Genomic DNA, 112,899 nt, shown 5'->3' with positions numbered 1-112,899 from the left:
ATCCAGGGAGAATATAACAGCAGGGCTTAAAAAAGATTTCGAATGCTCAGGTCGATATAGTGATGCTAATTTATCTATTAATAAAGGTTTTTTTCAATACCATGCAGTTGAGGGAAGCACTGAGGGAGAAGACTATCCTGTCGGTTATGAAGGTGAAAGCAAAATGGGGGACTACTTTAGATTTTTGATTCCAACTATATATGCATCCATTGAAGATTTTCCATTGGAATTACGGCATGCTGTCGCCGTTTCAAATGATATTGATTTCACTGAAAAACGGCTGATTGAGAACGACAAGATTAATCATTATTTTCCAAAATGTTATAGCAATTAATACAAATATTAAGCTCTGGTAGATGCCAGTTTGGCAGCAATTTAATTGCAAAGCAGTTTTATCCGGGCGCCAACCGTGAAAACCTGAGCGAAGAGTAGCGTCAGACGATAAGCGCGCTGGGCACGCTGGCGGCGGGTCTGGCGGGCGGGCTGTCAGGAGACAGCGCGGGCAGCGCGGTGGCGGGCGCTCAGGCCGGGAAGAATGCGGTTGAGAATAATTTTCTGGGTGACACCTCTTCCGAGCGGCTTGAAGCCGCGAGACAGAAACTGCTGGCCGGAGATCGATCTAAAAAGGCTGCCCGAGACCTTCTGAATCTGGAAAGTACAGACGAACGTAGTGATGTTCTGCTGGAACGGTATAAACGTGATCCTTCTCTTCTCTCGACTGAAGAAAAAGCGGAACTCCAGACCTATTTGCAGGTTTACGCTTATGAAATGATGCAGACTCAGAGCGCTGAGATGACTCAGCAACTGGTTAATAGTCTGCTGTCCGGCGGCGATTATGTAAAACGAGGGACTGATACTGAACTTCAGAGAACTGCTGAAAGTATTTTAGGAGGCTGGTCACTTCACGAATCTCAGGCGGAAATTGGTACTCCGGCATTGCTTGCGATATCGGGTCCGCTGGGTTCAACTCTCAGAGGCGCTACGGTTCCTGGCGGTGCGTATCAGCTTGGAACAGGAGCCGGACAGCTGATCGCAGGTGATGATCTCTGGGTAGCCGCAGGGAATATGGTATCGGGTGCACTGGGAATGTCGGCTGTTGCGGGTAAACCGGCAATATCAGTTGTTGATAACGTTGTGAAGGGAAGTAGCCAGACAGGAAAAAATGAAGCGCTTCTTATTAAAGATGCCAGTAAGCAGCTAGATGAATTCATAAATTCTTTTTCTGATAGCAAGTATAAACCAGCAACAGCTATTGGTGCGGTAGATCCATTAACAGGAAAAATAGTGACGACGTCTAATGGAGTAGTGCCTACAGTCATTGCCCCAGAATTGCAGGCTTATGCAGATAAATTAGGTGGGTTAGGAGTAAAAACCACTTGCGGGAACACATTAGGCCGTTGTGCAGAATTTAGAGCCGCAAATGAGCTTTTATTAGCGAATCCGAATCTTAAAATTAAAGATATCCAGTTTACTCCTGCGATTCGGCCAAGAACAGGAGAAGTTGTTCCCCGTTGTGAGAACTGTGAAAACATATTTGGTGCTGAAAAATGACATATATGGATGAAGAATTTTTAGAAAATGATTTGGATTGGTTTTTATCCTGTGGAAATGGAGAGATAGCTCACTTTGCAACTGGGGGCAAAGGCCCCGTCCCTGAAAAAATCAGAGAGTCAGTGGCTAAGTATGAAGCAATCTATGATTACTTTTATTCATTGGAATCGTTGTCTGATGTGAAAATAATTGATAAAAACCTGCCTGAGTTCTTAGGCGATGAGCAGCGCGTCCGTTATTTGAAATCATTTATTGAAATATCGCAAAGAGGACTATATAGCTTTGACTATAGAAATGGAGAATATAAATTAATAGCCATACCTCAGCATCCATTGAAATATAGTGATTTGCCAGATAACATAAAAAATATTATTTATGTCTCATCTGGAGATATAGCCTCGGAAGAATGAACTCCATTAAAATACGATCCCAAATTTACTTTGGGATCGTATTATCAGCCCTTACCCAAAATGCCCTCTGCTGCGCTTAAACTTCGGCTCAGCACAGGTGCTGTGCATCGCGCCGGGAAACGCCTTAAGCCACTTAGCCACCTTCCGGCGGTTAATGGGCACTACGCTCAGATCTTCGACGCAGCCCCACAGCTCGCGGGTGTCTTGGGTGGTGATAACGATGCAGTCCGGCGTCTCCTGTTTCTTAAGTGTTACCCTTTTCGAACCGCGATGTGGAAAATGCGAATCCGGGTCTTGAGCAAATCTTCGATAAGGAGAAAGAGCAAAACCGGCTGAAGGCGGCGCAGCTGATAGCAGAGATCGGGTCGCAGGCAGCGGATATAGCGCGGACGGAAGGCGAACTTCAGGGCCTGAAGAAGGCGCGGGAGAAATATCCGTCTCTGAGTGCCGGAGCGCTGCGTGAGACGCCGGAGTACAAAGCTGAAATGGCGAAGTACGGCACAGGGAGCAGTCTGCAACAGGGTATCCAGGCGGCGACGGCGGCGATACAGGGGCTTGCGGGCGGCAATATTGCTCAGGCGGTCAGCGGCGCGGCGGCGCCTTATCTGGCAGAGCAGATTCACATACTGACGGAAGGCAACCCGGAAGCGAAAGCGATGGCCCACGCGGTTGTCGGGGCGGTAGCGTCGTATGCGTCGGGCAACAGCGCTGTTGCAGGCGCAGCGGGCGCGGTCAGCGGTGAGCTGATGGCGCAGCTGGTGATGAAGGCGCTGTATCCGGGCAAAGCGGTCAGCGAACTCACGGAAACCGAGAAACAGACCATCAGCGCGCTGGGAACGCTGGCGGCAGGTCTGGCTGGCGGTATCACCGGTGACAGTACGGCAAATGCCGTGGCGGGGGCGCAGGCCGGGAAGAATGCGGTTGAGAATAATTACCTCAGCGATACAGATATCAAAACTTTTACTAAGAAATATGCCGCTGCGAAGACCGACGAAGAAAAAGAAAAACTGGTTAAAGAGCTGAAAGAGAAGGATGCAGAGCAGCAGGCTAAAGCGCTTGCAACAGCTATCCCGATCAAAGAGCAGAAAGCAGAATTTGAAAAGCTGAAAGCGCTGGGCGCATCACCGGAGTGTAATAACCAGTGTCAGCAGTTAGTGAAGTACTCAGTGTCGCAACTGGAGCCGGTTGCAAACGACACTGAGCTGCACAGAGATAATCTGAATAAAGCGGTACTTGCGTCGGTTATAATGGCGTTCGCTACGGACAGGCCGTCGCCAGTAAAAGGGAAAACACCTCAGAGTACAGCCGCAGCAGTCGGTAAGGCAGAAACGTCCGCTATAGATGATATTGTTAAGGGGAGCAGCCAGGCAGGAAAAGTACCTGCTTATGTGAAAGAACCTTCTTTTAATCCAGCGGGTACAGCAGGTGCGGCTCAGCCGTGGACTACGAAAGGGCGTATAAATTATGTGCAGCTTCCAACGCAAGGGAAAATAAGGTTTGTTCCAGACAGTAATTATTCTCCCAGTAATCCATTGCCTCGGGGACCTAACAATGGTTATGTTGACAAGTTTGGTAATGAATGGGTAAAAGGGCCATCACGTACAGCGGGGCAGGCATTTGAATGGGACGTTCAGCTCTCACCAAAAGGTAAAGCTCAGCTTGGGTGGGCAACAAGAGATGGTTCTCATTTAAATATATCTCTGGATGGAAAAATTACGCATAAATGATTAAGGTACATATTTATGGATGACAGAATTAATTTTTATCAAGAGGTGAAAATATCTCATGACTGTAAAGAAAAAAACAAAAAATATGCAGGAAAGAAAGGTGGTGTTATGGGGATTAGTGAAGAGGCAGGGGTAATTTATGGGTACTCAATAAAGCTTTATGAAGAAGAATATCTTTTATCTTTTGATAAATGTGAAGTTATGCCTACAGGTAAGCAACTTACGCAAGATGATTTTTATTAATTAGAAATCCCGGCCACCGAGCCGGGATTTTACTTTTTATACCAGTCAGTTACCTTCACCGGTACAGATAACCAGCCGGCCCGGTTCCACCGTCACTTTAACCTGCTGGCCGGTTGTAAAACCTGCCTCAGCCAGCCAGTTGCCCTTAAGGCTAATGCAGGGGCAGCGGCTGTAATAGGAGGTCATATCGTTGCGATCGGCATGGCGGATGCTGGTATAGCCCACTTTCAGCAGCCTTAACGCTTTGGAAATACATCCTTCTGGCTTAATATCCTGTTCAGCCATGATTAACAGCTGATAGCGGAAATCGGCAGCCAGGCAGCAGATATTGCGCGGACGGAAGGCGAACTTCAGGGCCTGAAGAAGGCGCGAGAGAAATATCCGTCCCTGAGTGCCGGTGCGCTGCGCGAGACGCCGGAGTACAAAGCTGAAATGGCGAAGTACGGCACAGGGAGCAGTCTGCAACAGGGTATCCAGGCGGCGGGCGGCAATATTGCTCAGGCGGTCAGCGGCGCGGCGGCGCCTTATCTGGCAGAGCAGATTCACATACTGACGGAAGGCAACCCGGAAGCGAAAGCGATGGCCCACGCGGTTGTCGGGGCGGTAGCGTCGTATGCGTCCGGCAACCGCGCGCTGGCGGGCGCGGTCAGCGGTGAGCTGATGGCGCAGCTGGTGATGAAGGCGCTGTATCCGGGCAAAGCGCACGGAAACCGAGAAACAGACCATCAGCGCACTGGGCACGCTGGCGGCGGGTCTGGCGGGCGGCCTGGCAGGAGACAGCGCGGGCAGCGCGGTGACGGGCGCTCAGGCCGGGAAGAATGCTGTTGAGAATAATTGGCTTCACGTCAGTGAAAAGACCGAGCTTGAAATAGCGAAGCAGAAACTCAAGAGCGACGACCCGGCAGAGCAAGAGAAGGCACAGCAGCAGATAAATGAACTGCTGGATAAAAGCATCAGTCGTGACCAAAAAGTTATAGATGCCTGTGGTAACGGAAAAGCTGCAAGTGCGGGATGTGCTTCTGCAAGGCTTGAAGCTTACTCAGCCAGGGGTGAGTATGAAATTGGGCAGTACAATAACAAAGTCAGCGATATATATCCTGACGCTTACGGCCAGATAGTAAGCCTGCTGCATATCACCAGCGTTGACGCATAAAATCACCAGCAGGTGAAGGACGCCACGGTAAACTATGCCATGCGGGCCTGTTTATACAGGAAGGAATAAGTAATGTTGAATGATAAAATTATTTTCTGGTGGAATGAAAATAGTAATCTATTTGTTCCTACAGGTGGAGAAATACGTAACTCTTTTGATGGAGGGGTATTGGGGTATGGAGCTCGTGAGGTTTCAGGATGGTTATCTGATGACATTCAATATGGTATTCATTCTGTTGATATCTGGGTGAAAAACCTCACAGATCTTGCATCAGGAAAAACAACTGAAGGCAACTTCGGCATAGGTAATGCTCATTGGGTGATGGTTACGCATGATAAAGTATTTATTGGGTGTGAGTATGTGGAAGAGCAACAGGTGCTTTTAACCATAGAGCAAACATTATACATACTTGAGCAGTATCGATTATTCCTGGATGGATCTTATACAAAAGACTTCCCGCCAGAACCAATCGATATTGAATATCTGGCAGAAGGTAGAGATGCTATCACACAGTATGAATCTTTAGAGGGGGCATATTGTTTACCTTATTAATAAAAATTCCGCCCTTAGCTGACGTCTTTCTCACGACCAGACACCGAAAACAATAACCTTTTACAGCCGAGGCCAGTAGTGGTGCCTGTTCCGGGGCTGCCGCTGAGTCCGGGCGATAAAGTTGTTCAGAACGCTAACAATAATATTGCGTCGGCGTTTGATAAGGCGCTGAACGGTGCAGGGATTGAGGTAGAAACACCACTTGTCACCGACGGCCTTTCAATTGCTGGAGTGCGTGACAAGGCTGCAAGATCGCGCAATTCGAACATGGTACAGAATCAGCGGCATACGATGAGGCTGTCAGCAAAACAGAAACAGTGCCTGTTAGTGAAGGTCTTACGTGCGGGCAATTGATAAACCCACTTCATAATGATAATAAAGTGATTACGTTGAATTCGCCGGATCAATCTGGCAATCAGGAAACCATTAATACCGGCAATGGTAAGCGCATTGGCACTTACGATAATGCACTGGAAAAAATTAAGGACTAATAAGATGTTTAAAATATTATCTAAAGGTATTCCAGTCAGCATGGAAGGCGAGCTGGTTCAGCCTGCCTCTATCGTTATTAATGATTTTGAAGAATCGTTGTATTTACCTCTATCCTATTGGAATCTAAATGATTACAAGCAGGCATGGTTAAACTCACTTTTAGAAGGGTTATCCAATAAGGATCATGCAGCGTTAGCTGTTTCGATGTATAACCCTACACAAGTCAATTTTATATTTACCTGGGCTTTATATTTTGGAGGTGATAAAGTTTACGTGCAAAACAACGTCTTATTTTTGGAAGGCGATAAAATCTTCATACCTGAAAATATAAATAAATTTATAGAGCCCAGAACTACTCATAACGAAGACGGTATGAAAATATCGGAATGGAATACTGACCTTGAAAGTGTTATAGATTTTTACCATAGCCTTAAATACTAAAATTAGCCTCAATAGCGCAGGGCAGCAGGAGAGTGTGGCATGCATGAGCCAGCTTGTGGCGAACGCGGCGCGGGACCGGAAAAAATCTTCGACAGCGCGCCGGCCACGCTGACGGCGGGGCTATCAATGGTAGGAATTTTGGAAATTAAACAGGTAATAAATCCCAGCCCCGGAAATGGCCGGGATTTTATTTTATAACCAGTTATTTACCTTAACCAGCTCGCCATTCAACCACGCCATCAGGGTTCTTCCGTGGCCGCTTCTGCGGCGTGGCGACCATCTCAATAAAATCGGCGATCTGCTGCTGCTTGCGGGCCGACAGCTTCTTACAGGCTCGCTTCAGCGTAGTCACCACTTCCGGCTCGGCGGAAGGCTCCGGCGTGGGGTCGCGCACGCTCAGCAGTAGATGTCCTGGCATCACCTGGACGTTAACCGGCGTTCCCGTCCCAAATCCTGCCTCTTCAAGCCAGCGGCCCTTAAGATGAATAGACGGCAGCGGCTCATACTTCGCGTCGCTGACATAACCCACGGTATAATAGCGGGTTGTAGATGTGGCGATATCTGGCTTATGATGTGGCTCAGCCATAATCAACTCCTTAGACAGTTGGTTTGTGGTCAGCGGCGATAAAGGGGTGCGACCCAATATCGCCGCGCTAAAATCTTTCATTCTTCTTTTACTTCTTCTTTTACTTCTTCTTTTACTTCTTCTATTCCTTCTCTGCTTTTACCTGTCCAAATATACACCTTACCTTATGCAAACTCATTGAAAATACAATTTAAAAATGCGAGCTTGCTCCAGAGAATTGCACAATTTATTTTTTTCATCCCCCAATATAATGAGCTGCCAGGAAGCTGCCTTAAAAGCGGCAGACATATCAGCGCGGCGGGCTATGTCGGCACATGGTGAACTGGAGAAAATCTTCGATAAAGAGAAAGAGCAGCAGCGGAGAGAGGCGGTACAGCTGATATCGGACATCAGCAACGAGATAAGCGACGTGATGCGCACGCGGAGCAAGCTGATAGCCACGCGTGACGCCACGGATAAAATCAGCAAGGTTTCCGCATAGTCAGAACCAAACAGGAAAAGGCTAACCCGGAGCAACATAGTTAACCAGGCCTAGCTAACTTTTAATAAGGTGCACCTTTGTTTCCGGAATTAGCCGGGTTTCATCAAATATTATTATCGCGTTTGCAACTCATCTAAACGCGGCTGTTCCGTCTGTGCAATATTGTTTTTAATTGCGTTGAGGTTTTCCTTCACTTCTGCAAGCTCGCTCTTTACCTGCGAGTTATGATTTGAGGAGCGAGCCCACATTCCCGAGGCCGTCAGTCCGACTCCGACGGCTGCCAGGGGAACATTCGCTGTTATCCCGGCCAGAACGGTAGTAACCAGGCCCGTGGCAATAACTGCCTTTGGATGCTTTTTCACAAGGTTAACAGGGCTGTTAGCAACTTTTTTTACATAACCAGCAAAAGAGCGAAGTTTTTGCCCGGTTTTGGTTTCACCCAATTTATCCAAACGCGTTTTGACCGCGTTTTTTGCGTCTTCTGCCTTTAAAGATACGCTAATGTAGCCATTTGCAACTTTGCCAATAAAATTCATAATTTCAACCCTTAGTGAAAAGAAGGAGGATTGTAGTGGTTTATTGAATGCGTAACTTGCATATTTCACTCAACTCTGTTTTAGCTGCTACTGTAATTTTTTTCATAAAAAGATTGTTATAATGAGTGCCTTTTTTTATTTATGATATTGGATGTTTTGTTAAGAAGAGTGAACAATTAATGAAATAACTAAGCTTAAAGGTTGGGTATGTTTTAGGTGACTTGATTAATAGTCCAGGTTAAATGGATGAACTCTTTGGGGGCGCTAATAACGGCATGTTTTCAAATTTTTCATAAGGAGGGATGGTGTAAAATAGTATGCTGTTCATTAAATTTTATGCAAAAATATGATTTTTTTAATAAAAATGATTTTATGGTGTAACGCGGATAGTGCTTGCCCTGACGGGCCTCGCTGATTTTACTTTGAGCTGGCGAATAAACAAGCGGTACGCGCTTTAAAATCTCCAGCCATTGCCACGAAGCGAGGAAAAATGCACTACCGGCGATCGTAGTGGCAATGCTCACAATAGCCATAGCCGTCGGAAAATTTTACCAAGCTAAGAAGTAATGATCGCAACCTTCCTGAAAAACTGAACAAATGAGTCTTGCCCGGAATCGGTATTTTTCTGAATCGATGCGGGTGGCTATTGACTTAACCCAAATCATTAGTGTAGCTGTTGCAGGCTGAAGGCTCTGCTTAAATGATACTTCATCACTTTCCGGGTTCTTTGCTGCTTGTACAGAATGAAAAGGGTATCCTGAAAACGATCTCACAAGTTATAATTTTATTTTATTTATTATTAATTGTTTGATTTTAATAAAATTTTCTTACTAATCAGAAAGAGGTGTCGGCAGGTTTTTGCCTGCACGCGATGTTGCTAAGCCTGCGGGGATCTTTTCCATTGGTTAGGTTGGCTACTTTATTAGCGCTGTGCAAAAAATAGCTAACGTAAGTTTTCTGTAAGTTTTTTGGAATTTTTTCTTGAGCTTTTCTGCTCAGGATGCATAATGTGCGCATAAAAACATGGTATACACATTTAGTAACATATTTTGTAGCCAGGATCATAAGCAGGAAAACACCCATAACGCTTTCTGTCGTATTGCCCGAGTCTGCGCTCCCGGGCGCTTTTATCACAGGTCTCAGGCCAATGCGTCAGCAGCAGAAAGGCAGAAAGCTTTTAGTTCGGCAGGGTGCAACAGAAAACTTTTATTGCTGTTAAAAGCATCACAATAAATCTGACAATATAATCCCGCGTCACAGAACAGGGATTTAATTAAAATGGAATCAAGAATGAAATTAAATATCACAGCTATGGCATTACTTTGCAGCGGCCTTTTTGCCAGCACTGGCGTACTGGCCGACAACCATACTGTTTCAGTTGGCTATGCACAGAGCAAGGTCGAAGATTTTAAAAATATTCGTGGTGTCAACGTGCAGTATCGCTATGAGTGGGATTCTCCGGTCAGTGTTATCGGCTCATTCAGCTATATGAAAGGCGACGACAGCTACTCTGAGCAAGTAGAGGCTTTTGACGATGTCATCGGCTATAAAGGCAAGACGGAAGTTAAATATTATTCTCTTATGGCCGGTCCGGCGTACCGTATCAATGATTATTTCAGCCTGTACGCGCTGGCCGGTATGGCGCATACCAAAGTAGAAGACAAGACAACGTATTTGTCCTATTACACGGAAGAATACAGCGCCAGCAAAACCTCATTTGCCTGGGGCGCAGGCATCGCCATTAATCCTACAGATTCTCTTGCCATTAACATTGGGTACGAAGGCACCCGTGTTAGCTTTAATGATGACGTAGCGATCAATGGTTTTAACATCGGCCTTGGCTACCGTTTCTGATTATATGCTGTTAATACCCCGGCTACTCTGCCGGGGTTAATCTCACTATCCTGCCGCTTTCAAGATAATTTTTATCTGAGTCTCTCTTTTACGGTGACAAATTGCCTCTCCAGCCCTGTCCCCAAAATCCTAATGTCTGGACAAGAGGGGATAAGTCGGTCAGAGGTTTGTACCAGAATATTGGTACGCTTTTGCTGGCATAGTGGGTTCGCTAGCGCCCTGACGGCCCGGCGCTGCAAAAGTTCGCCCAACGTAAAAGTCCTGGCGCTAACGTACCCGCCTCAGAGGCGCAAAGCCGCGCTTAAAGAGAATTTAAAAATTCCAGCAGATCGGCACTTAGCTGGTCTGAATGCGTAACGGCAAAGCCGTGCGGCGCGTTGTCATACACCTTCAACTGCGCGCCCTCGATCATCTCCGCAGCCACCTTGCCGGTAGTTTCGAAAGGTACGACCTGATCGTTGCTGCCGTGAATAACCAGCGTCGGCACGTCGACTTTAGCCATATCCGGGCGGAAGTCGGTGGTGGAAAACGCCGTCACGCAGTCAAGCGTGCCTTTAAGCGAGGCAAGCAGCGCGATATTCAGCGTCTGCGTCAGGACGCCTTGCGATACCGTCTGCCCGGCGTTGGTGCCGTAGAACGGCGTGGCGAAATCACTGATAAACTGCGCGCGATCTTTGCGTAACCCAGCCTGAATCCCCGCAAATACCGATGCCTCAACGCCCTGAGGATAATCTTCCTTCTGGCCGAATAGTGGCGTTACCGCGCCCAGCAGCACCAGGCCGTCAACGCGGGAGGTGCCGTAGTTATTGATATAGCGTGTAACGTCGCCGCCGCCCATTGAGAAACCGACCAGGGTAACGTTTTGCAGATCCAGACTGACAATCAGGTCGTTGATATCTGAAGCGAAGGTATCGTAATCATAGCCGGTCCACGGCTGATCCGAACGCCCGAAGCCACGGCGGTCGAAAGCGATAACGCGATAGCCGTTTTCAGCCAGAAAATCTAGCTGGTTGTCCCACATATCCGCATCCAGCGGCCAGCCGTGGCTGAAAAGCACCGGCTTACCCGCGCCCCAGTCTTTGAAATAAATGCTCGTACCCTCTGATGTTTTAAGCGTGCTCATAGCGTTTTCCTTGTAGTGGATTTTCAGCTTTTGTTAACTTCGGTCCTGCCGCTAAGCCGGGGCAACCAGGTATCTCGCCTGCGGCAGGTTTTCACCCTGATGGAACCTGTAGACCCGACTTTGTATTTTCCGATCGTTCATGGTGTAACGTTCAAGCTGGCGCAGATGTTCCATCCATGAACCCACCACGAAGGTCTCCACAAAAATGCCCGGCTGGAGGATGTCCTCATACACCGCCCAGTTGATAGCGCCGCTGCGACGGCGAACGCGCCGCATATCCTGCATACAGACCGTAAAGGCATGGGCATCCTCTTCGGGGATCAGATATTCATAGCTAACCCGCACTGGCCCGCGATCGTGATGAATATCCAGCGCGGGCAGCGGTTCCCGCAGGTCGCTGAGATCCAGATTCAGGTCAGGATCCTTATCCAGCCGCCAGCGCAGTGCGCTAAGGCAGGCAAGCGTGATGCCCAGCGTCGCCACACACAGCGAAAACGGGATACCGTAATGGGAAGCAAGCTGTCCCCAAATGGCGCTGCCCAGGGTCATCGAGCCAAAGAACACGGTGAGATAGACCGCCAGCGCACGCGCTTTTACCCACTTTGCGGCGCTGCGCTGCGCGCCTACGTTGAGCGTGGAAAGCACTGCAATCCAGGCGAAGCCGGTGAAAAACTCAAAAGCGTTAAGCAGCCAGAAATGCCTGATAAACGCGAGCGCCAGCATAGTTACGGCAAACATCAGGGTAGCCAGCACCATCAGCCGATCGGGATTGAAGCTTTTACGCAGCCGCGGCAGCATCACCGCGCCGCAGACGGCACCCACGCCGATAAAAGCCAGCATAATGCCGTAGCCGCCGGGGCCAAGATCCAGTTCGCGGCGGGCGACCAGCGGCAGCAAAGCCCAGCCGGCGCTGGCAAACACAAAGAAGGCCACGGTACGTACCAGAACGTTCCGTAGCACCGGCGCGGCGTGCACATAGCGCAAACCAGCGCGCACCGCAGAGAAGAAATGCTCCGGCGGCAGGCGCTGCACGTTGGGTTCCGCTTTCCAGCGCCAGAGCACCCAGGCGACGCCGAGTACGGACAGGGCGTTAAGCAGAAACACCATCCACGGGCCGGAGAAAGAGAGAATAAGCCCGCCGAGCGCCGGGCCGATGGCGCGGCTGATATTGATGCCCAGCGAGTTAAGCGCTATCGCCGGGCCAAGCTCGTTCTTGCTGACTAAATCCGGCACTATGGCCTGAAAGGGCGGTGAGCTCATTGCCGCGCCTGCGCTCATCAGAAAGGCTGCGCCCAGCAGCACCAGCGGCGTAACGTGCCCGGTAAAAGAAAGCACGGTCAGGCCGGTAGCGGCGATAAATACCCACAGCTGGGAGAACAGCAGATATTTGCGCCGATCGATGATATCCGCCAGTACGCCGGAGGGCAGGGCGAACAGAAACATCGGCAGGCTGCTCGCCGCCTGCACCAGCGCAACGTTCAGCGGATCAGCGCTAAGCGTCAGCATCGTCCAGTTTATGCCCACGTCGTTCATCCATGAGCCAATATTCGATACCACCGTAGCTATCCACAGCATACGAAACACGGGCTGGCGCAGCGGCTGCCACGGCGAAGCCGCCGCAGGGCCAGCCGCTGGCGCGTTATCGAAAGCTTCTTCCTGCGCGACATCGTGGATATCGTTAACCTGCGCCATAGCGTACCTCTTTGCGCGTGTCTGAGCCTGGCAAGAACAGCCCCGCATTAACGCGGAGCGGCTGAGAGAAAAGTGTTTTCATCAGGATCAGAACGCGAAGCAGCTACAGCCGAGCGCGCCCCAGAAGGCGTTCTCCTGGGATACCGGCAGGTTGGCACCGCGCGCGACGTCATGCGAGTGGCTGTGAACGCCGCACGGGCCGCTGCACTGGTGAGGCATTTGCTGCATTCCTACGCGGGTTGCAGTCGGCGGCGCGCTGCGATAGTGGCCCGGCACTTTCACCACCGGCGACCATTCGGGCAGCACGGGGATAGAAGGCGGCGCCTCGCTGCTGAAAGCACCGGCGGCGTAAACGATATTGCCATCCACTAAGGTCAGGACAGATTCAATGCCTTTGATCTCTTCTTCCGGCACGCTGAAGTAATCTTTGCTCAGCACCACCAGATCGGCCAGCTGCCCGGCTTTAATCTGGCCTTTTTTCCCCTGTTCGCTGGAGAACCAGGCGCTGCCCTGCGTCCACAGCATCAGCGCCGTATCGCGATCCAGTCGCGCGTTGACGTCATACATCTGCATACCGCCTACGGTTCGGCCGGAGACCAGCCAGTAAAGCGCCGTCCACGGGTTGTAACTTGCCACGCGCGTGGCGTCGGTGCCGAGGCCTACGGGTACGCCGGTTTCCAGCATTCGCGTTACTGGCGGAGTATGGCGAGTCGCTTCAATACCGTAACGCTCGGCGAAATATTCGCCCTGAAACGCCATGCGGTGCTGCACGGCAATGCCACCGCCCAGCGCCTTGATACGGTCAATATTGCGCTGCGTAACGGTTTCGGCATGGTCAAAGAACCAGTGCAGGCCGTTAAATGGAATGTCGCGGTCAACCTTTTCGAACACGTCCAGCATGCGGCTAATCGATTCGTCATAGGTAGCATGCAGGCGGAAGGGCCAGCGGTGCTCAACCAGATGACGCACGACGCGCTCCAGCTCTTCCTCCATGCCCGGTGCCAGATCCGGACGCGGTTCCAGAAAATCTTCGAAATCAGCCGCCGAAAACACCAGCATTTCGCCCGCGCCGTTGTGGCGGAAGTAATCGCTGCCCTGGCCCGGCGTCAGCATATCGGTCCATTTTTCAAAATCTTCCAGCTCGTGGCCGGGCCGCTGGGTGAACAGGTTGTAGGCGATGCGGAGGGTCAGTTGCTTCTTCTCGTGCAGCTCGGCGATAACCTCGTAATCTTCCGGATAGTTCTGGAAACCGCCGCCCGCATCGATGGCGCTGGTCAGGCCAAGTCGGTTTAACTCGCGCATAAACTGACGAGTGGAGTTTACCTGCTGCTCCAGCGGCAGCTTCGGGCCTTTCGCCAGCGTGGCGTAGAGGATCATGGCGTTCGGGCGGGCAATCAGCATCCCTGTCGGGTTACCGTTGCTGTCGCGCTGGATCTCGCCGCCCGGCGGGTTTGGCGTCTCTTTGGTGTAGCCGACCACTTTCAGCGCGGCGCGGTTGAGCAGGGCGCGATCGTAAAGGTGAAGCACAAATACCGGCGTGTCCGGCGCGGCCTCGTTGATCTCGTCCAGCGTCGGCATACGGCGTTCGGCAAACTGGAACTCGGTCCAGCCGCCGACCACGCGCACCCACTGAGGCGAAGGCGTCCGCAGCGCCTGCTCTCTCAGCATCCGCAGCGCATCGGCCACGGAAGGCACGCCTTCCCAGCGCAGCTCGAGGTTGTAGTTCAGCCCGCCGCGAATTAAGTGCAGGTGCGAATCGTTCAGGCCCGGAATGGCCGTGTGTCCTTTCAAATCGATAACTTTGGTGCCTTCGCAGTGATACTGCATGGCCTCCGCCTGGCTGCCTGCTACTAAAAATTTGCCGTCGCGGATGGCTACGGCGTCCGCCACCGGATTTTCGCGGTCGACAGTATGGAAGCTGCCATTGATAAGAATGACGTCGGCTTTGCCAAGGGTAACCATAGGAACTCCTGAATTGAATTGTCGCGACGGTAAAGAGGGCGCGAACAGAGAATTACCCTGCCGCAAGCGCGGGCAGAATAAAGGGATGGCGGGATTATTATCGGGCGGGCTGGAAAGCGTCCAGTTATACAAAAGGATACTTATACCTTGGTATATCTATACCTAAAGATAATAGTTTGTGAAAAAAAAGGTTCCTACACTGCGCTCAGACAGTGACCCAACGGGAAAGCAGCAAAGGCCGCTATCCGGGATGCTGTAAAAGCCGTGCACAAAATTTAGCCACAATAACCTCAATGGGCAAAAACATGACCAATCGCAAACTTGAAGTACTGACGCCGCAGAACTGCCAGATCATCTTTATCGACCAGCAGCCGCAGATGGCTTTCGGCGTGCAGTCGATTGACCGCCAGGTACTGAAAAACAACGTGGTGGCGCTGGCCAAAGCAGCCAAAGTCTTCAATATTCCAACCGTCCTGACCACGGTTGAAACAGAAAGCTTCTCTGGCCATACCTTTCCGGAGCTGCTGGATGCGCTGCCGGGCCAGGATATTCTTGAGCGTACGTCAATGAACTCATGGGACGACCAGAAAGTCCGTGACGCGCTGGCGGCGAACGGCAGGCAAAAAGTGGTGGTGTCTGGTCTTTGGACTGAAGTTTGCAACAACACTTTCGCCCTGTGCGCCATGCTGGAAGGCGACTATGAAATTTATATGGTTGCCGACGCGTCAGGCGGCACCACCAAAGAAGCGCACGACTTCGCTATGCAGCGCATGATCCAGGCTGGCGTGATCCCGGTAACCTGGCAGCAGGTGATGCTGGAGTGGCAGCGCGACTGGGCGCACAAAGAAACCTATAACGCCGTGATGGATATCGCCAAAGAGCATTCAGGCGCTTACGGCATTGGCGTCGACTACGCCTATACCATGGTGCACAAAGCGCCTTCACGCCAGAAGAGCGAGCACCGCACCCTGGCTCCGGTAGCCGCGCCGATCCGTTAATAGCTTTAGCCAGCTGGCTCAGAATGAGTCAGCTGGCCTGAGGAGAGTCCGTGAATCCTTTATTGCTCTCTCTGGGCGCCGGGGCCTTTGTCGGTCTGATTTACGCGCTGCTTAAGGTTCGATCACCGGCTCCGCCAGCCGTAGCGCTGGTCGGACTGCTTGGCATGGTTATTGGCAGCAGCCTTGGCGGCAAGCTGCTGCACAGCGGCTCTTTGGCCTGGGCTGCGGCTGGTGGACAAACGCAGATCGTAGCCGCTAAACATCCGGTTCCTCTTTTATTACTGGCGAAACAGGCGGGCTGAAGATGCTGAAAACCTATGCTGTTTCGCTGGCGGCAGGCGTTGTGGCCGGGCTTATCTATGCCGTGCTTGATGTAACTTCTCCGGCGCCCCCGATTATCGCGCTGCTGGGCCTGTTGGGGATGCAGATCGGTGAACACCTCATTCCGCTGTTTAAACGACTGATCAAGCGACAGCCGGTTAACCTTCACTGGTTTCGCCACGAATATAGCCATAAAATCGGCGACACGCCTCCGTCCTCAGGCGACAAAACTTCTTAAGGGAAGCGCCTTCCGCAGGCCTGAGTTTTATGTAAGGAAAACAGCATGCAGCTGTCGCAGCTCATTGTCGTCGTCGATGATGAACGTTCTGTCCGCCGTGGGCTGACCAATTTGCTCCAGTCCGAAGGCTACCAGACCCGGGCCTTTGAGTCGGCAGAATCCCTGCTGGTTGATGAAGCGGCGCTGGCGGATGCCGCGCTTTTTATCATTGATGTGCAACTAAAAGGCATGGATGGTTTCGAGCTGTTCATTAGCCTTACCCGGCGGCTGAAAAATCCGCCGGGTATTATTATTTCCGGCAACGGCGATGAAAATATGCTGCGGCAGGCGATCGGGCTGGGCGCGATCGCTTTTTTGCTAAAGCCGATCGAAATTGATACGTTATTCGAACATATCCGTCAGGCATTTTCCTCACAGGCAGCCCGCCAATGAGTACTATTCCGCAGGCGTTGAATGCAGCAGAACAAGATGAGAGCGTGCTGTCAGAAGAGATAACCTTCAGCCCGCTGGCGCAGGAAGGCCATATTGACTGGCTGCTCGGTCGGCACGCTATCTCTGGTGAAACCTTTGTGCTTGCCACGGCGGGCACTGAAGAAGCTGTTTTTCAGGCCACGCAGCGCCTGAAAAATGAATATGCTCTGCGCGCCAAATTATCGGAAAGCTGGGCGCTACTCCCCCAGCGGCATACGCTCTATCAGGGGCGTTACGCCCTGATTTACAAAACCTTTCGCCATCGTACGCTGGCCGATGTTCTGTGTCTGCCGCCGGGCAGCATCGCTGAATTTCTCAGCGGCGCGGGGATGCTTTGCGCCACGCTGGGCAGGCTGCATCAGCAAGGGCTGGTGCACGGCGATATCAAACCAGCGAACTTTTTTTATACGGATGACGGCGCCGTTCGGCTTGGGGGGTTTGGGCTGGCCTCGATAGACAGGGATTTATCGGCCCAGGCCCATATGGCGGTAGCCGGAGGCACGCTGGCCTATATGTCGCCGGAACATACCGCGCGGGCCGCGCATCCGGTGAGCCGCGTCAGCGATTTGTACAGTCTGGGCATAGTTCTGTATGAGTTCCTGACCGGCAGATTGCCCTATGGCAACGCCGAAGGCGGGCAGGCCGAGTGGGTACACCATCACATCGCCTCGGAAGCGCTGCCGCCGCACAAGCTGCGTGAGGACGTGCCGATCGTGCTCTCCGCTATTATTTTACGGCTGCTGGCCAAGTCGCCGGAGCACCGTTACCAGACGGCGGAAGGGCTGATGGCCGATCTTCGCCGCTGCGAGTCGAACCTGTTGCCGGACGGGAACGTCGAGTCCTTTACGCTGGGATTACAGGATCTCCAACTCTCGACTTTATCCTCAGAGGCGCTCTATACGGATCATCCTCAGGCAACCGATATTCTTGCGGCTTTCGACGAGGTCAGCAGCAGCGGCAAACACTGCCTGGCGGCGATCAGCGGAGTCGCCGGATCGGGGAAATCCTCCCTGATGGCCTCGTCGTTAAAACTGCTGCGTAATAAAAACGCTTTACTAACGGTGGTGAAGGCGAGCGAATATTCGCCCGTTCTGCCTTACGCTGTTTTTAGCGCAGCCTTCAGAACGCTGACTCTGCATCTGCTCGGATTGCCTGCGGAAGAGATGGCGCGCTGGAAAGCGCATATCATGCGCCTGCTGGGGGAATATGCCGGGCTGGCGGTCAATCTGGTGCCGGAACTGGGCATATTGCTTAATCAGAAAGCCGCCGTTCAGGTCAATGCCCACGTCGGCGAGGCAAAAAACCGCTTTGATCTGATGGCCTGTAGCCTGGTAAAAGCCTTTACGGCACCTGGCCGACCGCTGGTGATGCTGATTGACGATGCCCACTGGGCCGATCGGGCGACGCTATTGCTGCTGCAGAACCTGCTCAGCCAGAGCGAAGATATTCCTTTGCTGTTGGCAATCTCGCACCGGGAGAGCGTTTCCCTGCCTTGTCCTGCGATTGCCGCCAATTTGCAGCGCATTCGGGCTGGCGCGAATCGTGTCCTCGATATCTCTCCTGAGCCGCTGACGGAAAAAAATATCGCGCGCTGGCTTGGCAGACTGTTTCATACCCGGAGCGCGGCAACGGCGGAACTGGCGCAAATTATTTATGAAAAAACGGCGGGCAATCCGCTCGCCACGCATGAATTTTACCGGCAGGCGGTGCGGGACGGCCTGATCACACATACCGCGCCCTCCAGATGGAGCTGCAATCCACGGGCTCTTAAAGAGCGTCCTTTTACGGCCAACGTAGCGGCAAGCGTGCTGCTGCATCTGGAAACTCTGCCGCTGCCGACACGACATCTTCTGGGAAAATTAGCCGGTCTGGGCAGCACGGGCGACCTGCAAACCCTGGGCAAAATCCTTGCGCTTCCCGTGCCGGAAATCGCGCTGGCTCTTCTTCCGGCGGCGACGTCCAGACTGATATCGCTGAACGAGACAAATTACGCTTTTATGCACGACAGCATGCATAAGGCGGCGCTCAATCTGGCCGATCCCGCAGAGAAAGATGCGTTCCACTACGCAGCGGCCCGCTATTACATGCACGAGTCCAGCCTTGATATTACGAATGCGCTGCTCTTCCGGGCGGCGCATCACCTGCTGACTATCAGGAACAGGACGCGGTTAACGGCAGAGGCGGAGACGTTCTGCCAGCTAATGCTGAAAGCGAGCAGGCGTGCCAGGTTGATCGGCGATTATGTTTCCGCGCTGCGTTATCTGCAGGCCGCCCACCAGCTCCACGACGCAGGCAAAGAAGAGAGCCAGGAGTTTCTGCTCGAAGAGGCGGAATGTGAATTCCTTAATGGCAATCTGCCTGTGGCGCTGGCGCTGAGCCTACAGATCCAGGCTTCGCCCGGCGAGGTAACGGAGAAAGCCGGGGCGGCCTGTCTGATTGCCGAAATCCATATGCGCCAGTCGGACAGCAAGCTCGCCCTGGAGACGGCGCTTGCGTGGCTCGCGGTATTTGGGATTCAGCTAAACCGCCATCCCGACAAAAAAGAGTGCGACGAGGCAAGGCTTCTGCTCAAAGAAGACGTGGGTAAAAACCCCTATGCCCGATTCCGTTCTCTGCCGCTTGTTGACTGCAAAAAAACCGAGGCCGTGATGAACCTGATGGCCAGTGCCAGCACCTTCGCCGCCTTTATCGATCCGCGATTGCACTTTATGATCCTGTGCAAACTTCTTCATCTGACCCTGGCCCGTGGCCTGAGCGGCGCTTCCACTCTGGCGCTTTCCTGGTACGGCGTGGCGTGCGGCGATCAATATGATGAATACAGCCGGGGTTTTGCCAGCTCGCTGCTTGCCCGTGAGCTAATGCACAAGCACGATTTTATCAGTTATAAAGCGCGTACGCTGCTGCCGCTCGATCAGGTCAGCGTCTGGACTATGCCGCTGACCTATGCCATCGAGCGGGCCAGGGAAACCTTTGACATCGCGGTTGAAATCGGTGACCGGACATCCGCCTGCCTGGCGCTACGCCACATGGTGATGAACTGCCTGGCCCGAGGCGATCATCTGGACGGCGTGCATACCTCCATCACGCGCGGAATACTGTTTGTGCGCAAGGCGCAATACCGGGATGTGGAAGTCATTCTGGGTATGCAGCTGGACTACGTTCTCTTCCTGCGCAAACCGCGTAATTTATTCTCAGGCAACGACTTTCAACTGCCCGTGCTGGACATGGTTAAGCCGGAAAACGCTGTTGAACCTATGTACCTTATGCAGTTCTGGACGCAGCTTTATAAAGGCATGGCGCATTTTTTTGCAATGGAATATGGCTGTGCGGAACAGTGTTTTACCGAAGCGTCCTCTTTTACCCGGCTGATTCCCGGTCATGTGCATATGCTGGATTTTCATCTCTACAGCGCGCTGGCTGTGACTATACCGCTGGCGTCAGGAACAATGGACGAGCCGTTGCGTGCGCGGTTGCAGCCGCATCTTGACAAAATCAGGATCTGGGCGAATGAAAACGGCAAAACCTTTGCCGATAAAGAAGCGCTGCTGCACGCCGAGCTGCTTCGGCTGGAAGGCGAGACGGCGCTGGCCTGCGAGCAGTATGAAAAAGCCATTATGCTGTCGCGCGAGGAGCAGTTTCATCCGATCAACGGGCTGGCCTGCGAGCTGGCGGCCCGCATGGCCTATGCCAGAAATATGGCGTTCGCCGGAGATGCGTACATCAGGGGCGCCATGGCAGCCTGGGAGCGCTGGGGCGCAGAGGCCAAAGTTCACCAATTAGAGATGCAGTATCCTGCGTTAGCCAGCCATCAGGCCCACACGGCTTTAAGTACCGTTTCCTTTGAGCAAAACGCGGTCATCAGCGATCTACAGAGCATGGTGACGGCAATGCGTGCGCTGACGGAAGAGATCGACCTGGAACGCCTTATTCATATTCTGATGCTGATGCTGGTTGAGCGAGCCGGGGCGCAGCACTGTATGCTGATTCGGCTTACCGACGGCAATATCCCGGAAATACAGGCGAGAGCCACCACGACCGCCGAGGGCGTGCAGGTTAAAATCGTCAGCGAGCTGCCGGTCGCCACCGATCTTCCGCTGTCGGTTTTGTCTGCGGTGATCCGTACCGGCCAGGAGATCCGCACCGGCAAGCCGGAGGTGTTTAGCCCGTTTAGCCAGGATAATTATCTGGTGGCGTCCGGCGCCGCCGTGATGTGCGTGCCGATGTTCAGGCAGGCGCAAATGGTCGGCGTGCTCTATCTGGAAAACCGACTGATGCCCGATGTGTTTACCGCCGATCATTCGAGGATAGTGTCAATGCTGGGGGCGCAGGCTGCGGTTTCGCTTGAGACGGCCCGGCTGTATGCCGAGCTGCTGGATGAAAACATCCAGCGACGCAACATTGAAAAGCAGCTGCGGGCAAGCCAGACCTCGCTGATGCTCGGAGAGAGAATAAGCCATACCGGTACCTGGCACTGGCATCTTGAACCCGATATTCAGTACATCTCGGATGAATATAAACGCATTATGGGGCTGCCGGAAACGCAGACCACCACCTCAATGGCGGAATTCCAGAGCCGGGTGCACCCGGATGATATTCTCTGCCTCAGAGAGCTGATTGAAACCAGCGTCCGGGACGGCGTGGTCATGCAGGCGGAGTTCCGCATTATTCGGGATGATGGCGAATGCCGCTATATTAAAGGCATTGGCGAACCGAACGATAACTGGCCGGAAGTTGCCGAATATTTTGGCACCCTCACGGATGTTACCGCGCAGCGTCATTCCGAAAACGCGGTCAGGATAGCGCAGGCGGAGCTCGCCCGCGTCGCGCGCGCCACCACCGTTGGTCAACTGACCTCCTCCATCGCCCATGAGATAAACCAGCCGTTGATGTCCATCGTAGCCAATGCGGGCGCGAGCCTGCGCTGGCTGAAGCGCGAGCCTGCGCTGCTGGATAACGCCAGGCAAAGCATTGAGGAGATCATTCGTGAAGGCCGCCGGGCTGGCGATATTATCCGCGGCCTGCAGGCGCTCACGCGTAACCAGGTGGCCGAGTTCGCGCCAGCAAGATTGCACCTTATCGCGCGGGATATCCTGGTTCTATCCCGACTTGAAATGGAGCGCCGGTATATTTCGCTTGAGCTGGATTTCCGGGCGAAAAACGATGGGGTAGTTTGCGAAAGCGTACAGATCCAGCAGGTGTTGCTTAACCTGGTAATCAATGCGATCGAAGCCATGGAGGACAACCCTGGCGCGCGTATTCTGCGGATCTCCTCTTTCCATCCCGCCAGCGATATTATTCGTATAGAAGTTGCCGATAACGGTACGGGGCTTTCCGATGAGGTCATCGGGAAAATCTTCGATTCGTTTTACACCACCAAAGCGGCAGGAATGGGGATGGGGTTGACCATCAGCAACGAAATAATTAAACGCCACGGCGGCGTATTAAATGTGGAAATCCCTCAGGGCGGCGGAAGCCGATTCTGGTTTACGCTGCCGGTGAGCGGTGCTGACAATTGAGGATACTCCCGCACGGATTGCGGGAGTATCTGGCAGAGTGGCCGTAGCGATAAGGTAAAATGCCGGGCGGGGTTTAATGATGAAGAAGCCCCAGCTTCTCTGCGGTTATAACCAGTTCGGGCACCGAGCGGACCAGCATTTTATCCAGCACCCGGCGCTTATGCACCTTCGCGGTAATTTCGCTGATGCCCATTTCCGCCGCAATCTGCTTGTTTAATAAGCCACGGATAATCAACTGCATCAGCTCTGTCTCGCGCGGGGTAAGCGAATTATAGCGTTCGGTCAGCGTTAATTTTTCCTGGAAAAGGTCGGCGTTTTTTTCTGACAGCGCCAGCGCCTCTGAGACCACGCGTAGCAGGTCGTCCGGCATAACCGGTTTGGTCAGAAACTCAAAGGCACCGGCTTTCATCGCCCTGACCGTTATGGGAATAGTGCCAAAGCCGGTAAGGAAAATAGTGGGAATAGAGTAGCCGCGCCCGGTAAGATGAAGTGAAACATCAAAACCGTCAAAGCCGGGCATATTCAGATCCACAATCAGGCAGCTGGGCATGCTGTAATGGGTCTGAGCCAGAAAGTCAGAAGGAGAGAGAAAAGTGGAAACCAGATAGCCTTCTGAGCTGAGCAGGTTTTGCAGCGAGGCGATAACAGATTCATCGTCATCAACAATATAAATTTTTTTATCCATAATGACTCGTTCTGGCTCTTACCAGGTCTGATTTTATAAAATTTAATATAACCCGAAATTTTGACAGGTAAAATCCGAAACGCTGATGGTTCTGGTGCGTTATTACTTTTCAGGACCACAGTGCCAAAACCTTAAGTCCGGCAAAAGGTGACGAACAGCTATTCTTTGCTCAATCTGCCTGTTCTTTCATCGGTTTATATCGACAACTTGCTTATGAAGAAGAAATACTTATTTATATAAGGTTAATTAGCTGTGGCCTGGTCCAATTAAAATGCAGAAAAAGCCTGAGCCAGGGTAAAATCAATCCACGTTAATACAGCATACCGCGGACATGATGAAGCATTACTGGTGGAAAGATTTTCTCGATCGCGACAACAGCTGGCTCGGTTTAGAGCTGACGGTAACGCAGCGCAACGGGCAGGCAATGGAAATGCACAGCGGGCATCATGGCCGCATGGCTTTGCAGATAAACGGCGAGACACTGTTCTGGGCGACGATGTTAAAAAACCATAGCGGCGTATGGCTGGTGTTTAATGCCGATCATCCCGCTCAGCAATTACTGCTGCCTGCTATTACTTCAGCCGAGGTTGAAAGCGCGAAACGAATGGGCAATGAAAAATGGCCCCATTACTGGTGCCGCCATTTTGCCCGAGCGCTTATGGCGGGCCCAGCGCTGCTGACCGGGCCGGGCCGCTGGCTGCTAAGGCCCATGGAGCAAGCTAAGCCAACAGCACCCTATGTGCTTAACCGGCAGCTTCCTTTTGAGCAATGGCGTTTTCAGACCTCAGCAAATAGCGAGCAGACTGCCGTTAACTGGACGCTTTACAGTGAAGATTTTCCGGATTTGCAGGCGCCAGAAAAAGTCACGCTGGTTGACTGGTGGTGGGGTGGCTATTTACTACTTGCCCGTTATCCGGTGGATCCTGATAGCGGGCGGGTTAAATGGTGGCGCAAAAAATGCCGTGAGCAAGCGCTGCCGCCCATACTGTTATGGTTTATCGGCGGGCTGGCTTCATACCTTATTCTTGACGGGCACGATCGCCTACAGGCTGCTTTGGCGGAAGGCATACAACCGCAATTTCTGGTCTTAAGCGAGATCCATGAACAAGTCTACACCCCCAGTGAAGAAACCGTGCAGCGGGTTATGCGCTCGTTAACCCTCCAACAGGAAAAGTGCAAGAAGAACGCCATTAATATAGATGCGATGAATAAGTCGCTGATGAATCTCTATGATACCCGTTATACCTGTGCAACCACTCATAGCCGTGCTGTATTAGGCCGCGGCGATAGCTGGGAGCGAGAAGTCAGGGAATATTTACAGCGCCACCAGCTTGAACACTTTTTAACAAAAATTTTGGCCCGTGAAGAATAAAAGCTCAGGCCAGGTTACTCTATATCTAAGCGTTGAGCAATGCGTCAGCAGACCAGAGGCGACAGCATAATGCAACGAGGGTACACCGAAAATAATGGTTGCAAGAATGGCCGGAATACTTATGTTGAAGTAATTTCTATAAAATTAGGGGTGTCAGGTTCTTAACACCCCTTTGGCCAGGTGGAAAAATGACATTGACAAAAAATCCCACCCCTGTTCCGGTTAAATACGCTCTAATAAAATTAAATCATCCTAATTTGGTATCTGGTTTCTTGTGTTATTATTCTGCATTGTGGCGGGAGCCTGGCTGATAACTCTTCCCTGGCGAGCATTTGCCGCATTATTTTGTCTGTTAATGATGTAGCCTCCAATCGCCATACCGATTCCAATTCCTATTATCGGGGCAAAGCCTGTTCCCACGCCAACGAGCGCTGTAACAATGCCCCCTGCTATAAGAATTTCAGGTCTATTTTTTATAAATTCTATTGGGCTGGTAACAACTTCTTTAAGCCTTTTTCCAAAGGAACATTTTTTTTCCTTAGCAGCATTTACATTATTTTCATTGGCAGGAGAATGAATCGTTGAACTGGCACCTGCTGCACTGGTATTGAAACCTATAGGGTAAGTTGCGGTATTTCCAATATTTACCATAAAATCCTCTAATTAAAAAATGGTGAGGGAACAGTATAAAAAAGACTGTATGCCTGGTTTTGTAAATTTCGACCATTCTCCCCCTTTTTATAAAAGCCATCGCCCCTATGGAGACGACACGCCAGCTCTCTGTCCGACTGGTCAGCCTTTCGCTATCCACTAAACTCATTAAGTAAGCTAATAGATCACCTTCATCACGGCAAGGAGATACCATGTCTGAACCAAGCGAAATGACTAATGTGTTTGCCAGTAAAATGCGCGACGCCGACCTGAACTTTATCGCCAATATCGCCAGCAAGTTAGGGGTAGGCCTGGGCGTGACGCTGTTTGTTAAAGGGGCGCTGGTAACGGGGAATACCATTTCCGGCAAAGAATACTATGAGCAAATTGTCGAGTTTTTCGGCGAAACACAGGAAGGGTCTGTAGAACAGGCGATAGCCAATTACTTTAAGCGCACAGGCGAGGCTTACTACACGCCGGAAGATGATGAGGCTTCGGTGCCGCTCAACTTCCTGCACCTGAAAGATGTCTCTTTCAGGCTGGGCTCTGAGCAGTTTTCGCAGCATAAAAACGGCCTGCTCAGGATCAAAATAGAAGAGATCGACGGCTTTATGTTAGGGATTTCGACCAACGACGAATAGGGTAACAAGCCGTTTCAGCCCTGCCTGCGGGCTGAAACGGCAACTACTGTCAGGCCGCGTTTTCCAGAATCTGGTTCATAAAGTCGCGTACCCACTTCATGCGTAGCTTACGCTCGGCGAGATCCCGGGTAAACTTCAGCTTTGTCGGGCCATCCAGCCGCCAGTTTTGCGGCTCTTTCTGCAGCAGGCCAATCAGCCACGCCGGGTCAGCTTTGTTTTTCTCAGCAAACTCAATGAAACCGCCTTTCTCGCTCGCCTCGACGCGGCGAATGCCGATCTTTTTCGCCATCAGGCGCAGCGCGGCTATATCCAACAAATTACGGGCTGCATCCGGTAGCTGGCCGAAACGGTCAATTAACTCGACCTTCAGATCTTCCAGCTCGCCTTCCTGCTGGGCGCTGGCGATACGCTTATAGAATGACAAGCGCGTATTGACGTCCGGGATAAAATCATCCGGCAATAGCGCAGGCATACGCAGTTCGATATCGGTCTGGCTGTTTGTCAAATCTTCCAGAGACGGCTCGCGACCTTCTTTCAGCGCATCTACCGCGTTCTCCAGCAGCTCCATATAGAGCGAGAAGCCGATACTCTCCATCTGGCCGTGCTGATCTTCCCCCAGCAGCTCGCCCGCGCCGCGAATCTCCAGGTCGTGCGTCGCCAGCGCGAAACCGGCACCCAAATCCTCCAGCGAGGCGATAGCTTCCAGACGTTTATGCGCGTCCGTAGTCATGGCTTTAGGATGCGGCGTCAGCAGCCAGGCGTAGGCCTGATGGTGCGAACGGCCCACGCGACCACGCAGCTGATGCAGCTGAGCCAGGCCAAAGTGATCGGCGCGCTCAATGATAATGGTATTGGCGGTGGGGATATCGATACCGGTCTCGATAATGGTAGTGCAGACCAGCACGTTAAAGCGCTGATGGTGGAAGTCATTCATCACCCGTTCCAGATCGCGCTCGCGCATCTGGCCGTGGCCGATGGCAACACGGGCTTCCGGCACCAGCTCTGAAATACGGTGAGCGGCTTTCTCGATATTCTCTACATCGTTGTAAAGATAATAAACCTGGCCGCCGCGCAACACTTCGCGCAGGATCGCCTCGCGCACCACCAGATCGTCGAACTCGCGTACAAAAGTTTTTACTGCCAGGCGACGCGCTGGCGGCGTAGCGATAATAGAGAGATCGCGCATACCGCTCATCGCCATATTTAGCGTGCGCGGGATCGGCGTGGCGGTCAGTGTGAGGATATCCACATCGGCACGCATTGCTTTGATGCGTTCCTTGTGGCGTACGCCGAAACGGTGTTCCTCATCGACAATCAGCAGCCCCAAATCGTGCCATTTGATTTCGCTTTGCAGCAGCTTGTGCGTGCCGATCAGAATATCGATTTTGCCTTCGCGAGCTTCTTCCAGGATCTGCGCCTGCTCTTTCGCGCTGCGGAAACGGGAGAGCATCTCAATACGCACCGGCCAGTTAGCGAAGCGATCGCGGAAGTTATCGTAGTGCTGCTGGGCGAGCAGGGTAGTCGGCACCAGCACCGCGACCTGCTTGTGATTTTCCACCGCCAGGAACGCGGCGCGCATCGCTACTTCGGTTTTACCGAAGCCCACGTCGCCGCACACCAGCCTGTCCATCGCCAGCGGCTGGCACATATCGCTGAGCACGGCGTTAATCGCCTGCGCCTGATCCGGCGTGGTTTCAAACGGGAAGCTGTCGCAGAACAGTTGATACTGATCGCGATCGTGCTTAAAGGCGAAGCCTGCTTTGGCGGCGCGCTGGGCATAGATATCCAGCAGCTCGGCCGCCACATCGCGCACTTTTTCCGCTGCTTTCTGCCGCGCCCGCGACCAGGCATCGCTGCCCAGCTTGTGCAGCGGCGCGTTTTCGTCCGCGCCGCCAGCATAGCGGCTAATCAGATGCAGCGAGGAAACCGGCACGTAAAGTTTGGCGTCGTTCGCATAGGCCAGCATCAGATATTCGGCGGTGATGCCGCCGGTCTCCAGCGTGGTCAGGCCGATATAGCGGCCAACGCCGTGCTCCAGATGCACCACCGGCTGACCGGGATGCAGCTCTGCCAGGTTACGGATTAACACATCCGGGTTGATCGAGCGGCGGGTATCCTGACGGCGGCGGCTGACGCGTTCGCCCAGCAAATCGCTTTCGCAAATCAAAGCCCGGTTGCGCAGTCTGTCGATAAAGCCGTGCTCGCTGGCGCCGATGATTAAATAAGCGCCGGGTTCCTGAGCTTCCTGCAAGGCGTGAATGGCTTTCGGCACCAGCTTGATGCGCGCCAGCAGCTCCTGCAGCGCTTCGCGGCGGCCTTCACTCTCTACCGAAAAAATCACCGGGCCGCTGAACGATTCCAGAAAACGGCGCAGCGCGTCCAGCGGTGCTTTTGCCTGCGCCTGGACGGCCAGATCCGGCAGCGGCTGGTAGCCCAGATTGGTGTTGGCGGCTTTTTCCGGCAGCTCGTCGTTTTTCAGCTGTACGCGCGGCCATTTTTTCAGCTCGCCGAACAGCTCGTCAGTACGCAACCAGAGTTTTTCCGGCGGCAGCAGCGGGCGCATAGGATCGACGCGGCGGTTTTCGAACCTGGCTTCGACCTCCTGCCAGAAGCGCTCGGCGCTGTTTTCCAGATCGCCGGTGTTGACGACAAGGGTATTGGCAGGCAGATAGCTGAACAGCGGGGGTAACGGCTGCTCGAAAAATAGCGGCTGCCAGTATTCAATGCCGGAAGGCAGTGTGCCTTTGCTGACCTGCTGATAAATATGCTCGGCTTCACGCCTGACCTCAAAGTGTTCGCGCCACTGGCTGCGGAACAGTTCGATCGCCGCTTTATCGGTTGGGAATTCATGCGCGGGCAGCAGGTTGATTGCCTCGACTTCCTCCAGCGTGCGCTGGCTGTCAACGTCGAACAGACGCAGGCTGTCGATTTCATCGTCGAAAAAGTCGATGCGATAGGGCTGTTCGCTGCCCATGGGGTAGAGATCCAGCAGCGCGCCGCGGGTGGCATATTCACCGTGTTCCATCACCTGATCGACATGGCGGTAGCCTGCCTGCTCGAGCTGATTACGTAGCGTATCACGCGACTGGCGCTGGCCCTTGCGCATGACCAGCGCGTGGCCGTGCAGAAAATTGTGCGGGCAGACGCGCTGCATCAGCGTATTGACCGGCAGGATCAGCACGCCTTTTTCCAGCATTGGCAAGTTATAAAGCGTGGAGAGACGGGAAGAGATGATTTCCTGATGCGGCGAGAAACTGTCGAAAGGCAAGGTTTCCCAGTCGGCCAGGCTGAGCACCGGCTGGTCGGTAAACTGGCGGATTTCATCCTGCAGCCGCAGCGACGTTTGCATATCCGGCGCGATCAGCATTACGGGGCCGCCGTGTCGCGCCAGGATTTCCGCGCATTCCACCGCACAGGCGGCACCGGTTAGTTGTCCCAGCTGACGCTGGTCGCCTGCTTTGGCTGGCAGGGTATATCGAACTTGTTCAGGCATAATCAGTCAGTCGGTCTCTTCACAAAAAGGGAGAGCAGAAAACGACGTGTTTCCTGTTCGGCTAACCGAGTATACCTCTATTTCGGCGATTGATGGGTGTAGTGCATTCTGGGTCGGTCAATGTTTGCCCAAATCAGCTCTTTTTCGCCGTGGTAGCTGTGGTTGCCATCGTCCCACTTAACGTAATAGCCCGCGGGCGCATCGCCCTGTTCAAAGACGTTCACCACCAACCCCTTAATTTCGCCCGTTTTGTGCCGGACGATACTGCCTTTTGGATATTTTGACATTCTTACCACTCCCGCCTTTAATCTGGGGTACTCAAAACCTTTCCCTTACCAGGGACGATTAAGTTTACGCCGTTTCCTGCGTAACAATTGAGTAAATAACGGTCTTTTTTAGCGTAATTTTTCCACAAACGGCGTGGGTGAGAAAAGGGAAAGCAAAACTTAGTAAAAGAGTCAGCGGCTTAGAGGTTCCATAACGCCGGGCTAACCTTTATCATCTTCGATCACTTTTTGCCTTTTACCGCCAGAAGACGGAATACATGTATCAACCTGTCGCGTTATTTATCGGCCTGCGCTATATGCGCGGGCGAGCAGCAGACCGCTTCGGGCGGTTTGTATCCTGGCTTTCCGCTATCGGCATTACGCTGGGCGTGCTCGCGCTGGTCACCGTGCTGTCGGTGATGAACGGCTTTGAGCACGAGCTGGAAAAAAGCACCCTGAACCTGATGCCGCAGGCGCTGATTAGCAGCGAAAAAGGCTCGCTTAACCCGCAGCAGACGCCGGCCGACTCGCTGAAATTGCAGGGCGTAAGCCACGTTACGCCGCTGACCACCGGCGATGTGGTGCTGCAAAGCGCGCGCAGCGTGGGCGTCGGCGTCATGCTGGGCATCAATCCCAACGAAGCCGATCCGCTTACGCCGTTTCTGAATAACGTTAAGCAGAGCGATCTCCAGCCAAATCAGTACCGCATTATCGTAGGGGAACAGCTGGCGGAGCAGCTTGGCCTGAAGCGCGGCGACCAGTTGCGGCTGATGGTGCCGTCCGCCAGCCAGTTTACGCCGATGGGCCGCCTGCCAAGCCAGCGTCTGTTTACCGTTATCGGCACTTTCGCCGCCAACAGCGAAGTGGACGGCTACCAGATCCTGGTGAACCAGCAGGACGCCTCGCGGCTGATGCGCTATCCGGCGGGCAATATCACCGGCTGGCGGCTGTGGCTGGAAAAACCGCTGCAGGTGGATTCGCTCAGCCAGCAGAAGCTGCCGGACGGGCTGGTGTGGAAAGACTGGCGCGAGCGTAAAGGCGAGCTGTTCCAGGCGGTAAAGATGGAGAAAAACATGATGGGGCTGTTACTCAGCCTGATTGTCGCCGTGGCCGCCTTTAATATTATTACCTCGCTGGGCCTGCTAATTATGGAAAAACAGGGCGAGGTGGCAATCCTGCAAACGCAGGGGCTGACGCGACGCCAAATCGTGATGGTATTTATGGTGCAGGGCGCGACGGCGGGCATCGTTGGTTCCGTGCTCGGCGCGTTGCTGGGCGTGCTGCTGGCCAGCCAGCTCAATAACCTGATGCCGCTGATTGGCATTTTCCTTGATGGCGCGGCGCTGCCCGTCGATATTTCTGTTACGCAGGTGGTGACTATTGTCGCCGTCGCGATGGTGGTGGCGCTGCTCTCCACGCTTTATCCTTCCTGGCGCGCCGCCGCCGTTCAACCCGCTGAGGCTTTACGTTATGAGTAACCCGATTCTGTTGCAGTGCGACAAGCTGTGCAAAAGCTACCAGGAAGGCAGCGTTCAGACTGACGTGCTGCGCAACGTCTCGTTCAGCGTGGCGCCTGGCGAAATGATGGCCATTGTCGGCAGCTCCGGCTCCGGCAAAAGCACCCTGATGCATCTGCTGGGCGGGCTGGATACGCCGACTTCCGGCGATGTGGTGTTTAACGGCAAATCGCTGAACGGCATGTCTTCCACCGCGAAAGCCGAACTGCGTAACCGCGAACTGGGCTTTATCTATCAGTTTCACCATCTGCTGCCGGATTTCAGCGCGCTGGAGAACGTCGCCATGCCGTTATTGATCGGTAAGGCGAGCAAGGCGGAAGCCGAGGCAAAAGCCACTGAAATGCTGCGCGCGGTAGGGTTAGAAAAGCGGGCAGCGCATCGTCCTTCCGAACTTTCCGGCGGTGAACGCCAGCGAGTGGCTATCGCTCGTGCGCTGGTCAATAACCCGCGGCTGGTGCTGGCGGATGAGCCGACCGGCAACCTGGACGCGCGTAACGCCGATGCCATTTTCGATCTGCTGGGCGAGCTGAACGTGCGCCAGGGCACCGCATTCCTGGTGGTGACGCACGATCTGCATCTGGCGAAGCGGCTTAACCGCCAGATGGAGATGCGCGACGGCGTGCTCAACGAAGAACTGACGCTGACAGGAATGGCGTAATGGCAAGCTCTCTTTCACTGCTTCTGGGCCTGCGCTTCAGTCGCGGCCGCCGTCGCGGCGGCATGGTGTCGCTGATTTCTGTGATCTCCACGGTTGGCATCGCGCTGGGCGTGGCGGTATTGATTATCGGCCTCAGCGCCATGAACGGCTTCGAGCGCGAGCTGAACAACCGCATTCTGGCGGTGGTGCCACATGGCGAAATAGAACCAGTTAACCAGCCTTTCACCGGCTGGCAGTCGCTGCTGCCGAAAGTGGCTCAGGTGCCGGGTATCGCGGCGGCAGCGCCTTATATCAACTTTACCGGCTTAATCGAAAGCGGCGCGAAGCTACAGGCAATCCAGGTCAAGGGCGTCGATCCGCAGCAGGAAACACAGCTCAGCGCGCTGCCTGCCTACGTGCAGAACAACGCATGGCAGAGCTTCGGCGCAGGTAAACAGCAGATCATCCTGGGTCAGGGCGTTGCTAAAAGCCTGAAAGTGAAGCAGGGCGACTGGCTGACTATTATGATCCCCAACAGCGATCCCGAGCATAAGCTGCTACAGCCAAAGCGCGTGCGTTTACAGGTTAGCGGCATCCTGGCACTGAGCGGGATGCTGGATCACAGCCTGGCACTAGTGCCACTACAGGATGCGCAAAACTATCTGGCAATGGGTGACAGTGTCACGGGTATTGCGCTAAAAATGAACAACCCATTTGCTGCCCAAAAACTGGTGCGGGACGCGGGCGAGGTTACGCAATCCTACGTTTATATCCGCAGCTGGATTGGTACCTATGGCTATATGTACCGCGATATCCAGATGATCCGCGGCATCATGTATCTGGCGATGATACTGGTGATTGGCGTGGCCTGTTTTAATATCGTCTCCACGCTGGTAATGGCGGTGAAGGATAAGAGCGGCGATATCGCCGTGCTGCGCACGCTGGGCGCGAAAGATGGGCTGATCCGCGCCATTTTTATCTGGTACGGCCTGATGGCAGGGCTGCTGGGCAGCGTCAGCGGAGTAATAGTTGGCGTGCTGGCGGCCTTTAACCTTACGCCGATTATCCACGGTATTGAAACCTTAACCGGCTATCATTTCCTCTCCGGTGATATCTACTTTATCGATTTCCTGCCGTCGGAAGTGCACTGGCTGGATGTAGGCATCGTGCTGATCACCTCGCTGGTGTTAAGTTTGATCGCCAGCTGGTATCCGGCCAGAAGGGCCAGCCGCATCGATCCGGCGCGGGTGCTCAGTGGCCAATAAAATTTATTACGGCTTTGACGTTGGCGGCAGCAAAATTGCGCTTGGCGTCTATAACGAGCGGCGTGAGCAGATCTGGAGCAAACGGCTGCCGACGCCCACTCAGGACTATGCGCTGCTGCTGGATCGGCTGGCGGCGCTAACGGAAGAGGCCGATCTGTTCTGCGGCGAGCGCGGCAGCGTCGGCATCGGTATTCCCGGCCTGCCAATACCGGATGAAGGCACGGTTTTTACCGCCAACATTCCGGCGGCGCAGGGGCAACGGCTACAGGCCGATCTTAGCGCGCGGCTGGGAAGAGAAGTGCGTATCGATAACGATGCCAACTGTTTTGCGCTGTCGGAAGCCTGGGATGAAGAGTTCCGGGCTTATCCGGTGGTGCTGGGCCTGATTCTGGGCACCGGCGTGGGCGGCGGGCTGATTATCAATGGCAGGCCGCTGACCGGACGCAACTTTGTGGCAGGCGAGTTCGGCCATATGCGGCTGCCGCTGGACGCGCTGGAAGTGCTGGGTCACGATGTGGAACAGCCTGTGTGCGGCTGCGGCAAGCGTGGCTGCATCGAGCCGTGGCTTTCCGGGCCGGGATTTTCCCGTCTGTGGCGGCTGCATTATCAGTCAGATCTCAGTGCACCGGCGATCGCCAGCCGCTATTATCAACAGGATAAGCAGGCCGTTGCCCATACCGAGCGCTACCAGGCGCTGCTGGCCGTTTGCCTGGCGAACTGGCTAACGCTGGTGGATCCGCATTTGGTGGTAGTGGGCGGCGGCCTGTCAGGTTTTAACGCGCTGTATGATGGGCTGGAGCAGCAGGTAGCGCGCCATTTGCTGCCCCGGGCAAAGCCGCCGCGGATTGCCAAAGCCCGTCATGGAGACGCAGGCGGCACGCGTGGTGCCGCTTTTTTGCACATTCAGGACCAGAGGATTTATGATGCGTACACCCCGTCGCCGGTTGAGACTGGCCCGCTATAAGAAAACCCGCCGCAAAGTTCAGCAGCGTTTGCGGCAGCGCATTTTCGAACGCGACCGTAACCTGGAGATCGCTATGCATCCTTTACCAAGAGTTGTTGTGTTGACCGGCGCAGGCATCTCCGCCGAGTCAGGCATCCGCACTTTCCGCGCCTCGGACGGCCTGTGGGAAGAGCACAAAGTCGAAGACGTGGCGACGCCGGAAGGCTTCGCGCGCGATCCGCAAAAGGTACAAGCTTTTTATAACGCCCGCCGTCGCCAGCTAACCAGCGATGAGATTAAGCCCAATGCGGCGCATGAAGCGCTGGCGAAGCTGGAGGCGGCGCTGGGCGACCACTTCCTGCTGGTCACGCAGAACATTGACAACCTGCACGAGCGCGCGGGCAACCGCAACGTTATCCATATGCACGGCGAGCTGCTGAAGGTGCGCTGCGTCTCCAGCGGCCAGGTGCTGCACTGGCAGGAAGACGTAAAAGAGAGCGATCGCTGCCACTGCTGCCAGTTCCCTTCAGCTTTGCGTCCGCATGTCGTGTGGTTCGGCGAAATGCCGCTACAGATGGATGAGATCTATCAGGCGCTGGCGCAGGCGGACTACTTTATCGCCATCGGCACCTCCGGCCATGTTTATCCCGCAGCCGGATTTGTGCATGAGGCGAAGCTACAGGGCGCGCATACCGTGGAGCTGAACCTGGAACCAAGCCAGGTTGGCAGCGAGTTTGAAGAAAAAGAGTACGGGCTGGCAAGCGAAGTGGTGCCGAGGTTTGTGCAGCAGCTGCTGCAGAAAGTCGGTTAACCTTCTGAGCCTCAGGATGGCTTAGCGCCATCCTGACATTTTACTCGGCGAGCCGGTAGCGCCAGGATCAAATGCGCTGTAACCCCGCCGACTAATCCCCAAAAAGCTGCGCCGATGCCCAGTAAAGAGAGACCGGAAGCGGTAATCAAAAAGGTAATCACCGCCGCTTCGCGCTGTTTATCGTCCGCCAGCGCCCGCTGTAAACTTCCCGCTATTGTTCCTAACAACGCCAGGCCTGCGATAGCGTGGATCAGCGAAGGCGGCAGCGCGCTGAAAAGTTGGCCAATTGCACCGCCGAATAAACCCGCCAGCAGATAGAAAAAGCCCGCGCAGGCCGCGCCCCAGTAGCGACGCTGCGGATCGGGATGAACATCCGGCCCCATGCAGATCGCCGCTGTAATTGCCGCAATACAAACCGAAAAGCCGCCGAACGGCGCAAGCAGCAGCGAGGTCAGCCCCGTCCAGCTCATCAGCGAGGAGACCGGCGACGGATAACCTGCGGCCTTTAATGTCGCAATACCGGGCGCGTTTTGCGAGGCCATCGTCACCACAAAAAAGGGAATGCCGATGCCCAATAGCGCGGACCAGCTAAAGTGTGGCGCAATAAACTGCGGCGTGGCAAAGGCCAGCGGCTGTGGTGAAAAATGGATCTCGCCTTTGCCAGCGGCCACTGCCAGACCAACCAGCAGCGTCAGCACAATGGCGTAGCGCGGCAAAAAGCGGCGGGCCAGCAGATAAGCCAGGCACATGCTGGCCGTCAGCGCGAAATCGGGCTGAAGCGAAGCGAAAGCATCCAGGCCAAAGCGCAGCAAAATACCTGCCAGCATCGCGGCGGAAATCGCCTGGGGAATGTGGTTCATCAATCTGGCGAACAGGCCGGTGACGCCGCAGAGAAAAATCAGGCCCGAAGCGAAAATAAATACGCCGATAGTGTCTGGCAAAGAAGTGCCGGGCAGGCTGGTGACCAGCAGCGCCGCACCGGGCGTTGACCAGGCGGTTAATATGGGCGCGCGGTAGTAAAAAGATAGCCCAATGGAGGTCACGCCCATTGCCAGCCCCAGCATGCTCAGCCAGCCGCCCAGCTGTGACACCGTTGCACCAGCGGCGCTGGCGGCCTGAAAAATAATAGCGGCAGAACTGGTATAACCCACCAGCACCGCCACAAAACCCGCCGCGATGGCAGGCAAAGTAAGATGGCGTAATGAAAACGCAGGGCGCATCGCTTTCTCCGTATTGACCGTTATAACGCACGATTAAGCTCTGTGCGTTATAACGCACGGGCGCTATACTGTCAAAAAAAGGAGAAAAGATGCAGCCGCTACCGCCGGATCCTGGCCGAATACTGAAGAAAATACGCATGGCACGTGAGTGGAGCCTGAGCCAGGCCGCCGCGCAGACCGGCGTCAGTAAAGCGATGCTGGGCCAGATAGAACGAGGCGAATCCAGCCCGACAGTCGCCACGCTGTGGAAAATAGCCACCGGATTCAACGTCCCTTTTTCGCTGTTTTTTGGCGACGAAGCCACCCGGACAGAACCGCTGCGCAGCGAGGAAATGCGCGGTCGTTCGCAGGACGAGGCCATGCACGCCAGCCCACTTTTTCCTTACGATCGCCCGCTGGGTTTTGATCTGCTGGTGGTCGAGCTGGCCGCAGGCGCGCTCAGCGAATCTTCCGCCCACGAGCGCGGCGTTATTGAGCACGTGATTGTTATTGAAGGCGAACTGCAGTTGGCGACCGGCACGCAATGGCATACGCTTAAAGCGGGCGAAGGGCTGCGTTTCCAGGCTGACGCCGCGCACAGCTATCGCAATGACGGCGCGCTGCCGACGCGGTTTTACAGCCTGATCCACTATCCGCAAGGCGTAAAGCCCAATTCAGATCCACACTTGTAACTGACCTGACGCAATAAACGCCAGACAAAATAACAGATAATAACCATCCGCACTCAGAGGGAAGGCAGATGACCAATTTATTAGATCGCTTCTTGCACTATGTTTCATTCGACACGCAGTCTAAAGCGCATGTTCGGCAGGTTCCCAGTACGGAAGGGCAGTGGCGGCTGGCTCGCGAACTGAAGCAGGAGCTGGAAGCGCTGGGCCTGAGCAGTGTGACGCTAAGCGAACATGCCATTGTCATGGCAACGCTGCCCGCCAATGTCGCCTGGCCGGTACCTGCAATCGGCTTTATCGCCCATATAGATACCTCGCCGGATTTCACCGGTAAAAATGTAGCGCCGCAGATTGTCGAGAACTATCGCGGCGGCGATATCGCCTTGGGGATAGGCGACGAGGTATTGTCGCCGGTGATGTTTCCGATACTGCATCGCCTGACCGGCCACACGCTGATCACTACCGATGGCAAAACGCTACTGGGCGCCGATGATAAAGCAGGCCTGGCAGAGATAGTAACGGCCATCGCCCGGCTAAAAGAGGAAAACATTCCGCATGGCGATATCCGTATCGCTTTTACGCCGGATGAAGAGATAGGCAAAGGTGCCAGCCATTTCGATGTGGCAGCCTTCGGCGCGGAATGGGCCTATACCGTAGACGGCAGCGGGCTGGGCGAGTTTGAATATGAGAATTTTAACGCCGCGTCCGCTACCGTGAAGATTGTCGGCAACAACGTTCATCCCGGCAGCGCAAAGGGCGTTATGGTCAACGCGCTGGATCTGGCAATGCGCTTTCACGCCGCCATGCCGGAAAAAGAGGTGCCGGAGCAAACCGAAGGCTATGAGGGCTTTTTCCATCTGCACGGCATCAAGGGCAGCGTGGATAAAGCGGAACTTTACTACATTATTCGGGATTTCGACCGCGCCAGCTTCGAGGCCCGCAAAGAGAAGATGAAAGAAGTTGCCGCCGCGCTGGCCGAAGGCAAACAGCCGGGCGTCAGTATTGAGGTACAGACGGAAGACAGCTATTACAATATGCGAGAAAAGGTCGAGGTCCATCCGCATATTATCGAGCTGGCGCTACAGGCGATGCGCGAGAGCGGGGTAGAGCCAATAACAAAACCAATACGCGGCGGTACAGATGGCGCGGCGCTGTCGTTTAAAGGATTACCTTGCCCGAATATCTTTACCGGCGGCTACAACTACCACGGTAAGCATGAGTTTGCTTCACTGGATATTATGGAGAAAACGGTGACGGTGATTATGCGTATCGCGGCGCTAACGGCGGAGCAGGCTAAAAAGCGCTAAGGCGTCAGCAAAGGCAATGAAAACGGCCCTGAAAGCAGGGCCGTTGAAGTTGATGACAAAGTTTTCCGGTGCTGGCTCAGGAGGGCCTGTGTCTTCCGCAAAGACGCAAAAAGCACCGTCCGTGGTAGCTCAGTACGGGCCGTCCATGGCCCGTAGTGCTCCACAGGCCCTCCATCGCTTTAAGTTTGTCAGTAGTCTGACGGCCCTGAAATCAGGGCCGTTGGCTTTTTACGGGCGTGGTGATTTACTCTTCTTCGCCGAAGTACCAGTAGCCGCTGTTAACCAGACCGGCCAGCTGCGCCAGGAACGAGGGATCGTCCAGCGCCCCGTCCAGATCCGCCGCGCTTATTACATGCTGGTTTGCCAGCACGCGCAAGGCGGCAGGCTGCTGGGATTCCAGCTTTTCACCGTTGACGAACACGGCTTCGCCGATTGACAGCACGCGCAGGCCGCCCAGGCGTTGCAGGCTGTCGCCCTGTTGCAGCGCATCGTAGATCTCATCCGGCTGATAAGGTGGCTCCGGCGGCGCTACATCCAGCTCATGCCGCGACTGGGAGATAAACTCGCCGAACCACTGGTTGAAATGCTCTGGCTGATTGATCACTTCCAGCATCATCTCGCGGATGCCGTCCAGCTCCTGCGGCAGAATTTCAGCAGTATGCTCACGCGCGGGCACGTCCGGATCGGTAAAGCGGCGGCTGCCCAGCTCGCGCGACAGCACATAATCCGCAAAGCCGCTGATCAGCTCGCGGCCGCTTGGCGCGCGGAAGCCGACCGAATAGTTGAGCGCGCTCTCCAGCGAGTAGCCTTCGTGCGGGAATCCAGGTGGAATATAGAGGATATCGCCCGGCTCCATTTCTTCATCGATAATGGCGTCAAACGGCTCAACCTGTAACAGATCCGGATGCGGACAGTGCTGCTTCATGGCGACTTTCTCGCCCACGCGCCAGCGACGGCGGCCGGTGCCCTGAATAATAAAGACATCGTACTGATCCAGATGCGGGCCGACGCCGCCGCCCGGCACGGAGAAAGAGATCATCAGATCGTCGGTGCGCCAGTCGGGCAGAAAGCGGAAAGGACGCATCAGCGCGGCGGAAGGCTCGTGCCAGTGATCCACCGCCTGCACCAGCAGCGACCAGTTGTTCTCGCCAAGATGGTCATAGCTTTCAAACGGGCCGTGCGCTACCTGCCATTTATCGTTCTGGTGACTGACCAGGCGGCTGTCGACCTCGTTTTCCATCGCCAGCCCGGCCAGCTCGTCCGGAGAAATAGGATCGACGAAATTTTTAAAGCCGCGCTTAAGCACCACGGGCCGTTTCTGCCAGTAACGCTGCACAAAATCGGGCCAGTTGAGGTCGAGCTGATAATCCATAATGGGAGTTCCTGAAACGCTGAATTTCATCGATTATAACAGCGGGAAAGCAGGGCAGGGAAAAGCATTTGCAAATAGCGTTACTCAGGCTTCGCCATCCACTTCCTGACGTTTGAAAATCACCTCCATCCTGGCGCCGCCCAGCTCGCTGGTGGCGGCGATGATATTCCCCGCATACTGTTCGAGAATATCGCGGGCTACAGCCAGGCCAAGTCCCTGGCCGGGGCGCAGCGTATCGGCCCGCTGGCCGCGAATAAATATCAGGTCGCGCTTGCTTTCGGGAATGCCCGGGCCATCGTCTTCCACAATCAGATGTAGCGCGTCATCGGTCTGACGGGCCCTGACCTCTACAAATTCCAGGCAATATTTACAGGCGTTGTCCAGCACGTTACCCATGACTTCCATAAAGTCATTCTGATCGCCAATAAAGGTTATTTCCGGGGAAATATCCAGCGTCAACTCTACGCCCTTGAGCTGATAAACTTTATTCAGCGCCGAACAGAGGCTATCCAGTAGCGCCGGAACGGAATGCAGCTCGCGTTTCAACACATTGTGATCGGCCTGCATGCTGGCGCGATGCAGATAATAGCCAATCTGCTGCGAGATACGGCTAATCTGCTCCAGCATAATCGGCTCGGCCTGTTCGACGGAGATATTGCGCCCACCGCGCAGCGAGCGCAGCGTGGTTTGCAGTACTGCCAGCGGCGTCTTCAGGCTGTGGGTCAGGTCGCTCAGCGTGGTGCGATAGCGCGTATAGCGCTGGCGCTCGTTATCCAGCAGGAAATTGAGATTACGCACCAGGCTTTTTAACTCCTGCGGCGTCTCGTCGGCCAGCGTTTCTCGGGTGCCGTGCTCCAGCTCGCGCAGCTGTGCGGCCAGCGATTCTATTGGCCGCAGGCTCCAGTGCGCGGCCAGCCAAAGCAGCGGGATTACCAGCAGTAAATTAACCAGCAGCACATAGCTGAACCATGACCAGACTACGTCGGAATGCTGTAATTCCTGAGGGATGGAATCTACCACCACTACCGTTAACGCCGGTAGCGTCGGCGTCGCCGCATAACGGTTTACCGCCACCGAGTGGGTAAAAGTGTCGTTGTTGTCGTCGTCGTAGGCGGTCAGCTTGTTCTGTGCTTCCGGGTTATCGCCGAGCGCCCGGCGGCTGGTGCTGTTATCGGTGTCAATTTCGTAAAAATCGGCGCGCCTGAGCCATTCCCGCTTGATGCGCGTGCGGATCTCCGGCACATCGCGCAGCTGCCAGAGCAGTTTGCCCTCATCGTTGTAAATAAAGACCAGCGTAGGGAAATTCAGCGATACCCGCTCGGGCTGGGCGATGGAGAGCTGGTTGTTTTTCCATTGCGCCAGAGTGAAAAACAGATTGCTCTCCGCGCGCATCACACGATAGGTATTTTTGTCGAAGCTAACTACGTAGCCGACAACCGCCACCATACCGTAAGAGAGCGACAGGATCAGCACCACGGCTGCGGTCGCCAGCAAAAAGCGCGCCCGCAGGGAAAAAGGCTTTTCGCGTTGGAATAATGACATTAAAGATCGAACCGGTAGCCCTGTCCGCGGACGGTAGTAATCACATCCTGCGGATACACAGCCTGGATTTTTTTGCGCAAACGGCCCATCAACACATCAATGGTGTGACTCTCGCGCAGTTCGGCATCCGGATAAAGTTGTAACATCAGAGAATCTTTACTGACTACCTTGCCCGCATTGCGGATCAGCGTTTCGATAATGGTGTATTCGAAAGCGGTAAGTTTGATTTGCTGTTCGTCAATGCTCAGCTCGCGGCGCGATAAATCTACCTGGAAAGGCGCCAGCGTAATAATCTGCGAGGCCAGGCCGCTGTTACGGCGCATCAATGCCTGCATGCGGGCGACCACTTCCTCAATATGGAAAGGCTTAGTGACATAGTCGTCGGCACCGGCTTCCAGCGCTTCTACCTTGGCCTGCCAGCCTTCGCGGGCGGTCAGCACCAGGATCGGCTGTTTGACTTCCAGACCGCGCCAGCGGCGGATCATGGTCATACCGTCTTCATCCGGCAGCCCCAAATCAACAAGGGTAATATCAGGGGTATGTTCAGTCAGAAAATAGTCGGCCTCTTTGGCATCTTCCGCCGCATCGACCTGGTGACCCATCTCGCGCAGCTGAACGGCCAGATGATGACGCAGCAGGGGATTATCTTCCACAATCAATACGCGCATAACATTATCCTTTCTGTAGATTTGGTCAAAGACCAGAGCCTGATTTCGATCTGAGGAAAGTATAGGTTAAAGCAGGTAAACAACAGGTTAACACAGGCCGACTTGCGTCGGCCTGAATGGAGTATGGCAGGTTGTAAAACAAAAGAAAAATGCCAAAAATTACGGGAGTTCGTCCACCATTTGTACCGCGCGGCCCAGATAGTTGGCTGGCGTCATCAGCTTAAGGCGGGTTTTTTCCTCTTCCGGCAGTTCCAGGCCGTCAATAAAGGCTTTCATGCCTGCCGCATCCACGCGCTTGCCGCGGGTCAGCTCTTTCAGCTTCTCGTAAGGCTTCTCAATGCCGTAGCGGCGCATCACGGTCTGAATCGGCTCTGCCAGTACTTCCCAGTTGTGATCCAGCTCGTCCAGCAGGCGCTCGCGGTTAACTTCCAGCTTGGAAACGCCCTTCAGCGTGGCCTGATAGGCGATCAGCGCGTAGCCCATACCGACGCCCAGGTTACGCAGCACGGTAGAATCGGTCAGATCGCGCTGCCAGCGGGAAACAGGCAGCTTGCTGGCCAGATGCTGCATCACGGCGTTTGCCAGGCCCAGGTTGCCTTCGGAGTTTTCAAAGTCGATTGGGTTGACCTTGTGCGGCATGGTAGAAGAACCGATTTCGCCTGCGATAGTCTTTTGTTTGAAGTGGTTCAGCGCAATGTAGCCCCACACATCGCGGTCGAAGTCGATCAGGATGGTGTTAAAGCGCGCGATGCAGTCGAACATTTCGGCAATGTAGTCGTGCGGCTCGATCTGCGTGGTGTACGGGTTCCAGGTAATACCCAGCGAAGTCACAAAGCTCTCGCTCACCTGATGCCAGTCTACTTCCGGATAAGCGGCGATGTGAGCGTTATAGTTGCCGACCGCGCCGTTGATTTTACCCAGCACCTCGATGCGCTCCAGCTGGCGTAGCTGGCGCTCGAAACGGTAGGCAACGTTAGCCATCTCTTTACCCAGCGTGGAAGGCGTGGCTGGCTGGCCGTGGGTGCGGGAAAGCAGCGGAATATCGCGATACTGCACCGCCAGATCTTTTACGGCGGCGATGATTTTATGCCAGTAAGGCAGGATAACCTCACGGCGTGCGGTTTCCAGCATCAGCGCGTGGGAGAGGTTATTGATATCTTCAGAAGTACAGGCGAAGTGGATGAATTCCGATACGGCATGCAGCGCGGCGACGGGCTCAACCTTTTCCTTCAGGAAATATTCGACTGCTTTGACATCATGGTTAGTGGTGCGCTCAATGGTTTTGATGCGGGCCGCATCTTCTTCGCTGAAATTAGCAACAATTGCATCAAGGTAAGCGTTTGCGTCGGCATCAAATGCAGGAACTTCCCTGATCTCTGCGCAGGCGGCCAGTTTTTGCAGCCAGCGTACTTCCACCTCGACGCGGAATTTCAGCAGGCCAAATTCGCTGAAAATAGCGCGCAGCGGGCTGACTTTGTCGCCATAACGACCATCGATCGGGGAGACGGCAGTCAGAGAGGATAATTCCATCAGTGTAACTCCTGAAGATTAAAGAGATTGGGGACAACGGGATAAAATTTGCTTCGCCTCGTTTACCAGGCGACTGCGGGAAAACATCAGCTGCAGGCGGCCACCGCCGACCTGCTGCCAGAGCACGGCGGCACGGATGCCGGTCAGCAGCGCGGCGCGCACCTTGCTCTGGATTTGCGAATTCTGCAATACGGCGGGCGAGCCGGTAACCTGAATACGCGGGCCAAGCGGGCTGATCACATCCACATAGATGGCGGCCATGGCGCTTAGCAGCGTATCGGATTCTAAATCGTAATGCACCAGCTGGCGATCCAGCTGCGCGATGCGCTTCGACAGATCGTCCAGCGCGGTTTTGCTGGCGCTCAGCTTGCGCTCCAGCACCATCATACTCAGGGTATAGCGGGTCAGCTCTGCGCCCGCGCCGTGGCGGCTGCTGCTGTTCAGTACCGCGATCAGCGTCTCCAGCCCGAAGTGCAGGTTCTCCTCTTTGCCGCCGTAAACCGCCAGGGTGGAAGAGGGATTCAAATCGATGACGCTCTGCAGCGACACTTTCAGCGACTCGGGTGGGCAATGGCCCTGATGCGCCAGCTGCTGCACCAGATGCGCCGCCTGGCAGATGCCCGCGAGGGCCAGCGTAATATCGTAATAATTTTTCGCCACGGTAACTCCTGTATACGTCGCCGGACGGTCAGCCGCCCGGCTTAACCCTTAAAGCGGCAGACGCTCTTCAATGATGCCGCCGCCCAGGCAGACTTCGCCCTGATAAAACACCGCGGACTGGCCCGGCGTAACGGCGGCCACCGGCTCGTCAAAACGTACTTCCAGGCGATCTTCGCCCAGCGGCGTGACCGTGCAGGGAATATCCGTCTGGCGATAGCGGGTTTTCACCGTGCAGCGGAACGGCGCGGTAATTTGCTCGCGATCGACCAAATGCAGCTGCTGGGCGATGAGCCCGACCGACATCAGGCGTGGATGGTCGTGACCCTGCGCCACCACCAGCAGATTATTCGCCACGTCTTTATCCACCACGTACCACGGCTCTTCGCTGCCTTCTTTGGTGCCGCCGATGCCCAGCCCTTTGCGCTGGCCGAGCGTGTGGTACATCAGGCCCTGATGCTCGCCAACCACTTCGCCTTCCGTGCTGACGATACGGCCAGGCTGTGCTGGCAGGTAGCGTCCAAGGAAGTCGCGGAATTTACGCTCGCCGATAAAGCAGATGCCGGTGGAGTCTTTTTTCTTTGCCGTGACCAGCTCCAGCTCTTCGGCGATGCGGCGCACTTCCGGCTTGGCCAGCTCGCCAACCGGGAACAGGCTCTGCGCTATCTGCTCATGGCCCAGCGTATAGAGGAAGTAGCTCTGATCTTTATTGTCATCCAGGCCGCGCAGCAGCTGGCTTTTGCCATTGACATCCTGACGGCGGACATAGTGGCCGGTGGCAATGAAGTCCGCGCCTAAATCTTCCGCTGCGAACTCCAGAAAGGCTTTAAATTTGATCTCTTTGTTGCAGAGAATATCGGGGTTGGGCGTGCGCCCGGCCTTGTACTCTTCCAGGAAATGCTCGAACACATTGTCCCAGTATTCCGCCGCAAAGTTCACGGTGTGCAGATGAATGCCCAGCTTGTCGCAAACCGCCTGCGCATCCGCTAAATCTTCCGCTGCGGTACAGTACTCCTCACCGTCGTCCTCCTCCCAGTTCTTCATAAACAGGCCTTCGACCTGATAGCCCTGTTGCAGCAGCAACCAGGCGGAAACGGAGGAATCTACGCCGCCGGACATACCGACGATCACTTTTTTCTGACTTGACATGAGAAGTACCCGACTTTGAGTTGCAGTTAAAGGCTGCACTTTAAAATTGCGGCGTAGTCTACCACGCGTCGGCGGCGGGCGCATCCTCGCTAAAAGGCCACTGGAACGCGCTCAGCAGCGCAAGCGGATAGCGTTCGCCCTGCTGATAGATGCGCAGGCTTTCGGCAACCAGCGGAGAACGCAGCTTTTTCGCGCCGATAATCTCTTCTGGCGGCAGCCACAGCGCGCGATCGATATCGCGATCCTGAGGATAAGTGGGCAGCATTTTCGGTAAATCCAGCGCGAACAAAAAGCGCAGGAAAGGAGTATTGTCCGGCGCTATCCACTGGTGAAGGCGCAAAAACGCCTGAGGCACGGCTTCAATACCTGTTTCCTCATAGAGTTCGCGCGCGGCGGCCTGCAGCAAAGTTTCATTGGCTTCAAGATGGCCCGCAGGCTGGTTCCAGGTGGCGCGGCCACGCACCATTTCTTCCACCACCAGAAACTGGCCCTCTGCCTGAACTACGGTTGCTACGGTAACGTGCGGTTTAAACATGCTGACTCCTTGCTGTTGGCTCAGCCAGAGAAATCGGCGGTAACGTCGCGCCACTCTCCCGGCAATAAATTTTGCAGCTCTGTTTTCCCCATCGCAAAACGGATTAGCCGTAGCGTAGGGAAACCAATATGCGCGGTCATACGCCGCACCTGGCGATTGCGGCCTTCAAATAAGGTAATTTTCAGCCAGCTGGTGGGGATAGCCTTGCGCTCGCGGATGGGCGGGTTGCGCGGCCAGACCCACGCGGGTTCAGCGACGAATTCTACGCCCGCTGGCAGAGTAGGGCCATCTTTCAGATTAACGCCATCGCGCAGCGGTTGAATATCGCTCTCCTGCGGCGCGCCCTCAACCTGGACATAGTAGATTTTACCGGTACGTTTGCCCGGCTGGGTCAGTTTCGCCTGGAGCGCGCCGTCGTTGGTCAGCACCATCAGCCCTTCGCTGTCGCGGTCCAGGCGACCAGCGGCATAAACGCCGCTAACCGGAATATAGTCTTTTAGCGTGCTGCGGCCCGCTTCGTCGCTGAACTGCGGCAGTACGTCAAAAGGTTTGTTAAAAACGATAACACGCCTGGGCTCGCGGTCGGCGGGTTTTGCGCCGCGCGGCGGGCTGAATCGTTTAAGGCGGTGATTATTAACGGAAGATTTACGCATAGTCTTTGCACTTGTTCACAATGGGCGCATTATAACCCAAAGCGGTGAAGATTGGCGCGGCGTGAATATTCGAGTAGTATTGACGCGCATCTTACAAATCATTAACAAAAAAGCGCTCGAAGGAGAGGTTAATGGAAAGCAAAGTAGTTGTTCCGGCGGAAGGTCAGAAAATCACCCTGGATCAGGGCAAGCTGAACGTCCCAAACAATCCAATCATCCCTTTTATTGAAGGCGACGGCATTGGGGTAGACGTTTCTCCCGTGATGATCAAGGTGGTCGATGCCGCCGTGCAGAAAGCTTATAACGGTGAGCGTAAAATTTCCTGGATGGAAATTTATACCGGTGAGAAGTCAGTAGAGCTGTACGGCCAGGACGTCTGGCTGCCGCAAGAAACCCTGGATTTAATCAAAGAGTACCGTGTGGCGATTAAAGGCCCACTGACCACGCCAGTTGGCGGCGGTATTCGCTCCCTGAACGTGGCCCTGCGCCAGCAGCTGGATCTCTACATTTGCCTGCGCCCGGTACGTTACTACACCGGCACCCCAAGCCCGGTTAAGCGTCCTGAAGATACCGATATGGTGATCTTCCGCGAAAACTCCGAAGATATCTATGCCGGTATCGAGTGGAAAGCCGGTACGCCGGAAGCGGACAAAGTCATTAAATTCCTGCGCGACGAAATGGGCGTGAAAAAAATTCGCTTCCCTGAGCAGTGCGGCATCGGCGTGAAGCCATGCTCGGAAGAGGGCACCAAACGCCTGGTACGCGCGGCTATCGAATACGCTATCACCAACGATCGCGATTCCGTGACCCTGGTGCACAAAGGCAACATCATGAAGTTCACCGAAGGCGCTTTCAAAGACTGGGGCTACCAGCTGGCGAAAGAAGAGTTTGGCGGCGAACTGATTGACGGCGGCCCGTGGCTGAAGATCAAAAACCCGAACACCGGCAAAGAGATCGTAGTAAAAGACGTGATCGCCGATGCGTTCCTGCAGCAGATCCTGCTGCGTCCGGCAGAATATGACGTTATCGCCTGTATGAACCTGAACGGCGACTACATCTCCGACGCCCTGGCGGCGCAGGTTGGCGGCATCGGTATCGCGCCTGGCGCTAACATCGGCGACGAATGCGCGCTGTTCGAAGCAACCCACGGCACCGCGCCTAAGTATGCGGGTCAGGATAAAGTGAACCCAGGTTCCGTAATCCTCTCTGCAGAAATGATGCTGCGCCATATGGGCTGGTTCGAAGCCGCAGACCTGATTGTTAAAGGTATGGAAGGCGCCATCGCGGCCAAAACCGTAACCTATGACTTCGAACGTCTGATGGACGGCGCTAAGCTGCTGAAATCTTCAGAGTTTGGCGATGCCATGATTAGCCATATGTAAGCTGATTTTTTGCAATATGTAGCCAACATAAGATGTTAATTTTATGTTGGCTTTTTAAATTCTAACCGCTTTCCCCAAAACCCTTCCCCAAAACAGTCTAAAAAATGAACATCTAAAAACGATAATCATCCAGTCTTTCCCACGAGCATCGTTATATTTACCAGTCATTTTTTGTGATTTATGGCCCAGAAGTTTCTGTGTATCTACTCTCTGCTCACGATAAAGGCGCTCTGATAAAGAACGCTGTTGGTGAAAAGTTGGCGCTGCTCCCTCTGCCATGTTAACAGCTTCACCGGGAAGGAAGTGGTTCCTGCGTGCGCGGCTATAAACGCATGCCTGCCAGCAGTGTATACCGTGCTATTTCTATGCTGCTGCCAGAATTAACCCGGTCATCATGATCACGAAACTGGAAACCGTTTTTCGAAAAGCCTGTGGTGAAATGTGAAGCGGAAGAAAGCCACGCTGATGCACAATTTAGAAAAGTGACGCGTTGATGTTAAGAAGCCCCTGTGTGCTGACACAGGGGCAACAATCAGAACTCACGTTTGACAATAACATAGCCGTTGAATTCTACATTGCATTCATAATCATTCGCAATTGTAGAGACAAGGAAAATATCCTCTTTCCCCTCTTTGTCTTTAAAAATAAACTTAATTATGAGGTTTACTGGGTTAGCCTTTGAATATATCTCCTTATATTTGTTTACTGACAAGCTGCTATCGGCCTCATAAGTTCTTTCTGCATAATATTGCGATAAAACTTCAGAAACCGGTTCATTGAATAGCAATTCAGTTTTAGTGCTTCCGGTATCAATACTCTCAAGGTTGATATGCATTTTCTCACGCATTTCATCCATCATTGCTATGCTTGTACTGGATATGGGAGATTTGCAATTGTTGTCGAGTACCTGAGCTGCAAATGAGCAGGTGCAAAAAAAAGCAAGAAACAGGAGGAAATATTTCATTCAACGATTAGCTCCTTGTCACCTGATTGCCAAATACGTTCACGAAATTTTGGATCAAGCACAATGCAGCCATTTGATGCTGTACCAGGTTTTGTCTTGCTATCACCATGAATTAGAAAACCGCTGCGGCCACACATGCTATTATTTTTGTCTGGTTCCAGTCGCAGTGTAAATAAACCTGCTTTTTTATGGGTAAATGGGACACCTACAATTCTATATTTTCCCCTGGGTAAGGGGCCTTGTTCTTTCAGACATTCATACTCAGGATTATCTTTATAGCCCGGCGCGCCAGCATATCGCGCCCTAAACTCATAGACACCGTTATGTTTAAACGTTTTAAGCATTACATTGTAAGTCCATGACATTGTTACTCTCCTTGTTTAAATCCAACAATAAATTAAAGCGTATAACATGGACACTTAAGCGAATCTTCTTATATGTTTCCACAGGAACTTAATAAAATATGAGTGAAGCATAATCCAAATCAAAAAAATGTTGCTTTTGCATAGAAGTGGCGTACTGTCTCTACAGAATAGGATTTCTGTGCATGCACCACTTACGAATTATGAACCTCGCGTCGGCGAGGTTTTTTTATTATCTGCGGAATGGGCGACTGGTGGATGTTGATAGCAACCACCAGCTATTCGCCCGTTGTTGTAATCAAAGGAAAACCGTGGAACAACGCTTTAGCCCTAAAGCAATGTGAGCCTGTCAAATAAGGCCTGTCTGAATTATAAAGGATGCAGACCGTTTATCTGGTACTTTTCCCAACCCGGGATGTAACAGCGCTAAGTAATTCATATCCCAGGGTACCCGCATAACCGGCGACTGTATCAACCGCGACATTTTTCCCCCACAGCTCTACCGGGCTGCCCGTATCTGCATGCGGGCAAGCCGTCAGGTCTACAGCGATCATATCCATTGATACCGTGCCCAGCGTCTGCGTCAACACGCCTTCAACCATCACAGGCGTGCCGGTCGGCGCATGGCGCGGATAGCCATCCGCATAACCGCAGGCAACAATGCCGATGCGCTGCTCGCCGCCTGCACGGTAACGGCCGCTGTAGCCGACCCGATGTCCCGCATACAGCTGCTGGACGGCGATGATCTCACTGCGCAGCGTCATTACCGGCTGCAAACCGCTCCTGGCAATATCCTGCCATTTACCGCTCGGCGATGCGCCATATAACACGATGCCTGGCCGCACCCAGTCAGCTTGCGTCTGAGGATGCCACAGGATAGCCGCCGAGTTTGCCAGGCAGCGCGGAACCCGCATTGTTTGAGAAAATTCGTCAAGCAAACTCATTGGTTCAGCAACGCCTTCTGCGTTATCCGCGTTGGCAAAATGCGTCATCAGGGCGATCTCGCCAATATTAGGGTTGGCGCTGGCTTCGAGCCAGGCAGCCTGTAGCCGATCGGGCGCAAAGCCCAGGCGGTTCATACCGGAATTGACCTTGAGATAGATATCAACCGGCTGTTTTAGCCGCGCATTCGCAATAGACGCTAACTGCCAGAAACTGTGCACGACGGTGGTCAGTTGATAGCGGTCAACCAGCGCTAAATCGTCTGGCTCAAAGAAGCCTTCCAGCAGCAGAATCGGGCCTTCCCAGCCCAGTTCGCGTAGCTGGATTGCCTCGGCAAAGTCGAGCAGGGCAAAGCCATCAGTTGCCTGTAAACCGGTATAAGCATTGCCAACACCATGGCCGTAAGCATTGGCTTTGATCACTGACCAGATTTTTGCCGTTCCGGCGGTATTGCGTATTACGTTGAGATTGTTACGCAGCGCAGCGAGATCGATCTCGGCGCGAATTGGGCGCGGCATCTGTTTCTCCCTATTCCGTCACGATATCGTTAAATATCTGGCCTGTGCCGCCGTGATAGCGCGCAACGGCTAAATCGCTGAAGGGGATGGCAGGCGTCTGGCCGGAAATCAGATCGGCAATTAATTGTCCTGAACCGCAGGCCATCGTCCAGCCCAGCGTGCCATGCCCGGTATTGAGATAAAGATTTTTGAACCTCGTAGCACCAACAATCGGCGTGCCGTCCGGCGTCATTGGGCGCATGCCGGTCCAGAAGCTGGCTTGCGCTACGTTACCACTACGGGGATAGAGGTCATTAACCACCATTTCCAGCGTCTTGCGTCGCGCCTGTTTCAGGTCGGTATTGAAACCGACAATTTCCGCCATACCGCCTACGCGGATGCGATCCTCGAAGCGCGTTACCGCCACTTTATAGGTTTCATCCAGAATAGTTGAGACTGGCGCATAACGGGCATCAGTAATGGGAATGGTTAGCGAGTAGCCTTTCAGCGGATAAACCGGGATCGGCACCAAACCTTTCAGCAGTTGCGTGGACCAGGAACCGCAAGCGACGATATAACGATCGGCGGTCATCACCTCGTTGCCGCACTGCACGCCGGTAATGCGTTCGTCATCATCAAGCAAACGATCGACTGCGCGGTTATAGATAAAGGTCACGCCTGCTGCTTTTGCCCGCAGCGCCAGCTTTTTAGTGAACATCTGGCAGTCGCCAGTTTCATCATTGGGCAACCGCAATCCGCCGGTCAGCTTGTGCGCCACGGCCGCCAGTGCCGGTTCAGCCTGCGCCAACTGATGCGGTTGCAGCAGTTCATAGGGCACGCCTGCCTCTTTCAGGACGGCAATATCCTGCGCCGCATGCTCAAACTGCGCCGCGCTGCGAAAAAGCTGTAAAGTGCCGCCCTGGCGTTCATGATAATGAATACCGGTATCACGCCGGAGTTCACGCAGGCAGTCGCGGCTGTATTCGGCGATGCGCACCATACGCGCTTTATTGGTGGCATAGCTGGCATCGTTACAGTTTTTCAGCATCTGCCACATCCACTGTAGCTGGAACAACGAACCGTCGGCACGGATTGCCAGCGGCGCATGTCTTTGAAACATCCACTTAACGGCCTTGAGCGGAATGCCCGGTGCCGCCCACGGCGTGGCGTAACCGGGAGAAATTTGCCCGGCATTACCCGCGCTGGTCTCTTCGGCCGCATCCGCCTGGCGGTCGACCACCGTTACTTCATGCCCGGCCTTTGCGAGGTACCAGGCGCTGGTAACACCGACCACGCCGCTGCCTAAAATCAAAACTTTCATCTGGCGTACTCCGTGCATGGGCGGCCTGAGAAAGCGCCGCCAGCTGATTAGTGACTGCCGGGAAAGGCAAACTGCGCGGCTTCCTGGGCTTTCTGTTTTGGCCAGCGCTGAGTAATAGTTTTGCGACGCGTATAAAAACGCACGCCATCCGGCCCGTAAGCATGCAGGTCGCCAAACAGCGAACGTTTCCAGCCGCCAAAACTGTGAAAGGCAACCGGTACCGGCAGCGGTACATTTACGCCAACCATGCCAACCTCAATCTCGTTGCCAAAGGTGCGCGCGGCATCACCATCGCGGGTAAAGATGCAGGTGCCGTTGCCGTATTCATGCTCATTAATCAGCGCGATAGCCTGATCCAGCGAATTCACACGCACCACACACAGCACCGGGCCAAAGATCTCTTCTTTATAGATGCGCATTTCCGGCGTGACGCGATCAAACAGGCAGCCGCCGATGAAATAGCCATTCTCGTAGCCGCTTACGGAAAGCTTCCGTCCGTCGATTACCAGCTCGGCGCCCGCAGCGACGCCCTCATCAACATAGCCAGTCACTTTGGCCTTATGCGCAGCAGTGACCAGCGGCCCCATATCCAGACCGCACTCTGTGCCTGCACCGACTTTTAGCGCGGTAATTTTTGGGGTGAGTTTAGCGATCAGCGCATCGGCTATTGCATCACCCACACAAACCGCTACGGAGATGGCCATGCAGCGTTCGCCGCAGGATCCATAAGCCGCGCCCATCAGTGCGCTGACTGCGTTATCAAGATCGGCATCCGGCATCACTACCGCATGGTTTTTCGCGCCGCCCAGCGCCTGCACGCGCTTGCCGCGTTTAGTGCCTTCGCTATAAATGTATTCAGCAATCGGCGTGGAGCCGACGAAGCTGATGGCTTTGACATCCGGACTTTCGATCAATGCATCCACCGCTTCTTTGTCGCCATTGACCACGTTTAACACGCCCGCAGGTAAACCGGCCTGCTGGAACAGAGAGGCGATCAGTAGCGTGGAGCTTGGGTCGCGCTCGGAGGGCTTGAGGACAAAAGTATTGCCACAGGCAATCGCCAGCGGATACATCCACAGCGGCACCATGGCGGGGAAATTGAAGGGTGTAATGCCCGCCACAACGCCAACGGCGCGAAAATCACTCCATGAATCGATATCAGGCCCGGCATTGCGACTGTATTCACCTTTTAACAGCTCCGGCGCGGCGCTGGCATATTCGACGTTTTCAATACCGCGCTTCAGTTCTCCGGCGGCATCTTCCAGCGTTTTACCGTGCTCTTCGCTAATTAGCTGGACGATCTCTTTTTCATTCGCTTCCAGCAGCTGTTTAAAGCGGAATAAAACCTGCGCGCGTTTCGCTGGCGGCAGATTGCGCCAGGCGGGCAGCGCAGCTTTCGCCGCAGCAATCGCTTCCTGCACGGTGGCGACGCTTGCCAGCTCTACCTGGCGGATAGCTTCGCCAGTGGCGGGGTTAAACACGCTGGCGGTGCGGCCATCAGGCTGACGCATCTTGCCGTTGATCAGATGGGTGATAATGGTCATAAAACTTGCCTCGATCAGTTGATGTAATGCAGCGCTTCGCCCACCGCGTCGAACAGACGATCCAGTTCCGCCGGTTGCGTATTGAACATCGGGCCAAATTGCAGCGTATCGCCACCAAAGCGCACGTAAAAACCGGCTTTCCACAGCGCCATACCTGCGTCAAACGGACGCACGGCGGCATCACCATCGCGTGGCGCAAGCTGAATGGCGCCGACCAGACCGCAGTTGCGGATATCCACCACGTTCGGGCAGTTGCGCAGCGCGTGCAGCGTGTGTTCGAAGTGCGGTGCCAGTTCGGCAGACTGCGCAATCAGCGCTTCGCTCTCCAGCAGATCCAGCGTTGCCAGACCTGCGGCGCAGGCGACCGGATGGGCTGAATAGGTGTAACCGTGCGCGAACTCCACCGCATGTTCCGGCAGCGGCTGCGACATAAAGGTGTGATAGATCTCACTGCTGGCCACCACGCCACCGAGCGGAATTGCGCCATTGGTTATCTGCTTAGCAAAATTCAGCAGATCTGGCGTCACGCCAAAGTACTCTGCGCCGCTCCAGCGTCCCATCCGGCCAAAGCCGGTAATCACCTCATCAAAAATCAGCAGAATGTTGTGCTGGGTGCAGATTTCACGCAGGCGTTGCAGGTAGCCCTGCGGCGGAATGATCGCACCAGCCGATCCGGAAAGCGGCTCGACAATCAGCGCGGCGATATTGGAGGCATCATGCAGTTCAATCAGCTTGAGCATCTCATCTGCCAGCGCTACACCGCCGGTTTCCGCCTGGCCAGCGGTAAACGGCAAATCGCTCTGCAAGGTGTGGGGAATATGATCGACATCCATAAATTGCCCGAACATTTTCCGGTTGCCGCCAATGCCGCCGAGGCTGGTGCCGGCAATATTGACGCCATGGTAGCCACGCGCGCGGCCAATGAATTTGGTTTTGCCCGGCTGGCCTTTGGCGCGCCAGTAGGCTCGCGCCATTTTGACGGCGGTATCGGCGGATTCAGAACCTGAGCCGGTAAAGAAGACGTGATTCAGCTCGCCCGGCATGCGCTGGGCAATTTTTTCAGCCAGCTGGAAGGAGAGAGGGTGGCCGTACTGGAAGCCCGGCGAGTAATCAAGCGTGCCCAGCTGTTTCGCCACGGCCGTTTGAATTTCGCTGCGCGTATGGCCCGCGCCGCAGGTCCAGAGTCCTGACAGGCTGTCGTAAATCTGACGGCCTTTATCGTCGGTCAGCCAACGTCCCTGCGCGGCAACGATAAAGCGCGGATCGCGCTGGAAATTACGGTTGGCGCTAAACGGCATCCAGTGCGCCTGCAAATTAAGTGACGCGGTATTTAGGGTCTCAGACATGTGCTCTTCCTCCAGACAGGTGTAGGAAGAGTTTGCAATCAACTGTTGATTAAGTTAAATCCCTATAAACTCACCTTCACTTATGGAAATACTCACCTATATGAAAAACAAATCGCTGGCGCAGGTCACCGACTTTGATCTGAAATTACTGCGTATTTTTAAAACGGTAAGCGAGTGCGGCAGCTTCTCGGCGGCGGAAAGCCTGCTGGGTATAACCCGTTCAGCTATTAGCCTTAATATGAGCGATCTGGAAAAACGGCTGGGCATGCGCTTGTGCCAGCGTGGGCGCGCAGGTTTTGCTTTGACCGACGAAGGGCGGGAGATTCTGCGCCACAGCGAAAGCATGATGGCGGCGATCGAGGGTTTTCGTCAGCAGGTAAACCAGATGCACAAGCAGTTACGCGGTGAATTTAACATCGGCATTATTAATAATCTGGTAACGCAGCCCAGGATGAAAATCACTCACGCGCTGGATTCTCTGCGGGAAAATGGCCCGGATATTCGGCTCAATATCAGCATGATGACCGCCGCTGACATTGAGCGCGGCCTGATGGATGGCCGTTTACATGTGGGCGCTTTGCCGCTGACCTCGCCGATTTCCGGGCTGGAATATACCCAGCTTTATGATGAAAAATCAAACCTTTACTGTAGCAGTAAACATCCGCTTTTCAGCCAGCAAGCCGCGCCGGACGATCGGGAACTCATGACCTATGATGCGATAGCGCCCAGCTTCCGCATGACAGCAGAAGCGATAGGTATGCATCAAAAACTGAACTGCACCGCGACGGCCTCAGATCGGGAAGGCATCGCCTTTCTGATCCTCACCGGCCGCTTTATCGGCTTCCTGCCGGATCACTATGCCGCGCAGTGGGTCGAAAAGCAGCTGATGCGCAGCGTCGCGTCACAGCGTCTCCATTTCAGCAGCAAAATTGCCATCGTCACCCGTGCCGGACGACGTTCAAATGCCATTCTGGAAAAATTTCTGCAATCCCTCGCGCTCTGATCTTTCCGCCAATTTTCCTTTTTTGATGCCGGTCACACGCGGCAGTCGATCGGCGTCAAAGTTTGTTCATAAGTAAACCATATTGGTTGACTTTGTTAATTTTGTGCTTCTATGCTCTTAACTGCTGGTGCATACAGCATTGCATACAAAAGGTAAAAAGAAGGCATTACCCACTGTTCCTGTTCGCAACATTAACGTTTGGACGAGGTCATTATGGTCAGCACTCATTTATCTGCTTTAAAGAATTTATCCTGTTGTCTGGCCGTTGGCGGGACGCTGTTGCTCTCATCATTTACCACGGCGGCCGCCGATAATTACTGGCAGGCAATTCAGCAAAAAGGCGTGCTGCGCTGCGGAGCTGCGCCTGCGGCGCCTTATGTTATGCGCGACCCGAAAACCCAGCAATACAGCGGCTATTTCTCAGAACTCTGCCGCGATTTCGGGCAAAACGTCTTAAAAGTTAAAGTGCAGTTCGTCGATGCCAGCTGGGATACGCTGGTGGCCGGTTTGCAGAGCGACAAATGGGATTTGGCGCTGGGACTGAATCAAACGCCCGAGCGCGCGCTGGCGGTAGCCTTTTCAACGCCAGCTCAGGATTATCAAATTTCCTTTTTGGTGAACAAGCAGAACCCAAAAGTTAACGCGTTGGGCAATAAGCTTGCCGATTATGATAAGGAAGGCATCACCTTTGCGGTCATGTCCGGCACCGTTCAGGATAAAACCATCAGTGCCGCTATTAAAAAAGGCAAAATTATGCGTTTGCCCGGCAATGACGAAAGCCGTATGGCGCTGATGGCCCGGCGTGCCGACGTGCTGGTTGACGCCAGCGATACCAATCACTTATTCGCTGTTGCCAATCCCGACTGGGCCAAAGAAGTTTTGCCTGCGCCCGCGCTGGCAAAACAGGGCGTCTCGTTCGGCTTGCCGCGTTCAGTCTCGGAAGCCGATATGGACGTCCTCAATATTTATCTGACGCAGCGGCGCGCCACCGGTGAAATCGATCAATTAGTAAATAAAGCCTCACAGGAAGCAAACGCCGCTAAATAAGGCATCCCGACTAAACGAACCCTGTGCATACCGCACGCAGCGGAGGAATAACCATGAACGCCTCATCCAGTCTGGCCACGGCATCTGTTCGCCAAAATAATGATCAGCCGATATTTATGAATGAATTTAACAAGGGAGAGTTCATTCATTTAAAAAAAGTCTGCAAATCCTACGGTGAACTAAAAGTAATGGATAACTTTGACCTGAGCATGCGCAATGACGATCGCCTGGTGATTATTGGGCCGAGCGGCAGCGGTAAAAGCTCCTTGTTGCGTGTATTAATGGGGCTGGAAGGGATCCAGAGTGGGGAAATTAATTTCCAGAAAAATGACTATATCATTGGCGATAAGAGTAAAAATGCCAAAATTCTCGATAAAAATATCCAGAAGAAAATCGGCATGGTATTTCAGCATTATACGCTTTTTCCTCACCTCTCAATATTGAGCAACCTGATACTGGCGCCGGTCAAAGTGCACAATATCCCTAAGCGCGAGGCCACTGAAAAAGCGCGTGCCCTGCTGGCGCGTTTTGGTCTGGAGAGTAAATTGCACGCCTGGCCGAGCCAGCTTTCAGGCGGTCAGAAGCAGCGCGTAGCTATAGCACGGGCGCTGATGCTGGAACCTGAACTGATGCTGTTTGACGAAGTTACTTCAGCGCTGGATCCGGAAATGGTGACGGAAGTGCAAAACGTCATGATGCAGCTGGCTAATCAAAAAATGGCGATGATTATTGTGACCCATGATATGCACTTCGCCCGTAATATTGCCTCGCGCGTGGTGTTCTGTGCCAACGGTAAAATAGTTGAGCAGGGCAACCCGGAAACACTTTTTACCCGGCCCAGAGAAACGCGCACGCGTGAATTTCTGGAAAAAGTCTTGCACCTGGATTAAGGGGGTTAAAAATGGATTACCAATTCAACTTTAATTTCCTTAACGGCAACCTGGACGCTTTATGGGATGGGCTTAAAGTCACGCTTGAGCTCTCTTTAATGGCCAATATACTTGGCCTGACGCTGGGTTTTGTTCTGTGCATGATGGCGATGAGTTCCATTGCCGTTATTCGCTGGCCGGTAAAAATATTTATTGAGTTCTTCCGCTGCACGCCAATATTGCTGCAGATCGTCTGGTTTTATTACTGCGTGCCGATGATGTTTAATTTATTTATCGACCCTATTTATATGGGTTTCCTGGCGCTGGGATTAAACCTGGCGGCTTTCAATGCAGAAGCTTATCGTGCAGGCGTTCAGGCCGTCCCGCACGAACATCATGATGCCGGTATCGCGCTAGGACTGAATAAAGCGCAGCAAACGCTGTATGTGGTGTTGCCGCAGGCGCTTCGCAGCGCATTGCCGGTGCTGATGACCAACGGCATTGCCATTTTGCAGCAAACCGCGCTGGTCGCCATCGTTGCCATCTCCGATCTGATGTATGTCGGAAAAAACATCGCTACCGAGACCTATCGTCCGCTGGAAACCTATTCGCTGATCGCGCTGATTTACTTCGCGCTCTCACTGCCGATTTCGCAGCTGGTTGCCTGGATTGAACGCCGACAAGATGCGGCCGCTGCGCGCTGAGGATTGCACTATGACCCTTGATTTCACTCAGGTTTTCTCATACTGGCAGGTGCTGCTACAGGGCTTAGGGCTGACGCTGGCCTTTACGCTGAGCTGCGCGGTACTGGGCAGCGTGGCGGGCTTTATCATTAGCCTGCTACGGCTGTCGCCGCTGGCGCCGTTGCGCTGGCTGGTTACGCTTTACGTGGAGTTCTTTCGCGGAACGCCGCTGCTGATCCAGCTGTTCTGGGTATTCTTCTGCTTTCCGGTGGTATTCCGCCTCAACATTGCGCCCTGGATGTGCGTCACCCTGTCACTGGTGATGTATATGGCGGCGATTACCAGCGAGACCTTTCGCGGTTCGCTGAAATCAATCGCTGGCGAGCAGCATGACGCCTGCATAGCGCTCAGCCTGACGCCCGCCGCCAAAATCCTTTACGTCATCTTTCCGCAGGCGCTGCTGCGGGCGATCCCTACGCTGCTTTCTAATGTGGTCAGCCTGTTTAAAGAGAGCGCGCTGATCTCCTCTGTTGGCGTGGCTGACCTGATGTTTGTCGGCCAGAACATTTCCAATAGCACGGCGCGTCCGGTTGAGTTTCTCTCTGCCGTTGCCGTGATCTACTTTGTCGTGGCATTCCCCTTAACCCGCCTTGTTGGCGTGGTCGAATCGCGTTTGTTACGGCGTTATGCCCTTTGATAACCGATCCACAGGAGTAGTAACAATGAAACTGAAAGGCATTTTACCGGCACTGGTTACTCCATTTAACGAAGCGGGCGCGGTCGACCACGACCAACTGGCGGATATTCTGGAATATCAGCTTAAGGCAGGCGTCAGCGGTTTTGTGCCGCTTGGCTCTACCGGCGAATATTACGCGCTAACTAACGAAGAACGCCGTCAGGTATTAAAAACGGTGAAAACCGTGGTAGGCGATCGCGGCACCCTGATTGCCGGTGCCAACGGCTCATGTACGCGCGAAGTGCTGGAGCAGGTTAAGCAAACCGTTGATGCCGGCTATAACAATCTGCTGATTGCGCCGCCATACTATGCGCTGCCTTCCCAGCAGGAGCTGATTGGTCATTATCAGGCGATCCTCAATGAATTCAGCGACATTAATCTGGTGCTGTACAACTATCCGGTGCGCACCAACGTTGAAGTGGGTTTTGAAGTTCTTGAGGCCTTTAAAGATCATCCGCGCGTCATCGCCATCAAAGAGAGCAGCGGCAGCGTACTGCGCGCGGTGGAAATCGGCCATAGCTACAAAGAAAATTACCAGCTCTCCTGCGGTTCCGATGACGTCGCCTTTGACTTCTTTATGTGGGGCGCCAGCAGCTGGATCTGCGGGCCGGCAAACTGTTTCCCCGATCATATTTGCGAGTTCTATCGCAAGTTCAGCAGCGGCGATCTGACGGGCGCGCAAAACGTGATGCGCTCGCTGTTCCCGGTGATGGCAAGCATGGAAGAGGGCAAGTTTATTCAGAAAGTGAAATATGGCTGTGAACTGGCGGGCTTTAAGGCGGGCAATGCACGTATGCCGTTGCAGCCGTTAACTACCGAAGAGAAAGCGGCATTCCGCAAAATCTTTGAAGCGTCTCAGGCCTGAATTTACTAGCGACGCGGGCCGGTGAATTTGAGATAGTCACCGGCCGCTTTTCAGAGTGAAAAATATATGGTGAAACAGCAGTCAGTGGTGATAGGTGGCGGTATTGTTGGCGTTTGTTGCGCCCTCTACCTGCAAAAGGAAGGCCATCAGGTGTGGCTAATCGATCCGGCTGCGCCGGGCGACAGCACGGCTAAATGGAGCTGCGGACAGATGGCGGTAAGCGAAATCGTGCCGCTTTCAAAGCCGGGCATTCTGAAACGCATTCCCGGCTGGATGCTCGATCAAACCGGGCCGCTGGCGCTGCGTCCAGCCGCAATTCCGACGATGTTGCCCTGGTTTCTGCGCTTTGTTGCTAATGCGCGTCACGGCCGCATCAACGCTATTGCTCAGGCCATGGCCTCCCTGACGCATCAGGTCTATCCCGATTTCGCCTCGCTGCTGGCGATGTGTCCCGATAAAACGCTGCTGGGTCAGCGTCCGGTCATCGAAGTGTTTGATACGCCGCGCGGCTTAGCGGCGGAGCGTGAACATCTGCAATTGCGTGAGCGGCTGGGTTTCAGCGCGGAAACACTGGACGAGGCGGCGATTGCGGAACTGGAACCGGCGCTGGCGGGGAAATTTGCCCATGGCGTCCTGTTTCCCGACTGGCGTGCAGTAAGCGATACGCAAGGATTTATTGCCGCGCTGACGGCCGCCTTTATACAGCAAGGCGGCACGCGTATCGATAGCGAAGCCGAAAGCATCCTGGAAGCGAATGGGCTGGCGAATGGCGTGAAGCTGCGTGATGGCCGTAGCCTGCCCGCCGATCATGTAGTGGTGGCTGCGGGCACCGGATCGCGCCGCTTTTTCTCTGCGCTGGGCGTGCGCGTGCCGCTGACCGGCATCTCAGGCTATCAGGCGCTGCTGCCGCAGCCTGAAGTCGAGTTTCGCCATTCAGTTATCTATGCCGACGGCGGCTTCTGTTTCACTCCGATGACGCGCGGTTTGCAGATAGGCGGCACCATCGAGTTTGCTGGTGCCGATGCCAAACCCAATTTTCAGCGCGCGGAAATTATTCTGCAAAAGGCACGCAAACTGCTGCCGCAGCTCAACGACACGGCAAAAGAGTTTGGCGTGGGGCACCGTCCGTTCTTGCCAGATACTAAACCTGTTATCGACCGTTCACGCCGCTTGAGTAATGTGCTGATGGCCTTTGGGCATGGGCAACTTGGCTTAACGCTGGGCGCAACTACCGGTCGTCTTATTGCCGAACTCGCGGCGCGGCGGCCTGCCGCGCAGGATCTGACGCCGTTCAGCGCTTACCGTTTTATGGAAGGAGATCGCACATGAGCGTTACCACAGAACTTTTTATCAATGGGAAATGGGTTACCCCACTAAAAGGCGGCAGCTTCGCCAGCATCGATCCCACCAGTGAAAAAGAAATTGCCAGCATTGCCGCAGCCAGCAGAGAAGATGTTGACCTTGCGGTGAAAGCAGCCAGAGAGGCCTTTGATACAGGCGGCTGGCCCGAACTGAGCGGCAAGGTACGAGCAGGCTATCTGCGGCGTATCGCCACTCTTATCCGCGAAAAGCAGCAGAGGCTGGCGGAGCTGGAAGTGCGTGATAACGGCAAGCCGCTGCCGGAAGCGCTGTGGGATATTGGCGACACCGCTTACTGCTTCGATTTTTACGCCGATCTGGCGGAAAAGCTCGATGAACAGCAGGAGCAGCCGGTAGCGCTTTCAGACGACCGCTTTAGCAGCGTAGCGCGTAAAGAGCCGGTTGGCGTTTGCGGCGCCATTATTCCGTGGAATTTCCCCATGCTGATGGCGGCATGGAAAGTCGCGCCCGCGCTGGCGGCAGGCTGTACCGTCGTCCTGAAGCCTTCAGAAGTGACGCCGCTCACCGCGTTGCAGCTGGCAGAAATCGCCCATCAGGCGGCATTACCGGCAGGCGTGCTGAATGTGATCACTGGTCTGGGCGCGGAAGCCGGGTCGGCGCTTACTGAACATCCCGATGTCGATAAACTGGCTTTTACCGGCAGCGTAGCAACGGGACGCAAAATCATGCAGGTCGCGGCAGCGGAGATTAAAAACGTCAGCCTCGAACTGGGCGGCAAATCAGCTTTTATCCTGTTTGATGACAGCGACATCGAAAAAGCGGTGGAGTGGATCCTGTTTGGCATTTTCTGGAACAAAGGCGAAGTCTGCTCTGCCACTTCGCGCGTATTAGTGCAGCGCAATCTTTATCAGCCGCTGCTGGCACGGCTGGTTGAAGAGGCAGAAAAGATTAAAATTGGCAACGGCATGGATGACGGCGTGCTGTTAGGGCCGCTGGTTAATGCCGCACAGTATGAAAAAGTCCAGCGTGCTATCGCGCAGGGCGTTGAAGAAGGGGCCAGGCTGCTGAGCGGCGGCAAACGTCCTCAGCAGCACGAAAAAGGCTATTTTCTACAGCCCACGATTTTCACGGAGATGACAGAAGAGAGCGAGCTGTGGCGTGAGGAAATTTTTGGCCCGGTGGTTTGCGTGCGCGCTTTTGACGATGAGGCTGAAGCCATTGCCTCGGCTAACCGTTCACGCTTTGGCCTGGCGGCGGCTGTGATGTCTGAAGATTTGGCGCGTGCCGAGCGCGTGGCGCGTAAATTACGCGCGGGCATTGTCTGGGTCAACTGTTCGCAACCGACTTTTACCGAAGCTCCATGGGGCGGTTACAAACAGAGCGGGATTGGCCGCGAGCTGGGTGAATGGGGGCTGAATAACTACCTCGAAACCAAGCAAATTACCCGTTATGACAGCAGCCAGCCCTGGGGCTGGTATCTGAAATAAGAGAACATTATGCGCTGGAAAAAAACGTTACAGCTAATAGAAGTGCACTGCGAAGGTGAGATCGGCAAAGTGATTACCTCCGGCGTGATCGACATTCCCGGTGCCACCATGCTCGATAAGATGAACTACATCAACGAAGTCGATGATAGCCTGCGCCGGCTGGTGACTATGGAGCCGCGCGGCTGCCTGCAAATGTCGGTGAACTTACTGTTGCCGCCGACGGTGCCCGGCGCGCATGCCGGTTTTATCGTATTGCAGGCTGATAAAGCGCACCCGATGTCGGGCAGCAACTGCATCTGCGTGGTCACGGCGCTATTGGAAACCGGCATGATCACTATGCAGGAGCCAGAAACCACCGTGGTGCTGGACACGCCTGCGGGGCTGGTCACCGCAGTAGCGAGCTGCTCGGATGGACGCTGTATCAGCGTGTCGCTGGATATGGTGCCAGCCTTTACCGAGCAGCTCGATCGCCAGTTTGAGATCCCCAACTTTGGGGTTATCACCGCAGATATTGCCTTTGGCGGCGTCTACTACGCGCTAATAGATGTAGAGCAAATCAAACTCAGTATCGCGCCAGAAAATGCCCGTGAACTGGCCGCTTTCGGCGTGGGATTCCGCCATTACATTAACCAGCAGATTCAGGTGCAGCATCCGCTGCTGCCTCAGATTAATGAAGTGGCCTACGTCATGTTCAGGCAGCGCGAAGAACAAAACGTCTGGCGCACCTGTACTACCTTACCGCCGGGACGCGTGGATCGCTCACCCTGCGGCACCGGCAGTTCAGCAAATCTCGCCACGCTTGACACGCGGGGTGAGGTGGAACCAGGCGATCGGCTGATTTCACGCTCTACCATCAACGGCGAATTCAGGATTGAGCTGCGCGGGCGCACGCAGGTGGGCGAAAAACTTGCCGTGCTGCCGCGCGTTACTGGCCGTGCCTGGATTTACGGCATCCAGCAACTGGGTATCGATCCGGACGATCCGCTTTCCGCGGGTTTTATGCTGAGCGATACATGGGGGCCTGCATTGTCCTGACTGGCCTGCGCCGCTAACATGCCCCTGTGACATTCAGCCAGAGACGTAAATGATGAGCAAAAAAGACGAAAAAGAAGAGGGTACTGGCCGTCGTCATGGCGGGCGCTATATCTATGAGGAGCTGCGCCGCCAAATCCTTACGCTGCAGCTCAAGCACGGCGAACAGCTTGACGAGATTTCACTGGCTACTGCTTTTGGCCTGTCGCGTTCGCCGGTGCGCGATGCCATGGCACGCCTGGTGAGTGAGGGGCTGGTAACGATTTTGCCGAATCGTACCGCCATAGTTACGCCGTTTGCGATTGAAGAATTCCCGGATTACATCACTGCGTTAGATTTGGTGCAGCGTGCGGTAACGCGACTGGCGGCCATTCATCGTAGTGATGAAGATATTCGTGATATTGAAGCGGCCAATGAAGCCTATATGGAAATGGTCTATAAAGGCGACTTTAGCGCCATGACCGAGCGTAACAAAGAGTTTCACCTGGCGATAGCGAAGGCGGCGGGCAATAACTACCTGGCCACCTACTACGATAAGCTGTTATCGGAAGGACAACGCATCCAGCACCTCCAGTTTGATTTTATGACGCGCCAGGATGCGCCTTCAAAATTGGGCCGTGACCACGACGATCTGATAGCCGCCATCAAAGCGGGCGAGGCTGAAAATGCTGACAGAATGGCTCATGAACATACCCTGTTATTCCAAAGTCGTTTTCTGACTTTTATGCAGCGCAATCTCTTAAAAGATATGAAACTTAACGACTAAGCTGTTTTGCATTACCCGAGCCGGAACAAGCGCGTTCCGGCCAGGCCCTGCTTTTGCTCTTTACCGTCCGCTATTCGTTATTACGTAATTAAAGAGGAGTAGAGATGAATCGCTTTCAGGATAAAACCGTGATTGTTACCGGCGGCGCAGGCGGCATTGGCGAGGCAATTTGTCGCCGGTTTGCTAACGAAGGTGCGCATGTCTGGATTGTTGACAGCAATGCTGAATTAGCCCAGTCGCTTGCCCAGGATATTAATCAGCAAGGCGGACATGCTGCATGGCGCGAAGTCAACCTTGCCAGCGCAGCAGATATTTTTTCCTTTATTTCAGAATTAAAAAGTCAGACCGAGCGTATTGACGTTTTGATCAATAACGCCGGTATTAATCGTCGCGGTGCGCTACTTGAATTAAGTGAACAAGACTGGCAGACGACATTTAGCGTTAATCTCGACGCGTTATTTCATATGTGCCGCGCAGTATTGCCACATATGATTGCCCAGGGTGGCGGCGCTATCGTGAATACCGCTTCGCAATGGGGATTGCATCCCGCGCCTGGCCATATTGCTTATAACACTTCAAAAGCAGCAGTTGCGGCATTTACGCTTAATCTGGCGCGCGATTATGCGCCTGACAAAGTGCGCGTAAACGCAGTATGTCCGGGTGAAGTGCGTACGCCGATGTTAGAAAGCAACCTGGCGCGTAGCGGGCGTTCGCTCGACGATCTCAATGCGTTAGTGCCTTTTGGCCGTATCGGTGAACCGGCAGAAATCGCCGCCGCCATCGCTTTCCTTGCCTCTGACGAGGCACCCTATCTTTGCGGATCGCTGCTGGAAATCACCGGCGCACAGGCCGTCGCCTAAGGAGAAACTATGAGTACGCTGGCAGGTAAAACCATTCTGGTCACTGGCGCGACTAAAGGTATCGGCAGTGAAATCGTGAAGGCCCTGCACGCTGAGGGCGCTGAGATAATAGGGCACTATGGCCGCGACGAGGCAAGCGCCCGACAGATGCTGGCAACCTGGCCCGAACGGTTGCAACTGGTAAGGGCAGATTTGTCCCATGCCGATGGCGCGGCAACGCTGTGGCAGCAGGCAACGGATTTAGCCGACAACATTGATGTACTGGTGAATAACGCGGGAATTTATTGCGCCTCTCCGCTGGACAGCGCTGAAGCGTGGCAACAGGGCTGGCAGGTGAACCTTCAGGTGAATCTCCAGGCGCCCGCTGATTTATGCCGGTTAGCTATCCATCATTACAGCTCACGCGGCGGCGGCATCATCATCAATATGGCAAGCCGCTCGTCGCACCGGGGTGACGGGCCTGAACATTTGGCTTATGGCGCGGCTAAAGGTGGTTTGCTGGCGCTGACCAAAGGGATCGCGCGAGGTTATGGCGACAGAAATGTGCTGGCCTATGCGCTGGCACCGGGCTGGGTACGCACAGCAATGGCTGAAGATCATATCGCCAGCGTAGGGGAAACGGCGGTGGCAGCTGGCCTGCCGTTACGTGAAGTGACGCCGCCATCCGATGTGGCCGCGATGGTGGCATTCCTGGCCAGCGGGCGCTGCCGTCATGCCACAGGATCGACTATTGATATTACCGGCGCAGATTACGTACGCTAGTATCAATCCAGAAGGTACGCAGCAATGCGCACCTGAGATACTGCCTCAGCCGATGTCGTTATGACATCGGCTTTTTTACGAGAGGGATCCTTTACTGGTTTTATTATCCTTTGCGGAAACGAGATCGCCATAAGGCCCCGATCCTACCGATTGCCGCCGTATCAGCTCGCCCGGCATCAGCGCCAGCGGCTCAACTTTTTCGCCATCCAGCATTTTCGCCAGCTGCATCATCGCGCTGGAAACCATCTTATCGACCGGTACGCGCACCGTGGTTAAGGCGGGCGTCAAAAATGCCGCGACGGGAATATCGTCAAAGCTCAGCAGCGAAACGTCATCCGGCACTTTCAGGCCCGCCGTAGTTAGCGCACAGATAGCGCCGATAGCCATATCGTCGTTGCTGGCAACAATGGCGGAAAAGGGCGCTTTACGCTGCAATAGCTCAACGGCAGCCTGCCTGCCGCTCTCGTTGGTCCAGCCGCCTTCCAGCATCAGCTCTGGCTGCGGCGCGATACCATGTAGTTGCAATGCCGCCAGATAGCCATTTAATCGGCTGAGACCGGTATGCGATCCCGTCAGGCCTTTGATAAAAGCAATCTCTCTGTGGCCCTGATTAATAAGGTAGCTAACCGCCTGCAAAGTATCTTTCTCATGATCGGCGCAAACCGCGTAGTGCGGAAACTTTTTTAATCTGCGGTTCAGCACCAGCAGCGGCTTGCTGATAGTTGGGATCAGCTCGTCGATCTCCTCAACGCTCAGCGAGCGCGGATAAAGGATCAGGGCATCGCAACGGCTATCCACCAAAAAATGGATGGCCTGGCGCTCCTGTTCCGCCGTGTGCTTGCCATCCGCCAGCACCAGCTGCGAGCCCAGCTGTTCGGTCAGCGTGGCGACCTGGTAAAGCAGCTCGCTGAAAAACGGCCCGTTATACAGCGTATTGGGCACCATCAGCCCGATGCTCTGGCTTCTGTTGGTTGCCAGGTTGCGCGCCAGCAGGTTAGGGCGATAGCCCATCTCCTCTACGGCGCTCATCACCTTGTCCCGTACCGTTTTAGAAACATAGCCGTGTCCGGCCAGTACGCGAGAAACGGTCGCTTTTGAGACGCCAGCGCGTCTGGCCACATCCAGCATAGTTGTCATGGGCAGTTTCCTGTCTGTATCGGCCGGTCATTGTAACTAAAAACGCCGCGGGTAAAACCCGTAAATGCAAGTCCATTTAAAACCAGTAAAGCAGAGCGTAGCCGTAAATTTAATTAAGGTAGAGGTAATTAAATAATCTGTAACCGGTCTCACATTATTTTTGTAGTACAAAAAATTATACCCTTATCTCATTGCAAGACGGATCACAAAAAAAGAAAACAAAATCTGTAACCGGTTGCAGGTACGCAGAATGGCGCGTAAAAGTTCAGAAAACAAAGGGGGATGTTATGATCAAGATTTTATTATGTTGTTCGGCCGGAATGTCCACCAGCATGGTGGTACAGCGTATGGAAAAAGCCGCGCTGAAACAGGGGGTTGAGGCCAAAATTCAGGCTGTTGGTATGGAGGAATTCAGCGAAAAAATTAGCGATTACGATTGCTGCCTGCTGGGCCCGCAGATCAAATACAAACTGAACGATTTCCAGAAATGTGCAGAAGAATACCATAAGCCCGTCGCCGTCATTAATACCATGGATTACGGCATGCTTAACGGCGAGAAAATATTGCAGTCCGCCCTGTCGCTTATTGCATCTCATCAGGGGGCATAATGAGCACACTGGCCGATTCGCTGTTTGGCGTGATTGAAAATCGCATCAGCCCGGTAGCCGCGCGATTATCTTCACAAAGACATGTCGTTGCTATTAAAGACGGTTTTATTGCTTCCATGCCGTTTTTAATCGTGGGTTCTTTTATGCTGCTGTTTTCCCATCCGCCATTCAGCGAAAACAGCCAGTGGGCAGTGGCAAAATGGTGGCTGGGTATGGTGCACCGCTACAATGACCAGCTGATGATGCCCTATAACATGACCATGGGCATTATGGCGGTCTTTATTACCGGCGCTATTGCCTACAACCTGGCGCAGAGCTACAAGCTTAACGGGTTGATGGCCGCGCTGCTCTCGTTAATGACTTTTTTACTGATTGCCGCGCCACAAAAAGAGGGCGCGCTGCCGATCGCTTCGCTGGGCGGCGAGGGTATTTTCACGGGCATTCTTATCAGCCTTTACTGTACCGAAGTGATGCACTTGCTGACCAGGTACAATATCGGCTTTAAGCTGCCGGAACAGGTACCGCCCAAGATCCGGCAATCTTTCGATCTGCTGATCCCGATCCTGCTGATCTTCCTGACGCTCTACCCGCTGAACCTGTTTATGGAGAGCCACTTCGGCATGATCCTGCCGCAGGCGATCATGTCCCTGTTTGCGCCCATTATCTCCGCAGCGGATTCGCTACCGGCGGTGCTGATTGCGGTGCTGCTTTGCCATCTGCTCTGGTTTGCCGGGATCCACGGCGCGGCCATCGTCGGCGGGCTGTTACAGGCGTTCTGGCTGACCAACCTTGGGATTAACCAGGAGGCCCTGAACTCGGGCCAGGAGGTGGTGAAGGTCTTCATTGAGCCTTTCTGGCAATTCTTTATCACAGTTGGCGGTTCGGGCGCGACTATGGGTCTGGCGATCCTCTATTTGCGCAGCCGGTCTGCGCATCTGCGGTCGATAGGCCGTCTGGGTATTGTCCCCGGCATGTTTAATATCAATGAACCGATCATCTTCGGCTCGCCGGTGGTAATGAATCCCTTGCTGTTTATCCCCTTTATCGCTACGCCGTTAATCAACGCGGTAATAGCCTGGACGGCAACGCGTACAAATCTAATCAACCATGTGATCTCTCTGGCACCGTGGACAACGCCCGGCCCGATCGGTGCGGCCTGGTCAACCGGCTGGGACTGGCGCGCGGTAGTGCTGGTCGCGTTCCTGATTGGCCTTTCCACACTAATTTACTACCCGTTCTTCAAAATGTACGAGCGCCAGCTGCTGCAACAAGAGGCGGAGATGGCTAATGAAATGACTCTGGCAGAGGAGATGAAATAGTGGAGGAGATGGAAACCACCGTAATGGAGCTGATTATCAATGCCGGCGAGGCCCGTTCCTGTTCCATGCAGGCGCTGCAGGCGGCGAGAAAGCATAGCTGGGAAGAGGCGGAGGCGGCGCTGCAAGAGGCGACCAGAGCCACGCGAGAAGCGCACAGGATCCAGACAGAACTGATCGGTGCGGACGAAGGCTGCGGCAAGATCCCGGTGAACCTGATCCTGGTGCACGCCCAGGATCACCTGATGAACGCCATGCTGTGCCGTGAGCTGGTGGAAGAGATTATCTATCTGCATCGTGAAATGCAGGAGCTGACTAAAACCCGTACGCAATAAGCGCGTAGCCGTAAAAGGAATCATTATGTCTGAGAAATTACCCGCCGATTTTTTATGGGGAGGCGCGGTCGCCGCGCATCAGGTTGAAGGCGGCTGGCAGGAAGGCGGCAAAGGCCCCAGTATCGTGGATGTGCTGACGGGCGGTTCGCACGGCGTGGATCGGGAAATCACCGATGGCGTGATCGAGGGCAAAAACTACCCCAACCATCTGGCCACGGATTTTTACCACCGCTACAAAGAAGATATCGCGCTGTTTGCGGAAATGGGCTTCAAATGCTTCCGCACCTCTATTGCCTGGACGAGAATTTTTCCCAAAGGGGACGAGCCGGAACCCAACGAAGCGGGGCTGAAATTTTACGACGAGGTATTCGACGAGCTGCTAAAGCACGGCATCGAACCCGTCATTACGCTGTCCCATTTTGAGATGCCTTTGCATCTGGTTAAGCAGTATGGCGGCTGGCTTAACCGTGAACTGATCGATCTCTTTGTACGCTATAGCGAGGTGGTGCTGAAACGCTATCGGCACAAAGTGAAGTACTGGATGACCTTTAACGAGATCAACAACCAGCGCAACTGGCGCAAGCCGCTGTATGGCTACAGTAATTCCGGGGTGATTTTCATCGACCATGAAAAACCGGAAGAGGTGATGTACCAGGTGCTGCATCATCAGTTTGTCGCCAGCGCCAGAGTAGTGAAGCTGGGCCACGCCATCAATCCGGATTTTAAAATCGGCTGTATGCTGGCGATGGTGCCGCTCTATCCCTGGTCCTGCCATCCGGACGACGTCATGTATGCGCAAAAAGCGATGCAGGAGCGCTATCTGTTTGGCGATGTGCATATGCGCGGCGCTTATCCTTCCTACATCCGCAAAGAGTGGGCGCTGCGCGGCTTTAACATTGAAATGGCGCCAGAAGACGAGCAGATCCTGCAGGAAGGGCGCACCGATTATCTGGGTTTCAGCTACTACATGAGCAACGCGGTGGAATACGCGACCGCTAAGCAAACCGAAAATACGCCGCTGGAGGCTTTCCCCGGCAGCCGCAAAAATCCGCACGTTAAAGCCTCCGACTGGGGCTGGCAGATCGATCCCGTGGGCCTGCGCTACACGCTTAACGCACTTTATGAGCGCTACCAGAAACCGCTGTTTATTGTGGAAAACGGCTTTGGCGCTTTCGATAAGGTTGAAAACGGCCAGGTTAACGACGACTACCGCATCAGCTATCTGCGCGAGCATATCGTGCAGATGAAAAAAGCGGTGCTGGAGGACGGCGTTGATCTGATGGGCTTTACGCCCTGGGGCTGTCTGGACTGCGTCTCGTTCGGCACGGGACAGTACGATAAGCGCTACGGCTTTATTTACGTCAACCGCAGCGACGACGGTTCCGGCGACTTTTCCCGCAGCAAAAAGAAAAGTTTTGACTGGTACAGGCAGGTTATCGCTTCTGATGGCGAAACGCTCTGACGCCAGCGCCCTGAAAACAGCCCCATAAGCCCGGAGCCTCTGCGTGAAAATAGCAGCTTATGATATTGGCGGCACCTCATTGAAAATGGGCGTCGTCACTGAACAAGGTAACATTGTCGCCCAGGATAAATCGGCTATACCGCATTTCTCCGGCGAGCATATTCTGTCGGCTATCCTGGCCTGGCTGGCAAATCACCAGGGCTGCGAAGGCGTAGCGCTGAGCGTTCCGGGCTACGTCGATCCCTGGACGGGCTTTGTCACTATGGGCGGATCTATCCGCGATTTTGACGGCTTCGCGCTAAAGACCTGGTTGCAGGATAAAACCGGGCTACCCGTAAGCGTGGAAAACGATGCCAACTGCGCGCTGCTGGCAGAGCGCTGGCTTGGCCAGGCGCAAACCATGCGCAACTTTTTAATGATGACCATAGGCACCGGCATCGGCGGCGCGCTGTTTTGCAACGGCGAGCTGGTGCGCGGCCATCGCTTCAGAGCGGGTGAATTCGGCTATCTGCTTAGCGAAAGGGCTGGCGCGGGCAGGCTAAACAGCTACACCATGAACGAAAACTGCACGCTGGCGGTGCTCAGAAGGCGTTATTCAGTGATTGCCGATAAGCCGCTGGCAGAGGTCACTGGCGAAGAGATATTCGCGCTCTACGACCAGGGCGATAAAATTTGCCAGCGTCTGGTGAATCAGTTTTTCCAGGATCTCTGCTCGGGGATCTATAACCTGGCGCACCTGTTTGACCCGGAATGTTTGTTTCTCGGCGGCGGCATTACCGAACGGCCAGCCTTTATTGATGAAATCAGATCGCATTTGGCCTGGTATGGCCTGTCGGTAACTATCGCCGGTGCCAGCCACGGCAATAGCGCCGGGCTGACGGGCGCGGTTTACCATTATCTGCACAGCCAGCGTTAATTAAGGCGTTTACAGAGATTGCTGTTAAATCATCCCTGCGGTGAGGAGCGCGGCTGCTTGTTTTAAGCCGGAACGCCTTTTAGCCGCTATTTATAAAGGAGTGCTTCCATGCAAAACAGAATAAAGATTGTCACCATCGGTGGCGGATCCAGCTATACCCCGGAATTAATAGAAGGCCTTATTCTGCGAAAGGATCTTTTACCCATTGCCGAGCTGTGGCTGGTGGATATTGCCGACGGCGCGGAGAAAATGGAGATTGTCGGCAATATGGCCAAACGGATGATCGCGGCGGCAGGCCTGGACTGGCAGGTGCACCTGACGCTGGATCGCCAGCAGGCGCTCAAAGACGCCGACTATGTCACCACGCAGTTCCGCGTTGGCTTATTGGATGCTCGCCTGAAAGATGAGGCTATCCCGCTGGCGAACGGTCTGCTGGGCCAGGAAACTAACGGCGCGGGCGGCATCTTCAAAGCGTTACGCACCATACCGGTGATCCTGGAGATTATTGAAGATATGCGCCGGCTCTGTCCAGACGCCTGGCTGGTGGACTTTACCAATCCGGCAGGCATGGTGACCGAAGCGGCAATTAAATACGGCAAGTGGGAGAAAACGGTCGGCCTGTGCAACGTGCCTTTCGGCCATATTACCCAGGCCTGCAAAGTGCTGGAGGCGGAAGAGGCCGATCTGGACTTTAAATTCGCCGGACTAAACCACTTTCACTGGCACCGCGTCTGGGATAAAGCGGGCAACGAGCGTACCGCGGAGCTAATAGAGAAAATTTACGCGCCGGAGCAGCGTGAAAAATCGGATGAGGGACTGAAAAATATTCACCAGATCCCTTTTTACTATGAGCAGGTAAAACATTTGGGTATTCTGCCATGCGGCTACCACCGCTACTACTATTTACAGGAGCCTATGCTGGCGCACGCCATCGAAGAATTTGAGCACTACGAAACGCGGGCGGAAGTGGTGAAAAAAACCGAGCGCCGCCTGTTTGAACTTTATAAAGACGTCAATCTTGACTATAAGCCAGAAGAGCTGAGCCAGCGCGGCGGGGCGCACTATAGCGACGCTGCCTGCGATCTTATCGCCGCCATTCAGAACAACACCGGCAAACAGATGGTGGTTTCGACGCGTAATAACGGCGCTATAGCCGATCTGCCGTTTGACTGCATAGTTGAAGTCACCGCAGCCATTACCGCGCATGGCGCAGAGCCATTACGGTGGGGAAGGCTGCCGCCATCGGCGCGCGGCATGATCCAGCTGATGAAGGCGATGGAGGAAACCACAATAGAGGCGGCCGTTAGCGGCGATTACGGTGCGGCGCTGCATGCGTTTATCCTTAACCCGCTGATCCCGGCAGGCGAAACGGCAATTAAAGTGCTGGATGCGCTGCTCTACGCGCATAAGGAATACCTGCCAAAATTTGCGGATAAAATCGCTGAAATAGAGCGGGAAAAGCCGGAGATCGTCACCTTCGTTAATGAACTCCTGGCCGATCGCAAAGCGCATGCCTGAGTTTGCATCCTGCTGCCTGCGGCGGCACCAGCTTTCGCCGCCGCTACTCTCCCGGCCAGCTGCTACCCTTATCAGCACAGATAAGGAGAAAGCATGGCTGCTAATAGTCGTAAAAAGGTCTTTGATTTCGGTTCGGAAGAGGTAGTGATTCAGCGTCGCTACAAATTTTTTGGCGCGCTAAACGATCTGTTTATCGCCATCTGGTTTCTGACCGGCAGCATCATGTTCTTTTTCGACTCGTTGATGACCGGCGGGACATGGCTGTTTGTGGTTGGCAGCCTGCAATTGCTGATGCGTCCTGCTATTACCGTTGCTGAACTAATCCACGTAAAAAAAATAGTTTCTTAAAAGGGCGCAAAGTTGCTGTGTCAGGTCTTTGCCATGCTAATAAATGCTTTGCGCCCTGGAGAAATCACATCGGTTTGCTGCTCTGAAAAAGTTTAGTACGAGCAGTAGCCACCTTTGTGATGAGGGCCGGTACCGCCATACGGATGCTGACCTTTGGGGCAGGCCATAGCCGAAGCGGAGAGCAGGCCTAACAGTGAAACCAGCAGAAACGCAGTCAGTTTTTTCATCTTTGTTCCCGATAAAGAGTAAAGCGCTGCTAATATACACCAATAAAATACAATAAGAATCCTGATAAAAAACCAGTAATAATTAGCATGATTAAGTTACATTTTGTTAATTTTATCCGGTATGGGGGCATTATGTGTGGACGTTTTACGCAGTACCGCTCGCGCGAGGCTTATCTGGAAGCTTTTGGCGATCGCCCTGAGCGGGAAATCGCTTACGATCCTGAGCCGGTAGGGCGCTATAACGTCGCGCCAGGCACGCGCGTGCTGTTGCTTAACGAGCGCGATCGGGCGCTGCATCTCGATCCCGTACAATGGGGTTACAGTCCGGTATGGTGGCATAAGCAGCCGCTGATTAACGCAAAGTCAGAAACGGCGGCTACAGGCAAAATGTTTAAACCTCTATGGCAAAGCGGACGCGCTATTGTTATGGCAGACGGCTGGTATGAGTGGAAACGCGACGGCAAAGTGAAACAGCCCTATTTTATTTACCATCAAAATGGCGGGCCGCTATTTTTTGCGGCTATCGGCAAAGCGCCTTTTGATAAAGAAGACGAAAACGAAGGCTTTGTGATCGTTACCGCAGCCAGCGACAAAGGGCTGCTGGATATCCACGATCGTCGGCCGCTGGTGTTGACGCCCGAGGCCGCGCTGGGGTGGATGAGCCAGGATACCACGCCAGCGCAGGCCAGCGAAATTGCGCATGATGGCACCGTGCCTGCCGGAGATTTTGCCTGGCATCCGGTAACAAAAGCCGTAGGGAATGTTAAAAATCAGGGAGCGGATCTGATTGATGAGATCTGAATAGCGGGCGTTCGCGCTATTCAAACGCCCGTATTAGCCGTTCAGCGATCAGGGATGACAGGCGGGATCGGCGGGGCAAAGACAGCCGACGCCCGGAAAGTAAATCTGGCCATCGGGACACTCTCCGTCTCCGACAGGGCCTGTTGTGTAAGTAGCAGCATTAGCAAGCGGTACGGTACTGAGCAGGACAATAAAAGTCAGCGGAATCAAAATGATTTTATTCATGACGTTTCCTCGCAGTAATTAAATGGCGGATGCCGTAATCAATTATAGAAAAATAGCGGCAGTAAGATGGAATTTACTAACTTAAACGGACTTAATCTGGCACCACTACCAGGTTTTTATTTTGGTGGTTCTTTCGTACCACTCTAATAAAGCCTGGTATAAATCAGGGCGCTTTCATATAGGGCGCTGCCGTTTTTGATGCAGTGCAAGGAACCGATTCGTGATCGAAAGTCTGGTGCAGTAGTCAAAACGCTATTATGGCAATTTTGCGGAGGGAAGGGTGAGTGAGACTTAAATCCACTTTCAGCTTATTTATGGTGTTGGCGATATTCTCAGGCATGGAGGCGTCCCAGGCTAAATCAGCCAGCCGCTTATCAGATGCGCAAGTTAAGCAGCAAATTATTGAAGAGTCGATCGACAGCTATTCCGGCAATTGCGCCTGTCCTTTCAATACTGCCAGCAACGGTAGCCGCTGCGGCAAAAGAAGCGCCTGGAGCAGGCCGGGTGGCGCGTCGCCAGTCTGCTATGCCAACGAAATTACGGCGGAAATGATCAAAGCGTGGCGAGAAGAGCACGGAAGTGATTAAAACGTAGTGCTTTTTGTATGGCCTGATAAATATGGCAAAGGCGGCGATAAACGCCGCCCTGCTCACAACTATAGAGGCGCCCTTGACCTCAGGCCTGTTTCGGCTGACCGTTAGAGGCCATGATGCCGCCATCAACGGGCAGATTGACGCCGGTGATATATTTAGCGTCATCGCTGGCGATAAAGGCTATAGCGCTGGCGATATCTTCCGGTTCGCCCGCGCGAGCCAGCGGGATACGCTCATAGAATTTATTCAGCAGCTGCTGGTTGTCTTTCATCTCTTCTGTCAGGTCGGTGAAAGTAAAACCAGGGCAAATAGCATTGACGCGCACGCCATCTTCGCCATAATCCATCGCCAGCGAGCGGGTAAAGTTGGTAACTGCACCCTTGGCCGCGTTATAAACGCTCATGCCCCAGTCGCCGCCCAGGCCGGAGACAGAAGAGACGTTAACCACATTGCCTTTGCTCTTCAGCAGCGCAGGCATAAAGTAGTGTACGCAATAGAAAACGCCGTCCAGATCGACCTTCATCAGCTTTTTCCAGTCTTCCAGGGCAATCTCATGGATGCGGCCCTGAACTATCTGCCCGGCATTGTTAACCAGCACGTCAACGCGACCATATTTATCCAGCACGGTACGGGATAACTTTTCTACCTGTTCTGCTTCGCCTACGTCACAGGGAACAACAAGGTGCTCGCCCTGGCTCAGCAAAGCCTGAGTTTTTTCCAGCTTCTCCTGAGTGCGGCCTACCAGCACAACCGAGGCGCCCTCGCTGGCGAAGCGTACCGCCGCCGCCTGACCAATGCCTGAACCTGCGCCGGTAACAACCACTACTTTTTGCTGAAAACGAGCCATCTTTTCCTCCTGTTGCGATAAAAAAGTGAGTAAAACACGCTTTTAACCCTGGCAGGCCTGAGGTGAATCGCAAGCCGAAACGGCAGGAAAATCATTTAAGTGGCTGTTTTTTATTCTGTTAATCAAATGTAACTTTTCATTCTGTTAAGCGGGAATGCATCTCCATACAGAGCAGATTGCCCGCCAGCGCCGAGTGATACAGCGTTTCCTTCACCACTGCAAAACCGTGGCGCTGATAAAATGTCACGGCATTAGGCGTAGAGGAGAGAGTCAGCGTTAAGATGCCTCTGGCAAGCGCCTCGCTTTTAATAGCCGCCAAAATCTGCGTGGCATAACCGTTACCCATATAGTCCGGCAGGGTAAAAATTGCCTCCACGCTCTGCTCTCTTAAATCCAGAAAACCTGTCGCTACCGGGAAACCTGGCTCGTCCGCCACAAAAAAAGGATTTTGGCTGATAGCGCGGATATAGCCGCCGGACATTTCATCTGGCGTCCAGGCCCGTACTGCTGCTGCGCCATAGGCTTCTTCGCACCCTGCGCGGATCGCCAGGTTGCGTATACGCCACAATGCCTGTGCCTCTTCAGGTTCTGCTCTTCTGACCATTTTCATTCCTTAATCCGGGCATAGCGCTTCGCCTTAGAATCTTTATCGCTGGCGAATGGCGGCTTATTGCTTATATTCAGACTGCTGACATAGCTAAAAAAGCTCAGGTGAACATCTGTTTTTTTACAGCAACTCCGCAGCTTTATGGCGGCAGAGGCTGAGCGGCCAGGCGGGGCGCATGGACGCGCCAACCGAGCCTACATGGAAGTATTTACGGCGTGTCCGTGTTCCGATCTGCCTCTGCTGCTCTGTCACAGATTTAAACGCGACCTGGGGTTTGTCATCAATCTCTTAAATTTCGTTTGGTAGCCGCAATATCATAGCTGTTAGCACGATTTCTTTTCGCCGAAGTGCGCTCATTCAGGGGGTGCGGTTACGCATCAGATAAAGCGCAAACTCATAAATCATATCTTCCATTTTGTACCTGACAGGCAGCGAAAAGGCGACAAAGCAGACGGCTATAAGCAGTAAAATGAGCAGACTCAATAAAATGATACGCAGCATTGTCACCTCTCAGCGCCCCGGTAAAGGTTAACCCAGTGAAACCTGAAAAAGTCGTACAGATAGTTAAACGCCAGGGTATAGGGAAGAAAAAAAGCCACCAGGCCGATCTCCAGCACAAAGGCTTTTGCCAGCGAGATAGCGAACCACCAGGCGGCAAACGGGATCAGCACGGCCAGCAGACCAGCTTCGAACAGTACCGCATGTAGGATCCTGGCCCACAAATTTCTTTTAAACCCAACTCGTTTCTGCACCGCGTCGAAAGCACGGTTAAAAATCACGTTCCACAGCATCGCCGTGATAGCCGACAGCGCGGCCAGTACGGCAGACTGGGTAACGGGTACCGACAACAGCATCGCCAGCATCAGCGCGATCAAAATATTGGCCAGCACCTCAAAAAGTATTGAGTGAAAAACTCTTTCTTTCAACGATTTGTTTAATTCAGTCTCTATCACAGTTTTAACCGGTCTCAATGTCTCGCCCGCCAGGGCTACAGATTAAGGGGGCGGTAGAGTAGCAATCCTGATAACCGGAAACTTTGTCTGCGGTCATTTCTTGTTCTTATCGCATAACCTCTCCTAAAAACCTGCGCCTTTGCCCTGGCCAGGCGGCAGCATGAAACTCAACAAACTGCTGGTCACAGTGAAAGCGCTTTGCGCTACCGGACAGGCGCCAACACTTTTGCCTCATTATTCAACGCGCTTTCGGCCTGAAGGCTGCGAAACGCGCCAGATAAGCCTGATGGGATGGCTGCGTCACAAAACGAGAATTAGCTGACGCAATAAAGCGAGAAATTTTCAGAATCAGCGCCAAATAAATTTACAGCAGGCTCACGCGTACGCATTTCCCGCACTAAGGTAAAAACAGCGACTACTCCAGCAGCAATAAATCGAAATTTTTATTCCTGGGCATACCGGGATTTTTTTCTCGTCCATTTGAGAAGACGCTGAAGCAGAAAGGGGGCTCTATGGTCATTCATGAGGTAATTGTGGGGATTGGTACGGTATCTTCAGCCGGAACGAGTGTGGCGAGCCAGTTGGCAGGCATGAATTACAGCGTGCTATTTGGTGCTTTTGCAGGATCTGTCTTTTATGTGGCGGGTGCGGCGGATATCACCCTGCGCGTTCGCGCCGCTTATTTTATCGTTTCCTGGATTGTTGGCGTGTTTGGTGCTGACGTAGTAGGGGAGAAGCTGGCGAGTATTCTGGGCTATAGCGACAGGCCGCTGGATGGTTTAGGCGCCGTGTTACTGTCAGCGCTGGCGATAAAAACCTTAACGTTCTTTAACCAGCAGGATCCGGCAGCCTGGCTGGCTCGTATAAAAGGAGGTTTCCATGGTCACAAGTGATCCAATGGTGATTGCTAATGTCGTCACCTGCTCGGCAATATCGCTGCGCCTGATGTTTTTTCGTAAGCCAGGCGCGCACCATGAATGGTGGGCTTCCTGGCTGGCCTATCTGTTAGTGGTAGCTTATGCTTCCGTGCCGTTTCGCTATTTTTTTGACAGCTATAGCCATACTAACTGGTCTTCGTTAATCATCAATCTGGTGTTCTGTGCAGCGGTGTTTCGTTCCAGAGGGAACGTGGCCGAGATCCTCGCCGTCTTACGTCCTCGTAAATAAGGCAGAGGGCTCTGGCAATCGGCAGTCCTGGCAGAGCCCTGTGATTATCTATGGCGCTAATAATTTCATCCAGGCAGCAATGTAATATTCCTTACCAAATGAATTAGCGGAAATAGTCTTGCGGTAGCGACTGCGGGCGCAAGCGCTGATGTAATATATTCAACCGGCTGGAAAATCCTGAGCTGCGACCGCTATTTTTAAAAGTAAAAAAATCGGTTTTTTTCTCCCTGAAGCCTAAAATTTTTCTACGGAAATGCTTTGTTACCGGGTATTTTTCTTAATTAAGGGAAAACGTACGATTTTCTTACACAATTTCGCCTGAGTAGATGATAATTCAGTAATTCGCGAATTTAATTAGCCAGGAATAATCTGTTTTTGGTCACGAAAGCCGGGTTTTTGCTGCGTAAAAAACCGCTTTCAGGCTTAAAAAGCATAAAAAAGGCGCAACTATTAAATCATAAAAAAATCAAGGGTTGAGATGCCGGGGCATTGCTCAGTAAAATAGGGCCAAAACTCAAATCAGGAGAATTTCGTGTCAGAAGCTGCGAATGTATATCATCCGGAACGACTGGAAGAAGCGAAGAATATCGCTTTGGGGTGGCGAATTGTAGGCCAGATGGAGCCGCAAACGCTGGAGGATGCTATCCAAATGCTGCGAGACAGTTCGGCCTACGCTACCCAGGTCTATGAACTGCTTTACGCCGAAATCGCTGAACAGCAGAAAAACCGCTAATCCCGTTCAGGCCGTTTGCTCTGGCGACGGCCCGCTAAGACCTGCCAGCTTTCCTGCGGATCGCCATAGCCGTAAAAGGGATCCAGCGTGCGGGCAATATTATCCGGTATGCATACCTGAATCGTCTTATTACAAATCTGCTCAATTTCCTGCCCGGTCAGCGGCGCGCCTTTTCGCCATTCCTCTTCCGTGAGCAATTTCACTAACGAAGGTAGAGTAATAATAGTCATAGTTTGTGCCCATGCGCTCTGTTTTAAATGTCTTCGGCAGGGTGAGGAAAAACTTTATCGCGAGCAGGAATTAAATATTTATAACTTAAATTTAACTTTTTGTTAATAACAGAGCAGGGCGGCATAAAGAGGAAACATCAGAAGGACTTATTTTTTAGATAAAAAAATGCCCGCAAAGAGGATAATCACGGGCCAACACCAGGGAAATTTTATCAGGGAATAGTGGCATGACGGCAGCAAAACGCAACCGTCAGCGGGCAGAAATGCGCGTTATACCGCATGAAATGCGAAAAAGATCAAAATTCTTCGGCAATCAGCCACTGATCGGCTTCGTCGAACATCTCTTCAATAATTCTCAACATTACCGATTTGTCGCTTTTGCTGGCGTCTGTTTTTACGCCGTTTGCCTGCATGGGTTTTACTTTGACTTCGGCATCGGGGAAAACTCGCTTAATGCGCTTTTCCAGTTCATCTAAAATCAGCTGCTGCGCGTTTGGTAAGCCCGCAACGTTGCGCTTATCGTAAATCAGTTCAACAAACATGAGAGGAGATCCCGGTTATAAATGCTGGATAAAAATACAGTTATTTTCATCGGGCTTCAACTGAAATTTGTCGATGAGGGCGATAACTTTTCTTCTCCGATCGCTACCCTGAACGCTTTTACAGCGCAGTAATCGTCAAAGGCTGCCGTACACACAGACTACACTTCTCTTCATTTACCAACGGAGAGATAAAATGAAAAAACGCCTGCTTTTTCCACTGATTGCCGCTTTTACCCTGCTGGGCGGCTGCTCCAGCGATCATATTCTGCATATGCGCGACGGCAGCACCAAAGTCGTGCAGGGCAAGCCCGAGATTGATAAGGCGACCGGCATGGTAATCTATACCGATGAAACCGGCAGACAGCAGGCGGTTAACCAGGCAGATATTGAAGAAATGGGCAGCCTGTAGCCCAGACCAGGTCTCTTCCGATTGCGGGGCCGGGACGACGCGGGCAGGATAATGTGCCAGAATTATCAATCACCTGCCCGGAGATCGCTTATGTTTCGTTTACTCGCCGTCGGAGGCCTTTTCGCCTGCTCCTTTTTAACCTATGCCTCCGGGAATGCCGAGCCGCTGCAAAATAGCGAGTATCAGATTACCTGTGCGGGCAGGCCGACCATGACAGTGACCAATGCGCAGTACGGGCTGACTACGCTGCTGTGGGCAGGGGACAATTTTCAGATAGCTTCCGGCAGTCAGCAGTCGCGAACGGAAAACGGCGATAAAGTGGCTATCGTGCTGTTTCGCAATGGCGACCAGATGGTAATGAATAAAAGCACCAACGAAACGTTCTTTTCCTACAGCGGCCAAAAACAGCTGGTTTCCTGTAGCCGTACCAGCGAGCGTGAAAATAGCACGGTCACGCTGCAACGCACCGATGCGTTGGGGAAAATCGAGTCCTGATTTTGTACCGGTCTGAATCTTCGCCAGAGAATTAGAGGAAAGAGATGGAAATCGTCGTTAAGGATAAACCCTCAGCGCAGGAGCTGGCAGAGATAGAGGCTGGCCTGCTGGCTTATAATGCACAATTTATGGATATCAGCGAATCCAGAAGCCTTGGGGTTTTTATCGAAAGCGTCGAAGGGCACAAACTGGCTGGCCTGACAGGATCAACCTGCGGCAACTGGCTACGCATTAACATGTTATGGGTAAGCGAAACCCTGCGCGGGCGGGGCAAGGGAACGGCGCTAATGCGGGCGGCGGAAGAGGAAGCGCGGCGGCGCGGCTGCCTCTATGCCCAGGTGGATACCGCCAGTTTCCAGGCCCGGCCTTTTTACGAAAAAATGGGCTATGAGGTGCAGCTGGTGTTGGATAACTATCCCCGCGTGCACCAGCGGATCTATCTGACCAAAACCCTTTAGCCGCCTTTTAATGCCCGGGCCGCTGGCGCAAATCCAGCGGCGAATTTTCCGCCTCATCCAGCAATGCCAGCCATTCCCGCATCGTCACTTCCTGCCAGGAGAGATGACCTTTGGTGGTGCCCATCAGTACGACGTCGGGCCGCAGCGCCCGATAGAACTCCAGCGTCTTTTTCAAATCCGCCTCGTTGCTTTCCGGCACCAGCACGGTGATCCAGCGATCGTGGCTGAGGCTAATGGTATCACCGACAAACAGGTAGGTTTTGCCATAAGGCGAGGCGTAGAGATAGGTGGTGCTGCCCGGCGTATGGCCTGGCGTGGGCACTACGTGCAGGCTGCCGCAGTGCACCTCTGCCTGGTTAAAGGTATCGTCCGCTTCGGCCCAGACGCTGACAGGGCCGAGCGCGCGGTTATGACAATACAATGCCGAATCAAAACGCTGTTGCAGCAGGCGCGCGCCAGGCCCGGCCTCATGCCAGTGGGTAAGATAGTGGCGAAAGATCCCGCCAAGATCGCCGATGATATTATGATCGCCCACATTTTCTACTCGTGAAATCAGCACGTTGCCGCGAGAAAGCTTTAGCAAAAAACCGTGCATCATCAGCTCCGGATCGGTCTCACCTGGCGGAAACTCCGGGGTAGAAATCCACAAGTCCTCATACAGTTGCTTCATGCAGGCTCCTGCAAGACAGAATGCCCGCTCATGGTCAGCTTTGCAGTTTCGCCCGCGACGCGCAGCCGGGCATGGGCGCCCAGCGGCAGCGTCACGGTATGCCAGTGGTGGCCAAAAGCCAGGCCGGAGACCACAGGTACGCCGGTGAGCTGGCTTATCAGCGCCCAGACGCTGTCGAAATCGTAACCGTTGTCATAATCGCTAAGCTGAACGCCGGTAAAGCTGCCGGTGACTATGGCTTTTTGTCGCGCCAGCACGCCGTGCTGCGCCAGCTGTAACAGCATTCTTTCCACCCGGAAAGGGTGTTCGTTGATATCTTCAATCACCAGAATGCCGCCGTCGATCTCTGGCAGCCAGGGCGTACCAACCAGCGAAGCCAGCATGGCAAGATTGCCGCCCCATAGCGTGCCGGAAACCTCCAGCTGCTGCGACGGCGTTTGCCACTCCAGCGTGAACTCGGGCGAGGTCAGCGCCTGCCAGAAATGATTCACGGTAAATTCAGAAAGCTTTTCCGCGCCGAAATTGCCTGCCAGCATCGGGCCGCTGAAGGTTTGCGCGCCCGCTTTCAGCAGCGCCATTTGAATAACGGTGAAATCACTGTGGCCGCAAATCGCCAGCGGGCGCGCTTGCAGCCGCGTTGCCAGTGCGGCGGCATCAAAGCGGGGAAGAAGCCTTGTCGCACCATAGCCGCCGCGTACCGGCATCACAATATCCGCTTCGACCTCATCCAGCGCTAAATCCTGAAGCCGCTGCTCATCGCTACCGGCGAAACGCTGGCAGCGGCGAGCGATCGCCTCCTGGTTGGTCACCCGGTGCCCCTGTTCCTGTAAACGCCTGACGGCCAGCTGCGCGGCAGCCTGATTCTGACAATAGCCGGAAGGCGCGATCAAATGAAAAGTGCGTGGGATAATGGACATAATCTTCACTTTTATCCTTAATTGGCTAAATTTTGGCCTCTATTCAACCCTTTTAAGCCGGGGCGGGACTGTTACGCTCATTTTGTTGGGCGAATCGTCTCTTTTTTGCGCAGGCTTAATGAATCTTTTCATGTCATTCAGAGTCAAATCTGGCTGATAATGACGAAAAGCCGGGCCGAAGTCATCAGGCGAAGCGCGTAATTAAGAGTACAGGTAATTTTTTCACAGCAAACAGCCGCTATGATAAAGCGTGAAGCCAGGGCTCAGAGGAATAAAATAGCGTGAGAAGCGTAAAAACAGTCGCAATATTAGGTGCGCTTTTGCTGGCCGGCTGTGCCAGTCAGTCGCACAAACAGCATGAACCCCGGCAGCAAACGCCGCTAACCAAGGCGCCGCCGGCGAAAGTCGCTCAGGCCTGGTCGTTGTTTACAGAGAACGCCGCACACAGCTACGGCGTGGATCAAAAGCTGGTCGAGGCGATTATCTCTGTGGAATCGGGCGGCAATCCAACGGTAGTCAGCAGGTCGAATGCCATTGGATTGATGCAGATTAAGGCCTCTACGGCGGGGCGCGAGGTTTACAGGGTGCAGGGCCGCCGCGGCCAGCCGAGCAGCGCCGAACTGCGCGATCCGGTAAAAAATATCGATATAGGTACGGCTTATCTGAAAATTTTGCAGGATCAGTCGCTGGCGGGCATTCGCGATCCGAAAACGCTGCGCTATGCCACTATCGTTTCCTACGCCAACGGGGCTGGGGCGCTGCTGAGAACTTTCTCGCGCGATCGGGACAGAGCAATAGCAATGATTAATGCTATGACGCCGGAAGCGTTTTATCAGCACGTGCAGGAAAAACATCCGGCCGCTCAGGCGCCGCGCTATCTGTGGAAAGTGACTACGGCCTACCGCACTATCTGATAGCGGAAACCAGCAATGCCGCCTGTTTTGGCGGCCTGATTCGCCGCTATTGAAAGCGGGTGGCTTTTTCGCGTGCCAGACGCTCGAGCGAGAAAATCATATTCTGTAGCAGGCGTTCCTGGGAAAAATTCAGCGAGGCGAAGCGGAAGCTAAGGCGCGGCGTCACCACGGTTTCATTCTTATTGCCTACCACGCTGCGCTGGCCGACGTTAATCAGCGAGGCATCCACTTCAAACTGACCATATTCACCGAGTTCAAGGCGCATCTTTTTAAACATCTCGCCGCCCTGCAGGGTTTCCGGCACGGGCGAATCGCCCAGTACGCCGATACCGCCCAGCGACACATCCTGCAAACGCAGCCGGCCTTCGCCACTGCCATCCGGCCATTTCACGTAGCAGTAAAAAATTGGATCGAGCGGCATCGCCACGCGGAAAAACTCGCGGCGCTGGATCATCCACAGCAGATCGGGCAGCGCCGCGCCAAAAGCAGGCAGGCCTTCGTGATCGTCGCTTTCCAGCCCTTCAAGGGCGAACTCGACCTTGGCACCGTGTGTTTCAGCGGTGAAATGCAGTTCTTTCATTTCCAGCGCCAGCTGGTTTTCGTAATCGTTGCTGCCGTAATCCACTACCAGCCGCTCTTTATCTGCATAAAGCAGACGGGTAATAAACTGGCCCCGGGCGTGGGAAACCATAACGGGGGTCTGATTTTTCAGCAAATTTTTCAAAACGGCAAGCACGGCGAGCGGGCCGCGCTTGAGATACTGCTCTTTATCTTCTTCTTTCACGTCCTACTCCGATTGAGTGTCAGAAAACTCGTGCCTGGCGGTGATACGACGAATTATCGGCATCGGGCCCGCTCGCTTTAGGCGGTCAGAAAAAAAAGTGCAAAAAGTTTGGCTTTAAATCACAGAGTTAGAAATCTTGCCTATACTTAGGCCGTCTAATCAGTACAAGCAAAGGAGCAGTAAATGGGAATTTTATCATGGATCATTTTTGGTCTGATTGCCGGGATCATCGCTAAATGGATTATGCCGGGTAAAGATGGCGGCGGCTTTATCATCACCGTTATCCTGGGGATTGTCGGTGCCGTGGTCGGCGGCTGGATCAGCACGCTCTTCGGCTTCGGTAAGGTGGATGGCTTTAACTTCGGCAGCTTTATTGTGGCGGTGATCGGCGCCATTGTGGTGCTGTGGATCTACCGTAAAGTCAGGCATTAACCATTAGCCTGCGACAATGAACCCCACGCTTTGCCGTGGGGTTCAAACTGCTGAACGTGAAGCGATGGAGGGCCTGTGACTGGAGTAAAGCATTACGGGCCATGGACGGCCCGTACTGAGCTGCCACGGACGGCGCTTTTTGCGTCTTTACGGAAGACACAGGCCCTCCTGAGCCTGCACCAGCATACATTGTCATCAATCTGAACCCCACGCTTTGCCGTGGGGTTTTTATTTATAGCCTGATAACGTCAGAAATCGTAGCCGACAGTGGCCGTTACCGAACGTTCTGCGCCCCAGTAACAGTAGCCCGTGCCATAACAGGCAGCGACATAGTGGCGATCGGTCAGATTTTTAGCGTTGAGCTGCACGAAAGCCCCTTTCAGACTATTGTTCCATGCTCCCAAATCAGCGCGTAGCGTGGCATCGAACAGCGTAACGGAAGGCAGTCGCGTAGTATTTTCGTTATCCGCCCACTGTTTGCCAATATAGCGAACGCCCGCGCCCGCGCTGATACCCCAGGCAAACTGATATTTCCCCCAGAAAGAGGCTATCGCATTCGGCGTGACGTAAGGCGTGTGGCCGTCGTTGCCGTCTACGGCATCTTTATAGCGTACGTGACTGAGCGTATAGCTGGCCAGAGTGCTCAGGCGCGGTGTCCACTGATTGCGGGCTTCCAGCTCAAGACCCTGTGAATGCACTTTTCCAGCCGGTTCATAATAAGACTCTCTGACTACGCGATTACCTACATCTTTCTGGGTCAGATCGTATAGTGCGGCGCTATAGAAATCTGATGTGCCGGACGGCTGATATTTTATGCCCGCCTCATACTGTTGCGAGGTGGTCGGCTGGAGTAAATTGTCATTTACATCAGAGAGCGACTGCGGCGTGATAGCCTGGCTGTAGCTAACATAGGGCGAAACGCCGTTGGCGAAAGCATAAAGCAGCGCGGCGCGGCCGCTTACATGATCGTCCTGGCGGCGATGTTTATCCGCTTTGGCGTAGTTTTCCGTTTGCGAAACGATGCGGTCATAGCGTCCTGAAAGATCCAGATGCCACTGCTGCCAGACCATTTCATCCTGCAAATAGGCGCCAGTCTGGTAGTAGCGGCGTTGCGAACGAGTAAAAGCAAAGTCCGGCTGCGCGCCGAGAGCCTGTCCCGTCAGCGCGTTGAGCTGGCTGGCGTAGCCGCTGGCTTCGCTTAAATCGTTTTTATACTGATGATATTCCGCGCCCAGCACTACCTTATGCGCCAGCTCGCCCGTGTTGAAATCCGCCTCCAGCTGATTATCCAGCGCGAAAGCGTCCAGCGACGAACGGGAGCCGGAATAGTAGCGGTTGAGTCGATCGGGGTTATCGCTATCCCAGCCAATCTGATAAACCTGATCGAGATCGACATCGGAATGGGCATAGCTGGCGTTAGAGCGGAAGGCCCAGGTTTCATTAAAGCGATGAGCGAACTCATAGCTATAGATCTGCTCGCGCCGCTTAAATTGATCCAGCGAGCTGTCGCCATCGTAAAAGCCGGTGCTCAGCTTGCGGCCGTTATGTTCCGTTATGCTGCCGTCACCTGACACCGCGCTGTGGTAGCCACCAGAGGGATCTTTCTGCAAATAGGCCCGCAGCAGTAGCGAGGTATCTTCATCCGGCTGCCAAAGCAGGGAAGGGGAGATCGCATATTTCTCTTCGCGCGTATGATCGTACTGAGTATCGCTGTGGCGGCTGAGGCCGGTCAGACGAAAAGCCCACTGCTCGTTAATAGCGTCGGTATAGTCGAAGGCTGCGCCGCTGCTGCTGTTATTGCCCACCATGGCGCGGAAATGACCTTGCTGGCGGAACTGCGGCCGCTTTGAACTTTCCATTACCAGGCCGCCGGGAACCGTCTGGCCATAAAGCGCCGAAGAAGGGCCTTTGATCACATCTATACGTTCCAGAAACCAGGGATCGACCTGCAAAATATTATAGCTGCCGGGATCGCTCATCAGCCGCAGGCCGTCGAGGAAGATGTTATCCACGTCGCCGCCGTGGAAGCCGCGTAGTGAAACTGTATCGTAGCGCGTTGCTGCGCCCGCAAAGTTAGTAAAGGCACCTGCGGTATAGTTCAGCGCCTGGTTGACGTCGAAAGCACCTTGATCCTCCATTTGCTGGCGAGTAATAACGGAAACGGATTGGGCGGTTAAAACCAGCGGCCGATCGGTTTTCATCGCGCCCTGACTGGTTGTTGCGTTATAGCCTGCAGTCGGCGTAGTCGCGGTTTCCGCTGGCGCGGCAGTAACCTCCAGCGTATCCTCGGCATAAGTGGCGGCAGGCGAAGCGATGAGAGCGGCGCAGAGCAGAGCGCCGCGCTTGCGGGCAAAGACCATTCTTGTTTTTCCTTTCAGAGGCTAAAACGAAAAGCCGCTGTCTGTGTTTAGCAGACAACAGAAATGTCATGATTATGATAATCTTAATGATAATTATTATCTTTACGGGGGCGACGCACAATCCGTGATTATTCTGATAATTAACAAATTGAAGAGCGGGGGCGAAAACCAGAGGGGAAAAGAAAACAGGCGATCCGGGATCGCCTGATGAAGATTATTGGCCTTTGGTTATATCGCCAACGTTATTACACTCCACGCCTTTCGGGCAGTAGAGATCCATCAGCTTCAGCGTGACGCCGTTGGTCCAGCCAAAGCCATCCTGCAACGGATACTCACCGCCACCGCCGCCACCCAGATTGCTGCCTTCCACTACATACTTCTCTACCAGCTTGTGCTCTTTGTCGTAGGTAGTCTGGACGTTTTTCAAAAAGCGCATGCCGATATCTTTCGCCAGCGTCTGTTTGCCGTAGTTGTTCAGCCCTTCGACCGCTGCCCACTGCAGCGGCGCCCAGCCGTTTGGCGCATCCCACTGCTGGCCGTTGTTGACATTGGTGGTCACCAGCCCGCCTTCTTTAACCAGCTGCGACTGCACTGCTGTCGCCGTGCGGTTAGCATGATCTTCCGTTGCGGCCTTGAGATAGAGCGGGAATAAAGTCGCGGCGGTCAGCTGCGAGCGCACTTTGGCTTCTTTCCAGTCGTAGTCGGCGTACCAGCCCTGTTTGTCATCCCAGAAATAGCGATTGATCGCCTGTTGGCGCTGCTCTGCCCGCTGCGCAAAGCGCTCGCTGGCTTCTGCCTGGCCAGCCTCTTTGTTCGCATGCGCCAGCGTTTTTTCCAGGTGGAACATCAGCGAGTTCAAATCCACCGGCAAAATAGCGGTAGTTTCGATAGAGGAAAGATCTTTCGGTTCCGCGAACCAGCGCGAACTAAAGTCCCAGCCGGATGCCGCGCCCGCGCGCAGATCGCGGTAAAGCTCGCCTTTATCCCGGCCTTTGGCTTTCTCCGCTGTTTCAATATCATCCATATAAGACTCGGTACGCGGCGTATTGCGCGCGTCCCAATAGCGGTTAAGCAGCGTGCCATCTTTGAGCTTCACCAGCCGCTTGCTGGCTTCGCCCGCTTTCAGCGTGTCGGCATCGCTCATCCAGTAGTCATACTCTTTCTGTAGCTCAGGCAGATACTGCCTGTAAACGCCTTCGCCTTTATGCGTCGCCAGCAGATCCACCATCAGGCTAAAGAAAGGCGGCTGCGAGCGGCTGAGATAGTAGCTACGGTTACCGTTAGGGATATGGCCATATTTATCCAGCAGCGAGGCGAAGTTATCGACCATATCCTGCACGCGATCCCAGTGGCCGCTCTCCGCCAGGCCGAGCATGGTGAAATAGCTGTCCCAATAGTAAATTTCCTGGAAGCGGCCACCCGGCACCACATAAGGTTTAGGCAGTGCCAGCAGCGAATCCCACTGGTTAACCGGCGTCGCGTTGCGGGTTAAGACCGGCCAGAGTCCGTCAATATGCGCGCGCAGGCTTTGACCGGCAGGCGGCACATAGGCCGGGCCGCTGGTGGGCAAGGTAAAGTTGGTGTCGACGAACCGGCGCAAATCGAAGTTGCGCTGCTTTTTCTGCATCTGCCAGTCCGCCAGGATCAGGCTGGGGCTGGTTTTCGGCAGGGCGTCGGCAAAGGTTTTCTGATCGGGAAACAGCTTCGCGGCCTGCACCGCTTTGAAAAGTGGCCCCAGTGCTACGTCGGGCGGCTGCGGCGCGGCGTTGGCATGTTCATCGGCAGCGAACCCGGTCTGTGTCAGGGCGGCAATCAGCAACGGCAGCGCCAGCGCGGTTTTCCATTGACGTTTTTCAACTCTCAGCATTAGACGTTCTCCATATCCCAAGCGGGTATCTGTAAGTTATTGACCCTGAAACAAACTTTAGACGAGATTCAGCAGAGCGCCTGGCAAAACCGCCGGAAATGTGACCTTACGGGACTTTTTGCCGCTGTGCGGGGCGGCGCAAGGCTTACAAGAAACATTTAAATAGATTCGTTAATAAAAGCGTGAATAAAAAAGAGCATTTTTCCGGCCATCGTGCTTTTACTTTTGGCTTTTTTTGACAGCAGTTAAACAGAAGAAATATCGGGTAGCAGAGAAAAATCATAATAAAGCGATTCAGCATCGCCATTTCAACAAGAATTTAAATAAATCATTTTCCTGAAAGCGTCAGGTTTTTACTTAAACAGGTTACTGAGAATAGCGCAGGGGAAATGCCCGTAGCGCTTTTACCCTTGCAGCGCCACGTATTTAATAAAAAAACCGGCAGGTAAATAGCTTTGCAAATTCGCAGGTTAATTCATATATTACTCAGAGCTTTTCAACAAGACACGTCGTTTATCCGGTCAATCAACTATTCAGCTCTATTTCGCCCGGCTCGCGGCGGGTCCAATAAGCGTGTGCAAAAGCGCCTTCAGGGAAGCCAGTATCAGACTTTAAGGGAACTTCGGCATGACAACACCCGGCGATAATATCTTACATACCGGCGGCGATCCTCGCGCGCTGGCCGAATTCGGCGCGCTGCGCCAGGAAATCGCTATGATGGCTGGCGAGGCCGGCCCCAACTGGCCGCGCGTGGAAATACTGGCGATAGCCCTTTTCCGCGCTAACGGCATGGATCTCCAGAGCGTGGCCTGGTATAGCCTGGCAAGAGCGCACAATGCGGGGTTGCCTGGGCTGTGCGAGGGGTTCGAGATAGTTACCGCCATGGTTAAACATCAGTGGCCTACGCTCTGGCCGCAGCAGCTTTCCGCCCGTCTGGCGATCCTGACCTGGCTCAGCACCGGTATGCAGCAATGGCTTAATGAAGCCCGCCCGCAGGCCGAAGAGCTTGAGCTGTTGTACCGCCTGCAGGCGCAGCTGGAGCAAAACGTCAAAACGCTGGAGACGCTGGCGCAAAAGCACCTGAGCCAGCTCGACCGGCTGGCGATCCAGCTTGAGCAGCTGATCGCGCAGCTTGGCGAGCCGCAAAGCCAGCCGCCAGCCAGCCAGAGCACGCTGAGCATCGCCGCGATGGCGCGGTGCGCCAGCCGCAGCGGCGACGAGTTCACGCCGCTTATCTACGTGCCCAGAGACCTGACATCCTCCACAGCGCTTAATGTTAGCTTTGGTTTTTGGGAGCGTAGCCGGGGTTTCTTTGCCGGCATGCTGGTGGCCTTGCTGCTATACAGCCTGGGGTTCTGGGCTTTTCAGCTGGCGCAGCCTGAAATTTCCGGCGCACAGCGCATCGCTCTGCTGGCGCAGCAGCTTTCACCGGAGCTGACCCGCCAGGATCAGGAATGGCAGAAAGCCATCGCCGCCGTTGCGTTACCCACAGAACAGCTGGCGCTTTGGCATACCGCACGCCTGAGGCTGCAAAAGCTGTTTACGCAAATCGCTAAGCCTGTGGAACAGCGTACGGGCTGTCTCTCCTATGCCGAGGTCGAAGCGCAGCTGGTCACCATCCGCCAGCCGCTGGAGGCGATGCAGCCGGTCGAAGAGCTACTGCGCCAGCTTGAGTCGGATAAAACTTCCCCGGTATTACGCGGCAAAACGGAGTACCGGCTAAAGCAGCTGCTGGCGCGTTACGCCCTTATTTTACAGGCGGAGGAGGGCAGTACGGGAAAACCAAGAAAATAACATTATGTTTACTTTTTTAATTATTAAAAGATTACCGCCGGGTCATTATTATTGCTAAGTGGGGTTATTTTCCGTGTCTTAGTAATTGATAAAATTCGGCCTGCGATTTATAAGGAGAAATTTATTATCGAAGGCTGTTATCAAAAGAATGATGGGCGGGTCAGAGGGTTTTCACAGATTGTCTGGTGCAGCGGCTATTTTTGGCGTTTTTTGTCAAATAATGGTCTTTTTATAGTGGATAAGTGCTTAAGCCATTTTTCACAAAGCGTACCGACAAGTGGCCCCCCATAAAATGAATGGGGCATAAAAACATGATCATCACTCTGTTGTTGGTTTTGCAAATGCCATCAGTTAAATCACAAAGGAATAAGCAGGGATGAAAATTTATCGTCCATTATGGAGTGAAGGATCCTTTCTGGCTCCCCAACAGTTTCAGCAACAGGCTCGCTGGGATGGCTGGGTTACCGAAATTCTGGCTGAAATGGCGATCGCGCAGCCGTGGGGCGTGATCCGGGCTGAATTTGACCTGAACGCGCTGTCGCTTTCTCAACTTAAAGCTACCAGCCTTGCAGTTCGCTTTCCAGACGGCACTCTTATCGATACCGCTCTCAGCGATAACCTGCCGCCTGCCTGTGAACTAAGCGACATGGATGATCGGCAAAGCGTAGAGGTCGTGTTGGCGCTACCGCTCCTTTCCGCCAGCGGTGGCAATCTACAAGATGGGCGCGTTACTGAAAGACCACGCCGCTGGCAGCAGGAATGGGTCGTCGTGCAGGATTTGGTGGGCGACGAGCGCACTGAACTGGCCGTGATGCGGCATTCGCTAACGCTACGCTTCGCTCATCAGGAAAACAGCGCCTGGTTGACTTGCCCGCTCCTGCAATTAGTACGTGATGAACAAGGCGAATGGGTGGTGGATGATACTTTTATGCCGCCACTGCTGGCCCTTTCCGCCAGCCCTGCCCTGATGGCATTACTAAGTGAACTTTTGCATCGGCTCCAGGCCCGGCAGCGTCGGCTAATGGCTATGCGACGCGAAAGCAACGAACGTATGGCAGATTTTGCCGTCGCAGATGTTTCTTTGTTCTGGCTGCTGCATGCGCTTAACAGCGCCGAGCCGGTTCTCAGAGAGCTTCATGCTTCACCTTCGCGTCATCCGGAGCTGCTCTGGCGAGAGCTGGCGCGGCTGGCGGGTGGGCTAATGACATTTTCGCTGGAGCATCAGACGGATGCTATTCCCGCCTGGCAGCATAATCGCCCGCAAAACGCTTTCCCGCCGATGTTCAAATTGCTGGACGAGCTGCTGGAGAACAGCCTGCCTTCGCGCGTAGTGAGAATCGAACTGATTAAACAAGGGCAATTCTGGCAGGGCGATCTTCTTGACTCACGTCTGCGAGAGGAGGTCGATTTCTATCTCTCGGTTCGCTCTTCGCTGCCCGGCCACAGGCTACTGACGCAATTTCCGCTGCTGTGCAAAGCGGGCAGTCCCCAGCAGGTTAATACGGTAGTCAACGCGGCATTGCAAGGCATACCGATTAAAGCGCTTTCCCACGTTCCGGCTGCAGTTCCCTGGCGGCTTGAAAACCACTATTTCGCACTGGAGCTGCACAATTCTGCGGCAGACGAGATGCTGGAAACGGGTCACTGCGCTTTTTACGTTCCTTCCTCTCTGGGCGAAATTAGCCTGGAATTTTATGCGGTGCTTCATTCATGAAAGAAAACGCTACTACCTTAGTTGACATGCTCTTTTCGTCTGCCTGGCTGGCGGTCTGCAAGCTACGTAGCGAACAGGAAGTGACCGATGGTCAGGCGTTTTACCGGCACGCCTGCGGCTGGGTTGAAAGCTGGCACCATCAGCTTACCAAAGCCGGTATTAGCGCCAACAGCCGGGAACAGATGATCTATGCCGTCTGTGCCCTGCTGGATGAAAGCGTGCTGGATCGGCCACTGCGGGATGATGGCTACCGGTTCTGGTTAATTAATCCGCTACAGGCAAAATATTTTAACACCATGCAGGCCGGCGAAGATTTATGGGAGCGAATCCGCAATGAGCTACAGCAGACCGCGCCGGATCCCTACACCCTGACCTGTTTTTACCGAGTATTGCAACTGGGCTTTGGCGGCCGTTACCGCGCCAGAGACGATGAACGCCGCGAGGATATTGTGCAGCGGCTGCGCCAACAGGTAGAAACCTTGTCGCCAATGCAGGATCTGTCACTTATAGCCAGGTCAGGAAAAGTACGCATAAGAGGACGCTGGTATTGGCTCTGGTGGCTGGGTGGCGTCGCGTTGCTGATTGGTGCCTGGTTGCTGCTCTCTTCATCATTGCAGCAAATGCTGCTGCAGGCAGGGAGGTGAACAGGTAACGCCTTTTTATCTAAAAGAGATAGCGTTGCACTACGAAAAAGTTATCGGAACCCACCGTTGACAACCTCATTCTTTCCGATTTTCGGAATGAAAGCGCAGCCGCCGATGCGGGACTTAATAGGTTTCCACCGATCGTTTTCATGCGGCTTTAGAAAAACGATGGCGGAATAAAGCGGCTTAACAACCTGATGGGCATGGGGTTATTGCCAGGGGCGGTAGCGTGCCTGAATAAGAGAAAAAATCAGAGGGAGCATTAAGCCATTCCTGCTGTGGCATCTGAAACTTAGCTACGCGCAGAAAACGGCTGCATGCTGAAAGTATGTCGAAATACTGATGGTATTTAAAAGCGAAGGATCCGCCTTATGAAGAATAATAATCTGCAAACTATGATTTCAGCCTTGTCCATGAACCGCTACCTGCTGGCCATTACGGGCTGCGACGCCGTCCTGGACGTAGAAAATTTCACCGGTAGCGAGGGGCTGAGCCGCCTCTACCGCTATCAAATCTGCTTTACCAGCCCCGACTCCGATATCCCGATGACGCAGGTGCTGCGCCAGAACGCGACACTAACACTGCGCGCGCTGCCGCAGACGGTACCGGGCATGCCGCTGCCGGAGACATTGCGAATCGTGCATGGCGTGGTCACCGGCTTTCAGCGCCTCTCCGGCTCGGCCGACCAGACCCGCTATGAAATCATTCTCGAGCCGTTTTTGGCGCTGCTGTCGCGCCAGATACGCAGCCACCGCTTCTTTGTCGGCAGGACGGTGCCAGAGGTAGTGGAACAGATATTGACGGAGCACGGACTAAAAGGCTGGGAATACGATTTTCACCTGAAGGAGAGCTATCCGGTTCGCGGGCAGATAAACCAGTACCACGAAAGCGATCTGGCCTTTATCGAACGACTGCTGGCGGAGGTAGGGATCCATTATTTCTTCACTTTGCATCCGGAGACGCACACGGAGGTCGTGCACTTTTCGGACCGTCAGGGCGCGTGGGAGTATGGCAAAACGCTGCCGTTAAACAGTCCGTCCGGCACCAACGATAACGGCGTAGAGTCGGTCTGGGGGCTGACGGTATCACACGGCGTCGCTGCATCAACGGTAACCACTGGCGACTATAACCACCGGGCGGCGCATCTGCGCATGGAGTCGGCGGCGGCAGACGTGTCGCAGGGCGCGGACGGGGCGGTAACCTACGGCGACGTCTGGCTATATGGTCCAGGCCACAATGAGCCGGGAGACGCATATACGCCTGAGACGGAGACAGGAAACTTTTACGCGCGGCTGGCGCATGAGCGGCAGCTGTGCAGACGCACCCTGGTTAAGGGCGAAAGCAGCGATGCGACGCTGGGGCCGGGCCAGGTGATAACCGTGACGGCGGGCGCGCTGTCCGACGGGCTACCGGTGGCGCTGAGCGGGCCGCTGGCGGTGATGTCAGCAACGCTGAGCGCGAGCCGTGAGACGGCGCTGCGGGTGGCGTTCGATGCGGTACCGAATACAGAGACGCGGGTGTGGCGGCCAGAGCTAAAGCCACGGCCGGTGGTGAGCGGCACGCTGACGGCGCGTGTTACCAGCGCGCGGTCAAACGACCAGTACGCCTGGCAGGATGCGGCAGGGCTATACCGGGTGAAGTTCGACGCGGATCGTGATGAGAGAACAGCGGGTCAGGAGAGCATGCCGGTGCGGCTGGCGAAGCCGTATGGCGGGGATTTGTACGGCTTTCACTTTCCACTAATACAGGGCACGGAAGTAGCAATAGCCTTCCACAACGGCGATCCGGATCGGCCCTATATTGCACATGCACTGCATGACTCGAGGCACCCGGATCACGTAACGGAAAAAAACGATACGCGCAACGTTATCCGCACGCCCGCGAACAACAAGCTGCGTATGGAGGATAAACGCGGCGAGGAGCATATCAAACTGGCCACCGAGTATGGCGGCAAAACGCAGTTGAACCTTGGGCATAATGTCAACGCAGAGCGCCAGCGCCGGGGCGAAGGTGCGGAACTTCGCACGGACGCGCATGTGGCAATACGTGGTGGGAAAGGCGTGTTAATCAGCGCGCAGCCGCAGCCGCAAGCGGGCGGAGAGATGTTGGCGATGGCAGAGGCAGTGGCGCAGCTGGAACAGGCCCAGGGACTGGCAGAGTCGTTGAACGCAGCGGCAAAGGCGGCGCGGGCAGAGCTGGCAGATATTGCAACGCAGCAGGCGCTGTTGGAGGAAAGCCTGAAGGAGCTGAAACAAGCGGCGCTGCTACTGACTGCACCGGCGGGGATCGCGCAGGTAACGCCGAAGAGCGTACAGCTATCGGCGGGAGAGAACGTGACGGTCACAAGCGGTAAAAACGCGAACTTCAGCATTCTGAAGAAGGTGACGATGGCAGCGGGCGAGCGGATAAGCCTGTATGCCCAGAAGGCAGGAATAAAGCTGTTTGCGGGCAAGGGTAAGGTGGAAATAGAGGCACAGTCAGATGAAATGGGGCTGGCGGCGCTGAAAGATATCCGCATCAGCAGCAGCGAGGGGAAAATCGTCATCAGTGCGAAGAAAGAAATCCTGTTGACCAGCGGCGGAGGCTATATCCGTATCGCAGACGGCACGGTTGAATGTGCAGCACCGGACAAAATTATCGAGCGCGGCGCGGTATGGCAGAAGTTTGGCGGGCGCAGTATCAGCGAAGCGGCGCAAAGCTGGGAAAGTGCAGATTTTGCCATAACGCCGCAGGTCTTTTGTCGGGAAACCGGAAAACCGGCCGCGCAGCAAAAGGTCAGGGTCACTTTTGCCGATGGCAGTATAAAAGAAATGATAACTGACGATCGGGGCCATCTGCCCGTGCAGAAAAGCATGACGGTAGACATGCTGGAAATCATCAGTGCTCAGCATAGCGAAGACTAAAAGGAGAAAATATAGCATGGCTAAAATTATTATGGCCCCCAGGGAAGAAAACAAAATAGCCCGAGTTGAGATCAATGACTATCGTTTTATCCCGGTGATTTTTATTCCTGGTATCATGGGGAGTAACCTAAAGACTAATGATAAAAAAAACATAGTTGTCTGGCGTTATGACAGTAATGCGTCTCTACTTGGCTGGGCTACTCCCTTTTCAGGGGCAGTAGAAAGGAAAAATGTGCTCGATCCCAAAAAAGTTGAGGTTGATGACAGAGGGGATATTGTTTCAACCTATCTTTATGCTAAGGAAGTTGACAGGTTAAAAAAAGAACTATCAACTAACTATAATTATATGGAATATGAAGGCAAATATCAAAAAATAAAACAGTTAGAAGAAAATGATCCGGAAACTAAATTGTTTGGCACCCGAAGAAGTCGGGGATGGGGCGAAGTAGCGGCCGCCAGCTATGGCACATTTCTGGATTCGCTGCAAAACCTGTTGTTTCACGAAAAGCCGGACTGGGATAAACCCTTAGGCGAAAAGTTTAAAAGCCTGCTTAACCAGCCTTTAGGTACAGAATACTGTTGTGAAGGAAATGAAGATAGCTTAAATGAAAAAGATCTGGATGTCATAAAAAAATATTATTATCCGGTTCATGCCATGGGCTATAACTGGCTGGGTTCTAATAAAGATTCTGCGAAGCGTTTAGATCAAAAGATTACTGAAATTGTGGCGGGTTATAAAGCCAGATCGATAAAATGTCATAAAGTCATTTTGATTACCCATTCTATGGGGGGGTTGGTTGCCCGCTATTACTCAGAATGTCTGGTAGATGAAAAGAGTAATGCACTAAACCGTGGTAAAAAAAATGTTTATGGCATTATTCATGGCGTAATGCCGTCTACCGGCGCGGCTGCTGCCTATACTCGTATAAAACGCGGTACGGAAAATCCGGAATCAAGCCTGGTCGGCTATGTTACTTCACATATTCTTAGCCGTGATGCGGCAGAGATGACGGCTATCTGTTCGCAGTCGCCGGGTCCGCTGGAGCTTCTCCCTCCGGCTGAATACGGCAGCGACTGGCTTAAAATAACTGACAGGCATGGTAAGACTTTTTTACCAGTTGAAGACGACCCTTACGCTAACGTTTATCTGAAAAGAGACGTATGGTGGAAATTAATGGATGAGAATTTATTGAATCCACTAAATAAAAAAATGGATAAAAAGCAAATAGAGGATGACTGGGTGATATATCAAAACTTAATAAAGGATACAATAAAATTCCATAGGGATATTTTAAATAAATACCATATTAACACCTACTCTTTTTATGGTAAGGTTAATGGTGATATTATTCCTGAAGCATATCGTACTCAGGAAGTGGCCCGTTGGAAAGGAAACCTGGCTACAGGAGATGTAAAATTACTTAAGAAAAAGGCCTTAGATGACGGACGGCTATTGCCAGAAGAGATAATGGAGAAAAGAACGGTGGTTGATAATCTTTCAGAGTCAGAGAAAGCATGGCGAGCCAGCGATCAGGCCAGGGGAAGGCTTAAAAACCACTATAAAAATATTGCCTATATAGGTCAGTGCTTTACTCTTCAGGATGCCAGTGAAAATGGCGATGGTACTGTTCCGGTAAGATCCGGGCAAATACCTGATAAATTTATTAAAGAAAGATTGAGCTTAAATATTGCGCATGAGCCGGCTTACCGTCACGAAATTAGTCAGGCTTTTACGCTAAGGTCCATTATTAAAATTGCGCAGGAGGTTAATCATGATGCAGAAATGGCGTGGAAAGATTAAAAGCAAAAAAACGGTGGTTACTGTCAGCTTGTTAGTTGTTCTGATGTTGCTGGGGTCGTCGGGGGTGTTGTTACAGGCTAAAACAGGCAGGGATTATAGTTTAAATAAAAAGGAAGCAGAGATGGTAGACTTATTAACAAAAAACGGCAGAGCAAGATATATGGGCTACTATTCCGTCGAGTTGCCGGAGGACTTTACCCCCATGCCCGGAATGTTTATGCTTATACACGGAACTAAACAGAACGAAATTGAAACGGATAAAAAATATTATCCTGCCTTTCAGAATTATTTAACCAATTATGAAGCTGATCTAAACAAAAAAAGTGTACTTAGCAAAGAAGATTTACCCTTTATAAAAAATATTTATCCCTTATCAGCAGGAATGAAAGGTGTCATATTTGAGCATATAGAGGAAGGTCGGGAAGATGCATTCCGGCTACTTGACGGCTTTAAATGGGAGGGTGATACCTTATTTTCAGTGAAAATAAAAGCCTCCGATGGTAGGGATAAAAAATATGATAAAGACAGGCGGCTTTTTGGAAATATACTGATTAATAACGTGCCCGAAAAAAAGGCACAGTTGCTAACCTTATTAAAGTCCTTACAGCCCAGAAAAGACAGCGAGCCACCGGAAAAAGGCAGGCTGGCGCTAAAATATGCGCAAATCGACCCGGCGCTGCTTGGTGGATATGAGTTTTCCTATGCCTATATAAACAGCAGGGGAGTAGAAGTAGTTCTGGGTACGGATAACAGTGAGTATACGGGTGTTCCGTTACTGGAAACAGACCCAAGAGTAATGGAAATGTCGCGCGGGAAAACAATTTATAAAGGCAGGCGCAACGTAAATGGCCTGGAAGTTTCTGAATGGCTGATTAGTAGAGTTTATAACGATATCGGCAGTTCCGGGATTGAATACAGCTTTACCCTGAACATTCACCAGGACAAAGCGAACAACAGCTCACCGTTGTCGCTGATAATGAACTACACCACGCAGCAAAGGGCCCGGGAGGATATTCTGAGCGAGGCGGAGCTGGTTGCCCTATGGCAGCATATAACCGAAACGATTAAATATTATAAATAGTAAACGGGTAAAGATATCAGCGCTGTGCTGACAGGCTTTATTCACTGTCGCGAAGTTCACCTGCTTTCCTGCTCGTCTGTTCTGAAAAGATAAAAATGAAAATGACGGCTATTTTTATAACAACATCTGACCAAAGCCTTTGTTTGAAGAGGCCCTGTGTTACAAAATCAGCCAGGCGTTTACGTTCGGATATTAATACAGGAAGTTAACCATGATGCAGAAATGGCGTGGAAAGATTAAAAGCAAAAAAACGGTGGTTACTGTCAGCTTGTTAGTTGTTCTGATGCTGTTAGGGTCGTCGGGGGTATTGTTACAGGCTAAAACAGGCAGGGATTATAGTTTAAATAAAAAGGAAGCAGAGATGGTAGACTTATTAACAAAAAATGCCAGGGCAAGATATATGGGTTATTACTCCGTCGAGTTACCGGAGGACTTTACTCCCATGCCCGGTATGCATATGCTAACTCATGATTCAGACAATAATAAAATAGAAATTGATAAAAAGTATTTACCTGCTTTTGAAAGTTTCCTTATTAGCTATGAGGAAAAGCTAAAGAATGAAAATGTGTTACGACGAGAAGATGTACCTTTTTTAAAAAAAATACATCCACTTCCTATAGGGATGAAAGGTATAATATTTGAACATACAGATGGACTTCGCGAAGATGTCTTCCGATTACTTGATGGCTATAAATGGCAGGATGATACCTTGTTTTCAGTAAAAGTTAACGCTAAAGACGGACGGGACAAAAAATACGACAAAGACAGAAAAGTTTGGGGAAACACTTTGGGTTACAACGTGCCCGAAAAAAAAGCACAGTTACTGACCTTACTAAAGGCCTTACAGCCCAGAAAAGACAGTGAGCCACCGGAAAAAGGCAGGCTGGCGCTAAAGTATGCGCAAATCGACCCGGCGCTGCTGGGCGGATATGAGCTTTCATATAAATATCAAAACAGTAATGAAATAAAAGTAATACTGAGTACCGATAACAGTGAGTATACAGGCCTGCCGCTGCTGGAGACAGATCCACGGGTTATGGAAATGTCAGGCGGCAGCACAATCTATAAGGGCAAACGCCAGATCAATGGTCTGGAAGCTTCCGAATGGCTGATCAGGCGGGTCATCAATACTCCCGGCAGTTCCGGGAGTGAATATGCCTTTAAAGTATATATTCATCAGGATAAAGCGGATAACAGCTTGCCGTTAAGAATGACGCTACGCTACACCACGCAGGAAAGAGACAGAGAAAATATTCTGAGCGAAGCGGAGCTGGTTGCCCTATGGCAGCATATAACCGAAACGATAAACTACCTTAAGTAATATTGCTTAAATTTTGCTAAAAAGGTGATTTATAATTTCCAATTGGATGTCTTTAATAGATTTAACTTGCTTAAAGAAGAAAAAGGCACTTAAAATTATTTTACAGGTATCTTTGTGAAAGCCGAATGGAAGCAACAAAAGATACCAATAAGGAGGAAATATTATGCCTGCATTGGTTCTGCTTGGCGACAGTAATACACATGGAGGAAAAGTAATTACCGCCTCCTCTACACTTTTTATAGAAGGAATACAGGTCGCTCTGGTAAATGACCTTGTTTCCTGTCCTTTTCATGGTGTCAACAGGATTATTGAGGGGGATGCAACAGCCATGGATAACGGCGTGCCCATAGTGGTAGATAACTGTCTGTGCGAATGCGGTTGTAAAGTAAAAAGTTCCTCACCTGAAAACAGCATAGAGTCATAATTATGTCCTGGCCCATTCCTGAAATCCCTGAAAAAAAGATGCCTGTAAAGCCAGATTATAAATTTTGGTTGGCTATTCTGCTGGCTTTTGTGTTTATAGGAGGAACTGTTTCTTTGTTTGTTACTGGAGCAGTCAATTATACTCAAATTCTTATAAAAGGCATTCTTCCGGCCGTTTTACTTTGGTTCTGTTTTTTTGCTTTTTACTATAGTCGATACAGCCATGTTAAAAACGAGGCAGCTTTATGGAATCAGCAAAGTAAGCAGATCAAAATCCAATGGCAGAAATGGAGCAAAAAGCAGCTGACTGTCGTTGCCAATGTCATTTTTACTCCTGAAGAAAAGGGAATGTGCGCATTGCTGAAAGAGCCTGGCGAAATACCTGCATGGCCTGAAAAAGCCAGGCCATTACATTCTTCTTTTGAAACGCCATATCAACTACTCGCCTGTATTGATAATTTATGTGAAAAGCAATGTCCAGGATATAAAAAGCAACTAAAAAAAGTAAGGGTAATTTCAAACGTAGGCTCAAAATATCATCTTGCCGGTTACGATATAGCTCATTTTTGGGGCATCACGCCAGAGTATGCAGATACCGTCGAAAGGTTTTATCCGGATTATAGTGAGCAAGGAAAAAATCTAACGTTACTATTATGTCTGCAGTGCTGGCAAAAAGAACACAGCGTACAATACAGCGAGTTTGTGACCGCTCAACTGCTGATGTCAGAACCTGGTATCGACCATCCAGGTTACAAAGTCCAGGCTGGCATAGGTCGTGTTTTATCAAACGTTAGCCTTGAGAAGGCGTTAAAAATGCTTTTTGACTATAATGAAATTGCCAAAAATGCATTGCAGTTCATATGGTATTCAAACTTAAAAAAAGAAGATATAAGCCGTCTTTCAGGATATGCTGTATCCGAGCAATGGGAACTCTTTGAGGCGTTCCCCTTTCGCTCGCTCGACCATTCTTTTGGCCCTCCTGGTCCCTTAAATTTTCCTGTAGCTGTTAGCTTGATCTCGGACGTCGCATCACAAACCAGGAAGCCACAGTTATTTATCACTAAAGATAAAGTCGGTAGCTATTTACTTTGCCTGATTACACCGGAGTTACTCTTATGACAGGGAATGTCAAGATACCACAAGTTCGTTATAGCATTACCGGTTATATCATCCTGATATTGGCGTTGGCGGCTTTAAGCGCGTTTATATTATATTTTTTTCAGGGCAGTCCCGTTACAAAAGAGCAAACTATTAAACCAGCCTGGATTATTTGGGGCAACGTGTTTCTGGTTTTGTTGGTGAGCGCAATCCTTGTCCGATTCTGGTCAGGGTGGAAAATAAAAAAGCAGCAGGCTATTTTTCAACCTGAAACGGTTCTACAAGTTGCAGAATCACCCTCTGCTAAGCATCTCGCCGATGTTGGCGATGAAAAGTTTAAAACGCTTCAGCGTCATCTTCGCCACCGCCACGGCCTGCTCTGGCCTTACAAAATCCGTCTGCTGTTGCTGACAGGCAATCAGGAAGATGTCGAACGGCTGGTGCCGGGTCTGGTTGAAAATCGCTGGCGTGAAGAGGCAGGCACAGTGCTGTTATGGGGTGATGCTGCACCAGCCAACACTGCGACAGAGTGGTTAAGAAGCCTTCGCAAACTACGACGACGCCCGGTGGATGCGTTGGTATGGGTTACTTCAGCGCTGACAATGTCGGAAACTTTGCACAGCCTGGACGGTGATAAACGCCTCTCTGCCCAAGAACTGAAAGCCAATTCAGACCTTTTGCAGAGGATGGCGGATACCCTAAACACCAGGCTGCCGCTTTTTGTCTGGTCGTTGTACGATAACGGCAAAGTTCCTGCGCCTCAGGCGGGCTGCTATATAGCCGATGCCGACCCTCTGCCTTGCCTTACTTCGCTGGCACCTGCGCTGGCCGTTCAGGGGGCGCAGCTTGCAGGTAAAAACAGAGCTAATCATTTTCTTCTGTCGCTGGCTGTTCAGCTCAGAACGATGCCGCAAAGTATTACCAGGCCGCTCGAAGCTTTAGCTGCCTCAAATCGGCCGTTAGCGGGTCTCATCTTTAGCGCTTATTCACCTGCCGCTGCTTCTCCGGCTTCCTTTGCTCTGCTCAACGACTTCATTACTGCGTTACCCCCTGGTCTACAGGCCAGGCGCAATAGTTCAGTATGGGAAAAGATGCTAAAACCTTTTGCCGCTTCGCTACTGCTGCTATGGGGTTTGGGCATGGCGATGTCGTGGTTCCTTAATCGTAACCTTATCCATCATGCGCTGCTGCAGACACGACAGGCCGAAGAGATCTGGCGCAAGGCTAGCGAAAAGCAGCAGAGAACGCCTGGAAACACGCAGCCGCAAGTTCGCAGCGTTCAGCAGCAGCTGCATGACCTGTTAGCTCTACAGCAAACAGTGGCGAAGTTAGATTATCGTTCGCAACATGGTGTGCCGTGGTACTACCGTTTCGGGTTAAACCAGAATGATCGGTTAGCGAGCGAGTTATGGCCTCGCTACGGGCAGAGCGCGATGTTGCTGCTGCGCAATGCGGCGGCGGCACGGCTCAGGCAGCAGCTCACCACATTGATCTCGCTATCGCCAGATAGTCCACAGCGTGCGGCGCTCATCAGTCCGGCATACGATCAACTGCGTCTGCTGCTGATGCTCAGCCAGCCAGTTCGTATGGAGCCGGAATATTTTACTATCACGCTGATGAAAAACTGGCCGCATCGGAAGGAAGTAAGTAACGGCTTCTGGCAGGGGAATGGTCCCAAAATGCTGCGGTTTTATGCTCAGAACCTGCCGCAACATCCGGAATGGCGGCTGGCGGAGGATAAAGCGCTGCTTGCTGATGTACGGACGCTGCTGCTGCACGAAAGCGGCCTGCGTAATAGTGAACTTTCTCTCTACCAGAAGCTGCTGGCGCAGGTGGTACGTCAGTATCCCGATCTGCAGCTTCAGGATATGACTGGCGAAACGGATGCCAGCGCGCTTTTTTCTACGGAACGGGTCGTGCCGGGCATGTTTACGCGCCGCGCATGGGAAGAAACGGTCGCGCCCGCAATTGAGAAAATTTCCCGTGAGCGGCGAGAGGAGTCTGACTGGGTTTTAAATGAGGGACGTCAGCAGCAAAAGGAGCAAACCAGCGCGGAAGAGATCAAAGAGCGGTTAACAGCGCGCTATTTTACTGACTTCGCTGCCAGCTGGCTGAATTTCCTTAATAGCCTGAACCTGCAAAAAACCACAACGCTGACCGAAACTATCGATCAACTGACATTGATGGCTGATGTGCGCCAGTCACCGCTGGTGGCGCTGATCAATACGCTGGGCGTGCAGGGCCGGACAGGCCAACAGCAGCAGGCGCTTTCTAATTCGCTGGTACGATCCGCTAAAGAATTATTTAACTCTGAAGGTAAACCGCTGATTGACGCCGGTACCACGGAAAGCAATGGGCCGCTGAATACCACTTTTGGCCCACTTCTGGCGCTGACCGATCGGCAGGGTGAGCGTGGCAGTACCGGCCTTAGCCTGAACGCCTATCTGACTCGCGTCATCCAACTACGGCTGCGTCTACAGCAAGCGACGGGCGGCGCCGATCCCCAGGCGATGATGCAGAAGCTGGCACGTACCGTTTTTCAGGGCAAATCGGTAGATTTAACCGCTACCCGCGATTACGGCAGCCTGGTAGCGGCGAGCCTGGGTCAGGAATGGAGCGGTTTTGGACAAACAGTTTTTGTCCAACCAGTGGAGCAGGCGTGGCAAAAAGTGTTGCAACCAGCGGCAAGAAGCCTGAATGAACAGTGGCGCACCCATATTGTCAACGACTGGCAGCGTAATTTCGGCAGCCGCTATCCGTTCAAATCCGCCAGCAGCGACGCCTCGTTGCCGCTGCTGGCGCAGTATCTTAATGCTAACGATGGCCGTATTGCGCGCTTTTTACAGTCGCAGCTCAACGGCGTATTGCATCAGGAAGGTAGCCATTGGGTGCCGGACGCGGTGAACGCCCAGGGCCTTCGATTCGATCCTGTTTTTTTGCGAGCGGTCAACCTGCTTGTCGGGTTGGCGGATGATGTTTTCACTACGGGCGAAGCCGGACTGCATTTCGATCTGCGGCCAGGCACAGCGGCGGGCGTGATGGAAACACGGCTAACGGTGGACGGGCGCAGACTGTTTTATGTCAATCAAAGACCGGAATGGCATCGATTCGCCTGGCCGGGCGATACGGAAGCGCCGGGGGCTTCGCTGAGCTGGATCAGTACCCGCACAGGCATGCGCCAATATGCCGATCACAGGGGCGCCTGGGGCTGGATCCGGCTGCTGGATAGCGCGACGATAACGCCCTATGCGGGCATCAGCAATAGCTGGCAGTTGCGCTGGCAAACATCAGATGGGCTGGCTTTGAACTACACGCTGCGTACCGAGTCAGGAGAAGGGCCGCTTGCACTGTTGAAACTGCGCAATTTTAGGCTGCCAACGCAAATTTTCCTGACCGGAGACGAAGCGGAAGTGGCTACCTCTGCGATGAATTCTTTCATTCTGGACCCGTCATACTGAGGAAAACATGGACGATCTTACCTTAAAATATTTTGATGCTGAAATGCGTTATCTGCGTGAGGCGGCGCAGGAGTTTGCCCGAGCGCACCCCGACCGGGCGGCAATGCTTGATCTGGATAAAGTCGGCACGCCGGACCCTTTCGTCGAGCGTCTGTTCGAGGGCTTCGCTTTTTCTATGGGCCGCCTGCGCGAAAAAATTGATGACGATCTGCCAGAATTCACTGAAGGCTTGATGGCGCAATTATGGCCGCACTACCTGAAAACTATCCCGTCGCTTTCCGTGGTGGAGCTGCTGCCTGATGTTGCAGCAATGAAGATTGCAGAAACAGTGCCAGCCGGACTGGGTGTTTTTTCGCAACCGCTCGGCCCGGCCGAGACGGTTTGTCATTATCGTACTACCCGCGACATTGTCCTTAATCCGCTACGGCCCGTAACCACCAGGCTGGAAACAGAGCCGAACGGTCGCTCGCTGCTGCGGCTTCGTTTCACCAGCAGTCCGCAAACTGACTGGACACAGCTCGATCTGCGCCAACTTCGCCTCTGGCTGGCCGCCGAAGCGCCAGTCAGCAGCCTGCTCCACCTGATGCTGACGCGCCGGGCCGCCGCTGTTTACCTGCGTTTGCCACAGCAAACGGAGCGTATACTGGTGGAAAGCTGGTTTTCGCCGGGCGGTTTTGCACCGGAGGATAACCTCTGGCCGCAAAGCGAGGGCGCTTTTAGCGGCTGGCAGCTGCTGCTGGAATACTTCACCTTTCGCGAAAAATTCCTGTTCTTACAGCTTAACGGCCTGGAGCAGATTGCTTTTCCCGTCGGGACTACAACTTTCGATCTGGAAGTTGTTCTCAGCCAGCTATGGCCGCATGATTTGCCTGTCCCCGCCAACGCGCTACGGCTGCACTGTGTACCGGTAATCAATCTATTTCCGCTTGAGGCCGATCCGCTAACTATTAACGGCCTGGAGAGCGAATATCTACTGCGTCCACGCCGTCTGCAGGATGGTTACACCGAAATCTGGTCTGTAGACGCCGTGAGCGGCTCGCAAAACGGCAGCGAAACGCAATGGGCGCCTTTCTCCAGTTTTCGCCATAAGGGCGGCATGGTGCGTCGTCATGCGCCCGAGCGCTATTTCCATACACGGGTACGCCGTGGCGTCAACGGACTGCACGATACCTGGCTAATCCTGGGCGGCGAAAAATGGGAAACAGATCTTCAGCTGCAGGAAGAGACGATTTCGCTACGCGTAACCGGCACCAATGGCCAGTTACCGGCTCGCGCTCTGCAAAGCACGGTTTTAGATCGCTGCGAGCAGCGGCTGCAAACGCCGCTGCGGGTGCGTAACCTGTGTAAGCCGACGTTACCGATTTATCCACCAGTCGAGGACCGCTTTCACTGGCGCGTACTGAGTCATCTGGGCAGCAGTTTTATGAATATGATGAGTAGCGCAGAAGTACTGCGAAGCGTGTTGGAACTTTATAACTGGCGAGAAGACGAGTTGAATAACCGAAGGCTGGACGCCATTCGCGACGTGAGTCAGCACCAGATCCAACGCTTTGAGAAAGGTTATTTATTGCGCGGCCTGGAAATAGAAATCACGTTGGACAGCAAGGGGTTCTGTGGTGAAGGGGACGTGCACCTCTTTGGCGAATTGCTTAACCGCTTTTTCGCGCTCTATGCCGATATCCATCTTTTCAATCAGCTTACGCTTATCGTCCAGCCCGAAGGAAAATGCATTCGATGGAAAGAGAATCACAGTCAGCGTCTGCCAGGCTAATCGCCCGGTTAGGAAAAAAACTCCCGCAAACCAATTTTTACCGTTTTTGCCAATTGCTGGAGCAGATCCAGCCCGAACGGCCGGTACCCGGCAGCGACTGGCGACTGCAGGACGAGCCAATACGCTTTCGACCACATCCTGGTATGGGATTCCCCGTCGCCGAACTAAAAAGCGCGGAACAACCGGAGGAGTCAACGCTGCCACCAACGGTAAGCGTTACTTTTATGGGCCTCTATGGCATTGAGTCGCCTCTGCCGACAGCTTACATCGACGACATTGCCTGCGGCCGGGAAGGCTATGAAGCGGTCAGTGGTTTTCTGGATATATTCAATCATCGCATGATTAGCCAGTTTTACCGCATCTGGCGAAAATATAACTGGCCCGCCACTTTTCAACCAGGCGGCACCGATACTCTCTCGCGTTATCTGCTTAGTCTTGCCGGACTGGGCGTCCGGGGATGTCTGGAAAATGTCGCGACACCCGCGTCTCGCTTTCTGGCGCTAAGCGGCCTGATGCGACTGCCGGGCAGGCCAGCCGAAGGGCTGGTGGCGCTGGTTCGCCTGCTGGCGCCAGACACTGTGGCGGAAGTTGTGCCACATGACCCGCTACGCATTGCCCTGGCGGGCCGCCTGCCGATATCGGCGAAACGTCTCACTAATCTGGCGAGTCGTCCGGTTATGGGCAGCTTCGCCACTGACGTGAACAGCCAGATCCTGCTCCGGCTGAGTACGACAAATGTTGATGAGGCGAAAGCCTGGCTGCCCGGCGGTCAACTGCATAGCGATTTGTTGGCGCTACTGCATGTCTGGTTAGGCGCTCGTCTGCACGTGCGTATGACACTGAGCCTGGCGCGATCGCTGCTGCCGAACGCTTCGCTTTCCTGCCGGGCTGGTGTAATGCTGGGACGCACCGCTGTCTTGCGGCGACAAGGTAAAGCAGAAGATGACAATGAAATCATCACTATTGGTCTGGGGCGCTATCAGCGCTTCCGGGAGAATTATTATCGGAGGAAAACCGATGAGCAGGGCGACTATCGCTGGTAGCGTACGTTGGCCCCGCTGCTCTTTAAGCCCCTTGCTCTACAAGGGGCTGATGCCGCTATTTCCCACACTTCCCGCACTGGTTCTGCGCGATCTGCGCAAAGAAATCGTTGCCTTTATCGTCGACCAGGATAAAGGCCGGGAAATCTTCCACTTCGATTTTCCACACTGCCTCCATACCCAATTCCGGGTACTCCATACACGCCAGACTCTTAATACTTTGCTGCGCCAGCACCGCCGCCGGGCCACCGATGCTGCCCAGGTAGAAGCCGCCATATTTGTGGCAGGCGTCCGTCACCTGCTGGCTGCGGTTGCCTTTCGCCAGCATAATCAGGCTGCCGCCGTTGGCCTGTAGCCGATCGACGTAGGAATCCATCCTGCCAGCTGTGGTAGGGCCAAGCGAGCCGGAAGCGTAGCCCTCTGGCGTTTTGGCCGGGCCGGCGTAATAGACCGGATGATCCTTTAAGTACTGCGGCAGGCCTTCGCCTCTCTCCAGCCGCTCGGCGAATTTCGCATGGGCAATATCGCGCGCCACGATAATGGTGCCGCTCAGCGACAGCCGGGTGGAAACCGGATAGCGCGACAGCTGCGCCAGCACCTCTTCCATTGGCCGGTTCAGATCCACGCGATGCGTTTCGCCTTCGCCCTGCTGGCGCAGCTCCGCCGGGATATAGCGGCCCGGGTTATCCTCCAGCTTCTCTATCCAGATGCCGTCGCGGTTAATCTTCGCCTTGATATTGCGGTCGGCGGAGCAGGAGACGCCCATGCCGACCGGGCAGGAAGCGCCGTGGCGCGGCAGGCGGATTACGCGGATATCATGGGCGAAATATTTGCCGCCAAACTGCGCGCCCAGCCCCAGCTTCTGTGCCGCCGCCAGCAGCGCCTGCTCCAGCTCGCGATCGCGGAACGCCTGGCCATGCTCGTTGCCCTCAAACGGCAGGCCGTCATAATAGTGGGTCGAGGCCAGCTTGACCGTTTTCAGCGTGCTTTCAGCCGAGGTGCCACCAATCACAAAAGCGATATGGTAAGGCGGGCAGGCTGCTGTACCCAGCGTGCGCATTTTTTCCGTCAGCCAGGCTTCTAACTTGCCGGGGTTGAGCAGCGCGCGCGTTTCCTGCCAGAGATAAGTTTTATTGGCGGAGCCGCCGCCTTTGGCCATGCACAGGAATTTGTACTCGTCGCCGTCCACGCTATAAAGGTCAATCTGCGCGGGCAAATTAGTGCCGGTATTGATCTCTTGGTACATATCCAGCGCGACATTTTGCGAATAGCGCAGGTTATCCTGGCTATAGGTGTTATAGACGCCCAGCGATAGCGCCGCCTCATCGCCGCCGCCTGTCCAGACTCGCTGGCCTTTTTTGCCCATAATAATGGCGGTGCCGGTATCCTGGCAGGTCGGCAGCACGCCTTTTGCCGCAATCTCTGAATTCCTTAAAAACTGTAGCGCGACATATTTGTCGTTCTCGCTGGCCTGCGGGTCGTCCAGAATGGCGGCAACCTGGCGCTGGTGCGCCGGGCGCAGCATAAAGGCCGCGTCGTGAAACGCCTGCTGCGCCAGCAGCGTCAGCGCCTGCGGCTCAACTTTTAACACCTGCTGGCCTTCAAATTCGCTAACAGAAACATGCTCGCGGCTTAGTAAATAGTATTCGGTCTCGTCAGAGGCCAGCGGAAAAGGGGGCTGATAAACGAACGGTTTAGTTGACATTTTACTCACCTGGTAAGCCGTAGCGCGGGCTACGGCAAGGCTGGAAGAGAGCTGGCGGTCGGGGCCACCAGCTAAAAAATCAGAACATCATTACCATCCACGGATAGGCGATCAGCATCATGCCGCCGAGGAAGATGGCACCGAAAATGGTGCCAAGACGCCAGTAATCTTTGGTTGGCAGATAGCCGCTGCCGTAGTAAATCGGGCTGGGGCCGGTGCCGTACGGGGTGATAATCCCCATCACGCCCAGCGACGTCACCATCATCAGGCAGTAGACCGGCATATTGATGCCGGGAATAGCGGCGGCGATAGTCAGCATGGCTGGCAGCAGCGCGGTGGTATGCGCAGTGGTGCTGGCAAACAGGTAATGCAGCAGGAAGAATGCCACCAGCAGCATCACGGCGGCCACCTGCGGATCGATACCTGTCAGCAGCTGGCCGCCTTCTTTGCCCAGCCAGGCGATAAAGCCGACGCGCGCCAGGCCATCCGCCAGCGCCACCAGAGTGGCGAACCAGGCAAAGGTGTTCCAGGCGGGTTTATTGCTGGTGATATCGTTCCAGTTCAGCACGCCCGTCCACAGCATCAGCACCACTACCAGCAGCGCGGCCAGCGCCGGTTCTATCCAGCTGGCGGCGAAGATCCACATTAGCAGCGCGCAGCAGACAAAGATCAGCAGCAGGATCTCGTTGCGCGAAAGCTTGCCCAGTTTCTCCAGCTCGCTTTTTGCCCAGCGCGGCACCTCATCATTGATTTTCACCTCTGGCGGATAGAACCAGTAGGCCAGCAGAGGCATGGTCAGGATCAGGAGCACGCCCAGCGGCAGGAAGGCGAGGAACCAGCTTCCCCACGAGATATCGAAGCCAATGATGTTTTTTACCAGCGCCAGCGCCAGCAGGTTCGGCGCCAGCGCCGACAGGAACATCGAGCTGGTAATACAGGCGGCGGTAATCGCTACCCACATCAGGTAGGAGCCGATTTTACGCGCGCTGGGGTCGTTCGGTTTCGAGCCGTACAGCGGCGGCAGGTTGGCGATAATCGGATAGATGGTGCCGCCGCTGCGCGCCGTATTGGAAGGGGTAAAAGGGGCCAGCAGCAGATCGGCGAAGGTGATGGCATAGCCCAGCGTCAGGCTGCGGCGGCCAAGATACTTCACCAGGATCAGCGCCAGCCGGCGGCCAAACTGCGTTTTGTCATAGCCGGCAGCGAACATAAAGGCGCCGAAAATCAGCCAGACCGTAGAGTTGCCGAAGCCGCTGACCGCCCACTTAAAAGATTGCGTGGCGGCTTTGAATTTCGGGTCGGCCAGCTCTGCCGGACTGAACAGCAGCCAGTGGCTGAACAGCGCGATGACCACGACGCCGGTCAGGCCGATCACCGCGCCGGGCAGTGGCTCGAAGATCAGGCCGACAATCACGCCGACGAACACGGCGAAAAAGCGCCAGGCATAAGGCTCCAGTCCGCCGGGAACCGGCGTCAACAGAAGCAGTACCGTGACCAGCACGGGGAGGAAAAGCATAACCAGATGTTTTTTGGATCCCGACGAGGCGGGAGAGTCACTCGGCGTTGATTTAAGTTTCATAGTGATGGTCTGCAAGTTGTCGGAAATAAATTGAATGCCCCGGTTAAATGCCGCCTTTATTTGGCCGGTTCTCAGCCTGGCTAATTGACCGTGGCCCTGGCGACAGGATGACCTTTTTAAACAAGTTTTTAACATGCCATTAAGGAACTGTGAAGATGATGCAGGTCGCCCTGAATAATAATATTGATCTGGATCAATAAATATTTCCAGAAAAAATTCTCTTTTTTCAGGTAATTCACTTTCCCAAACTCACTCTGTAAAAATGTTACACATTTTACGCTTCTGGTGTTGCATTTTTATTTCCTGAAATAACTGGCACTAATTATAACTATCTGTTTTAAATGGTTTAATTATCAGGCCCTGATGAGTATTTGCTTTTGCTTAACTTATGGGTAACAATCAATAGTAAGAGATAATCCTTATAATGCCGTAATTAACCGCGATAATTTAAAAAGTTTAATAACTAAATTAACTGAAATTATAAAATTAAAATTGTTATATTCATTCCATAAAGCAGTGCCCGTTAATTACTTCATGATGTTTCTTATGCAGCACGGTTCAAAAATTTCTAATTTTGGAGTCGATAATAATGAACACGCTCACCCCGATCCTCAATCCATTGACGCTGCCGAACGGCGCCGTATTAAAAAACCGGCTGGTAATGGCGCCGATGACCACCTGCACAGGATTTTACGACGGCACCGTTACCAGCGAACTGGTGGAATATTATCGCGACCGCGCTGGCAGCCTGGGTGCGGTGATCGTGGAGTGCTGTTTTATCGACCCTAAAGGCCCCGCTTTTCCCGGCGCGATCGGCATTGATAACGACAATAAAATCGCCGGTCTGGCACGTATCGCCAGCGCTATCAAATCAAAAGGTTCGCAGGCGATCCTGCAAATTTATCACGGCGGCCGCATGGTCGAGCCGGAGCTGATCGGCGGCAAAACGCCGGTAGCGCCCAGCGCCATCGCTGCACCG

At 53.5% G+C, this 112,899-nt stretch carries 111 protein-coding genes and 3 pseudogenes (2 of these 114 only partly in view); 71 read left to right on the top strand and 43 right to left on the bottom strand.

The genetic code is table 11. The features are described from left to right. From ACETPC_RS10345 to ACETPC_RS10330, 4 genes and pseudogenes are all read left to right on the top strand, one after another. Window positions 1-334 carry the 3' portion of a hypothetical protein gene (locus ACETPC_RS10345; protein WP_380181033.1) on the top strand. It extends 272 nt beyond the left edge of the window, so only the last 334 of its 606 coding nucleotides appear in the window; the start codon falls outside the window, past its left edge; it ends in the stop codon at window positions 332-334. Between the two features lie 107 nt (window positions 335-441). Further along, window positions 442-504: pseudogene (locus tag ACETPC_RS10340) on the top strand (VENN motif pre-toxin domain-containing protein); the annotation flags it as partial. 6 nt (window positions 505-510) lie between these two features. Then, a complete protein-coding gene (locus tag ACETPC_RS10335) occupies window positions 511-1,551 on the top strand; it encodes a VENN motif pre-toxin domain-containing protein (protein ID WP_380181031.1) in 1,041 nt (346 codons plus the stop codon). Window positions 1,552-1,556: 5 nt separating this feature from the next. Beyond that, window positions 1,557-1,961 (top strand): hypothetical protein, encoded by a 405-nt coding sequence (locus ACETPC_RS10330; protein ID WP_380181029.1) that lies wholly within the window; start codon window positions 1,557-1,559, stop codon window positions 1,959-1,961. Window positions 1,962-2,212: 251 nt separating this feature from the next. Here the strand turns inward: ACETPC_RS10330 and ACETPC_RS10325 are convergent, their stop codons facing one another. Next, window positions 2,213-2,626 carry a hypothetical protein gene (locus ACETPC_RS10325; RefSeq protein ID WP_380181027.1) on the bottom strand — a complete coding sequence of 138 codons (414 nt, stop codon included), beginning with the start codon at window positions 2,624-2,626 and terminating at the stop codon, window positions 2,213-2,215. 81 nt (window positions 2,627-2,707) lie between these two features. Between ACETPC_RS10325 and ACETPC_RS10320 the strand changes: the two genes are divergently transcribed. After that, window positions 2,708-3,688 (top strand): polymorphic toxin type 17 domain-containing protein, encoded by a 981-nt coding sequence (locus ACETPC_RS10320; protein ID WP_380181025.1) that lies wholly within the window; start codon window positions 2,708-2,710, stop codon window positions 3,686-3,688. Window positions 3,689-3,703: 15 nt separating this feature from the next. After that, window positions 3,704-3,931 carry a hypothetical protein gene (locus ACETPC_RS10315; RefSeq protein ID WP_380181023.1) on the top strand — a complete coding sequence of 76 codons (228 nt, stop codon included), beginning with the start codon at window positions 3,704-3,706 and terminating at the stop codon, window positions 3,929-3,931. 45 nt (window positions 3,932-3,976) lie between these two features. On the opposite strand, the gene ACETPC_RS10310 is transcribed toward ACETPC_RS10315, so the two are convergent. After that, a complete protein-coding gene (locus ACETPC_RS10310) occupies window positions 3,977-4,657 on the bottom strand; it encodes a SymE family type I addiction module toxin (protein WP_380181021.1) in 681 nt (226 codons plus the stop codon). Here ACETPC_RS10310 and ACETPC_RS10305 point away from each other — a divergent pair. From ACETPC_RS10305 to ACETPC_RS10285, 5 genes and pseudogenes are all read left to right on the top strand, one after another. Beyond that, window positions 4,620-4,712, top strand: a pseudogene (locus tag ACETPC_RS10305) (VENN motif pre-toxin domain-containing protein); the annotation flags it as partial. The gene ACETPC_RS10310 and the pseudogene ACETPC_RS10305 sit on opposite strands and share 38 nt — an antisense overlap. A gap of 12 nt (window positions 4,713-4,724) precedes the next feature. After that, complete coding sequence (locus tag ACETPC_RS10300; RefSeq protein ID WP_380181019.1) at window positions 4,725-5,084, top strand: DUF6862 domain-containing protein; 360 nt, start codon at window positions 4,725-4,727, stop codon at window positions 5,082-5,084. 72 nt (window positions 5,085-5,156) lie between these two features. Further along, window positions 5,157-5,636: a hypothetical protein gene (locus tag ACETPC_RS10295; RefSeq protein ID WP_380181017.1), complete on the top strand. Its 480-nt coding sequence runs from the start codon at window positions 5,157-5,159 to the stop codon at window positions 5,634-5,636. A gap of 78 nt (window positions 5,637-5,714) precedes the next feature. Then, complete coding sequence (locus ACETPC_RS10290; protein ID WP_380181015.1) at window positions 5,715-5,990, top strand: hypothetical protein; 276 nt, start codon at window positions 5,715-5,717, stop codon at window positions 5,988-5,990. Between the two features lie 141 nt (window positions 5,991-6,131). After that, complete coding sequence (locus ACETPC_RS10285; protein ID WP_380181013.1) at window positions 6,132-6,569, top strand: hypothetical protein; 438 nt, start codon at window positions 6,132-6,134, stop codon at window positions 6,567-6,569. A gap of 211 nt (window positions 6,570-6,780) precedes the next feature. Here ACETPC_RS10285 and ACETPC_RS10280 read toward each other — a convergent pair whose 3' ends face one another. Further along, complete coding sequence (locus tag ACETPC_RS10280) at window positions 6,781-7,155, bottom strand: SymE family type I addiction module toxin (protein WP_380181012.1); 375 nt, start codon at window positions 7,153-7,155, stop codon at window positions 6,781-6,783. Between the two features lie 304 nt (window positions 7,156-7,459). Between ACETPC_RS10280 and ACETPC_RS10275 the strand changes: the two genes are divergently transcribed. Then, on the top strand, window positions 7,460-7,636 hold the full coding sequence (locus tag ACETPC_RS10275) for a hypothetical protein (protein ID WP_380181010.1): 177 nt from the start codon (window positions 7,460-7,462) through the stop codon (window positions 7,634-7,636). A gap of 113 nt (window positions 7,637-7,749) precedes the next feature. Here the strand turns inward: ACETPC_RS10275 and ACETPC_RS10270 are convergent, their stop codons facing one another. Together ACETPC_RS10270 and ACETPC_RS10265 are read right to left on the bottom strand one after the other, a co-directional pair. Next, a complete protein-coding gene (locus tag ACETPC_RS10270; protein ID WP_380181008.1) occupies window positions 7,750-8,172 on the bottom strand; it encodes a hypothetical protein in 423 nt (140 codons plus the stop codon). Between the two features lie 290 nt (window positions 8,173-8,462). Beyond that, window positions 8,463-8,705: a hypothetical protein gene (locus ACETPC_RS10265; RefSeq protein ID WP_380181006.1), complete on the bottom strand. Its 243-nt coding sequence runs from the start codon at window positions 8,703-8,705 to the stop codon at window positions 8,463-8,465. 757 nt (window positions 8,706-9,462) lie between these two features. Between ACETPC_RS10265 and ACETPC_RS10260 the strand changes: the two genes are divergently transcribed. After that, window positions 9,463-10,026, top strand: coding sequence for an Ail/Lom family outer membrane beta-barrel protein (locus ACETPC_RS10260; protein ID WP_380181004.1), 564 nt, complete (start codon window positions 9,463-9,465; stop codon window positions 10,024-10,026). Window positions 10,027-10,327: 301 nt separating this feature from the next. On the opposite strand, the gene ACETPC_RS10255 is transcribed toward ACETPC_RS10260, so the two are convergent. From ACETPC_RS10255 to ACETPC_RS10245, 3 genes are all read right to left on the bottom strand, one after another. Beyond that, window positions 10,328-11,149, bottom strand: a complete 822-nt coding sequence (locus ACETPC_RS10255) for an alpha/beta fold hydrolase (protein ID WP_380181002.1) — start codon at window positions 11,147-11,149, stop codon at window positions 10,328-10,330. Between the two features lie 51 nt (window positions 11,150-11,200). After that, window positions 11,201-12,841 (bottom strand): MFS transporter, encoded by a 1,641-nt coding sequence (locus tag ACETPC_RS10250; RefSeq protein ID WP_380181000.1) that lies wholly within the window; start codon window positions 12,839-12,841, stop codon window positions 11,201-11,203. An 87-nt stretch (window positions 12,842-12,928) separates the two neighbouring features. Further along, window positions 12,929-14,803, bottom strand: coding sequence for an amidohydrolase (locus ACETPC_RS10245; RefSeq protein ID WP_380180998.1), 1,875 nt, complete (start codon window positions 14,801-14,803; stop codon window positions 12,929-12,931). Window positions 14,804-15,108: 305 nt separating this feature from the next. On the opposite strand from ACETPC_RS10245, the gene ACETPC_RS10240 reads away from it, so the two are divergent. From ACETPC_RS10240 to ACETPC_RS10220, 5 genes are read left to right on the top strand one after another with little or no spacing between them, the layout of a single operon-like run. Further along, the gene (locus ACETPC_RS10240; RefSeq protein ID WP_380180996.1) at window positions 15,109-15,801 is read left to right on the top strand and encodes a hydrolase; all 693 of its coding nucleotides are present in this window, start codon (window positions 15,109-15,111) and stop codon (window positions 15,799-15,801) included. Window positions 15,802-15,851: 50 nt separating this feature from the next. Further along, entirely contained in the window at window positions 15,852-16,103 is a 252-nt protein-coding gene (locus ACETPC_RS10235; RefSeq protein WP_380180994.1) for a DUF1427 family protein, read from the top strand. Window positions 16,104-16,105: 2 nt separating this feature from the next. Next, window positions 16,106-16,360, top strand: coding sequence for a DUF1427 family protein (locus ACETPC_RS10230; RefSeq protein ID WP_380180992.1), 255 nt, complete (start codon window positions 16,106-16,108; stop codon window positions 16,358-16,360). 45 nt (window positions 16,361-16,405) lie between these two features. Then, entirely contained in the window at window positions 16,406-16,792 is a 387-nt protein-coding gene (locus tag ACETPC_RS10225) for a response regulator transcription factor (protein ID WP_380180991.1), read from the top strand. Further along, on the top strand, window positions 16,789-22,347 hold the full coding sequence (locus tag ACETPC_RS10220; protein WP_380180989.1) for an ATP-binding protein: 5,559 nt from the start codon (window positions 16,789-16,791) through the stop codon (window positions 22,345-22,347). The genes ACETPC_RS10225 and ACETPC_RS10220 overlap by 4 nt, the downstream gene beginning before the upstream one ends. Window positions 22,348-22,420: 73 nt before the next feature. Here the strand turns inward: ACETPC_RS10220 and ACETPC_RS10215 are convergent, their stop codons facing one another. Continuing rightward, a complete protein-coding gene (locus ACETPC_RS10215) occupies window positions 22,421-23,032 on the bottom strand; it encodes a response regulator transcription factor (protein WP_380180988.1) in 612 nt (203 codons plus the stop codon). Between the two features lie 334 nt (window positions 23,033-23,366). On the opposite strand from ACETPC_RS10215, the gene ACETPC_RS10210 reads away from it, so the two are divergent. After that, window positions 23,367-24,404, top strand: coding sequence for a hypothetical protein (locus tag ACETPC_RS10210; RefSeq protein ID WP_380181069.1), 1,038 nt, complete (start codon window positions 23,367-23,369; stop codon window positions 24,402-24,404). A gap of 252 nt (window positions 24,405-24,656) precedes the next feature. Here the strand turns inward: ACETPC_RS10210 and ACETPC_RS10205 are convergent, their stop codons facing one another. Beyond that, the gene (locus ACETPC_RS10205; protein WP_380180986.1) at window positions 24,657-25,055 is read right to left on the bottom strand and encodes a hypothetical protein; all 399 of its coding nucleotides are present in this window, start codon (window positions 25,053-25,055) and stop codon (window positions 24,657-24,659) included. 212 nt (window positions 25,056-25,267) lie between these two features. Between ACETPC_RS10205 and gvpU the strand changes: the two genes are divergently transcribed. Further along, window positions 25,268-25,696: a gas vesicle accessory protein GvpU gene (gvpU, locus tag ACETPC_RS10200; protein WP_380180984.1), complete on the top strand. Its 429-nt coding sequence runs from the start codon at window positions 25,268-25,270 to the stop codon at window positions 25,694-25,696. Window positions 25,697-25,745: 49 nt separating this feature from the next. Here the strand turns inward: gvpU and mfd are convergent, their stop codons facing one another. Together mfd and ACETPC_RS10190 are read right to left on the bottom strand one after the other, a co-directional pair. Further along, entirely contained in the window at window positions 25,746-29,189 is a 3,444-nt protein-coding gene (gene mfd / locus ACETPC_RS10195; protein ID WP_380180983.1) for a transcription-repair coupling factor, read from the bottom strand. A 77-nt stretch (window positions 29,190-29,266) separates the two neighbouring features. Next, window positions 29,267-29,476 (bottom strand): hypothetical protein, encoded by a 210-nt coding sequence (locus ACETPC_RS10190; protein ID WP_380180981.1) that lies wholly within the window; start codon window positions 29,474-29,476, stop codon window positions 29,267-29,269. Window positions 29,477-29,733: 257 nt separating this feature from the next. Here ACETPC_RS10190 and lolC point away from each other — a divergent pair, with 257 nt between their 5' ends. Genes lolC through cobB form a run of 5 tightly spaced genes read left to right on the top strand, consistent with a single transcriptional unit; the run spans window position 29,734 to window position 34,628 of the window. Next, on the top strand, window positions 29,734-30,933 hold the full coding sequence (lolC, locus tag ACETPC_RS10185; RefSeq protein WP_380180979.1) for a lipoprotein-releasing ABC transporter permease subunit LolC: 1,200 nt from the start codon (window positions 29,734-29,736) through the stop codon (window positions 30,931-30,933). Beyond that, window positions 30,926-31,630, top strand: coding sequence for a lipoprotein-releasing ABC transporter ATP-binding protein LolD (gene lolD, locus ACETPC_RS10180; protein WP_380180977.1), 705 nt, complete (start codon window positions 30,926-30,928; stop codon window positions 31,628-31,630). Before lolC ends, lolD begins: the two co-directional genes overlap by 8 nt. Further along, complete coding sequence (gene lolE / locus ACETPC_RS10175; protein ID WP_380180975.1) at window positions 31,630-32,874, top strand: lipoprotein-releasing ABC transporter permease subunit LolE; 1,245 nt, start codon at window positions 31,630-31,632, stop codon at window positions 32,872-32,874. Before lolD ends, lolE begins: the two co-directional genes overlap by 1 nt. Window position 32,875: 1 nt before the next feature. Further along, on the top strand, window positions 32,876-33,838 hold the full coding sequence (gene nagK / locus ACETPC_RS10170; RefSeq protein ID WP_380181067.1) for an N-acetylglucosamine kinase: 963 nt from the start codon (window positions 32,876-32,878) through the stop codon (window positions 33,836-33,838). Next, on the top strand, window positions 33,795-34,628 hold the full coding sequence (gene cobB / locus ACETPC_RS10165) for a Sir2 family NAD+-dependent deacetylase (RefSeq protein ID WP_380180973.1): 834 nt from the start codon (window positions 33,795-33,797) through the stop codon (window positions 34,626-34,628). The genes nagK and cobB overlap by 44 nt, the downstream gene beginning before the upstream one ends. Before the next feature lie 11 nt (window positions 34,629-34,639). Here the strand turns inward: cobB and ACETPC_RS10160 are convergent, their stop codons facing one another. Then, window positions 34,640-35,848 (bottom strand): benzoate/H(+) symporter BenE family transporter, encoded by a 1,209-nt coding sequence (locus ACETPC_RS10160; RefSeq protein ID WP_380180971.1) that lies wholly within the window; start codon window positions 35,846-35,848, stop codon window positions 34,640-34,642. A gap of 89 nt (window positions 35,849-35,937) precedes the next feature. Here ACETPC_RS10160 and ACETPC_RS10155 point away from each other — a divergent pair, with 89 nt between their 5' ends. Beyond that, a complete protein-coding gene (locus ACETPC_RS10155) occupies window positions 35,938-36,519 on the top strand; it encodes a helix-turn-helix domain-containing protein (protein ID WP_380180969.1) in 582 nt (193 codons plus the stop codon). 68 nt (window positions 36,520-36,587) lie between these two features. Then, window positions 36,588-37,823: a peptidase T gene (pepT, locus tag ACETPC_RS10150; RefSeq protein ID WP_380180967.1), complete on the top strand. Its 1,236-nt coding sequence runs from the start codon at window positions 36,588-36,590 to the stop codon at window positions 37,821-37,823. A 244-nt stretch (window positions 37,824-38,067) separates the two neighbouring features. On the opposite strand, the gene ACETPC_RS10145 is transcribed toward pepT, so the two are convergent. From ACETPC_RS10145 to rluE, 8 genes are all read right to left on the bottom strand, one after another. Then, window positions 38,068-39,195 carry a JmjC domain-containing protein gene (locus ACETPC_RS10145; RefSeq protein WP_380180965.1) on the bottom strand — a complete coding sequence of 376 codons (1,128 nt, stop codon included), beginning with the start codon at window positions 39,193-39,195 and terminating at the stop codon, window positions 38,068-38,070. 84 nt (window positions 39,196-39,279) lie between these two features. After that, window positions 39,280-40,737: a two-component system sensor histidine kinase PhoQ gene (phoQ, locus tag ACETPC_RS10140; RefSeq protein WP_380180963.1), complete on the bottom strand. Its 1,458-nt coding sequence runs from the start codon at window positions 40,735-40,737 to the stop codon at window positions 39,280-39,282. Then, complete coding sequence (gene phoP, locus ACETPC_RS10135; protein WP_380180961.1) at window positions 40,737-41,405, bottom strand: two-component system response regulator PhoP; 669 nt, start codon at window positions 41,403-41,405, stop codon at window positions 40,737-40,739. Before phoP ends, phoQ begins: the two co-directional genes overlap by 1 nt. 159 nt (window positions 41,406-41,564) lie before the next feature. Next, the gene (purB, locus tag ACETPC_RS10130) at window positions 41,565-42,935 is read right to left on the bottom strand and encodes an adenylosuccinate lyase (RefSeq protein WP_380180959.1); all 1,371 of its coding nucleotides are present in this window, start codon (window positions 42,933-42,935) and stop codon (window positions 41,565-41,567) included. An 18-nt stretch (window positions 42,936-42,953) separates the two neighbouring features. After that, a complete protein-coding gene (hflD, locus tag ACETPC_RS10125; RefSeq protein ID WP_380180958.1) occupies window positions 42,954-43,595 on the bottom strand; it encodes a high frequency lysogenization protein HflD in 642 nt (213 codons plus the stop codon). Between the two features lie 48 nt (window positions 43,596-43,643). Continuing rightward, complete coding sequence (mnmA, locus tag ACETPC_RS10120) at window positions 43,644-44,741, bottom strand: tRNA 2-thiouridine(34) synthase MnmA (protein ID WP_380180956.1); 1,098 nt, start codon at window positions 44,739-44,741, stop codon at window positions 43,644-43,646. A gap of 58 nt (window positions 44,742-44,799) precedes the next feature. After that, window positions 44,800-45,276: an NUDIX domain-containing protein gene (locus ACETPC_RS10115; protein ID WP_380180954.1), complete on the bottom strand. Its 477-nt coding sequence runs from the start codon at window positions 45,274-45,276 to the stop codon at window positions 44,800-44,802. A gap of 20 nt (window positions 45,277-45,296) precedes the next feature. Beyond that, window positions 45,297-45,929, bottom strand: a complete 633-nt coding sequence (gene rluE / locus ACETPC_RS10110; protein WP_380180952.1) for a 23S rRNA pseudouridine(2457) synthase RluE — start codon at window positions 45,927-45,929, stop codon at window positions 45,297-45,299. 131 nt (window positions 45,930-46,060) lie between these two features. Here rluE and icd point away from each other — a divergent pair, with 131 nt between their 5' ends. Next, window positions 46,061-47,311, top strand: a complete 1,251-nt coding sequence (icd, locus tag ACETPC_RS10105; RefSeq protein ID WP_380180950.1) for an NADP-dependent isocitrate dehydrogenase — start codon at window positions 46,061-46,063, stop codon at window positions 47,309-47,311. Window positions 47,312-47,365: 54 nt separating this feature from the next. Here the strand turns inward: icd and ACETPC_RS10100 are convergent. The 7 genes and pseudogenes from ACETPC_RS10100 to ACETPC_RS10070 form a co-directional block, all read right to left on the bottom strand. Beyond that, window positions 47,366-47,581, bottom strand: a pseudogene (locus tag ACETPC_RS10100) (hypothetical protein); the annotation flags it as partial. Window positions 47,582-47,843: 262 nt separating this feature from the next. Then, window positions 47,844-48,275: a hypothetical protein gene (locus ACETPC_RS10095; protein ID WP_380180948.1), complete on the bottom strand. Its 432-nt coding sequence runs from the start codon at window positions 48,273-48,275 to the stop codon at window positions 47,844-47,846. Further along, complete coding sequence (locus ACETPC_RS10090) at window positions 48,272-48,640, bottom strand: tlde1 domain-containing protein (protein WP_380180946.1); 369 nt, start codon at window positions 48,638-48,640, stop codon at window positions 48,272-48,274. Before ACETPC_RS10090 ends, ACETPC_RS10095 begins: the two co-directional genes overlap by 4 nt. 386 nt (window positions 48,641-49,026) lie before the next feature. Next, window positions 49,027-50,097 (bottom strand): catabolic alanine racemase DadX, encoded by a 1,071-nt coding sequence (dadX, locus tag ACETPC_RS10085; RefSeq protein WP_380180944.1) that lies wholly within the window; start codon window positions 50,095-50,097, stop codon window positions 49,027-49,029. Between the two features lie 10 nt (window positions 50,098-50,107). Next, window positions 50,108-51,415: a D-amino acid dehydrogenase gene (locus ACETPC_RS10080; protein ID WP_380180942.1), complete on the bottom strand. Its 1,308-nt coding sequence runs from the start codon at window positions 51,413-51,415 to the stop codon at window positions 50,108-50,110. A 29-nt stretch (window positions 51,416-51,444) separates the two neighbouring features. After that, entirely contained in the window at window positions 51,445-52,941 is a 1,497-nt protein-coding gene (locus ACETPC_RS10075) for a CoA-acylating methylmalonate-semialdehyde dehydrogenase (protein ID WP_380180940.1), read from the bottom strand. 14 nt (window positions 52,942-52,955) lie between these two features. Further along, window positions 52,956-54,287, bottom strand: coding sequence for an aspartate aminotransferase family protein (locus ACETPC_RS10070; RefSeq protein WP_380180938.1), 1,332 nt, complete (start codon window positions 54,285-54,287; stop codon window positions 52,956-52,958). A gap of 100 nt (window positions 54,288-54,387) precedes the next feature. Between ACETPC_RS10070 and ACETPC_RS10065 the strand changes: the two genes are divergently transcribed. The 12 genes from ACETPC_RS10065 (at window position 54,388) to ACETPC_RS10010 (ending at window position 65,717) form a co-directional block, all read left to right on the top strand. Next, entirely contained in the window at window positions 54,388-55,290 is a 903-nt protein-coding gene (locus ACETPC_RS10065) for a LysR family transcriptional regulator (RefSeq protein ID WP_380180936.1), read from the top strand. 213 nt (window positions 55,291-55,503) lie between these two features. After that, the gene (locus tag ACETPC_RS10060; RefSeq protein WP_380180934.1) at window positions 55,504-56,337 is read left to right on the top strand and encodes a substrate-binding periplasmic protein; all 834 of its coding nucleotides are present in this window, start codon (window positions 55,504-55,506) and stop codon (window positions 56,335-56,337) included. Window positions 56,338-56,453: 116 nt separating this feature from the next. Next, window positions 56,454-57,227 (top strand): amino acid ABC transporter ATP-binding protein, encoded by a 774-nt coding sequence (locus ACETPC_RS10055; protein ID WP_380180932.1) that lies wholly within the window; start codon window positions 56,454-56,456, stop codon window positions 57,225-57,227. 11 nt (window positions 57,228-57,238) lie between these two features. Further along, window positions 57,239-57,910, top strand: coding sequence for an amino acid ABC transporter permease (locus tag ACETPC_RS10050; protein WP_380180930.1), 672 nt, complete (start codon window positions 57,239-57,241; stop codon window positions 57,908-57,910). A gap of 10 nt (window positions 57,911-57,920) precedes the next feature. Then, entirely contained in the window at window positions 57,921-58,586 is a 666-nt protein-coding gene (locus ACETPC_RS10045) for an amino acid ABC transporter permease (protein WP_380180928.1), read from the top strand. Window positions 58,587-58,611: 25 nt separating this feature from the next. Then, window positions 58,612-59,490: a 4-hydroxy-tetrahydrodipicolinate synthase gene (gene dapA, locus ACETPC_RS10040; protein WP_380180927.1), complete on the top strand. Its 879-nt coding sequence runs from the start codon at window positions 58,612-58,614 to the stop codon at window positions 59,488-59,490. Window positions 59,491-59,556: 66 nt separating this feature from the next. Next, window positions 59,557-60,819 (top strand): NAD(P)/FAD-dependent oxidoreductase, encoded by a 1,263-nt coding sequence (locus ACETPC_RS10035; protein WP_380180925.1) that lies wholly within the window; start codon window positions 59,557-59,559, stop codon window positions 60,817-60,819. After that, window positions 60,816-62,297: an aldehyde dehydrogenase family protein gene (locus ACETPC_RS10030; RefSeq protein WP_380180923.1), complete on the top strand. Its 1,482-nt coding sequence runs from the start codon at window positions 60,816-60,818 to the stop codon at window positions 62,295-62,297. The genes ACETPC_RS10035 and ACETPC_RS10030 overlap by 4 nt, the downstream gene beginning before the upstream one ends. Before the next feature lie 9 nt (window positions 62,298-62,306). Then, a complete protein-coding gene (locus ACETPC_RS10025) occupies window positions 62,307-63,332 on the top strand; it encodes a proline racemase family protein (protein WP_380180921.1) in 1,026 nt (341 codons plus the stop codon). A 49-nt stretch (window positions 63,333-63,381) separates the two neighbouring features. Further along, on the top strand, window positions 63,382-64,095 hold the full coding sequence (locus ACETPC_RS10020; RefSeq protein WP_380180919.1) for a GntR family transcriptional regulator: 714 nt from the start codon (window positions 63,382-63,384) through the stop codon (window positions 64,093-64,095). 104 nt (window positions 64,096-64,199) lie between these two features. Continuing rightward, window positions 64,200-64,955 carry an SDR family NAD(P)-dependent oxidoreductase gene (locus ACETPC_RS10015; RefSeq protein ID WP_380180917.1) on the top strand — a complete coding sequence of 252 codons (756 nt, stop codon included), beginning with the start codon at window positions 64,200-64,202 and terminating at the stop codon, window positions 64,953-64,955. 9 nt (window positions 64,956-64,964) lie between these two features. Then, window positions 64,965-65,717 (top strand): SDR family NAD(P)-dependent oxidoreductase, encoded by a 753-nt coding sequence (locus tag ACETPC_RS10010; protein WP_380180915.1) that lies wholly within the window; start codon window positions 64,965-64,967, stop codon window positions 65,715-65,717. Window positions 65,718-65,792: 75 nt separating this feature from the next. Here the strand turns inward: ACETPC_RS10010 and ACETPC_RS10005 are convergent, their stop codons facing one another. Continuing rightward, complete coding sequence (locus ACETPC_RS10005; RefSeq protein ID WP_380180913.1) at window positions 65,793-66,854, bottom strand: LacI family DNA-binding transcriptional regulator; 1,062 nt, start codon at window positions 66,852-66,854, stop codon at window positions 65,793-65,795. Between the two features lie 287 nt (window positions 66,855-67,141). On the opposite strand from ACETPC_RS10005, the gene ACETPC_RS10000 reads away from it, so the two are divergent. The 7 genes from ACETPC_RS10000 to ACETPC_RS09970 all read left to right on the top strand — a co-directional run bounded on the left by ACETPC_RS10000 (window position 67,142) and on the right by ACETPC_RS09970 (window position 73,357). Continuing rightward, window positions 67,142-67,462 (top strand): PTS sugar transporter subunit IIB, encoded by a 321-nt coding sequence (locus tag ACETPC_RS10000; RefSeq protein WP_380180911.1) that lies wholly within the window; start codon window positions 67,142-67,144, stop codon window positions 67,460-67,462. Continuing rightward, the gene (locus tag ACETPC_RS09995; RefSeq protein ID WP_380180909.1) at window positions 67,462-68,781 is read left to right on the top strand and encodes a PTS sugar transporter subunit IIC; all 1,320 of its coding nucleotides are present in this window, start codon (window positions 67,462-67,464) and stop codon (window positions 68,779-68,781) included. The genes ACETPC_RS10000 and ACETPC_RS09995 overlap by 1 nt, the downstream gene beginning before the upstream one ends. Window positions 68,782-68,789: 8 nt before the next feature. After that, window positions 68,790-69,113: a PTS lactose/cellobiose transporter subunit IIA gene (locus ACETPC_RS09990; RefSeq protein WP_380181065.1), complete on the top strand. Its 324-nt coding sequence runs from the start codon at window positions 68,790-68,792 to the stop codon at window positions 69,111-69,113. A gap of 25 nt (window positions 69,114-69,138) precedes the next feature. After that, window positions 69,139-70,575: a 6-phospho-beta-glucosidase gene (locus ACETPC_RS09985; protein ID WP_380180907.1), complete on the top strand. Its 1,437-nt coding sequence runs from the start codon at window positions 69,139-69,141 to the stop codon at window positions 70,573-70,575. Between the two features lie 43 nt (window positions 70,576-70,618). Further along, window positions 70,619-71,491, top strand: coding sequence for an ROK family protein (locus ACETPC_RS09980; RefSeq protein ID WP_380180905.1), 873 nt, complete (start codon window positions 70,619-70,621; stop codon window positions 71,489-71,491). Between the two features lie 108 nt (window positions 71,492-71,599). Beyond that, window positions 71,600-73,009: a 6-phospho-beta-glucosidase gene (locus tag ACETPC_RS09975; protein WP_380180903.1), complete on the top strand. Its 1,410-nt coding sequence runs from the start codon at window positions 71,600-71,602 to the stop codon at window positions 73,007-73,009. 93 nt (window positions 73,010-73,102) lie between these two features. Then, a complete protein-coding gene (locus ACETPC_RS09970) occupies window positions 73,103-73,357 on the top strand; it encodes a YrhK family protein (protein ID WP_380180901.1) in 255 nt (84 codons plus the stop codon). A 92-nt stretch (window positions 73,358-73,449) separates the two neighbouring features. Here the strand turns inward: ACETPC_RS09970 and ACETPC_RS09965 are convergent, their stop codons facing one another. Beyond that, on the bottom strand, window positions 73,450-73,584 hold the full coding sequence (locus tag ACETPC_RS09965) for a hypothetical protein (RefSeq protein WP_380180899.1): 135 nt from the start codon (window positions 73,582-73,584) through the stop codon (window positions 73,450-73,452). A gap of 132 nt (window positions 73,585-73,716) precedes the next feature. Between ACETPC_RS09965 and ACETPC_RS09960 the strand changes: the two genes are divergently transcribed. Further along, on the top strand, window positions 73,717-74,385 hold the full coding sequence (locus ACETPC_RS09960; RefSeq protein ID WP_380180897.1) for an SOS response-associated peptidase family protein: 669 nt from the start codon (window positions 73,717-73,719) through the stop codon (window positions 74,383-74,385). Between the two features lie 48 nt (window positions 74,386-74,433). Here ACETPC_RS09960 and ACETPC_RS09955 read toward each other — a convergent pair whose 3' ends face one another. Beyond that, window positions 74,434-74,610, bottom strand: coding sequence for a hypothetical protein (locus ACETPC_RS09955; RefSeq protein ID WP_380180895.1), 177 nt, complete (start codon window positions 74,608-74,610; stop codon window positions 74,434-74,436). A 314-nt stretch (window positions 74,611-74,924) separates the two neighbouring features. Here ACETPC_RS09955 and ACETPC_RS09950 point away from each other — a divergent pair, with 314 nt between their 5' ends. Then, complete coding sequence (locus ACETPC_RS09950) at window positions 74,925-75,197, top strand: hypothetical protein (protein WP_380181063.1); 273 nt, start codon at window positions 74,925-74,927, stop codon at window positions 75,195-75,197. Between the two features lie 88 nt (window positions 75,198-75,285). Here ACETPC_RS09950 and ACETPC_RS09945 read toward each other — a convergent pair whose 3' ends face one another. From ACETPC_RS09945 to ACETPC_RS09935, 3 genes are all read right to left on the bottom strand, one after another. Continuing rightward, window positions 75,286-76,050, bottom strand: a complete 765-nt coding sequence (locus ACETPC_RS09945) for an SDR family NAD(P)-dependent oxidoreductase (RefSeq protein WP_380180894.1) — start codon at window positions 76,048-76,050, stop codon at window positions 75,286-75,288. A gap of 136 nt (window positions 76,051-76,186) precedes the next feature. Then, window positions 76,187-76,654, bottom strand: coding sequence for a GNAT family N-acetyltransferase (locus tag ACETPC_RS09940; protein WP_380180892.1), 468 nt, complete (start codon window positions 76,652-76,654; stop codon window positions 76,187-76,189). 506 nt (window positions 76,655-77,160) lie between these two features. Then, a complete protein-coding gene (locus ACETPC_RS09935) occupies window positions 77,161-77,610 on the bottom strand; it encodes a PACE efflux transporter (protein WP_380180890.1) in 450 nt (149 codons plus the stop codon). Window positions 77,611-77,770: 160 nt separating this feature from the next. Here ACETPC_RS09935 and ACETPC_RS09930 point away from each other — a divergent pair, with 160 nt between their 5' ends. The 4 genes from ACETPC_RS09930 to ACETPC_RS09915 all read left to right on the top strand — a co-directional run bounded on the left by ACETPC_RS09930 (window position 77,771) and on the right by ACETPC_RS09915 (window position 79,510). Continuing rightward, complete coding sequence (locus ACETPC_RS09930; RefSeq protein WP_380180889.1) at window positions 77,771-77,932, top strand: hypothetical protein; 162 nt, start codon at window positions 77,771-77,773, stop codon at window positions 77,930-77,932. A 190-nt stretch (window positions 77,933-78,122) separates the two neighbouring features. After that, window positions 78,123-78,503, top strand: coding sequence for a putative holin (locus ACETPC_RS09925; protein WP_380180887.1), 381 nt, complete (start codon window positions 78,123-78,125; stop codon window positions 78,501-78,503). Next, window positions 78,490-78,777, top strand: a complete 288-nt coding sequence (locus ACETPC_RS09920) for a phage holin family protein (protein ID WP_380180885.1) — start codon at window positions 78,490-78,492, stop codon at window positions 78,775-78,777. Before ACETPC_RS09925 ends, ACETPC_RS09920 begins: the two co-directional genes overlap by 14 nt. A gap of 532 nt (window positions 78,778-79,309) precedes the next feature. Continuing rightward, entirely contained in the window at window positions 79,310-79,510 is a 201-nt protein-coding gene (locus ACETPC_RS09915) for a hypothetical protein (RefSeq protein ID WP_380180883.1), read from the top strand. Here ACETPC_RS09915 and ACETPC_RS09910 read toward each other — a convergent pair. Together ACETPC_RS09910 and ACETPC_RS09905 are read right to left on the bottom strand one after the other, a co-directional pair. Next, a complete protein-coding gene (locus ACETPC_RS09910; protein WP_380180881.1) occupies window positions 79,507-79,740 on the bottom strand; it encodes a hypothetical protein in 234 nt (77 codons plus the stop codon). The two genes, ACETPC_RS09915 and ACETPC_RS09910, sit on opposite strands and share 4 nt — an antisense overlap. Before the next feature lie 296 nt (window positions 79,741-80,036). Beyond that, entirely contained in the window at window positions 80,037-80,282 is a 246-nt protein-coding gene (locus ACETPC_RS09905) for a DinI-like family protein (protein ID WP_380180879.1), read from the bottom strand. Between the two features lie 193 nt (window positions 80,283-80,475). Here ACETPC_RS09905 and ACETPC_RS09900 point away from each other — a divergent pair, with 193 nt between their 5' ends. The 3 genes from ACETPC_RS09900 to ACETPC_RS09890 all read left to right on the top strand — a co-directional run bounded on the left by ACETPC_RS09900 (window position 80,476) and on the right by ACETPC_RS09890 (window position 81,644). Beyond that, window positions 80,476-80,691: a YgdI/YgdR family lipoprotein gene (locus tag ACETPC_RS09900; RefSeq protein WP_380180877.1), complete on the top strand. Its 216-nt coding sequence runs from the start codon at window positions 80,476-80,478 to the stop codon at window positions 80,689-80,691. Window positions 80,692-80,781: 90 nt separating this feature from the next. Next, on the top strand, window positions 80,782-81,186 hold the full coding sequence (locus ACETPC_RS09895) for a hypothetical protein (protein ID WP_380180875.1): 405 nt from the start codon (window positions 80,782-80,784) through the stop codon (window positions 81,184-81,186). Between the two features lie 44 nt (window positions 81,187-81,230). Beyond that, window positions 81,231-81,644, top strand: coding sequence for a GNAT family N-acetyltransferase (locus ACETPC_RS09890; protein ID WP_380180873.1), 414 nt, complete (start codon window positions 81,231-81,233; stop codon window positions 81,642-81,644). 7 nt (window positions 81,645-81,651) lie between these two features. On the opposite strand, the gene ACETPC_RS09885 is transcribed toward ACETPC_RS09890, so the two are convergent. Together ACETPC_RS09885 and ldcA are read right to left on the bottom strand one after the other, a co-directional pair. Further along, the gene (locus tag ACETPC_RS09885; RefSeq protein WP_380180871.1) at window positions 81,652-82,314 is read right to left on the bottom strand and encodes an MBL fold metallo-hydrolase; all 663 of its coding nucleotides are present in this window, start codon (window positions 82,312-82,314) and stop codon (window positions 81,652-81,654) included. Further along, the gene (gene ldcA / locus ACETPC_RS09880) at window positions 82,311-83,231 is read right to left on the bottom strand and encodes a muramoyltetrapeptide carboxypeptidase (protein ID WP_380181062.1); all 921 of its coding nucleotides are present in this window, start codon (window positions 83,229-83,231) and stop codon (window positions 82,311-82,313) included. Before ldcA ends, ACETPC_RS09885 begins: the two co-directional genes overlap by 4 nt. A 281-nt stretch (window positions 83,232-83,512) precedes the next feature. Here ldcA and emtA point away from each other — a divergent pair, with 281 nt between their 5' ends. Continuing rightward, a complete protein-coding gene (gene emtA / locus ACETPC_RS09875; protein ID WP_380180869.1) occupies window positions 83,513-84,145 on the top strand; it encodes a membrane-bound lytic murein transglycosylase EmtA in 633 nt (210 codons plus the stop codon). Window positions 84,146-84,191: 46 nt separating this feature from the next. Here emtA and ACETPC_RS09870 read toward each other — a convergent pair whose 3' ends face one another. Then, window positions 84,192-84,929, bottom strand: a complete 738-nt coding sequence (locus ACETPC_RS09870; RefSeq protein WP_380180867.1) for a flagellar brake protein — start codon at window positions 84,927-84,929, stop codon at window positions 84,192-84,194. A gap of 183 nt (window positions 84,930-85,112) precedes the next feature. Between ACETPC_RS09870 and ACETPC_RS09865 the strand changes: the two genes are divergently transcribed. Further along, a complete protein-coding gene (locus ACETPC_RS09865; RefSeq protein ID WP_380180866.1) occupies window positions 85,113-85,361 on the top strand; it encodes a GlsB/YeaQ/YmgE family stress response membrane protein in 249 nt (82 codons plus the stop codon). Window positions 85,362-85,609: 248 nt separating this feature from the next. Here the strand turns inward: ACETPC_RS09865 and ACETPC_RS09860 are convergent, their stop codons facing one another. Both ACETPC_RS09860 and treA read right to left on the bottom strand, forming a co-directional pair. Then, on the bottom strand, window positions 85,610-87,721 hold the full coding sequence (locus ACETPC_RS09860) for a TonB-dependent siderophore receptor (RefSeq protein ID WP_380180864.1): 2,112 nt from the start codon (window positions 87,719-87,721) through the stop codon (window positions 85,610-85,612). Window positions 87,722-87,935: 214 nt separating this feature from the next. After that, window positions 87,936-89,588, bottom strand: a complete 1,653-nt coding sequence (gene treA, locus ACETPC_RS09855; RefSeq protein WP_380180862.1) for an alpha,alpha-trehalase TreA — start codon at window positions 89,586-89,588, stop codon at window positions 87,936-87,938. A gap of 627 nt (window positions 89,589-90,215) precedes the next feature. On the opposite strand from treA, the gene ACETPC_RS09850 reads away from it, so the two are divergent. The 12 genes from ACETPC_RS09850 to tssG all read left to right on the top strand — a co-directional run bounded on the left by ACETPC_RS09850 (window position 90,216) and on the right by tssG (window position 108,639). Next, entirely contained in the window at window positions 90,216-91,382 is a 1,167-nt protein-coding gene (locus tag ACETPC_RS09850) for a type VI secretion system ImpA family N-terminal domain-containing protein (RefSeq protein WP_380180860.1), read from the top strand. A gap of 376 nt (window positions 91,383-91,758) precedes the next feature. Next, on the top strand, window positions 91,759-93,096 hold the full coding sequence (gene tssK, locus ACETPC_RS09845) for a type VI secretion system baseplate subunit TssK (RefSeq protein ID WP_380180858.1): 1,338 nt from the start codon (window positions 91,759-91,761) through the stop codon (window positions 93,094-93,096). Beyond that, a complete protein-coding gene (tssL, locus tag ACETPC_RS09840) occupies window positions 93,093-93,740 on the top strand; it encodes a type VI secretion system protein TssL, short form (RefSeq protein ID WP_380180856.1) in 648 nt (215 codons plus the stop codon). Before tssK ends, tssL begins: the two co-directional genes overlap by 4 nt. 371 nt (window positions 93,741-94,111) lie before the next feature. Next, window positions 94,112-96,643, top strand: a complete 2,532-nt coding sequence (locus tag ACETPC_RS09835) for a type VI secretion system Vgr family protein (protein ID WP_380180854.1) — start codon at window positions 94,112-94,114, stop codon at window positions 96,641-96,643. 16 nt (window positions 96,644-96,659) lie between these two features. Next, a complete protein-coding gene (locus ACETPC_RS09830; protein ID WP_380180852.1) occupies window positions 96,660-98,444 on the top strand; it encodes a hypothetical protein in 1,785 nt (594 codons plus the stop codon). Continuing rightward, a complete protein-coding gene (locus ACETPC_RS09825) occupies window positions 98,416-99,525 on the top strand; it encodes a T6SS immunity protein Tli4 family protein (protein WP_380180850.1) in 1,110 nt (369 codons plus the stop codon). The genes ACETPC_RS09830 and ACETPC_RS09825 overlap by 29 nt, the downstream gene beginning before the upstream one ends. A gap of 211 nt (window positions 99,526-99,736) precedes the next feature. Then, entirely contained in the window at window positions 99,737-100,846 is a 1,110-nt protein-coding gene (locus ACETPC_RS09820) for a T6SS immunity protein Tli4 family protein (protein WP_380180848.1), read from the top strand. A gap of 163 nt (window positions 100,847-101,009) precedes the next feature. Beyond that, the gene (locus ACETPC_RS09815) at window positions 101,010-101,270 is read left to right on the top strand and encodes a PAAR domain-containing protein (protein WP_380180846.1); all 261 of its coding nucleotides are present in this window, start codon (window positions 101,010-101,012) and stop codon (window positions 101,268-101,270) included. A 2-nt stretch (window positions 101,271-101,272) separates the two neighbouring features. Then, window positions 101,273-102,388 (top strand): hypothetical protein, encoded by a 1,116-nt coding sequence (locus ACETPC_RS09810; RefSeq protein WP_380180844.1) that lies wholly within the window; start codon window positions 101,273-101,275, stop codon window positions 102,386-102,388. Window positions 102,389-102,567: 179 nt separating this feature from the next. Beyond that, window positions 102,568-105,825: an ImcF-related family protein gene (locus ACETPC_RS09805; RefSeq protein ID WP_380180842.1), complete on the top strand. Its 3,258-nt coding sequence runs from the start codon at window positions 102,568-102,570 to the stop codon at window positions 105,823-105,825. Window positions 105,826-105,832: 7 nt separating this feature from the next. Further along, entirely contained in the window at window positions 105,833-107,596 is a 1,764-nt protein-coding gene (gene tssF / locus ACETPC_RS09800; RefSeq protein ID WP_380180841.1) for a type VI secretion system baseplate subunit TssF, read from the top strand. Beyond that, on the top strand, window positions 107,551-108,639 hold the full coding sequence (gene tssG, locus ACETPC_RS09795) for a type VI secretion system baseplate subunit TssG (protein WP_380180839.1): 1,089 nt from the start codon (window positions 107,551-107,553) through the stop codon (window positions 108,637-108,639). The genes tssF and tssG overlap by 46 nt, the downstream gene beginning before the upstream one ends. A 55-nt stretch (window positions 108,640-108,694) precedes the next feature. On the opposite strand, the gene fumA is transcribed toward tssG, so the two are convergent. Beyond that, complete coding sequence (gene fumA / locus ACETPC_RS09790; protein ID WP_380180837.1) at window positions 108,695-110,341, bottom strand: class I fumarate hydratase FumA; 1,647 nt, start codon at window positions 110,339-110,341, stop codon at window positions 108,695-108,697. Window positions 110,342-110,420: 79 nt separating this feature from the next. After that, a complete protein-coding gene (locus tag ACETPC_RS09785; protein ID WP_380180835.1) occupies window positions 110,421-111,920 on the bottom strand; it encodes an anion permease in 1,500 nt (499 codons plus the stop codon). A gap of 589 nt (window positions 111,921-112,509) precedes the next feature. Between ACETPC_RS09785 and ACETPC_RS09780 the strand changes: the two genes are divergently transcribed. Further along, a protein-coding gene (locus ACETPC_RS09780) for a flavocytochrome c (RefSeq protein WP_380180833.1) crosses the window boundary here: on the top strand, window positions 112,510-112,899 show its 5' portion. 2,391 nt of this gene lie beyond the right edge of the window; 390 of the gene's 2,781 nt are visible here — the first part of the coding sequence; its start codon is at window positions 112,510-112,512; its stop codon lies beyond the right edge, outside the window.

The sequence above is a fragment of the Pantoea sp. sgz302252 genome, assembly GCF_042610525.1.
In the GTDB taxonomy this organism is placed as follows: domain Bacteria; phylum Pseudomonadota; class Gammaproteobacteria; order Enterobacterales; family Enterobacteriaceae; genus Erwinia.
The sequence above is the reverse complement of the archived record's forward strand: the minus strand, read 5'-3'. Positions and strand labels throughout refer to the sequence as shown.

What these genes read in the sequence shown, in the direction of transcription:
- ACETPC_RS10330 (WP_380181029.1), top strand. Translation starts at nt 1,557, where the DNA reads ATGGATGAAGAATTTTTAGAAAATGATTTGGATTGGTTTTTATCCTGT.
- ACETPC_RS10320 (WP_380181025.1), top strand. Translation starts at nt 2,708, where the DNA reads ATGGCGCAGCTGGTGATGAAGGCGCTGTATCCGGGCAAAGCGGTCAGC.
- ACETPC_RS10315 (WP_380181023.1), top strand. Translation starts at nt 3,704, where the DNA reads ATGGATGACAGAATTAATTTTTATCAAGAGGTGAAAATATCTCATGAC.
- ACETPC_RS10310 (WP_380181021.1), bottom strand. Translation starts at nt 4,657, where the DNA reads ATGGTCTGTTTCTCGGTTTCCGTGCGCTTTGCCCGGATACAGCGCCTT.
- ACETPC_RS10295 (WP_380181017.1), top strand. Translation starts at nt 5,157, where the DNA reads ATGTTGAATGATAAAATTATTTTCTGGTGGAATGAAAATAGTAATCTA.
- ACETPC_RS10285 (WP_380181013.1), top strand. Translation starts at nt 6,132, where the DNA reads ATGTTTAAAATATTATCTAAAGGTATTCCAGTCAGCATGGAAGGCGAG.
- ACETPC_RS10280 (WP_380181012.1), bottom strand. Translation starts at nt 7,155, where the DNA reads ATGGCTGAGCCACATCATAAGCCAGATATCGCCACATCTACAACCCGC.
- ACETPC_RS10275 (WP_380181010.1), top strand. Translation starts at nt 7,460, where the DNA reads ATGTCGGCACATGGTGAACTGGAGAAAATCTTCGATAAAGAGAAAGAG.
- ACETPC_RS10270 (WP_380181008.1), bottom strand. Translation starts at nt 8,172, where the DNA reads ATGAATTTTATTGGCAAAGTTGCAAATGGCTACATTAGCGTATCTTTA.
- ACETPC_RS10265 (WP_380181006.1), bottom strand. Translation starts at nt 8,705, where the DNA reads ATGGCTATTGTGAGCATTGCCACTACGATCGCCGGTAGTGCATTTTTC.
- ACETPC_RS10260 (WP_380181004.1), top strand. Translation starts at nt 9,463, where the DNA reads ATGAAATTAAATATCACAGCTATGGCATTACTTTGCAGCGGCCTTTTT.
- ACETPC_RS10255 (WP_380181002.1), bottom strand. Translation starts at nt 11,149, where the DNA reads ATGAGCACGCTTAAAACATCAGAGGGTACGAGCATTTATTTCAAAGAC.
- ACETPC_RS10250 (WP_380181000.1), bottom strand. Translation starts at nt 12,841, where the DNA reads ATGGCGCAGGTTAACGATATCCACGATGTCGCGCAGGAAGAAGCTTTC.
- ACETPC_RS10245 (WP_380180998.1), bottom strand. Translation starts at nt 14,803, where the DNA reads ATGGTTACCCTTGGCAAAGCCGACGTCATTCTTATCAATGGCAGCTTC.
- ACETPC_RS10240 (WP_380180996.1), top strand. Translation starts at nt 15,109, where the DNA reads ATGACCAATCGCAAACTTGAAGTACTGACGCCGCAGAACTGCCAGATC.
- ACETPC_RS10230 (WP_380180992.1), top strand. Translation starts at nt 16,106, where the DNA reads ATGCTGAAAACCTATGCTGTTTCGCTGGCGGCAGGCGTTGTGGCCGGG.
- ACETPC_RS10225 (WP_380180991.1), top strand. Translation starts at nt 16,406, where the DNA reads ATGCAGCTGTCGCAGCTCATTGTCGTCGTCGATGATGAACGTTCTGTC.
- ACETPC_RS10220 (WP_380180989.1), top strand. Translation starts at nt 16,789, where the DNA reads ATGAGTACTATTCCGCAGGCGTTGAATGCAGCAGAACAAGATGAGAGC.
- ACETPC_RS10215 (WP_380180988.1), bottom strand. Translation starts at nt 23,032, where the DNA reads ATGGATAAAAAAATTTATATTGTTGATGACGATGAATCTGTTATCGCC.
- ACETPC_RS10210 (WP_380181069.1), top strand. Translation starts at nt 23,367, where the DNA reads ATGAAGCATTACTGGTGGAAAGATTTTCTCGATCGCGACAACAGCTGG.
- ACETPC_RS10205 (WP_380180986.1), bottom strand. Translation starts at nt 25,055, where the DNA reads ATGGTAAATATTGGAAATACCGCAACTTACCCTATAGGTTTCAATACC.
- gvpU (WP_380180984.1), top strand. Translation starts at nt 25,268, where the DNA reads ATGTCTGAACCAAGCGAAATGACTAATGTGTTTGCCAGTAAAATGCGC.
- mfd (WP_380180983.1), bottom strand. Translation starts at nt 29,189, where the DNA reads ATGCCTGAACAAGTTCGATATACCCTGCCAGCCAAAGCAGGCGACCAG.
- ACETPC_RS10190 (WP_380180981.1), bottom strand. Translation starts at nt 29,476, where the DNA reads ATGTCAAAATATCCAAAAGGCAGTATCGTCCGGCACAAAACGGGCGAA.
- lolC (WP_380180979.1), top strand. Translation starts at nt 29,734, where the DNA reads ATGTATCAACCTGTCGCGTTATTTATCGGCCTGCGCTATATGCGCGGG.
- lolD (WP_380180977.1), top strand. Translation starts at nt 30,926, where the DNA reads ATGAGTAACCCGATTCTGTTGCAGTGCGACAAGCTGTGCAAAAGCTAC.
- lolE (WP_380180975.1), top strand. Translation starts at nt 31,630, where the DNA reads ATGGCAAGCTCTCTTTCACTGCTTCTGGGCCTGCGCTTCAGTCGCGGC.
- cobB (WP_380180973.1), top strand. Translation starts at nt 33,795, where the DNA reads ATGATGCGTACACCCCGTCGCCGGTTGAGACTGGCCCGCTATAAGAAA.
- ACETPC_RS10160 (WP_380180971.1), bottom strand. Translation starts at nt 35,848, where the DNA reads ATGCGCCCTGCGTTTTCATTACGCCATCTTACTTTGCCTGCCATCGCG.
- ACETPC_RS10155 (WP_380180969.1), top strand. Translation starts at nt 35,938, where the DNA reads ATGCAGCCGCTACCGCCGGATCCTGGCCGAATACTGAAGAAAATACGC.
- pepT (WP_380180967.1), top strand. Translation starts at nt 36,588, where the DNA reads ATGACCAATTTATTAGATCGCTTCTTGCACTATGTTTCATTCGACACG.
- ACETPC_RS10145 (WP_380180965.1), bottom strand. Translation starts at nt 39,195, where the DNA reads ATGGATTATCAGCTCGACCTCAACTGGCCCGATTTTGTGCAGCGTTAC.
- phoQ (WP_380180963.1), bottom strand. Translation starts at nt 40,737, where the DNA reads ATGTCATTATTCCAACGCGAAAAGCCTTTTTCCCTGCGGGCGCGCTTT.
- phoP (WP_380180961.1), bottom strand. Translation starts at nt 41,405, where the DNA reads ATGCGCGTATTGATTGTGGAAGATAATCCCCTGCTGCGTCATCATCTG.
- purB (WP_380180959.1), bottom strand. Translation starts at nt 42,935, where the DNA reads ATGGAATTATCCTCTCTGACTGCCGTCTCCCCGATCGATGGTCGTTAT.
- mnmA (WP_380180956.1), bottom strand. Translation starts at nt 44,741, where the DNA reads ATGTCAAGTCAGAAAAAAGTGATCGTCGGTATGTCCGGCGGCGTAGAT.
- ACETPC_RS10115 (WP_380180954.1), bottom strand. Translation starts at nt 45,276, where the DNA reads ATGTTTAAACCGCACGTTACCGTAGCAACCGTAGTTCAGGCAGAGGGC.
- rluE (WP_380180952.1), bottom strand. Translation starts at nt 45,929, where the DNA reads ATGCGTAAATCTTCCGTTAATAATCACCGCCTTAAACGATTCAGCCCG.
- icd (WP_380180950.1), top strand. Translation starts at nt 46,061, where the DNA reads ATGGAAAGCAAAGTAGTTGTTCCGGCGGAAGGTCAGAAAATCACCCTG.
- ACETPC_RS10095 (WP_380180948.1), bottom strand. Translation starts at nt 48,275, where the DNA reads ATGAAATATTTCCTCCTGTTTCTTGCTTTTTTTTGCACCTGCTCATTT.
- ACETPC_RS10090 (WP_380180946.1), bottom strand. Translation starts at nt 48,640, where the DNA reads ATGTCATGGACTTACAATGTAATGCTTAAAACGTTTAAACATAACGGT.
- dadX (WP_380180944.1), bottom strand. Translation starts at nt 50,097, where the DNA reads ATGCCGCGCCCAATTCGCGCCGAGATCGATCTCGCTGCGCTGCGTAAC.
- ACETPC_RS10080 (WP_380180942.1), bottom strand. Translation starts at nt 51,415, where the DNA reads ATGCACGGAGTACGCCAGATGAAAGTTTTGATTTTAGGCAGCGGCGTG.
- ACETPC_RS10075 (WP_380180940.1), bottom strand. Translation starts at nt 52,941, where the DNA reads ATGACCATTATCACCCATCTGATCAACGGCAAGATGCGTCAGCCTGAT.
- ACETPC_RS10070 (WP_380180938.1), bottom strand. Translation starts at nt 54,287, where the DNA reads ATGTCTGAGACCCTAAATACCGCGTCACTTAATTTGCAGGCGCACTGG.
- ACETPC_RS10065 (WP_380180936.1), top strand. Translation starts at nt 54,388, where the DNA reads ATGAAAAACAAATCGCTGGCGCAGGTCACCGACTTTGATCTGAAATTA.
- ACETPC_RS10060 (WP_380180934.1), top strand. Translation starts at nt 55,504, where the DNA reads ATGGTCAGCACTCATTTATCTGCTTTAAAGAATTTATCCTGTTGTCTG.
- ACETPC_RS10055 (WP_380180932.1), top strand. Translation starts at nt 56,454, where the DNA reads ATGAATGAATTTAACAAGGGAGAGTTCATTCATTTAAAAAAAGTCTGC.
- ACETPC_RS10050 (WP_380180930.1), top strand. Translation starts at nt 57,239, where the DNA reads ATGGATTACCAATTCAACTTTAATTTCCTTAACGGCAACCTGGACGCT.
- ACETPC_RS10045 (WP_380180928.1), top strand. Translation starts at nt 57,921, where the DNA reads ATGACCCTTGATTTCACTCAGGTTTTCTCATACTGGCAGGTGCTGCTA.
- dapA (WP_380180927.1), top strand. Translation starts at nt 58,612, where the DNA reads ATGAAACTGAAAGGCATTTTACCGGCACTGGTTACTCCATTTAACGAA.
- ACETPC_RS10035 (WP_380180925.1), top strand. Translation starts at nt 59,557, where the DNA reads ATGGTGAAACAGCAGTCAGTGGTGATAGGTGGCGGTATTGTTGGCGTT.
- ACETPC_RS10030 (WP_380180923.1), top strand. Translation starts at nt 60,816, where the DNA reads ATGAGCGTTACCACAGAACTTTTTATCAATGGGAAATGGGTTACCCCA.
- ACETPC_RS10025 (WP_380180921.1), top strand. Translation starts at nt 62,307, where the DNA reads ATGCGCTGGAAAAAAACGTTACAGCTAATAGAAGTGCACTGCGAAGGT.
- ACETPC_RS10020 (WP_380180919.1), top strand. Translation starts at nt 63,382, where the DNA reads ATGATGAGCAAAAAAGACGAAAAAGAAGAGGGTACTGGCCGTCGTCAT.
- ACETPC_RS10015 (WP_380180917.1), top strand. Translation starts at nt 64,200, where the DNA reads ATGAATCGCTTTCAGGATAAAACCGTGATTGTTACCGGCGGCGCAGGC.
- ACETPC_RS10010 (WP_380180915.1), top strand. Translation starts at nt 64,965, where the DNA reads ATGAGTACGCTGGCAGGTAAAACCATTCTGGTCACTGGCGCGACTAAA.
- ACETPC_RS10005 (WP_380180913.1), bottom strand. Translation starts at nt 66,854, where the DNA reads ATGACAACTATGCTGGATGTGGCCAGACGCGCTGGCGTCTCAAAAGCG.
- ACETPC_RS10000 (WP_380180911.1), top strand. Translation starts at nt 67,142, where the DNA reads ATGATCAAGATTTTATTATGTTGTTCGGCCGGAATGTCCACCAGCATG.
- ACETPC_RS09995 (WP_380180909.1), top strand. Translation starts at nt 67,462, where the DNA reads ATGAGCACACTGGCCGATTCGCTGTTTGGCGTGATTGAAAATCGCATC.
- ACETPC_RS09990 (WP_380181065.1), top strand. Translation starts at nt 68,790, where the DNA reads ATGGAAACCACCGTAATGGAGCTGATTATCAATGCCGGCGAGGCCCGT.
- ACETPC_RS09985 (WP_380180907.1), top strand. Translation starts at nt 69,139, where the DNA reads ATGTCTGAGAAATTACCCGCCGATTTTTTATGGGGAGGCGCGGTCGCC.
- ACETPC_RS09975 (WP_380180903.1), top strand. Translation starts at nt 71,600, where the DNA reads ATGCAAAACAGAATAAAGATTGTCACCATCGGTGGCGGATCCAGCTAT.
- ACETPC_RS09970 (WP_380180901.1), top strand. Translation starts at nt 73,103, where the DNA reads ATGGCTGCTAATAGTCGTAAAAAGGTCTTTGATTTCGGTTCGGAAGAG.
- ACETPC_RS09965 (WP_380180899.1), bottom strand. Translation starts at nt 73,584, where the DNA reads ATGAAAAAACTGACTGCGTTTCTGCTGGTTTCACTGTTAGGCCTGCTC.
- ACETPC_RS09960 (WP_380180897.1), top strand. Translation starts at nt 73,717, where the DNA reads ATGTGTGGACGTTTTACGCAGTACCGCTCGCGCGAGGCTTATCTGGAA.
- ACETPC_RS09955 (WP_380180895.1), bottom strand. Translation starts at nt 74,610, where the DNA reads ATGAATAAAATCATTTTGATTCCGCTGACTTTTATTGTCCTGCTCAGT.
- ACETPC_RS09950 (WP_380181063.1), top strand. Translation starts at nt 74,925, where the DNA reads ATGGTGTTGGCGATATTCTCAGGCATGGAGGCGTCCCAGGCTAAATCA.
- ACETPC_RS09945 (WP_380180894.1), bottom strand. Translation starts at nt 76,050, where the DNA reads ATGGCTCGTTTTCAGCAAAAAGTAGTGGTTGTTACCGGCGCAGGTTCA.
- ACETPC_RS09940 (WP_380180892.1), bottom strand. Translation starts at nt 76,654, where the DNA reads ATGGTCAGAAGAGCAGAACCTGAAGAGGCACAGGCATTGTGGCGTATA.
- ACETPC_RS09930 (WP_380180889.1), top strand. Translation starts at nt 77,771, where the DNA reads ATGAAACTCAACAAACTGCTGGTCACAGTGAAAGCGCTTTGCGCTACC.
- ACETPC_RS09925 (WP_380180887.1), top strand. Translation starts at nt 78,123, where the DNA reads ATGGTCATTCATGAGGTAATTGTGGGGATTGGTACGGTATCTTCAGCC.
- ACETPC_RS09920 (WP_380180885.1), top strand. Translation starts at nt 78,490, where the DNA reads ATGGTCACAAGTGATCCAATGGTGATTGCTAATGTCGTCACCTGCTCG.
- ACETPC_RS09910 (WP_380180881.1), bottom strand. Translation starts at nt 79,740, where the DNA reads ATGACTATTATTACTCTACCTTCGTTAGTGAAATTGCTCACGGAAGAG.
- ACETPC_RS09905 (WP_380180879.1), bottom strand. Translation starts at nt 80,282, where the DNA reads ATGTTTGTTGAACTGATTTACGATAAGCGCAACGTTGCGGGCTTACCA.
- ACETPC_RS09900 (WP_380180877.1), top strand. Translation starts at nt 80,476, where the DNA reads ATGAAAAAACGCCTGCTTTTTCCACTGATTGCCGCTTTTACCCTGCTG.
- ACETPC_RS09895 (WP_380180875.1), top strand. Translation starts at nt 80,782, where the DNA reads ATGTTTCGTTTACTCGCCGTCGGAGGCCTTTTCGCCTGCTCCTTTTTA.
- ACETPC_RS09890 (WP_380180873.1), top strand. Translation starts at nt 81,231, where the DNA reads ATGGAAATCGTCGTTAAGGATAAACCCTCAGCGCAGGAGCTGGCAGAG.
- ACETPC_RS09885 (WP_380180871.1), bottom strand. Translation starts at nt 82,314, where the DNA reads ATGAAGCAACTGTATGAGGACTTGTGGATTTCTACCCCGGAGTTTCCG.
- ldcA (WP_380181062.1), bottom strand. Translation starts at nt 83,231, where the DNA reads ATGTCCATTATCCCACGCACTTTTCATTTGATCGCGCCTTCCGGCTAT.
- ACETPC_RS09865 (WP_380180866.1), top strand. Translation starts at nt 85,113, where the DNA reads ATGGGAATTTTATCATGGATCATTTTTGGTCTGATTGCCGGGATCATC.
- ACETPC_RS09860 (WP_380180864.1), bottom strand. Translation starts at nt 87,721, where the DNA reads ATGGTCTTTGCCCGCAAGCGCGGCGCTCTGCTCTGCGCCGCTCTCATC.
- treA (WP_380180862.1), bottom strand. Translation starts at nt 89,588, where the DNA reads ATGCTGAGAGTTGAAAAACGTCAATGGAAAACCGCGCTGGCGCTGCCG.
- ACETPC_RS09850 (WP_380180860.1), top strand. Translation starts at nt 90,216, where the DNA reads ATGACAACACCCGGCGATAATATCTTACATACCGGCGGCGATCCTCGC.
- tssK (WP_380180858.1), top strand. Translation starts at nt 91,759, where the DNA reads ATGAAAATTTATCGTCCATTATGGAGTGAAGGATCCTTTCTGGCTCCC.
- tssL (WP_380180856.1), top strand. Translation starts at nt 93,093, where the DNA reads ATGAAAGAAAACGCTACTACCTTAGTTGACATGCTCTTTTCGTCTGCC.
- ACETPC_RS09835 (WP_380180854.1), top strand. Translation starts at nt 94,112, where the DNA reads ATGAAGAATAATAATCTGCAAACTATGATTTCAGCCTTGTCCATGAAC.
- ACETPC_RS09830 (WP_380180852.1), top strand. Translation starts at nt 96,660, where the DNA reads ATGGCTAAAATTATTATGGCCCCCAGGGAAGAAAACAAAATAGCCCGA.
- ACETPC_RS09825 (WP_380180850.1), top strand. Translation starts at nt 98,416, where the DNA reads ATGATGCAGAAATGGCGTGGAAAGATTAAAAGCAAAAAAACGGTGGTT.
- ACETPC_RS09820 (WP_380180848.1), top strand. Translation starts at nt 99,737, where the DNA reads ATGATGCAGAAATGGCGTGGAAAGATTAAAAGCAAAAAAACGGTGGTT.
- ACETPC_RS09815 (WP_380180846.1), top strand. Translation starts at nt 101,010, where the DNA reads ATGCCTGCATTGGTTCTGCTTGGCGACAGTAATACACATGGAGGAAAA.
- ACETPC_RS09810 (WP_380180844.1), top strand. Translation starts at nt 101,273, where the DNA reads ATGTCCTGGCCCATTCCTGAAATCCCTGAAAAAAAGATGCCTGTAAAG.
- tssF (WP_380180841.1), top strand. Translation starts at nt 105,833, where the DNA reads ATGGACGATCTTACCTTAAAATATTTTGATGCTGAAATGCGTTATCTG.
- tssG (WP_380180839.1), top strand. Translation starts at nt 107,551, where the DNA reads ATGCATTCGATGGAAAGAGAATCACAGTCAGCGTCTGCCAGGCTAATC.
- fumA (WP_380180837.1), bottom strand. Translation starts at nt 110,341, where the DNA reads ATGTCAACTAAACCGTTCGTTTATCAGCCCCCTTTTCCGCTGGCCTCT.
- ACETPC_RS09785 (WP_380180835.1), bottom strand. Translation starts at nt 111,920, where the DNA reads ATGAAACTTAAATCAACGCCGAGTGACTCTCCCGCCTCGTCGGGATCC.